Genomic DNA, 98,598 nt, shown 5'->3' on the forward strand with positions numbered 1-98,598 from the left:
CTAATACTCCTACAGGATGGTCCAAAAAAACTGGACCACTACAAGCCGGCTCCTACCGGGGCAAGCCCCCACCACCGCCATCCGTGTAGGAGCCAGCTTGCTGGCGAAGGGGGCCGCGAGATCGCCTTCGCCGGCAAGCCGGCTCCTACCGGGGCAAGCCCCCACCACCGCCATCCGTGTAGGAGCCAGCTTGCTGGCGAAGGGGCCGCGAGATCGCCTTCGCCGGCAAGCCGGCTCCTACCAGGGGCGGCCCACCAACGCTATCCATCTCCTCCTACCAACGCACCCCGCCAGCTCGTCCCAAAGTAGCATTCGGCACCCGTGCCCCCCGTGCATTAATGCCCCTACCGGAATCCCCCGGCATAACAAGAGGCTTGACCCCATGTGGCATAAACCCGCGTACACCGACCTGCGTATCGGCTTCGAAGTGACCATGTACTTCGCCAACCGCTGAGCCGTCCCGCTTCGGCCGGTACTGGTGTCGGCCGGAGCCTTCTCTGCCCTCAGGAGCAAGCCATGCATATCCGCATTCTCGGTTCCGCGGCGGGCGGCGGTTTTCCCCAGTGGAACTGCAACTGCCGCAACTGCACCGGCGTGCGCAACGGTACGCTGCGTACCCAGCGTCGCAGCCAGTCGTCCATCGCCCTGAGCGACAACGGCGTCGACTGGGTCCTGTGCAATGCCTCGCCAGACATTCGCCAGCAGCTGGAGTCTTTCCCCGTGCTGCAACCGGCCCGACAGCTGCGGGACACGGCGCTGGCCGGGGTGATCCTGCTGGACAGCCAGATCGACCATTGCAGCGGCCTGCTGAGCCTGCGCGAGGGTTGTCCGCATCAGGTCTGGTGCACCGAGATGGTCCATCAGGACCTGAGCAGTGGCTTCCCTCTGTTCAACATGCTCAGCCACTGGAACGGCGGCTTGCAGTGGCAGCCGATCCACCTCGATGGCCGCGAGTTCAGCCTGCCGGCCTGCCCGGATATCGCCCTGCGGGCCATAGCCCTGCGCAGCAGTGCGCCACCGTATTCGCCCCATCGCGGCAACCCGCATCCGGGAGACAACATCGGCCTGTTCATCGAGGATCGGCGCAACGGCGCCAGCCTGTTCTACGCCCCGGGGTTGGGGCAGGTGGACGATGCACTGCTGGGTTGGATGGACCGCGCCGACTGCCTGCTGGTGGACGGCACCTTGTGGCGCGACGACGAGATGCGCCTGTGTGAAGTGGGCGACAAACTGGGCAGCGAGATGGGCCACCTGGCGCAAAGCGGCCCTGGCGGCATGCTCGACGTGCTGGAGCGTTTCCCCCGGGCGCGCAAGGTGCTGATTCACATCAACAACACCAACCCGATCCTCGACGAAGACTCCGCCGAGCGTGCCGAACTGACCCGCCGCGGCATCGAAGTGGCGTTCGATGGCATGGACATCCACCTCTGACCTTGCCCCCGGAATGTCACTGACAACCGTAGGAGCCGGCTTGCCGGCGAAGAGGCCCGCAAGACCGCCTTCGCCGGCAAGCCGGCTCCTACAGGGGAGGGCGATGGTCGGATGGGCAATCAGCGGCGGATGCTTTAGGCTGGCGCTCTCCTTCAAGAACAATAAGAAAACAGGCTTCCCCCCATGGGCCAGAATCTCAGTCTGCTGCGCAAGTTCGTCTCTCCGGAAATCATCTTTGGCGCCGGCTGCCGGCACAACGTCGGCAACTACGCAAAAACCTTTGGCGCGCGCAAGGTGCTGGTGGTCAGCGACCCCGGGGTGATCGCCGCCGGTTGGGTCGCCGATGTCGAGGCCAGCCTCCAGGCCCAGGGTGTCGACTACTGCCTGTACAGTGGGGTGTCGCCCAATCCGCGAGTGGAGGAGGTGATGCTCGGTGCCGAGGTCTACCGGGAAAATGGCTGTGATGTGATCGTCGCCGTCGGCGGCGGCAGCCCGATGGATTGCGGCAAGGGCATCGGCATCGTCGTTGCCCACGGCCGCAGTATTCTCGAATTCGAGGGCGTCGATACCCTGCGCCAACCCAGCCCGCCGCTGATCATGATCCCCACCACCGCCGGCACTTCGGCGGACGTCTCGCAGTTCGTGATCATCTCCAACCAGCAACAGCGGATGAAGTTCTCCATCGTCAGCAAGGCGGTCGTCCCGGATGTGTCGCTGATCGACCCGGAAACCACCCAGGGCATGGACCCGTTCCTCTCCGCCTGCACCGGCATCGACGCCTTGGTGCACGCCATCGAGGCCTTCGTTTCCACCGGTCATGGGCCGCTCACCGATCCCCATGCCCTGGAAGCCATGCGCCTGATCAACGGCAACCTGGTGCAGATGATCGCCAACCCCGGCGACATCGCCCTGCGCGAGAAGATCATGCTCGGCAGCATGCAGGCCGGGCTGGCGTTCTCCAATGCGATTCTCGGCGCGGTGCACGCCATGTCCCACAGCCTGGGGGGCTTTCTCGATCTGCCCCATGGACTGTGCAACGCGGTGCTGGTGGAGCATGTGGTGGCCTTCAACTACAACTCGGCGCCGGAGCGTTTCAAGGTGATCGCCGAGACCTTCGGCATCGATTGCCGCGGCCTCAACCAGCGGCAGATCTGCGGGCGCCTGGTGGAGCACTTGATCGCCCTCAAGCGCGCCATTGGCTTCCACGAGACCCTGGGTCTGCACGGGGTCAGCAGCAGCGATATTCCGTTCCTCTCGCAGCATGCAATGGGCGACCCGTGCATCCTCACCAACCCTCGCGAATCCAGCCAGCGGGATGTCGAGGTGGTCTATGGCGAGGCCCTCTGAGGAACAGCAACGGGCCCTGGCCGGGCTGCTGGGCCTGGGCAATCATTCGGCGCGCAAGAGCCACTACCCGGAACTGGCGGCGCGCCTGGAAGACCTGGAAACCGAGCGCAACCGCTACAAGTGGCTGTTCGAACACGCGGTGCATGGGATTTTCCAGGCCAGCCTGCAAGCCGGCATGCGCGCGGCCAACCCGGCCCTGGCGCGCATGCTGGGCTACCAGGACCCGCAGGAAGTGCTGTTTTCCCTGGCCGACCTGGCGGGCAACCTGTTCGTTGGCGGCGCCGGGGAACTGGCGGCCATCGGCGAGCAGTTGCAGAACCAACGCAGCCTGCTGGGCTATGAAACCCAGCTGCGGCGCAAGGACGGCAGCAGCATCGATGTGCTGATGAACCTGCTGCTTAAACCCGATCAGGACGGGTTGGTGGAAGGTTTTGTCGCCGACATCACCGAGCGCAAGCTGGCCCAGCAACGCCTGGAACAGCTCAATGATCAACTGGAGCAGCGGGTCGCCGCGCGCACCGACGAGCTGCTGGAAGCCAACCGCAACCTGCAACAGCAGATCGCCCGGCGCGAGCGCATCGAACGTGACCTGCGGGTCGCCCGGGATGCCGCCGAGGCGGCCAACCGCAGCAAGGACAAGTACCTGGCCGCCGCCAGCCACGACCTGCTGCAACCGCTGAATGCTGCGCGCCTGTTGATCTCCACCTTGCGCGAGCGGCGCCTGCCGGCGGCCGAGCAACTGCTGGTGGAGCGTACGCATCAGGCCCTGGAAGGCGCCGAGGACCTGCTCACCGATCTGCTGGACATCTCCAAGCTCGACCAGGCGGCGGTCAAACCGGACCTGGCGGCCTATCGCCTGGACGAAATGCTTACGCCGCTGGTCTCGGAATTCCAGTCGGTGGCTGAGGCGGCCGGTCTGGAGCTGCGGGTGCGCTTTGGCGACTTCGCGCTGTTCACCGACTTGCGGTTGATGACGCGGATTCTGCGCAACTTTCTCAGCAATGCCTGCCGCTACACCGAGCACGGCAGCATCCTGCTGGCGGCGCGGCGCCGTGGTGATTGCCTGCGCCTGGAGGTCTGGGACACCGGGCGCGGGATTGCCGCCGAGCGCCTGGAGTCGATCTTCCTTGAGTTCAACCAACTGGACGTCGGGCGCGCCGCTGATCGCAAGGGCGTCGGCCTGGGGCTGGCGATCGTCGAGCGCATCGCCAAGATCCTCGGCTACCGGGTGCAGGTACATTCACGCCCCAGGCGTGGCTCGCGCTTCAGCATCGAGGTGCCCCTGGCGGCCCGGGTGCCGTTGCCACTCAGCCAGCAGGCACCGCAGCCGGGCACCGGCAATCCGCTGCCGGGACGGCGTTTGCTGGTGCTGGACAACGAACTGAGCATTCTTGAAAGCATGGCCGCGCTGCTGGGGCAGTGGGGCTGCGAAGTGCTCACCGCCACGGATGAGGGCGCGGCTCTGGAGGTGTTGCAGGGGCGGGCGCCGGAGCTGATCCTGGCGGATTTCCATCTGGATCACGGGGTCACCGGCTGCGAGGTGGTGCAGCGGTTGCGCGAGCATTTCCAGCAGCCGCTGCCGGCAGTGATCATCACCGCCGACCGCAGTGATCAGTGCCGTCGGGCCTTGCAGCAATTGGGCGCGCCGCTGCTCAACAAGCCGTTGAAGCCGGGCAAGCTGCGGGCGGTACTCAGCCAGTTGCTGGGGTAGGAGGCGTGCGGCTAGTGAGGGCGTGAAGTTGCAGCTAAGATGCCGCAGTTTTTTTCCTCAAGGACGAAGGCGACCTCTGGTTCGCCGTGGACCCCGCCATGAAACCCCTGTCGTCTTATCACCCCGCGCTGTACTGGTTGCGGGTGCGCCAGAAGCGCCTGATGCGCAGCCTGGCCTGGCGCTTTTCCGGACGTCGCTATGCCCGGCCCACAGCCGATAGCCCGCGTTTGCCGCACCGCTTTATCAAGCACACCTCAAAATTGATCCGCACTCTGGGCGACTCCGACCTGGCGCTGCAGCACAACAAGGTGATCAACCTCAAACTGGCGGTGGCCTGCATCGACGGTGTGCGCATTGCGCCCGGCGAGTATTTTTCCTTCTGCAAACTGGTGGGCCGGCCCAGTCGTGAGCGCGGTTTTGTCGAGGGCATGGAGTTGTCGTTCGGCGAGGCCCGCAGCGGCATCGGCGGTGGCATCTGCCAACTGAGCAACCTGATCCACTGGATGGCGATCCACTCGCCGCTGCTGGTGGTGGAACGGGCCAACCACAGTTTCGATCCGTTCCCCGATGAGGGCCGGGTGCTGCCGTTCGGTTCCGGCGCGGCGATCTTCTACAACTACATCGACCTGGTGCTGTACAACCCGGGGCCGATGACTTTCCAGCTCAAGCTGCTGGTGGGGCCGCAGCAACTGGAAGGCGAGTTGCTCTGCGAGCAGCCACGGGACTATCGCTATCACGTCTACCAGCAGGCCCATCGGTTCGTCCGTGAGGGCGGCCGGGTGTACCGCGAGAACCAGATCTGGCGCGACATCAGCACCAAGGGCCAGAACCCAGAATTGGTGCGCCAGGAGTGCCTGTATCGCAACCGGGTGGTGGTCAAGTACCCGGTGGCTGACGCGCTGATCGATCAGCCGGCATGGGGCTCAGATGATGCCCAGCATCCACAGTAGGCCCAGGTAGACCGCCGCGACGCCCAACGGCCAGACCACCAGCAGGCGGACCTGGCTGAAGAACGACGGCGCCTTGCCCACCAGGGTCGAGTCTTCCAGCTGTTGCAGGGTCTTGGCGGGTACGCCTTCCTCGACCGGGGCCTTGAGCTGGGCCTCGATCAGCGGCTCGACTTCCTCGACCTTGCGCATCAGCCCCCGGCCCGTGGCGAACAGCGCCGCGCCGACGAAGATCAGCAGGTAGATCACCAGGAATTTCCAGTGGGTGGGGTAGCTCAGGTCGATGAAGCTGGGGGTCGGGCTGTTGTCCCAGAACCAGTTCAGCGGCTGGGTGTTGGCATTGACCTGGTACACGAAGTACTTGATCGGTCGATTGATGGTCGAGGCCAGGGTGGTGTAGCTGTCCAGGCGCCAATGGAGCATTTTCAGGGTCGAGAAAAAGGTCGAGATCAAGGCACCGGTAAACAACAGTGCGCCTGCGGCGATGAACAGCCGGTACTGCAATTGGGCCCTGGTGTAGGTCATGGGTGCTTCCTGCAATAGAAGAAAAGGGCCGCAATACTATATTTCGTGGCAGCGGGACGATAGGGGCGGGTACTCGCTTGTCGGTCGCAGAGGCCCTGACGGCCTAGGGGCGCAAAGGTTTCCGCTGGCCCGGTGGGCAACTCGCGTTATCCTTGATCCCCCTCTCAGGTCGGACGAGTCAGCCCATGCTGCAAGTACAAGGAGTGTTCAAGAGCTACGCCACGCCCCAGGGGCCGCTGGCGGTGCTGCAGGGTGTCGATTTGCACCTGGGGCCGGGCAGCAGCCTGGCGCTGATGGGCGAATCCGGCAGCGGCAAGAGCACCTTGCTGCACCTGGTGGCGGGGCTGGATCAGGTGGATGGCGGCAGCATTCGCCTCGGTAGCCAGCGCCTGGAGCAGATGAGCGAAAGCCAGCTGGCCAACTGGCGCCGTACCGAGGTCGGCCTGGTGTTCCAGCAGTTCAACCTGATCGGCAGCCTGCGGGTCGAGGACAACCTGGGGTTTCAGGCACGCCTGGCCGGGCGCTTCGATCCGCGCTGGCAGGCGCAGTTGGTGGAGCGCCTGGGCCTGGGGGATTTGCTGCGGCGCTACCCCGAGCAGCTCTCTGGCGGCCAGCAGCAGCGGGTCGCCCTGGGCCGGGCCCTGGCGTCGAAGCCAGGGCTGTTGCTGGCGGATGAACCCACCGGCAGCCTCGATGAAGCCACCAGCGACGAGGTGCTGGAGTTGCTGCTGGAGCTGTTGGCCGACAGCCCCACCAGTTTGCTGATGGTCACCCACAGTCATCGGGTGGCCAGCCGTCTGCAACAGACCGTGGAGCTCCAGCGCGGCCGCCTGGCCGCTTCGGGCGAGGTTTGAAATGCGGGTTTTTCGCGGTGCGCTGCAAGCGTTGCTGAGCCATTGGCGTCAGCACCCGGTGCAGTTTTTCAGTGTGCTCACCGGGCTCTGGCTGGCCACCAGCCTGCTGACCGGGGTCCTGGCCCTCAACACTCAGGCCCGGGACAGCTATGCCCGGGCCAGCCAGCTGATTGGCGGCGAGCCCCAGGCCAGCCTGGCCAGCGCCAATGGCGCGGTTTTTCCCCAGGCATTGTTTGTCAGCCTGCGCCGTGCCGGCTGGCCGGTGTCGCCGGTGCTCCAGGGCGGGGTCCAGCTCAAGGGCCACGACGACCTGCGCCTGCAACTGATGGGCATCGAGCCGTTGTCGCTGCCTGCCGGTTCTGTCGTCGCCGGACAGGCCCTGGCGTTGCAGCAGGTGGTGGATTTTTTCAGCCCGCCGGGCAGCACCTGGGTGGCGCCGCAGACCCTGGCGAGCCAGGGCTGGCAGCCGGGACAACAGCTGGAGGCGCTGAATGGCCAGCGCCTGCCGCCGCTGCAGGTGCGGGCGGACATGGCCCCGGGGGTGTTGCTGATGGACATCGGCTTTGCCCAGCAGGTGCTCGACCAGCCCGGGCAGTTGAGCCGGTTGCTGCTGCCCAAGGACTTCGCCGCCCACCTGCCGCCGTTGCCGGCGCAACTGGCCGGGCAACTGGTGTTGCGCCAGGGTGAGTCGGAAAACAACCTGGCGCGCCTGACCGAAAGCTTTCACCTGAATCTGGATGCCTTGGGGTTCCTGTCGTTTGTGGTGGGCTTGTTCATTGTTCACGCCGCCATCGGCCTGGCCCTGGAGCAGCGTCGCGGCCTGCTGCGGACCTTGCGCGCCTGTGGGGTCAGTGCGCGGATGCTGATCTTCTGCCTGACGGTGGAGCTGGGGGGCCTGGCGTTGTTGGGCGGGCTCGCCGGAGTGGCCAGCGGTTATCTGCTGGCCGGGCTGTTGCTGCCGGACGTGGCTGCCAGCCTGCGCGGTCTGTATGGCGCGCAAGTGCCGGGGCAGTTGAGCCTGAGCCCCTGGTGGTGGTTCAGCGGCATCGGCCTCAGTCTGCTGGGTGCCTTGCTCGCCGGCGCCGCCAGCCTGTTGCGGGCGGCGCGCCTGCCGCTGCTGGCCTTGGCCAATCCCCAGGCCTGGCATCAGGCCCATTCCCGCTGGTTGCAGCGCCAGGGCTGGGTCGCGGTGCTGGCGTTGCTTCTGGCCCTGGCCGCCTGGAAGTGGGGCGACAGCCTGGCCAGTGGTTTTGTGCTGATGGCGGCCTTGCTGCTGGCGGCGGCCCTGGGCTTGCCGGTGCTGCTCAATGCCGTGCTCGGGGCCTTGCTCGGACGCCGCCGTGGGGTGCTCGGGCAGTGGTTCCTGGCCGATTGCCGGCAGCAGTTGCCGGCCCTGAGCCTGGCCTTGATGGCGTTGCTCCTGGCCCTGGCGACCAACATCGGCGCCGGCAGCATGACCGCGGGTTTTCGCCAGACCTTCAATGACTGGCTGGAGCAGCGCCTGACCGCCGAGCTCTATATCAACCCGCAAAGCCCCGAGCAGGCCCGCCGGTTGCAGGACGGGTTGCCTACTCAGCCCGGAGTGACGGCGGTGTTGCCCAGCTGGCAGGTGCCCTTGCAGGTGCAGGGCTGGCCCGCTGACTTGTATGGGGTGATCGACCATTCAACCTATCGCCAGCACTGGCCGTTGCTGGAGGCCGAGGGCGATGCCCCGTGGGAGCAGTTGGCCGCGGACGATACGCTGATGCTCAGCGAGCAGTTGGCCCGCCACCTCAAGGTACGCTTGGGTGAGCGCCTGAACCTGCCGGTGCCCCAAGGGCAGTGGGCACCGCGGGTGGTGGGGATCTATGCCGACTATGGCAACCCCAAGGGCCACTTGCTGGTGAATGCTGAGCACCTGCTGGCGCACTGGCCAGGGTTGACCCCGAACCGTTTCAACCTGCTGCTGGCCCCGGGGGCGACGCCGGCGCTGATCAGTGCGCTGCAGCAGCAGTTTGCGCTGGACGACAACCGGATCATCGATCAGGCCCGGCTCAAGAGCTGGTCGCTGCAGGTCTTCGAACGCACCTTCGCCGCCACCGCGGCGCTCAACAGCTTGACCCTCGGGGTGTCCGGAGTGGCGCTGTTCATCAGCCTGCTGACCCAGAGCCAGAGTCGTTTGGGCCAGTTGGCGCCGCTCTGGGCCCTGGGCGTGGGCCGTCGTCAGTTGATGCTGCTGAACCTCGGCCAGACCTGGCTGCTGGCGTTGCTTACCTTGCTTCTCGCGCTGCCCCTGGGGATCGCCCTGGCCTGGTGCCTGAACAGTGTGATCAATGTCCAGGCCTTCGGCTGGCGCCTGCCGTTGCGGGTGTTCCCCGGGCAGCTCCTGCAACTGCTGGGCCTGGCGATGCTGGCAACCCTGCTGGCTTCGGCCTGGCCACTGTTCAAGCTGTACCGGGCGCAACCGGCGGATTTGCTGAGGAGCTTTGCCCATGAAGATTGAGCGTTTTTACCGGCATTGCCCGGCACTGTTATTGACGTTGCTGCTGGCCGGCTGCGACCAGCCTACCGAGGCGCCCCAGGGTTTCGCCGGGCTGGGCAACGAGGCGTCGGCCTTTACGCCGGTGTTGCCGGGGCGGGCGTTCAGTTTTCCCGCCGACCATGGCCCCCATGACGGTTTTCGCATCGAGTGGTGGTACCTGACAGCCGACCTGAGCGACGCCCAGGGCCGGCATTTCGGCGTGCAGTGGACGCTGTTCCGCAGTGCCCTGCGCGCGGCCCCCGAGCAGCCCGGCTGGGGCGCGCCGCTGGTTTGGCTGGGGCACGCGGCAGCCACCTCGGCCACCAGCCACCACGCCGCCGAGCGCTATGCCCGGGGCGGTGTGGGGCAGGCCGGGGTGACCGCGCAGCCGTTCCAGGCGTGGATCGATGATTGGCAGTTGCGCAGCCTCGACACCCGCGGCGATCCCCTGGCACGGATGCAGGTGCAGGCCAGCGGCAAGGGTTTCGCCTATCAACTGCAGCTCACCAGCAGCCAGCCCCTGGTGCTGCAAGGCGAGGGTGGCTACAGCCGCAAGTCTGACCAGGGCCAGGCGTCCTACTACTACAGCCAGCCGTTCTTCCAGGCGGCCGGAGAGCTGCAGATCGATGGCCAGCGCTATCAGGTCAGCGGCCCGGCGTGGCTCGATCGGGAGTGGAGCAGCCAGCCTCTGGCCGCCGACCAGACGGGCTGGGACTGGTTTTCCCTGCACCTGGACAGCGGCGAGCGGCTGATGCTGTTCCGGGTCCGGGAAAACCACCGCGCACCCTATATCACCGGCACCTGGATCGATGCCCAGGGCCGCGCCCAGACCCTGAGCCGCGAGCAGATCCAGCTGACGCCCCTGGACCACCGCACAGTGGCCGGGCGGCGCCTACCTACCCGCTGGGGCCTGAAGATCCCGGACAAGGGGCTGGACATCACCACCCAGGCCCTGAACCCCGAAGCCTGGATGAACCTGAGCATTCCTTATTGGGAGGGGCCGGTAAATCTTGCCGGCAGTCATACCGGCAGCGGCTATCTGGAAATGACTGGTTACTAGAGCGCCGCGACCGGTGGACGCGGGGGCCGGGTAAAACCAGGCAGGCGGTCTATGCTCTGTCCCTTGACCTGAACCGTCGGACAGGTTTTTCAACCACAAGGAACGTCGAACCATGAAAACCCTCAACAACCTGACTCGCGCCATTGCCCTGGCCACTGTGCTCGGCGCCGCCAGCCTCAGCGCCCATGCCGCCGATATTCCGCTGTCGGGAACCATTGAAGCCGATCAACTGGTGACCAAGGTCATCTCGGTAGATGCCGCCAAGCATCAGGTGGTGCTGGAGGGCGCTGGCGGCAAGCCGGTGCACGTACAGCTGAGCGATAAGGCCAAGGACCTGGCGAACCTGAAGGCCGGTGACCAGGTCAAGGTCACCGTGACCCACTCGGTGGTGGCGGTGCTGGATACCGATATCGAGAAAGGCAAGCCCGATGCTGCCGAAACCACGGGCGTGGTGCGTGCCACCAAGGACAATCCGAACCCTGGCGGCGCGGCGTATCGACAGGTGCAGGTGCAGTTGAAGATCACCGACATCGACCTGAAGAAAAACCAGCTGACTTTCGAAGGTCCGGCAGGCAACAAGAAAGTGGTGAGCGTCGAGAAACCTGAAGTCAAGGAACGCCTCAAGGATCTCAAGGTCGGCCAGAGCGTGCTGGTGACCTACACCGATATCCTGCAAGTCACCACGGCGCACGAAGGCTGATGGTGCGCAGCTGAAGCGGGAAACCTCGGTGAGCGCTCGGGATAATTCCCCTGTCCAGTTTTATTCAGAATTTGCTCACGGACTTTCCCCTTCAGTTGCTCTAGAATGCCAACCGTTCGCCCGGTGCAAGGGCTCTTTACCGGTGCATGGATTGCCAGGCCAGAGCACTGGGCGAACACCCTCTTCGGGTCGCGCTCCGCGACTGTCGAGTCCTCTTCCGAGGCTCTGTAAATCTCTCTGAATCCTGTTAACCGCTCCATTGCAGATGGCTTGCCTGATCAGCCGTTGTTCGTTGTGCGCGCTCAAAGTTCGATGGGCCGCAGACTGACCTGCCGCGCCAGCAGCTTGACGAACAGTGGCGTGCACTGCGCAACGTCCTGCACAGACAGCAGGACGATCGACTGGCCGATGGCCAAGGCCGCGCCACCGTCGTCGTCGACCTGGAGCAGGTGACCACTGATCTGCAATGCACCCTGGTCCCAGTCGATACGGGGCTGTCCCTCGGGGCTTGGGCCGATGTTGTGGTTCCAGCGCAATTCATCCTCCAGGCTCAACTCCACTTCATAGTCTTGCGCCACCTGCGGGGTCGGCCCCAGCCATTGGCCGCGACCCTTGCCGCAGGCACAGGTGAAACTGACGCAAAGGGTTTGCGCGGCGCTGCTGTGGATGTCCGTCAGGGTGATACGCATGTGATGATTTCCCGAAATCAAGTGAGCTCAAGAGGTGCCAATCCGGGCACCATGGGCCGGGCAAGGAGCAATGCCAGGCCAGTGCCGATTTGTTGTTGCGTAACGCCCAGCCCTTCAACAAAATGTGCGATTGCCCCGCCAGACAGGTCGTGGGCCGTGGAGTTGATCGGGGATCCTGGATTGATCTGGTTGAAGCGTTTTCTCATGGTGATCGGCGCGCTGGCGCTGATCCTGCTGGCACTGGCAGGCGGGCTGATGGACTTTTCCAAGGACGCGGTGCATCAGCTACCCGACCATCCCAATGCCCAGTGGCAGGGCGCGGCGGATGGTGGGCATTACATCGAGGTTACCCGCGCCGAGCCGCCTTATTTCTTTGTCCAGGTGCGCTACGAAAGCGGCAGCCTGTGGAGTGAAGGCTGGCTCAAGTATGACGACGGCGAGGCGGGCGCCTTGACCGCCAGCCAGGTGCTGGCCTTTGACGGTGATGGGGTGATTTACCTGCAGCAACGCAAGGTCCTGGCCAGCGACAAATCTCAGGCCCATTGAGCGGCAGGTCGTGCTTTCAGTTGCGGCCAGCAGGCCCATAGGCGTCCCACAGTTTATTGCGAAACTTGTTCTGCGGATCGACCCGCGCCTTCAGGGCGAAGAACTCTTCAGCGCGCGGATACGCTGCGCGAAACTGCTCCGGCGTGGCATGGACCTGATAGGGCAGGTAGTAGCTGCCCCCGTGCTTGATCGCGCTGTCCACCAGGGCTCGGGTCCAGTCCCCCACCTCAGCGCGTTCTGCCACGGCAGTGCTCTGCTGGTAGTACAGGACCAGGGCGAACACCTCGGTCTTGGCCCAGGCCAGCAGGGTGCCAGGGTCGGCCTTGGCGTGACGGATCGACAGGTTGATCACGTTGACCTTGTGCGCCCGTAGCGTCTCGCCCATCTCCTGCACGAAGCTTTCCAGCTGTGCCGGCGGCACGAAGTATTCCTGCAGCACATAGGTGCGCTTGGCCCGGGAGTCGGGTTCCAGTTCGCGGACATCGAGGCTGGCCTCGTGGTTGCGCCAGGACACTTGCGGTTTTTTCAGTACCAGCGGGTCGATCAGGTCCTGGCGGATGGTCTTGCCCATGGGCCACTGGCTGACCACCTTCAGCGCCTTCTGTTCTTTCCAGTAGTTGCGGTCCAGGGGCGTCAGGCGTTCCTCGACCGTGAGCGGCAGCTCGGTCTGGCTGAAGGACACGGCGCGCAGGGTCTGGTACTGGTTGGGGTAGAGCACGGCGTTGTGCAGGATCACCTTGGGGTTGCGCTCGACCTGGGCAGAGAAGTAGCTGCGATAGTCCGCCAGGGGCATCTCCTCGTAGCTGCGCAGCAGGCGCACGTTATCGCTCAGCCGTAGAGTGGCTTCGACGATCACCCCCAGGCCGCCGTAGCCGCCGATGGCGCCGTAGAACAACTGGGCATTGGACGTCGGGCTGGCTTCGATCACTTGGCCGTCGGCCAGCACCAGCTTGATGGACTTGACCGAGGTCACCAGCGGTCCATAACCGACGTAGCGTCCGTGGGCGTTGACGCTAAGGGCGCCGCCAACGGTGAAGTTGGCGTAGCTCTGCATGATGCTCACGGACAGGTCGTAGGGGTCGATGAAGCTTTGCAAGGCACGCCAGGTGATGCCGGGCTGGACGGTGATTTCCTTGCGCTCCCGGGCGAACCCGAGGATGCGGTTGAAGCGCCGCATGTCGATCTGCAGCGCCTGCTCGGTGGCGGTCTGGCCGCCCATGCTGTAGCGCCCGCCACCAATGGCGATGGGCCCGGGGTGCTCGGCCACCTGCTTGATAATCTGTTCCAGGGTGGTGGGCTGCACCACCTGGTCAACCACAATGGGGTTGAGCTGGGTGATGTCGTTGACAGTTTCTGCAGCGTGGGTGTTCAGCGCCGTGGTCAAGGTCGCGCAAAAAAACAGGCCGATCGCGAATCTCATTCGCCGTGTCCATCCCTGGTGGTGAAGCGCCTCGGGCGGTGGCGCAGGTGGCGGCAGAATATCCTTCCCGAGCGGCCCTGACCATGGGCTGCAACGGCTCGGCGCAGGCAGTTGGCACCGACCGCGGGGGTCGATGCCGGGGGAGGGGACTACAGCGCGGGCAAGCCGAGGGTTTCGGCACACTGTTGCAGGGAACGCTGCTGGGTCTGGGCGTAGAGTTGCAGCTCATCGAGGGTGGTACGGCCCAGAGCGGTCTCGAAGGCCTGGCGGTTGGAGTGTCCGGCATAGTGGCTCTGGCTGTCGTCGCCCAGGTTGGACTGGAAGATCCCGGCGGCGCTGACCGGCAGGAAATCCTCATACACCAGCGGCTCGAAGCTCAGGTGTCCGGCTGCCAGCAGCGACTCCAGGCTGCTCGGGCGCTGGGCTTCGGCGCGGGCGGCCAGGCCGGCCTCGCTGACGAAGTAGCGGAAGTAGGCCAGGCCCTGTTGGCGCATCGCGGCGTGGCTGTCCGGGAACTCGGCGAAGTGCTCCTGCATCAGTTGGTTGTAGCGTGCGGCGTTGGCCTCGTTGGGGAAGTCGCCCAGGGCATCGCGGGCGGCATTCAGCAAGCGATCGTAAAGCGCCCGGCCCTTGGGCGTGAGGGCCGCGCCGCGTTGTTCGATTTCACCGAAACGCGCGCTGTGGCTGCCCTGGCTTGGCGCCTGGTCAGTGAAGGCGACACTTTCCTCCAGGGCCTTGAAGCTGGTCTGCCGCAGCAGGATCGGGCAGTCCCGGCGTGGTGGTCCTTCGATCACCGCCTTGGGGGTGATGCCGTGTTGCGGCATCAGGCGCTGCACCTGGTCGATGTCCAGGGTGCGCGGGGTCAGGTGGTTGATGTGCGGGCCCTTGAACGCCACCACGTCGGCGATCAGCCGGTGCTGGGCACTGAGGTTGGCGTATTGGGCGGCGGTCACCGTGGCGTGGTGGTGCCAGCGGAACGTTTCCAGGGCTTGCTCGATGAACTGCCGGGCATCGTCGGCGCCCAGGCCACCCTCGGCCTGGGCCTGCTCGATCAGTTCCAGCACCTTGGGGGTGAAAATCGAGCGTCGGGCCAGCACTTGCTCGGCAAAGTAGCGCAGCTCGAGGTTGTCGATCAGCTCCAGGCGCAGCAGCGAGGTGAAGACCCGGAACGGGCTGACTTGCAAGGCTTGCTCATGTACCGCGCGAAAGGCCGTGGAATGCACCGGCACCCCGGCCGGGGTCAGGTCGTAGTAACCCACGGGCTGCATGCCCATCACCGCGAACAGCCGGGCCAGGGTCGCCAGCTCGGCGGCGGTGCCGACGCGGATCGCGCCATGGCGTTCCAGGTCCAGGCGCTGCAGTTCACCGCTGAGCTGCAAATGCCGGGCGATGGCCGGCTGCTGTTCCAGGACCTGGGCATTGACCTGGGCCACCAGTTCCATCAGGGCGCCATAGAGGGGCACCTCCTCGCGGTACATATCCGACATCGCCCGGGAGAATCCCTGGCGGATCAGGTCAGGACTGACGAAGCTCTGGTTACTCATGGACAGGGTTTCCGTGGCAGTGGAGCGAAGCGTGAGAGGTGCGGGTCGGCCTCGATTCTGCTGGGCCCCAGCGGGGCTGACAAACGAAAGTTCCTCTGAACTTCATTCTACAAATGACTGCACCGGGGCGCGCTGGAGTAGCCCAGGGCATCAATGCCGCAGGCGTTCCAGGAACTGCCGGTACAACTGGGCGCTGCGGGCTGAGTGCTCGACCATGGGCAGATGGCCAAGGCCTTCCCAGACTGCATCTGGGCCTGGGGCCCGCCTCTGGCCCAGACCAGGGCGTTGCTGGCGTGCAGCAGACGCTCCTCGCGGCCACAGAGCAGCAGGTTCACCGTGGCCTGTCGCGGGCCGCCCTGGTAGGTCATCTGGGTTTCGGCACCGATCTTCGTCGGGATTTTTCTGGCTCTTCACGGAATCCCGGGAAACCCAGAAACAAGAACGCCGATTTGATTGATGATGTTGGTACGCGCAAACACATCTAAAAAACCGGCGTTCTTGTGCGCGATTTAATACGAACCTTCCTTTTTGGGAGGGCTTTTCTGTCGTCACGATCAAGCCTGACAGCGATGCCCTTCAAACCGATCTAATCCCCATGCCACCCAATTTCCTTTCTGTGCGCCAAGGGGGTAATGCCATCCGGGGCATGGCTCCAGCGGGTGGGGTGTTCGAAGGCGATGGTGCCGTCGGCGTAGATCGGCGCTGCTTCGAGCAGTTGTTCGCCGTTCCACAGGTATTCCTCGCCGATGATGTGTTTTTCACTGTGGGCGTAGGCCGTATCGTGTTTGTTGCTGCGGCTGAAGTTGAACTTGCGCATGCGTCGACCAAAGGCGTCGTACTCGTAGCGCCAGTGGTGGTTGCCGGGGGTGTAGAGGTCGGTGAGGCGGTTGTCGCTGTTCCAGCGGTATTGCCAGCGCTGAGGGCGAAAGCCGTGGCGGTGGAGGATTTTTTCGGCCAGGCGGCCGCAGGCGTCATAGCGCTAGCGATTGGCTCCGGACTTGATCACGCGGCCGCCTTTTTGCTCGGCCTTGACGCCCATGCCTTTTACGCTGTGGATTTGTCCTTCGCTGAGCAGGTTGAGGGCGTTGTCGTAACACCACTGTTGTGGCTGGCCCTGGCCCAGGTGGGCGGCGATCAGTTGCTGGTTGGCGTTGTAGCGGTATTGGCTCTGGCCCCAGCGGTTGTCGTCGATCTGGATCGGGTTGAAGGCTTTGTCGTAGCGGTAATGGCGTTCGACAAAGGAGCCCGCTGCTCCGCCGACCTGTTGCAGGTTGAACCAGGCCGTACTGCTGCGCTGGATGTCCCGGTCTAGGATGTCGTGGCTGACCAGGCTACGATCAACTGTTAGGTTTCGTTGCTCCCAGTAGAAATACATCTGCTACTTTTTGAGGGCCTTCGTATATCTCAAATTGGTTATTGGCATACATTTTTTCTTCTGGTGCATTCTTCATAAGAAATCTAACTGTTCCTGTACTCATGTGTTTATCAGTATGTTGAACTGGCTCGTCAAGTTCAAGTACAACGCTCCACGAGTTATTCGGCCAGTCCATGTCGTCGGGAAATTTTGCAACGGGATAATACCTTACTTTTCCCAGAAGTTTTTTTCGTCCTCCTTCACTAGGAGGTAGCCACTCGACTCTAACTGGATGCATTTTTTTCTCCTTTACTGGCATTTTTTGTAATTAATATCTTTGCTCCACGTGATTTTAATTCTTGGATCAGTCAAGTCGTCTAGTTGTGCATATCTTGCTGGTCCAATTCCATCTAGGTGAGGGTTGATGTGCATCTTGTTCGCAATGTCGTCCGGAATGTTGACCTGTACAATTTTGAACGTGTCACCGCCGTGCCCCATTTCTTGTCCCCACGTAACGGCATCTTTATAAGACTCAGCAAACCACTTTCCTTCCATTGTGCCTTGTGCTTTCCATGCTCCGTCCTTCATTAATTGTGAGTATTCATCAGTGCTCATTCCTCTGTATAGAATCATTAGCCCCAGCGGATCAATCCAACTCAACGGATTATCCACATACCCCTGCGGCCGAGTCCCACCACCCAACCCCAGCGGATCAGGACTCAAATACTGCGCCGTCTCCGGATCGTAGTACCGATGCCGATTGTAGTGCAGCCCACTCTCTTCGTCGTAGTACTGACCCGGAAAGCGAATCGGGCACGTCGTCTTGTTGATCGGTATGACAGTAGCGCTTGAAAACTCATCATTCGCCGCCTGCCACAACCGTGCCTGGCCCCACACCTGCGGGCTGTTGCTCCACCCCAGTTGTCCGCTTTCGTCCAGCAGTTCCCGAGGCGTGCCCAGGTGGTCGGTGACGACGTACCAGAGTTTGTCGCCTTGCTGTTGGGCCAGTGGGGTGATGCCGCCCGGGGCGTAGCTCCAGCGGGTGGCGTGTTCGAAGGCGACGCTGCCGTCGGCGTAGATCGGTGCGGCTTCGAGCAGTTGTTCGCCGCTCCATAAATACTCTTCGCCCACGCTGTGTAGGGCGTCGTTGGCGTAGCTGAGGTTACTTTGGGTCAGGTTGAACTTGCGCAGGCGGCGGCCAAAGGCGTCGTATTCGTAACGCCAGTGTTCGTTGCTGGGGGTGTAGAGGTCGGTGAGGCGGTTGTCGCTGTTCCAGCGGTATTGCCAGCGCTGAGGGCGAAAGCCGTGGCGGTGGAGGATTTTTTCGGCCAGGCGGCCGCAGGCGTCATAGCGGTAGCGATTGGCTCCGGACTTGATCACGCGGCCGCCTTTTTGCTCAGCCCTGACGCCCATGCCTTTGCCGCTGTCGATTTGTCCTTCGCTGAGCAGGTTGAGGGCGTTGTCGTAACACCACTGTTGTGGCTGGCCCTGGCCCAGGTGGGCGGCGATCAGTTGCTGGTTGGCGTTGTAGCGGTATTGGCTCTGGCCCCAGCGGTTGTCGTCGATCTGGATCGGGTTGAAGGCTTTGTCGTAGCGGTAATGGCGTTCGACAAAGGAGCCCGCTGCTCCGCCGGCCTGTTGTTCGGTCAGCAAGCTGAGTCGGTTGTATTGCTGTTGTAGATTGAAGCCGGCGACGCTACTGCGCTGGATGTCTCGGCCCAGGGCGTCGCGGCTGATCTGCAACGGTGCGTGCCCGGCGATCAGCAGTTGTGCCAGGCCGCCATTGCGGTCGTGCTGCCATTGCACTTGAGGCAAGGCGGCGAAGGCTTCCTGGGCGTTGGCCTGTTCGTCGATGGCGCCGGCCTGTTGGCCGATGGGCAGGCCGCTGACGGGGTCGTACTGGTGTTCGATCAGGCGGCCATTGATGCGTTCGCTGAGCAGGCGGCCCACGGCGTCGCGTTGATACTCGATATGGGCGCCCGGGCTGCTGACGCTGGTCAGGTGCCCGACTTGGTTGTAGCTGAACTCGGTCTGTTCGCTCAGTTCGCCATTGGCGCGGTGGTGAGAGATGTTCAGCAAGCGCGCACTGGCGGTGTCGTAGTGGTAGGTGATGCGGGCGCCGTCGGCACAGTGTTTTTCCGTGAGCCAGCCGACGGCGTTGTAGCTGTAGCGAGTCAGGGTGCCGGCGAAGTCGCGCTCGGCGACCAGGCGTCCGGCCTTGTCGTAGGCGTATTGATAAAGGTCACCGACGCCATTGGTCAGGTGGGTCAAGCGGGTGAGTTTGTCGTAGCCCAGGGTCAGGCTTTGCCCACCGGGGTAGGTGAGCTTTTCCAGCAGGTCGAAGGCGCCGTAGCCGTAGCCGGTGCGATGGCCTTCGCCGTCGACGAAGCTGGCCAGTCGGTGTTCGCTGTCGTAAGCCCAGTGTTGCTGGGTGCCATCGGCCAAGGTCACGCCGCTAAGGGAACCACGGGGGTGGGCGTGCTGGTTTTGATAGGCGTAACGGGTGATCTGGCCCAAAGCATCTTGCTGCTGGAGAGGGCGGCCCAGGGTGTCCAGTTGTACGCGGCTGATTTGGCCGTCCGGTTGCTGGATTTCACTCAGGCGCTGTTTGCCGTCGTAGCGGTAGAGGGTCTGTGTGCCCTCCGGCCAGGTCTGGCCCAGCAGCTCGCCGTGGACTCCGCGTTGGTAAGTGGTGGTTCGTCCATCGGGGTCTTTGACGCTGCTGAGGTTGCTCTGGGTGTCGTACTCCATCTGCCAGGAGGCACCGTCGGCGGCGAGGTATCGCGCCAGCAGGCCCTGGGCGTTGTAGTCGAAGGTGTGCCGAGTGCCGTCCGGGTTGATCTGGGTCAGCAGCTCGCCGAAGTCGCTGTAGCGGTAAGTGGTGGTGCGGCTCAGCGGGTCGGTGGTGGCGACCTTGTTGGTGTATTCGTCCCACTCGGTGAGCCATTCATGGCCCAGTGCGTCGATCTCGCGCACCACCAGGAAGTCGGCGTTGTAGTAGAAACGACTGCTGCCGCCTTCGGCGTCATGGTAGTCGGTGCAGCGGTTGGCATCGTGGTACTCGAAGCGGTCGGCGTAATGACCGCTGTCGGCATGGGTGCGAATGACCCGCCCTTTGGCGTCGTAGGCAATGTGGAAATGGGTCTTGTCGGTGTCGTGCCACTGGGTCATGTGGCCGGCGTTGTCGTAGGCGTGATATAGGGTGCCGAATTGATGGCTGGCGCAGTCGGTCAGCATGCCCTGTTGCTCATAACGGCAACTCAACAACCGCCGAGGGCGTTGTTCAGCGTCGTGCAGGGTGATGCCTGTCAGCAGGCCTGTGCTGCCGAGCTCAATGTGCAACTGATAGCCATCGCTATGCTCGATGCGCTGCAGCCGCTGCTGTGGACCGTAGATAAAGCGGATGCGGTTGCCGTTGCCGTCCTCGATCGTAGACAAGGGACGAGTGTCGTTCGGGCTGTGAGCAAAGCTCAGGGTCTGCTGGGTAGCGCGGTCATACAGGCACAAGGTCCCCGAACGTTGGCCGCTGAGCAGGTAGCGCCCGTTACGCCGGTTGTGGGCCTGGACATCTTCGTCCGGGGCGTCGTAGTCCAGGGTGCTGCCGTCGACGCTGTGGTAGGTAATGCGCTGACGATCGAGTACCAGGTGCTGGGACCAGTCGTCGGCCCATTTATGCCCCAGCAGCCCACGAAAAGTGGCCCGTGAGCGGTACAGGCGTGAGAGTTTCAGCGGGATGCTGCCTGGGATCTCCAACACCGGCCAGGTCTGCAGGTAGTCACCGGTGGCGACATCCACCGGTTCGCCTTCCAGGCTGCATTTGCTGGTTTCGCAGTTCTTGCCGCTGTCGGAGGTTCTTCCGGTTTTTACGTCTTCAGCGGTTCCATGGGGCGCTCCCTTGGGTTTGGCGTGAACGCCATCGCCGACTTCGGTCGCTACACGGCCGACTTTTTTGGCGCTACCGGTGTTCTTGAGAGCTTTCAACGCCTTGGCCGCTTTAGCGGCAGATGCGGCCTTGCCTGCCTTGAACAGCGCCCACGGCAAGGTAGCAATCTCCACCCCAGCCCGCGTTACGGCTTCAATATGGTTGCCCTTGGACCAGGCCTCCGTCACGGGTTTGACCAGGGCTGAACCCACGGCTTTGGCACCGCTCCAGGCCCCTTCACCCACGGTGCCCGGGGTGATATTTCCAAGGCGCATGTTTTCCGCGAGTATCTGCGCGTCCAGCGCACGACCTTTCATGCCATCCGAGGTGTAGCCCTGGAGGTTCCTGGCTTGATATTTGACCCCGGTATAGGCCAGTTCACCCAACCCCATGACCGCGTCTTTGGCAAACCCGGCCAGGCCACGAGTCATCTGCGCATCGACGTCTGCCATACCGGGAACATGGCCTAATGCGCCCAGTACCACCCCTTGCTTGATACTGGCGATGCCCTCATCGGCGCTTTTATTCCAGCCATCAAAATCGATGTATTGATCCAGACCATCGATGTCGAGCTGTTGCTGTTTCAGGGCTTCGCGCTCGGCCTCCAACGCTTGCAGGCGGGCACTGGTCCGCTCCCCGGGAGGCGCCAGGTCACTCGACTCGCTGGCCACCGGAGCGGCCGGCTGGGCTGCCGTCAGGATCTTGCCCAGGGTGCCGCCCACGCCGGCAGCGTTGCAGTTGATCAGGCAGGCGCTGTCATGCCGGGCCAGCGGCAGGCCATTGACCTTGACGTTGTTATGGCCCTCCAGCAGTTTGACGTTGCCGGCACCCAGCGAGGTGCCGGCGACCACATGAGCACCGGCATTGGCCTGGACCTGGTTGAAGAGGTCGCCCAGCCGATAGACCTTGGTGCCACGGGCCTTGACGTCGCTGGAAGCCAGCAGCGGTTTGTCCAGCATCGCGAACGAGTCGAAGGCCACCACCAGCGGTCCGACCCAGCAGAAGTCCGGCACACTGCACACGGCTTTCCACTCGCTGCTGTCATGGGCCACATGACGCTTGCTACCCCCTTTGGCGGTTGCGGCCGCGTCCCTATCGACTGGCGCCGACTCGGCTGCCACCGCCTGGGTAGCTGCTGCCTTTTGTGCATCCAGTTCAGCTTTGAGCTGTTGCAACTCACTGAGCCGGCGTTCATCCATCAGGCGTTTTTCCGCTGCCGCATCATCGGCACTGTCGGAGATCGTCAACCTGTCCGTCATGTTCAAGCCTTCCCTGGCAACGCGGCGGTGCCGACCAGCGCCATCGTTATCTGGCTGATACCTGCGGTTACGGGCAGGCGCCACAGCAACACGGCCTGGCGCTGGTCCAGGTCGAGGCGCAGGGTATCGAGTACCGGTACGCTGACGTGGAACTCACCGCCTGCGCTTTCGCACACCACGATGGGACCAACACTGGGCAATTGCAGGGTGCAATCGCCCTCGCGCAGGCAACCTTTGAGCCGCACACTCTCGTCGCCGGCCAGGTAGGGCGCGGCCACCTGGTCGGCAGGGGCGCTCTGGTAAAAACGCGGGTCGAAATCTTCTGGCAACAAGGGGTAGCGTTCGGCGAGCCACTGCCCATCCAGCGTGCCTTGCAAGCCCACTCGCGGTTGCCACCAACGGGCCAGCGCTGTCAGGCCCACGGGCTGCAAGCGCTGTGACGGAACGCTGTAGGGGTGTGATGGGTCTTCAATCTGTGGGGCGGGCAGGCTGTCCAACTGCGCGATCTGCGCTTCAATGCGCTGGCGCACCGCAGCCTCCAAGGTGCTCAGTTCAGCCGCGCTCGGCAGCCAGCCACAACCGGCAGAGTTACTCGGGTAACTGACGTTGGGGACCGGTGTCTGGTCGGGTGATGGATCGGGGTCGTAGAAACAGCCGCCAAACGCCAGGCGGTAATCCAGCGCGACCTTTTCCACCTTGTCGGGGGCGCCGAGCGTCCACCCCATAAGCCCCTTGTTCACGGTGCGTGGACCACAGACCTGCAAGGCCTTGCGCACCGGTCCGACGTGCACCTCGACCGGCCAGCGCGTTAGCCACTGCCCCTCAAAACTGTGCACGCTGCCTTGCAGCAACACATCGGTGCCGGGCTTGCCCAGCACCAGATCGCCTTCTTCGGCGATAACAGCCTGCAAGGGGTGGGTGGTTATCGGGCCATCAACGCGATCACCCAGGACAATCTCGCTCTGCTTTGCACTCAACGGCATGGCCCGGTCCAGAGCGAAATCAAAGGTGCCGCGAATCACCAGGATGTCCATCGGCACACCCGCCGGGGTGGTTTTTTCATACAGCAGGTGCGGCAGGCCCGTGTGGTTCTCGATGTGGATGACGCCCATCACCAGCTACCGTCGATCAGCAGCGGCATGGCATCGGTCACATCCAGACCTTTGAGCTGAGTGGTTTCGGCGTCCACCGGCAGGTTCGGCGCCGGTTGCGCGGTGCCACTGTTGAGGTGCACGTCTGCAGGTGCATCGGCGTTGACCGTGTTGCCCGCTACCAGGTGAATGTCCGGCCCGTCGAGGTAGATCCCGGCATCGGTGATCACGACTTTCGAGCGTCCGACCTGCAGGGTGATGCTTTCACCGTCCAGCTTGATGCTCGATCCTGGCCCACTGGCATCTGGCGCTGGCTCCTCACCTTCAGGCGCAGCCTCGCTTTGCACGCTGCCATCAGCGACCTTGAGGCTGTAGGACGTGCCGATCACCGTGCTCTGGCTGCGGCCTACCTGGGTGCTCTGGTTGATCCCCACCAAGGTGTTCATGTGCAGGCCGACGTTCTGGCTGTAGACCGTGCCGATGTTCATCATCTTCGCCAGCCCGACGTTTTGCAGGGAGGCCAGGTTGATGGTCTCGGTCTTGAAGCTGTCGACATTGATCGACCAGTTACGCTTGATGTGATCGCGTTCGTGACGGTCGATGGTCTTGGTGCGATCACGTCCGACCCAGTGGGTTTCGTCGTGTTCGACTTCGATGTTCTGGTCTCTTTGTGCGTGGACGTAGATCTCTTCGGCGCCCTTTTTGTCCTCGATGCGCAGCTCGTTGGAGCCATTGCCGCCCAGGCTGCTACGGGTCTTGAACACGCTGCGGGTTTTATTCGCCGGCAACGGATAAGGCACCGGGGTGTGCTGGTTCGGTACGCAGCCGGTCACCACCGGATGCTCTGGGTCACCGCCGATAAAGCTCACCAGCACTTCCATGCCGATGCGCGGGATCACCACATGGCCAAAGCCTTCACCGGCCCAACTGGTGGCCACGCGCACCCAGCAACTGGAGAATTCGTTGCGCTCACCCTCGCGGTCCCAATGAAATTGAATCTTTATCCTTGAGTGCTCGTCACACCATATTTCCTCGCCGGCCGGACCGGTCACCAGCGCGGTCTGGCTGCTCAGTCGGGGCTTGGGTGCCGGCTCTTCAGGCCGAAAGAAGGTCTCGCTGGGGATGGCGGTAAAGTGGTTGCGGTAGCCCTGGGTAAATCCAGCATCGCCCTGCGGGGCGCTAGTCACCGACTCTTCCAACACCTGTGGTTGACGACCCTCATGCTCAACGCTCGCCAACAGCCACATCTGGTTGTATTCGCTGCGCGGGTGCTCGGTCAGGCTCACCAGGTGACCACTGCGAAAGCTCGGCAGATCAGCCTGGCCTTTGGCCAGCTGGTAGTCGGCACGGTGCCCTTCAAGGGCGATCTGGCTCAGTTGCTTGCCCACCACGCCTGTGGTGTAGCGCCCCGGGTAGCGGTAGTCCTCAAGCACCGGCAAGGCCTCGATGCCTGCTTCACTGCGCAAGGTGCTGGGCACGGGGTCGAGCTTGGCGCCGCTGGAGGCGCTTCTCGGGTCGGGTTTTTTCAGGTCGTAGTCGCGTCGAGCCACCTGGCTGGTGCGGGTGCTGAAGCGCACCGCGAAATGCCTGACCACCGGGTCTTCGGCCGCCAGGCCGGTGCCTTGCTGATAGCGCGCGGGGGCGAGAATGGGAAAGTCGGTTTGGTTATCCGACAGCACCAGAGTGTGATTGTCGAGGCGGTGTTCATGGTGCCAATGAATGCCGTCTTCAAAGCACAGGCGTTGCACAAACTCGAAATCCGTTTCCCCGTACTGCACGCAATACTCACGCGGCAGCGAAGGTTTGGGGGCAATGTTGAAGCGGTATTGATCGGCAAGAATGCCGTGTTCCTTGAGCACCTTGGCGATGATCTGCGGCACCGTCAGGTTCTGGTAGACCCGCTGGTTGTGCCGGTGCTGCAACTGGTACAGGTGCGGTCGCAGGATCAGGTGATAGCGGGTCATGCGCTTGCCGCTGTCGCCGACTTCGATATCGTCGATCAGCCCATGGATGCCTTCGCCGCGCAGGCCGAACTGCAAGTAGGCGGGCTGGTTGAGCAGGCTTTCCAGATCGATATTGGGGTTGTCCGAAACCAGTTCGACATGGATCGCATACAACTGACTGATGGCTTCGTCGCCCTTGAAGGCCAGCACCTTGAAGTCGTTGGGAACGGCGGGAATGGACAGCACAAACTGCGCAGTGTCGGCCGGCGCGAACATAGGCTCATCCTTAAGCTTGAGAGAGGCAGACCCGCGCCGTACCTGGCCCGGGTGAAAGTTGCTGCACAAACTAGCAACACGGCAAAGCAGTTGAGTTGGGACGTATCCCAAAAGAACACCAGAATGCTCTGAACCCTTAGGGGCCTGCTTCAACCAAACGCCAGGGTGTTTAAGCTTCGGCACCGCTCAACTGTCCAGATGCCATGACCGAAGCGTCCCTTAAAACCGTCGAAGGTATGCCGCACCTGGCCCGGGCACGGGACGGCTGGTGCCTGTTCGACACCGACTACAACCTCTCTACACGACTGTCCTGGCGTTGCGCCGGGGCGTGAGTGGTTGGCTGGTCCTTGGCGGATCATTCGGGGGGGCTGGTGCCCTGTATGTGCTCGCCGACAGCGTCGCGGCACGCTAGAAGCGGTGTAGCGGGTCGCTGCAGCGCGGGATGGGCAATGCCTAGCGGCACAAAATCGGTGTCGCCGCCGTACAGCCGCTGGCATCCAGGCCCAGCGCAAGGCACGAATCAAGCATCCGCGCCCGAGCCTGCGGCCACGGCAGCGCTCAATCGGCGCCCGGGTGCAGGCGCCGCGCCAGTTCCAGCGCAGTACGGCCACTGGCGATACCCGGCACCAGTTGCGTGAAGGGGATGTCGATCAGGCGTTTCTGCCGCACCGCCCGCAGCCGCGAGAGCACCGGGTCGCTGTGCAACAATTGGCGCTTGCGCGATGCCGGCGACCACAGGGCGTCAGCCAGGAGCAGCACATCCGGGTCATTGACCAGCAGGGTCTCGCTGTCCACGACCAAGCGCGGGCGGTCGATGGCAGCAAAGCTGTTGCGTGCCCCGGCGGCGTGCAGCAGCACGCCGACAAAACCGCGCTGGCCCTGGCTGGCCAGGCCGTTGACTTCACTGTCCAGGTAGAACACCGCTGGCGTTTCGCGCCCGCGGTACAAGGCCGCTGCGGCATCGAGGTCGGCGTCCATCCCGGCGATCAGCTGCCGCGCTTGCTGTTCCTTGTGCAACAGCCGGCCGAGGGTCAACAGGTCGCGGCGGATCTGCCCGAAGTAATCCTCGTCGTGCCCGGCGCAGGCCGACTCCAGCAGGTAGCTGCCGATGCCGATGGCTCCCAGGCGCTCCCGGGAACTGAAGTTGTCGGGAAACGCCGAAGCGAAGCCGCCCACCACCAGGTCGGGTTTCAGGCTGTAGAGCACTTCCGCCGAAGGGTACTGCCGGGAGATCACCGGCACGCCGTGGTAGTGCCCCTGCGCCTGGGCCAGGCCATCGTCATCCAGATAGGCGACGCCGATCATCGACGGCCCGGCGCCCAGGGCCAGCAGCAGGTCGGCACTGTGCTGGTTGAGGGCGACAATGCGTTGCGCGGGGTGTTCCAGGCGCCAGGTCTTGCCACAGTTCTCATAGCTGTCCGCCAGGGTCGGCAATGCCGCCAGCCAGAGCAGGGCGCCGAGGATCAGCCTAAGCATCTGCCGACCCTCCCGCAGGCCCGGGAATCAGCAGGTCGCGTACCGGCTCGCCCTCCACCAGGTGCCCCTGTACCAGTTGCAGCACCTGGCTGTCGTTGCTGACCCGGTACCAGCAGCCATCCGGGTGCACGGTCAGTACCGGCCCCAGGTTGCAGGGGAACTGGCAGGCGGTGCGGGTCAGCAGCACGCCACCGGGTTTTTCCATGCGCTCCAGGCGCAGCAGTTCGCGGCGCAGGGTCTTCCACAGGGGCAGGGCGCCGCGCCGTACGCAGCGTGGCCCGGTGCAGAGAAACACCTGGCGGGCGTGGGGCGGTACCCGCGACCAGTCGGGGTCGCTGGCCACGGCATTGACGTTGTCGCAGGGCAGGTGCCGCTCGCGCTGAGCGATGCTGGCGCAGGCCAGGGCCGCGTCCAGGCCACGACGGCCCAGGGCCTGAGCAGTGATCCAGAGCTTCGGCGCCTGGGGGTGAGCCCGGGCCAAGTGCCCCAGTTCATCGCGTAGCCAGTCCAGGTAGGCGCTGTCGGAGCTGGGCTCCAGGTCCACCACCAGCAGCGCCGCGCCGTCCATGGGCAAGGGTTCGCCCAGGGCGGCCCAGAGGCTGTCGAAACCGTCCAGGGTGTCGATCACCCGGGTGCTCGCGTCATCGCCGCGCTGGGCCTTGAGCTCCTTGCCAAAGGCTTCGCCGAGGGCGCCGCCGTGCAGGCCGGGGCCGACGAACAGCACCCGTTGATAATCCTCGTGCATGTCAGTCGGCCTCAGAAGCGGTAGGTGTAGCGCACTTCGCTGGTGAAGGGCCGTCCGAGGTTGTCCACCCGAGGGGCATTGCTGGCGATACTGGTGCTGTAGTCGCGGTCGAACAGGTTCTCTACCAACAGGCTCAGGCGATGTTGCTGGGCTGCGTCGAGGTAGCGATAGGCATCGGCGTCCACCACCGAGTAGTGGCCGTAGTCGACCTTCTTCGAACTGTCGATCTGGCCGATGTAGCGGATCGCCCCGCCAACGCCCCACATCCGATCCACCGACTCGTAGCCCAACCGTGAGCGGGCGAAGAAGCCGGGGATATTGCTCAGGGTCACGCCATTGCGTGCTTCCACCAGGTTGCGCGTCATGTCCGCCGAGAGGTTCCACTGCGGGCTGAACTGCCAGCGGCCATCGACTTCGACACCGCGGACCCTGATCCGCCCCTCGCCATTGACCCAGTTGATGTCATCCAGGGCGATCAGGTCGTCGATCTTGCGCTGGAAGGCGGTGATGCTGGCGTTGAAATCACCGGCCAGCAGGCGGCCCTTGTAGTCCAGGCCCAGCTCGGCATTCACGCTCTTTTCCGGCTTGAGGTTGCGGTTGCCTTTCTCGTCCTCTTCGTTGGCGAACAGCTGCTCGGCGTTGGGCAACTTGAAGGCGCTGCCGTACTGGCCACGCAGTTGCCAGTTGGCATTGAGGTCATACAGCGAGGTGAGCATGCCGACCGTGGCGCTTTCGCCGCCGCTGATTTGCTCGTGGCGCACGCCGATGCTCGGGTGCCAGTCGGGCAGGGCCTCGATCACCGGGCGCAGTTGGGCGTAGAGGGCATTGGCCTGGGCCTGGTTGTCGTCGATCTTCAGTACATCGTCCTGGCCCTTGAACCACTGGTTGTCGCTGCCGAACACCAGCACGTGGCCGCCGTCCAGCTCGGCCTTGCCTTCGGCCTGCAGGCCCCAGTCGGTGAAGCCCCAGTAGTCGTTGTGGTTGATGACCTTGGTGCCGCCGGCTGGGGTGCTGTTGATCCGCGTATAGCGGGTGTCCCAGTCGTTGACGTGGCCCTTGACGAAGTAGCTGAAGCGTTCGCCCAGGCGTTGCTCGAAGGTCGCCGTGGCGATCTGCTGGATGCGGTCGTTGGTGGTCTTCTTGTTGTCCAGCGGCCGGGCGAAATCCAGGTTGGCGTCGCTGTACTGGTAGAACAGTTCCAGCCGCGAGTCGTCGGCAAACCCCTGGATCGCCTTGGCGCCGAAGGTGCTCACTTCATAGGAGCGTTTCTTGTCGCGGGTGCTGGGGCTGTAGGCGCTGTTGCGAAACGGCTGGTAGCCGTCGGAAACGTTGTGGCTGACGTAGGCCAGCAGCCCGAGGTCGCCGAAACCGTTGCTGACGATCCGTTCCACCCGGGCATCGCCGCTCTTGCCCATGAAGCTGTCCAGGCCCAGGTTGACCTCGCCCGAGGCTTCGCGGGTCTGCGGGCTGCGGGTGACGATGTTGATCACCCCGGACACGGCCTGGGTGCCGAACAGCAGGCTCTGGCCGCCCTTGAGCACCTCGATGCGTTCAATCGCGTTGGCTGGCAGGGTATCCAGGTACAGGCCGCCGTACAGGCGGTTGTTCAGGCGCACGCCGTCCAGCAGGATCAGCGTGTCGTCGTTGCGCCCGCCGAGCAGGGAATAGGTACCGTAGTCGAAGGGGCCGTTTTTCGGTGCGACGTAAAGGCCGGGTACGTACATCTGCAGGACCCGGGTGATGTCGCTGCTGGGGCCGGCGCGCTCGATCTGCTGGCGGTCGATGATCTCGACCTTGCTGCCGAATTTCGCCATTTCGGCGACCGTGGTGGACTCCACCGAAGGGGCGGAAATCCATTGTTGGTCGAGCTTCAGGGACCCGTCATCGGCCAGCAGCAGGGGGCTGAACAGGCAGCCGAGCAGGGCACCGCTCAAGGAGCGGCGAGGCGCACGCCAGTCGCATGCAAGGAAAGGCTGGGGTGTTGTTGTCATTGTTGGTCTTCTCGAAAGTGTCTTCGGGAAGCACGCAGGAGAAGGTAGCGGGCACGCGCACGCGGCCATACCGGCCCATGCCCGCCCACCGCAGGATTGCCAAACACAAGCTTCAGGCCGGTCTCCGGGCTCACGAGGCTCGCGGCATTCGCCTTCCCATACCTGAGTACAGTGGCTGTTGAATGCAGCACTCGTTTACCGTTGCGGGGGCAGCACCGGACTAGCCCTGGGAGGGCGCACCGGTTTCCCGTTTCACCTCATGCACGGCGGCATGAGGCACCTGAAACTGAGCGGCATATGAACATTCGTCCTGGCGTTCGTCAACGGTGCGGGCGCTTTCAGGCGTTACCGGGATGCTGGGCTGCTGGCGACCGGGTCAGGGCTTGGCGCTCAGAAGCATTTCTGGCAGGGCGGTGCGGGTGGCGCGCCAGTCGCTGGCGCTGGAGGGCAGGTGGATCTGTGACTGCGCCAGGGCGCGCGAGGGGCAGGCCAGCAGCGGTACTACGCGCACCGAGTCGCCCGGTTGCAATTGCAGGCGCTTGGCGGCCAGCCGGTCCACCAGCAGGCTGCCGGCCACCACGCGCCCGGGGGCGGCGGTGATACGGCAGTTTTCCAGGCGCCGGTTGTGTATCAGCCACACCGGAGCCTGCTCATCCGGGGTGCCCACCATCAGTGGCAGGGTCTGGCTTTCGCGCACGCTGCGGATCTTCGCCACCTCGGCCTCGATCAGCGGCCCACCGTCGAAAATATCGATGCAGCCCTGATGATTGAAACCTTCGTCACGGAGGATATTCACCGCCTGCTCGGTGCTCGCGTGAGCCTGGCCGATGGCCGCCTGGGCCTCGGCGGTCAGCAGGCAGGTGTACAGCGGCTGGCGCGGCATCAGCTCGCCGATGAAGGCTTTGCCGCCGTGGCTGGAGAGGCGGTTGGCCTGGTGGAAATCCATCTTGAAAAAATGCCGGCCCAGGCTGTCCCAGAAGGGTGAGTGGCCCTGGCTGTCGAGCTGGCCGCGCAGCTCGGCCACCAGTTTGTCGCCGAACCGTGCTGGGTGTTCGGCGACGAACAGCAGGCGTGCGGTGGACAGCAGGCGGCCGGTATAGCCCTGGCGATGGTCACGGCGCAGGAACAGCGAACAGAGCAGGGATTGCCCGGTCATCTCGTTGCACAGGAACAGGGTCGGTACCTGCCGGTCGGCGCCCAGCCCCGGGGCACTGCCACAGGTCAGGCCCAGTCGGTAGTTGTAGCAGGGCTCGCGCAGGCCGATGGCGCCGCTCAGGCCGCAGATCCCGATCACCTGCTGGTCGTCGTCCTCCAGCACGAACAGGTAGTCGGCATCGGCCCGTTCTACCTGGCCGGCAAAGGTTCGTTGCGCCCAGCGGACCCGGTGCGCCAGGCGCTCGGGGTCGGTCGAGAGGTTGTTCAGGTCACGACAGCTGCCTTCCAGCAGGGCCAGCACCGCCGGCAGATCGGTGACGCGGATCGGACGGACGATCATTGGTGGCCTCCATGCCATGGTTGCGGACCATCAAGGCACGCAGGGGAATGCGGCCGCGGGTTCATAACGCGACCCCCCGCAGCAGGTCGCCCGGTTGCAGTTGCAGGGCGTCGAGCATCGCCAAGTCCAGGCCGGCGACGTCACCGGGGGCTTCGTCGAGGGCGGCAACGATGGCGCGAAATCCCTGCAGTCGCTCATTGCTCAGCAGCCAGAGTTGGCCCTGGCCGCTCTGCGGGCTCAGGTAGCAGGTGGCGACCCGGCTCTGGATGATCGAGCGTAGCTGGTTATTGCGCGCCTGCAGGGTCGGCCCGGCATCGAACAGGTCGACATACTGGGTCGCCGCAAATCCCTCGTCGACAAGGATCTCGCAGGCTTCCCGGGCATCGGGGTGGATCTGGCCGATGCAGTCCTGGGCAGATGACGGCAGCATCGGGATGTACAGCGGGTACTGGGGCATCAGTTGCGCCAGAAAACTGCGGCCCTGCAAGGCGCACAGGCGTTCGGCCTCGATGTAGGGCAGGTCGAAGAAGTGCTGGCCCACGGCTTCCCAGAACGGCGATTCACCGGCGTCATTGCTGTAGCCGACGATCTCGCTGATGCAGCTGTCGGCAAAGCGCTGGGGGTGCGCGGCGATGAACAGCAGCCGGGCGCGGGAGGTCAGTTGCGCCAGCGCGGTGCCCGACAGCGCCGCGTCGATATGGAAGCTGCGCAACAGGGTCTGCTCGCTGAGGTCATGACACAGCGACAGGGTCGGGACCCCGTGCTGGATGTTCAGCTCCCGCGAGCTGCTGATGAACGGGCGGTTGCGCAGGCTGTAGAACGGCATGGCAAAACCCGCCGTGGCGAGGATGTCCGAGCAGCCGTGCAACTGGCCGCTGTCCGGGTCCTCGAGCACCAAGAAGTAGTTTTCCGGGCCCTGGCTGGCCTCGGCCTTGGCGAAGGATACCTCGGAGTCGAGGATCTTCTCGCGCAGGCAGGTTTCGTCATCCACCAGCGAGGTCACGCCCAGCAGGCGTTCGCGGGCCAGACGCCGCAGTTGGGGTAGATCGGATAACGCCACGGGACGCAAGGCCAGCATGGGTGTACTCCTGTATCAAGGGCCGTTTTCCCCTTGGGGACGAAGCGGCCAGACATCACTGTCGGTTACCACGCAGTGCCACGGCCACGGCATCCTGTGGCCAGCCCCCGGCTGCGTTTGACGGCAGCTCTCGGGAGCGCGCGACGCCCTCGGGGCGCCACGCCAGAGCAACTATTGCTTGAGCGGGTCGGCCAGGGCGGCACCGCTGCCCAGCTTGTTCAGCAGGAACAGGTAGACCAGGCCGGCGGCGATCCAGATGGCGCCGAGTTTCTGCGCATCGACCCCCATGTTGTACATGATGGCGCAGACAATCACGAAACCGATCAGCGGGCAGATCAGGTGACGTATCACCTGGCCGGACTTCTGCCGGCGCCAGTAGAAATTGATCACCGTGATGTGCAGCAGCATGAAGCCGCTCAGGGCGCCGAAGTTCACCAGCGAGGTCAGGGTGTCCACCGAGTTGATGAACAGGTAGCAGATCAGCAGCGACAGCACTGCCACCAGGTAGATGCTGATGTGCGGGGTGTTGTGTTTCGGGTGGACCTTGGCCAGCACCTTGGGCAGCTTGCCGTCGCGGGCCATGCCGAACAGCAGGCGCGACACTGCGGCCTGCGAGGTGATCGCCACCGCCACGCCCCAGGCCAGTGCCGTGGCCACCCCGGTAAGGGTCGCCAGCCAGCTGCCGGCCGCCAGTTCGGCGATCTCGTAGAACGCGGTGTCGGCGGACTTGAAGCCCATGCCGGCGGCCAGGTCAGTGGCGATCCAGGTCTGCACCACGAAGATCGCGCCCATCACCAGCAGGGTGATCAAGGCGGCGCGCCCGACGCTGCGGCCCGGGTCGCCCTTGACCTCTTCGGCCAGGGTCGAGATGGCGTCGAAGCCGAGGAACGACAGCACGGCGATCGAGACGCCCTGCATCAGCATGCCGAAGTGGAAGTTCTCCGGGCTGTACAACGGCGCCAGGGTCAACTGGCCGTTGCCGGTGCCGCCGTGCAGTGCGTTCCAGGCGTAGAACAGGAAGATCCCCAGGACCACCAGTTGCGCCAGCAGGAACAGGATGTTCATGCGTGCGGTGAAGGTGATGCCCCGCAGGTTGACCAGGGTCGCGCTGACCAGGAAGGCCAGGATGAAGCCGACCTTGGGCACTTCTGGGTACAGGTGATTCAACGCCATGGCGGCGTAGACGTAGAGCAGCGGCGGGATCAGCAGGTAGTCCAGGAGCATCAGCCAGCCGGCGAGGAAACCGACATGGGGGTTGAGGCCACGCTGGGCATAGGAGTAGACCGAGCCGGCGATGGGAAAGGCGCGGGCCATGGCGCCGTAGCTCAGGGCGGTGAAGAGCATCGCCACCATGCCGATGATGTAGGCCAGGGGCACCATGCCCGGGGCCTCCTGGTTGACGTAGCCGTAGACCCCGAACGGGGCGATGGGAATCATGAAAATCATCCCGTAGACCACCAGGTCGCGCAGGCTCAGCCCGCGCTTGAGTTCCTGTTTGTAGCCGAATTCTTCAATCTCCATGAAGCAGTTCTCCTTGTAGCCAATGTCAGTGGGCGAAACCTGCGGCGAGGGTCGTCAGTGACACCTCGAACGTGGGCCTGTGTTCGAACCTGGCAGGGTTAAAGACACACCACAGCGGTTTTTCTAATTGTTGTACCGGTCCTGCAAACAGCGTTTGTCGCGGCCGATCTTCCGGCAAATGCGTTACAGCAGTGGTGCCAGGCAATCGCTCCAGCGCTGCACGGCCTCAGGGCTGCGCAGCAGATCGTTGCGCACCTCGATCAGTACCGAGTCCAGCCCCCGGGCATCACCGTGCACCGGCACGGTCATGTCGCTCAACGGGTCGATCTCGTAGGGCTGGTTGCCCGCCACTTTCAGCGGCAGCACCTGCAAGCCTTGCAGCACCCGTTGTGCATAGTCCCGGGCGGCGCCGAACAGCACGCCGATTTCCAGCGGGCGCGGCTGGCCGTAGTAGACCGGGGTGAAACTGTGAATCCCCACCACCCGCACTTCACGGCCCGCCGCCAGGCGCTGGTCGATGATCTGTTGCAGACGCTGGTGAAACGGTTGGAACAACTGCTGGCGGCGGTACTCGCGGGTCGCCTCATCGAGGTGCTGGTTGCCCGGCACCTGATAGATCTCGCTCTGCAGCGGGATGCTGTCGGGGGCATGCCGCGGCCGGTTCAGGTCGATCAGCAAACGCGAATAATTGGCCGCGATCAGGGTCGCGCCCAGGGCCCGGGACAGGCTTTGGGCCAGTTCCAGGGCGCCCGGGTCCCAGGCAATGTGCTCGCGGGCCGCCACCGGGTCCAGGCCCAGGTCGTGCAGGGCTGGTGGAATATAAGGGCTGGCGTGTTCGCACACCAGAATCAGCGGATGCTCGGAGTCTTCCCGGATCAGGCGATAGGCCGGCTCGGTGTAGAGCCCCAGCTCAGCGGATTTAATACAGATGTCCATAGTGCTCACACAGTTGGGCAGCGGTCAGGTGCTCGGTCAGGGACACTTCCTTTTGTTTGACGGCGAAATAAGTGTTCAGCAGCTCCTGCGGCAGGTGCTGCAGCAACTCGTGGTTGCCCCGCAGGCATTCCAGGGCCTGGGGCAGGGTGCCCGGCAGCGGCACGATGCCGCTGGCCAGGCGCTGTTCGACGCTGAGCTCATCGGGGACCTTGTCGGTCACCGCATTGAGGGCCAGCTGTTGCTCGATGCCCAGGCGCCCGGCGATCAGCACCACGGCCATCGCCAGGTGCGGTGAAGCGGTGGCGTCCAGGGCGCGAAATTCCAGGTTGTATTGCGGCGCCACGGGTTTGCCGCCGATGGCCACGGTCGGGCAGATGCGCAGCGAGGCTTCGCGGTTGCGCAGGCCCAGGCAGGCATAGGAGGCGCTCCAGTGATGGGGCTGCAGGCGCTCGTAGGAAACCGGGGTGGGCGCAGTGAACGCGCAGAGTGCCGGCAGGTGCTTGAGCACCCCGGCGGCCCAGTGCTGGCCGAGGCTCGACAAATCGTCGCCGCTTACCGCCTGGGGATCGTAGAGCAGCGGTTCACCGTCCAGGTCCTGCAGGCTCAGGTGCAGGTGCACGCCGTTGCACACCGCGTTCTCGGCGGTCTTGGGCGCAAAACTGACCTTATGCCCCAACTGCCGGGCGATCTCCCGGGTGATCTCGCGCACGTTCACCGCGCGGTCGGCGGCGGCCAGGCCCTGGGTCGGGCGGCAAGTGATTTCGTACTGCTGCTTGCCGTATTCAGGGAGGAACATTTCCGGTTCGGCGCCGGCGGCCCGCAGCGCCGCCAGCAGCCAGCCACCGAAGGCCGCGCCTTGGCGCTGGGCTTCCAGGGAGAAGGCCAGGTGCTCGGTTTGCTGGCTGCCGGTGTCGAGGTTGAATTCGTGCTCGAAGGCCGCAGTGATCTGAATGCCCAGCTCGCGGTAGCGCTCGACCTCGGCGCGCAGCAGAGTGCGCGGGCAGGCGGCCCAGGGCTGGCCATCGGTCTCACAGATGTCGGCGTGAATGAAATCCAGGGGCGGCGCCGTAGCGTCCGGCCCGGCACCGACACTGACCCGGCTATCCAGATCGGGGATCAATCGCAGGTCGCCATAGGCGCCCCAGGGATTGTCCTCGGCGATCAAGTCCTGCGGGGTCAGGGCGCTGTTGGCCGGCACCCAGCCGCAGCCGCCGACCCGGTAGCGCTCCAGCTCATCGCTGGGAAACGAGCGCCCGCGAGTCACGCCGATCAGGTCGGTGGTGACGATGCTGGTCATTGTCACCGGCGTCAGGGCCTCGATGCCCTGGCCGCGGTTCACCCGCGGATCTCCCGCAGGCGGCCGAGCACCGTGGCGGTATCGGTGATCCAGCAGTAACCCTTGATCGCGTTGAGGCAGGCCTGGTGCCGGGTATCGCCGTAGGTGGCGCAGGCATCTTCCACCAGGGTCACCAGGTAGCCACGGTCGGCGGCGTCACGCACCGCCATGTCCACGCACTGATCGGTGACGATCCCGGCGATGATCAGGTGACGGGTTTCCAGGTTGCGCAGCACGTAGTCGATGTTGGTGGAGTTGAATACTCCGGACGAGGTCTTGGGCAGCACGATCTCGTTTTCCACCGGTGCCAGTTCATCGATGATCGCCGCCTGGGGGCTGCCCTTGGGCAAGTGCATGTCCGACAGCTTGTGGTCCAGGGAGCGGTCGCGGCCGTCGGCGGTGAGGCTCTCGATAATCGTGTGCAGCACGTTCTGCCGTGCTTCGCGCACCGCTGCCAGGAGCTTCTGCTGGTTGGGAATCACCTGCTCCCGGGCGCGCTTGAGGAAAGCTTCGCCCTCGGGGCCTTGCAGGTGCGGGTCGAACTGCGGCTCAAGCCAGGCTCGTTGCATGTCCACCAGCAGCAGGGCGGTGTGATCGACAACGAACGGCACGTCGCGAGGCGAGCGATGGGGCAGGCTGAACATCCTTATTTCTCCTCCAGCACATGAGTAGCGAATTCCGCCCGCAGGGCATCGATGCCCTCCAGGCGTTGATCAAGATGGGGGCTGCGCGGGGTCAGGCAGGCAATCAGTGCCTCGACCTGGGCCAGCGCCGGCACCAGGGTGTCGAACGGCGACATCGATTCCACCGGGGCACTGATGATCAGGTCGGCCAGTTCCCGCAGCGGCGAGGCATAGATGTCGGTGAACAGCACCACCCGAGCGTTGCGCGCCTTGGCTGCGCTGGCCACCCGCAGGGCCTGGGACTGATAGCGGCGGTAGTCGAACAGCAGCACCACGTCCTGGCGTTGCAGATCGAACAGCCGGTCCGGCAGTTGGGCGTTGTCTTCGAGGGCGTAGCAGCCTGGGCGCATCAACTGCAGGTGGTTGAGCAGGTAATGGGCGAGGAAGCAGCTGAAGCGTCCGCCGAAACAGTGCACGCAATGCCGGCTGTCGAGCAGCCAGTCGATGAGTATGCGGATGTCTTCGGGTTGGGTCAGGGCGTGGGTGTCCTGCAGGGCGCGCTGGCTGTCCGCGAGGTAGCTGCCCCAGGTATCGCCCTGGGCCACTTGTGTGCGGGGGCGCAGCAGGGTGCTGGGGGATCGCAGGCGGTCATCCATGTCGCTGAGCAAGGCTTCCTGGAATTCGCCGTAGCCGTTGAAACCGAGCTTTTTCACTAGCCGCACGATGGTCGGGTCGCTGACCCCGGCGCGTTCGGCCAGGCGTGACATGGGCCCCAGTCCGTTGCGTGGGTAGTGGTCGAGCAGGGCGCGTACGACTTTGCGCTCTGAGGGCGTGAGGTCGAGGGCGGGGGCGGTGATCAGGTCTCTGAGAGAGGGCATCGAGGCGCCTTGGAAGCCGGATGTAGTTTTTGTTTCACAAGATGGCAAAAAGATATTTATGTAATAGACACTACAAGTCTAGTGAAATCTTCAGTGGTGGCAAAGTGCTTTGATTGTTTGGGGGGGGCTTGGGAGGGGGATTCGGTGCTGCGGTCGCGGCGGCTATTGGTTCCGCTCTGTGTACATATCCGTTGCCGCCATAACCGCAGCACCGGATATGTACTCCACCCCAAGAAAACTCAAGGCACCAACCGTGCCTCCCCAACATCTGCCGCCTCAGCACTCAACCCAAACTTCTGCAAAATCCCCGCAATCTCTCCCGACTCATGCATTCCCCGAATATTGGCACTCAATGCCTCCCCCAGCGCCTGGTTCTGCTTGCCATGCGGAAACGCCACCTGCCCAGGTTGCAGGGTCGCCTGCACCCGCGGATCGGGCTCGGCGACTTTCACCACCTGCCCTGGATAGGCCCCCTTGCCCTGGGAGGCCACCGCGACGGCATAGCTGTCGGCAGCGGCTTCGATACGCCCGGCCATCAAATCCTGAGCCATGGCCACCGGATTTGGATACAGCACCAACTGGCTGCCCAGCAGCTTCTGCAGATCGGCCTGCCACAGATAGCCCTGCACCGTGCCCACGCGCTTGCCCTCAAGCTGCGCCGGAGTGCTCAAGCCTTGGGCCGAGATGATCCCCATCATGTCCAGGTACAGCGGCGCCGACAGCCCCAGCACCTTGTTCCGCGCTTCGGTCCGGTACCAGTCACCAATCGCCACGTCGGCGCGGCGGGCGATCACCGACTGGATCACCGCCGCCGGGTCCACCACCGTGGCCTTGATCTGCAGGCATTCGCGGGCGGCGATCAGTTTGATGATCTCGCCATCGACCCCGCTGAGCTGGTTGTCCGGCCCGGGAATGGAGTAGGGCGGGAACACCCAGGCGGCCACGGTGAGCACCCCGGGGGTCAGGGTCTCGAAGCGGTGGGCGGGTTCGCAGGTGGCTGCCGAGGCGCCGCTGCCAATGAGCAGCAGGATGCAGAGAGCCAAGGACTGTTTGCGCGTGCGGGTCATGGTTTCACCTTGCCTGTCGTGAGTGGGGCGAATACGGCCGGGGCCGCGTCAGTGCTGCTGGTGGCGTACCAGCCGTCTTTCCAGTGCCGCCACCAGCAATGTGGCAGGGGCACAGACTGCGGCGTACATCAGGCCGGCCAGGGACAGCACCGGCATGTACTCGAAAGTCGTCGAACCAATCGATGAAGCCCGGCTGACCAGCTCCGGCAGGGCGATGGTGAAACACAGGGATGTGGCCTGGAACATCATGATCGAGAAGCCCAGCAACGAGGGCAGGGCGACTTTCAGCGCCTGGGGCAGGATCACGAAGCGCAGGCTGTCCAAGGGGGTCAGCCCCATGACTCCGGCAGCTTCCAGTTGGCCCCGGGGCACCGCCTGGATACCGGCGCGAATGATCTCGCTGGTGTAGGCGCCGGTGCACCAGGCCAGGGCCAGCACTGCGGCCCAGTAGGAGCTCAGGGTCAGCCCCGCCGAGGGCAGGCCGAAGTAGAAGAACTGCAGCAGGATCAGCGCCGGTGCCCCGCGCCCGACTTCCACCAGCACCAGCGCCGGGTAGCGCAGCACCCGCAGCCGGTTCGACACCCCAAGGGCCAGCAGCAAGCCCAGGGCAATGCCCAGGCCCAGGCACAGGGCGGTGACTTGCAAGGACAGGACGAAGCCCGGCCACAGTTCTGGCAGCCATTGCTGCCACATCTCGAGCACGGCGTTCATGTCGCGCTCCGCTGCCGCAGGCGGGCATCCAGCCAGCGCGAGAACAGTGCCACTGGCAGGCTCAGCACCAGGTACACCAGGGCCGCGGTGGCGTACACCGCCAACCCGGAGAAGCTTTCCTGGGACAGCTTGTAGGCCTGGAAACTGACCTCGGCCACCCCCAGGGTCGAGGCCACGGCGGAATCCTTGAGCAGGCCGATGGCGTAGGTGGCGGCGCTGGGAATCGCCACCTTGACCAGCTGCGGCAGGACCACGTCGAAGAAACGCTGGCGCCGCGACAGGTTGAGCACCGTGGCGGCTTCGAACTGGCCGCTGGGGATCGCCAGCAGGGCGCCGCGATACACCTCCGACATCTGCGCCGCGGTGATCAGCCCCAGGCCCAGCACCGCCGCGGCGAAGGGCGAGATCGGCAGCCACTCACCGCCCAGGCCGAAGAAGATGAAGAACAGCCAGACGATGGGCGGGATCGAGCGCAGCGTCAGGACGATCAGCGAGGCGCCCAGGCTCAGCAGTGGCAGGCGCGACAGGCGCATGGCGCACAGCGGGAAGCCGAGGATCAGGCCCATGGCAAAGGCCGCGCCGGTCAGTGCCAGGGTCCAGGGCACGCCGCCCAGCATCAGGCCAAGGTCGGTGAGCATCAGCGATTCCTCACGGCCTGGAGAAACTTCACCACCCGTTCGTTCTGTGGGTGGCGCATCACCGCCTGGCTGGCGCCCTGTTCGATGATCCGCCCTTCGGCCATCACCAGCACCCGGTCGGAGACGGTTTCGGCGAAGTGCATTTCATGGGTCACGACAATCATCGACATGCCGTCCCGGGCCAGCTCCTTCATCACTGCCAGCACTTCCAGGCCCAACTCCGGATCGAGGGCCGAGGTGGGTTCATCGAACAGCATCAGTTCCGGCTCCAGGGCCAGGGCCCGGGCAATGGCGATGCGTTGCTGCTGGCCGCCGGAACAGCGCGCCGGGTAGTGCTCGGCCTTGTCCGCCAGGCCGACCCGCTCCAGCAGCTGCATGGAGACCCGGTCGGCCTCGGCGGGGCTGCGGCCCAGGGTGCGGATCTGTGCCAGGCTGACGTTGCGCAGCACCGTCAGGTGCGGAAACAGGTTGAACGACTGGAACACCATGCCGATCCGCCGTCGCAGTTGCACCAGTTCGGCCCGCGTGGGCGGGCGCTGGGCGTCGATCTGCAGGCCGTCCATGCTGATCCGCCCGCTGCTCGGCGGCTCCAGTTGGTTGATGCAGCGCAGCAGGGTGCTCTTGCCCGAGCCGCTGGGGCCGATGATCGCCAGCACTTCGCCTTTTTCCATCTGGAAGCACACGTCGTGCAGTACCGGGTAGGGGCCGAACTGCTTGCCGATCGCGTGCAGTTGCAGGAAGGGCGGCGCGGCGTCAACGGCGGCCGCCGAGGCGGGGGCTTGCGTATGCAGGTTGAGGTTCATGCGGTTCTCCGAAGGTCAACGGCAGGCAAACGCGGGCAGGTCAGCGCTCGAGGTCCAGCAGCGGGGTGCTGGAAAGCACCTGCGGACCCTGGGCGCTGATCAATACCTGCTGCTCCAGCTTGACCCCCTGTGCGCCGCCTTGTTCGCCAATGAAGCTCTCCACCGAGACCACCATGTTTTCCTCGAAGTGGCCGTCGTAGCCCCACTCCGGGAAGTCCACCGCATAGGCCACGCTGGGGTATTCGTCCACCAGGCCGACGCCGTGCAGCATCATCATGTAGCGGTGGTGCCGGTAGCGTTCCGGCACCGGCCAGCAGTGCTCGGCGAACTCGCGGAACGAGCAGCCGGGGCGCAGCAGTTCGAGGTTGCGGCCGATCTGCTCGGCAGCGGTTTCCAGCAGCCGTCGCTGCTCGGCAGCGACGGGTTTGCCGGGGCAGACGAAACTGCGCGAGATGTCCGAGAGGTAGCCGCCGGGGCCGACCATGTCGGTGTCGAAACAGACCATCTCGCCGGCCTCGATGCGCTTGTCCGAGGCCTCCTGGAACCACGGGTTGGTGCGCTGGCCGGAGTTCAGCAGGCGGCTTTCCGCCCATTCGCCGCCGTGGGCCACGTTGGTCTCGTGGAGCACGCTCCACAGTTGGTTCTCGGTGATCCCCGGCACCAGGCTGTGGCGCATGCGGGCGATGGCCAGGTCGCAGACCGCCATCGACACCCGGTGGCTGGCCAGCTCCTCGACGGACTTGAGCATCCGCGCCTGTTCCATCAGCGGCTGGGCGTCGAACAGCTGGATCCCGTGATCGAGGAGTTTCTGCGTGCCCAGGGGATCGCAGCGGTCCACCGCCAGGCGCCGGTTGTGGCCGCCGTGCTGCTGCATCAAGGCGGCGATTTGCCCCGCCCACAGGGCGGCCTTTTCCGCGACCCGGGGGCCCGCGAGAAAGTACAGCCAGGGGATCGCCGGGCGGATTTCGTCAATGCTCTCGATCCCTTCGCTGTTGTGTTGGCTGCTGCTGAAGTCGAACAGCACCAGCGGTCCGTCGGTGGCGATGAACACATAGCGGCTGGGGGAATGCATGACCCACAGGCCAAGGTTATGGGTGTCGGTGGCGTAGCGGATGTTGATCGTGTCGGCCAGCAGCACCCCGGCGTAGTCGTGTTCGCGCAGTTGCTGGCGAATCCGCTCCAGGCGGTAGCGGCGCAAGGCCGGGCGATCGATGGCGGCGTGGGCCTGGAGCAGCCCCCGGTCCACCGGGGCCAATTGATAGCGGCTGACGGCGGGGTCCTGGCGAAAGGCCGGGGCGTTGGGTGAATCTGTGTGCACAGGCTGTGACAACGGTTGACGACTGTTCATGGCGCAACTCCGCAGGGGCCGGCCGAGACGAAGCATTCGTTCCGGCGGGTCGACAGTGAGGCAGTGAATCAGGTCATGGACCGGCGCTCTGGCGGCGCCTGGCCCGGGGTTCAGAGATCCTTGAGCAGGCGCAATGCGTCGTAGATCGCTGCGTGGGTGTTGCGCGACGCAACCGCGTCGCCGATCCGGAACAGTTGGAAGGCTCCCTGAGGGTGGTCCGCGACACTTTGCGGCTGGCCGGCGATCAGTTGCCCATAGTCCACCGCGCCCTGGTTGCGCGACAGCGGCTTGAGCTCGAAATACAACTCGTCCAGGGGGCGGGTGCCGTGGTTGACCACGATCTGGTCGAACGCCCGGTGTTTTTCCAGCGGCCCGTAGTCGCTGCCCAGGTGCGCGATCAGGCTTGCGCCGTCGCGTTCCACGCGCTTGAGCCGGTAGGTCACGGTGAAGGTGGTATCCAGGGTTTGCAGCGAGCGCATGAACGGCACCAGGTTCATGCCCATCACCTCCGGCGCGAAGGCCCGGTCGGGGGTCATGATCTCGGTGCGTGCGCCGCTCAGGGCGATGACTTCCGCCGCTTGCAGGCCGGCGGCGTCGCCGGCGTCGTCGTACACCAGCACATTGCGCCCGGGTTTGACGTCGCCGGAAAGAATGTCCCAGCTGGACACCAGCCACTGGTTGCCCGATTCCAGCACTTCGGTGTGGGGCAGGCCGCCGGTGGCGATGATGACCACATCGGCCTGGTGCGCCAGCACGCTGTCGCGTTCGGCCCAGGCATTGAAGTGGAACTGCACGCCGAGGCGGTCGCACTGGGCCATGCGCCAGTCGATGATGCTGATCATCTCCTTGCGCCGTGGCGAGCGGACGCTCAGGCGGATCTGCCCACCGGGCTGGTCGGCGGCTTCCAGCACCGTCACCTGGTGCCCGCGTTCGCCGGCCACCCGGGCCGCTTCCAGGCCGGCCGGGCCGGCGCCGATGATCAGTACCTTGCGCTTGAGCGCAGCTTTGGGAATGTCATGGGGCATGGTGGTTTCGCGGCCGGTGGCGGCGTTGTGGATGCAGTAGGCGGCGCCGCCGTGGTAGATCCGGTCCAGGCAATAGTTGGCGCCGACGCAGGGGCGGATGTCTTGCTCGCGGCCTTCGATGATCTTGCGCACCAGGTGCGGGTCGGTCATGTGCGCCCGGGTCATGCCCACCAGGTCCACCAGGCCACTGGCAATCGCGTGGCGGGCGGTGGCCACGTCGGGGATCTTCGCTGCGTGCAGGGTCGGCATGCCGGTATGGGCACGGACTTCCCCGGCGAAATCCAGGTGCGGGGCGTTGCGCATGCCCTGGATCGGAATCACGTCGGTGAGCCCGGCGTCGGTCTCGATATGGCCGCGGATCACGTTGAGAAAATCCACCATGCCGCATTCGCTCAGCAGCTGGGAGATGCGCAGGCCGTCGGTCTTGTCCAGGCCGCCGCTGATCACTTCATCGGCGGTGTAGCGCAGGCCGACGATGAATTCGCTGCCGACCCGCTGGCGGATCGCCTTGAGCACGTCGAAGGTGAAGCGCAAGCGGTTTTCCAGGGCACCGCCGTAGGGGCCATCGAGGTCGTTGGTCAGCGGCGACCAGAACTGGTCCATCAAGTGGCCGTAGGCTTGCAGCTCGATGCCATCCAGGCCGGCGGCCTGCATGTGCTCGGCGGCGGTGGCGTAGTCGCCGATGATGCGCTCGATATCCCAATGCTCCAGGCGCTTGGGAAAGGCCCGGTGGGCCGGTTCGCGCTGGTGTGAAGGCGACACCACCGGCAGCCAGTCGCCCTTGTCCCAGCGGGTCCGGCGGCCCAGGTGGGTGAGCTGGATCATCACCGCGGCGCCGTGCTCGTGGCACTCGTCGGCCAGGGCTTTCATCCACGGCACCACTTCTTCCTTGTAGGCCAGGATGTTGTTGAACACCGGCGGGCTGTCGCGGGAAATGGCCGCCGAGCCTGCGGTCATGGTCATGGCCACACCGGCCTTGGCCCGCTCCACGTGATAGGCCCGATACAGCTCCTTGGGCATGCCGTCCTCGGGGTAGGCCGGCTCGTGGGAGGTGGTGATGATGCGGTTGCGCAGGGTCAGGTGCTTGAGCTGGAACGGTTGCAGAAGCGGATCGTTGTTCATCTCGGTCCCTCAGCAGGTGTATCAGGCGAAATCAACATAGAACTCAATGTACACTTGTGTCAATTAAATCGACATTGGTGAACATTCGACCCTTGCGAGGCGCGTTTGCAGCGACTAGGATTCGCTACATGAACAGTCCAGCCACCCGCTCTAAAACAACTGCCAAGGCCGATAAAGGCTCCCTGCAAGCCTGGCTCGACGCCGCCTACGAAAGCCTCAAGGAGTCTGGAGTGGATGCGGTGCGGGTCATGCCCCTGGCGAAGAAACTCAACCTGTCGCGGACCAGTTTCTACTGGTATTTCGAGGACCGCGAAGCCTTGCTCGAAGCCCTGATCGGGTTGTGGAAGAGCAAGAACACCGACACCTTGCTGGCCCACGCCGAGGCCTACGCCGAGTCCATCACCGAGGCGATCCTCAACGTCTTCGATTGCTGGCTGAACCCGACCTTGTTCGACTCGCAGTTCGAGTTCGCCATGCGCAGCTGGGCCTTGCAGTCGGCCGAGGTGGCGCTGCAGTTGCAGAAGGCTGATGAGCAGCGGGTGCAGGCCTTCAAGCGCATGTTCGAGCGCTTCGGCATGAGCGAGGACGCCGCTTTCACTCGGGCCCGCTGCATCTACCTGACACAGATCGGCTACATCAGCCTCAAGACCCAGGAAACCACGGTGCAGCGCATGCGCTACATCCCGGAATACCTGCGCATCTTCACCGGCGAGGAGCCGCAGCCCCGGGAGCTGGAGCGTTTTTACCGACGCAATGGCCTGTGCCTGGAACCGCTGGACGGCATGCCGTCTCCCGCTTGAAGCGCCGGCTGCTCAGCGCGCCAGAGCCCCACGAAAGGCCGCGCTGAGGGCGCGCAACGTGTCCCGGGAGCGGCCATCGGTGGGTCGTGCATGCAGCACCACTTCGCTCATTGGCAGTGTCGGCAAGCCCAGGTGTTCAGCCACGTCCACCGTGCCCGGTGGCGCCACGCGATGGGCCAGGGCGGCAACCCCGAGACCGGCGCTCACCGCAGCCCCCACGGCCAGCACGCCGCCACCGATGAACACCTCGATCCAGGGCCAGCCGGCGTCATCCAGGGCCTGCACCGCCAACTGCCGCACGCCACAGGGCGCGGCCAGGGTCGCCAGGCGCAGCGGGTTGCCGGACTGATGCTGCCAGGTGGGCGCGGCGAACCAGCCAAACCCTTCCACCACCAGCACTTCGCCATCTGCGCGGCGGCCTTCGTTGCGCACGATCACCGCGTCCAGTTCACCGCGATCGAAGCACGCGGTCAGCTCCCGGGACGAGTCGATGCGTACCTCGATCAGCAACAACGGGTCATAGGCGGTAATGCGTTGCAGCAACTGCGGCAGGTCAGGGCCGGCCACATGGTCGCTGATGCCCACCTGCAAGCGTCGGGGCGCGGCGTTCTGCAACTCCCCCAGGGCACGCTCATGGGCCCGCAGCAACTCCCTGGCGGCGTGGATGAACTGCGCGCCCGCCGGGGTCAGCCGCACATGGCGCGGGGTGCGCTCCAGCAGACGCTGGCCGAGGCGTTCTTCGAGGCGCTTGAGCTTGAGGCTGATGGCCGCCTGGGAGGTGTCCAGAGCCTGGGCCGCCCGGGTGAAACTGGCGAAATCGGCAATCAGCACAAAGGCCTGCACGGTATCGATATCCAGAGGCTTGGCGAGCTCTGACATATTCAATCCTTATCACAGATATATTTATCAATATCTTGTGGTAATCATTGGGGCTGCGCAAGCTGGCCACGCCTTTCAGCCAACGGAGTGACGCCATGTTTGCCAAACAGTATTGCCACCGCCTGCCTGCCGATTACCCGATGTCGATCATTCGCCAGCGTGCCGCCGAGCGCGGGCCGCTGTGGGATCGGGTCGAGGGCCTGGTATTCAAGGTATTTGCCGGGCGCGAACGCGGGGTCCATGGGGCCAGCGAGAACCTCTATGCCTCGCTCTACCTGTGGCAGGACGCAGCCGGGGCCGGAAAATTGCTGATGGGCCCCGGCTTTCAAGGGGTCATCGATTCCTTTGGTCGTCCGCACATCGAATCCTGGCTGCCCCTGGACTGGCGCCGGGGGCCGGCGCAGCAGGCCCTGAGCCTGTATCGCGAGGTCCAGGCCATCGAGCCAGGGGCGGACCGCCAGCAACTGTTGGCGGCCGAGGTGCAGCGCAATCAGCAACTGGCGGATGCTCCCGAGACCTTCGCCGTGTTCCTGGCCCTGGACCTGCAAGCCTGGCAGCTGCTGCGTTTCAGCCTTTCGGCGCAGCCCCCTCAACCGCGTCCGGGCGTCGAGTGCTATGAGGTGCTGTACCTGGCGCAGGGCTGATGTGCAATCGATCCGGCACGGCTAACGCCGTTGCTGGGGATCTTGCCGAGACCCGGCAGCGCCTTGCTCCTGGCGTGCGCCGGTTTCAGCTTGCGCGATCGCTGTCGGAGCATTCGGCGGCGATTCCCAGTTCGATCAACTCGGCCAGGGGCACCGCCGGGGAGAAGAAATAGCCCTGGGCACAGTGGATGCCGATGCCCTGGAGAATGTCGATCTGCTCCTGGGTCTCGACCCCTTCGGCGGTCAGTGTCGCCTCATACAGGCGGGCGCTTTGCAGGGCGATGGAGACGGCAGTGCGCATGCGTTCGTAGTGCAGCAGCGAAATCATCGAGTGGTCGATCTTCACTTCGCCGAAGGGGTACTTGGCCAGGATGCTCAGGGCCGAGTAGCCGGTGCCGAAATCGTCCAGGGCCAGGATCACTCCGTGATCCTTGAGCAAAAGCATGTTGTACGCCACTTGCTGGGTGTCTTGCAGCAGGGTGTTTTCGGTCAACTCCAGGGCCAGGCGCCGGCCCGGCAGGCCGGCCTCTTGCAGGCGCTGGATCAGCCGGGTGGCAAAGTCGACAGCACTCAGGGTGTCGGCCGAGACATTGACTGCCAACGGTCCCGACAGCCCGGCGCGCTGGTAATCCTGGGCGTCGCGGATAACCGCTTCGATGGTCGCCCACTCGAAGGCCTGCAACAGCTCCTGATGGCGCACCACATCGAGAATCAGCAACGGCGAAATTGCTGCGCCCTGGCCATCCCTGGCGCGCAGCAAGGCCTCGGCGCCGATCACCGTGCGCTGGCGCAGGCAGAATTTCGGCTGGTACTGCAAGGGCGGATTGTCGTAACGCAGCCAGTCCTGCAATTGCTGGCGAATCAGCTCTTTGCTTTGGGCCTTCTCGAGCAGTGACCGATGCAGGTAGTGCACCGCCTGGCGATGGTCTTGCAGGGCCAGGCTGATGTTGCGCAGGGTGATGTTGGCGCTGCCGCCGGCGCAGGCGTCGATCACGCAGAATTGCAGCTTGGGGCTCAGGCCGCCGTCCCCTGCCAGGCGGGTTTGCAAGGTCATCTGCAGGGAGGCAATCAGCGTCGACTCCTCGATCAACTGCAGCGAGCGGTCCGGCAGGTCCAGGGCCAGGCTCAGGGTGGAGAACATGAACAGCCTGGGCGCGGCGCTGGTTTGCAGGACCTGGCTCGAGGCACCGCTCTGCAGCTCCTGCGCGAGGCGGATCAGCAGGTGATCAGTCCAGTCATGGCCGTGGATCGCCACCAGGTCCTTGAGGTTGGTGATCTGGATCACCAGCAGGCTGTGGCCACCGCGCTGGTTGGCGGGTTGCTGGTGCAGGTACTCCAGGTGGTTGCCCAGGGCCCGGCGATTGGGCAGTTGGGTGATCGGATCGGTCACCGCCTGCTGGAGCAGGCGGTGCTGGGCCTGTTGATAGCGCGCCTCGCGGCGCAGCATGGCGAATATGAGGATGAACATGGGCAGCGACAGCAGGCTCGACAGCAGGCGCAGGGACAGCAAATGGGCAGTGACGCTGGAGTCGACAGTGCCCATCCAGGCAATTACCTGCATCGGCGCGATGGCGGCGCCGACCCGTACCAGCAGCACCAGGCTGATACCCCTGAGGTTCAGGGCGCACAGGTCGCGCGATTGGAACCAGCGATGCAGGGCAATGCCGCCAAGGGTCATCAGGCTGAAACTGAACAGCGCTTCTTCAAACTGCAGGGGCCCGGCAATCCAGTAGCGGGCCAGGGCCACCAGCATCAGGCAGGCGGTTGCGCCCCACCAGCCGCCCAGCAAGCCGGCGAGAAACAGCATGTCGTTGCTGAGGAATACCTTGGTTGGCGTCTGCATGAATTCAGAGGCCAGGGCAATCAACGCGACGTTGCTGGCGCCGAGGATCAATCCCAGGAGCATCTTTTGCGATTTGATCAGGCGCTGCGCGTCTTGGCGCAGCATCAGCAGGGTGCTGAGGATTCCCACCATGGCCACGTATTGCAGGAGCACGATGGGCAGCAGTGAGGTGTTGAGCGCAAGGTCGAGAGACATGAGCTCCCACATATCGCTGTGCATGGTTCTTGGGCTACCTGGTCGGATCGATGCGTGGGGATCTTGACGAGAATAGGGGAGGCGGGCTTGGCGGGCCTAGAAGAAAAGTCCTGTCTTATGCTTGGATTTTTCTTGTACTGAGGTAGCGGGCTCAGCCCTTGAGGCGGGCATTGTCAGTGCTGCGCGGTTGCAGCAGCTTGCGCTCGGCCAGCCAGCCGAAGCTCAAGCCCGGGGTGGTCCAGAGCACCACCTGGATGCCCAGGGACGCGACCCTGAATTTCCACAGCAGCACCGCCGAAAAGTGCTCCGGTACTTCGTTGATGGTGGGGAACAAGGCCTCGGCGATCGCCCAGGGCAGGACGTCGCCCAAGGCAATGCCGGGCAGGGAAAGATCGCTCTGCGTGGTAGCGCTACAAGCCATTGGAACCTCCAGGGATGACGCGTCCCGGTGCGGGGTACGAGGATCGAAACAAGGTCTGGCTTACGGCGAAAAGGCCGAATACAGTGGCGCGACCGCGCCGGATTGACACCGGCTTGCCGTTTCGAAATGAATGTTCAGTGCGACTGCGACAAAGCGTTACATCTGCCCCGGCGTTGTACGCTTCCCTACCGCTAACACCAGAGTGATGCCCCGTGCAGGCCACCCGTTTGACCCTGATCTGCCACGCCCGTACCGTCGCGCAGAAGCTGGCGCGTTTCCCCCAGGACGAACCGCTGGAGCTGGATTGCCAGGCGCTGGCCCTGAGCCGGGCCGCGGCGTTCAAGCGCTCGACGCCGGTGCTCTGTGGCCCGGAGTTGCGCAGCCGGCAGACTGCCGGGCTGTTCAGCTCCGCCCCAGAGATACAGGCGGCCTTGCGCGACTGCGCCTTTGGCGCCTGGCAGGGCGTGCGCATCAGCGAGCTGCAACAGCAGCAGCCCGAGGCCTTGCAGGCTTGGCTGGAGGACCCTCACCGCGCCCCACCGGGAGGCGAGTCGGTCGCCGAGCTGTGCCAGCGGGTGGCGCAGTGGCTGGAAGAAATGGCCCGGCGTCCGGGGCATTGGCTGGCGGTGACCCACCCCTTCGTCATCCGCGCCGCGTTGCTGCACGCGCTGCAAGCGCCCCTGGCCAGCTTCAACCTGATCGATATCGAGCCCTTGTCGCGCCTTGACCTGAGCCACGCCGGCCGCTGGCGCCTGCGCCTGGATGGCCGTGACTGAGCAGTTGCACCAACCTTGGCCGCCAGACACACAAGCGTTTATCAGCACTGGAAAGCCGCCCATACTTGCCCCCGGCCCAGCAACGAGAACCTGCCCTCATGAAAACCCTCCTGGTCATCGGCATCGGCGCCGGCAACCCCGACTACATCACCGTCCAGGCGATCAAGGCGCTGAACCGCAGCGACGTGGTGTTCCTGATGGACAAGGGGCCGAGCAAGGACTCGCTGATCGACCTGCGCCGCGAACTGTGCGAGCGCTACATCACTGAGCGGCCTTATCGTTTCGTCGAGGCGCAGACCCCGGAGCGCCAGCGTGGCGAGGTGGATTACCGGGACAGCGTCCGGGCCCTCAACCACGCCAAGCAGCAGATCTTCGAACGGCTGATCAACGACGAATTGGCAGACGGTGAAACCGGCGCCTTCCTGGCGTGGGGCGACCCGGCGCTGTACGACAGTACCCTGCGCATCCTGCAGCAGATCCTGGCCAGCGGCGCGGCGCAGTTCGACTACCAGGTGATCCCCGGGATCACCAGCGTCCAGGCCCTGGCCGCCCAGCACAAAGTGCCGCTGAACCGCATCGGTCGTTCGCTGGAGATCACCACCGGGCGGCGCCTGGCGGCGGGCCAGGCCAGCGATGCCGACAGCCTGGTGGTGATGCTCGACGCCGAGGATTCCTACCGCCAGTTGCGTAGCCAGGACCTGGACATCTATTGGGGTGCGTACCTGGGCACGGCGAATGAAATCCTCATCAGCGGCCGCCTCGACGAAGTGGCTGACGAGATCCGCCGTGTGCGCCTGCAAGCGCGCGAGACGCATGGCTGGATCATGGACACTTACCTGCTGCGCAAGCCCTAGGCGCGAGCTCATGCCAGCGCGATAGCAAATTTCCAATCGTTCAATGCGCGGCATCGGATCGTCGCCAACGATGAATGGGGACGTCGGCCCGTAGCGGCGGGCGGCCAGTCGGAAGCGGCCCTGCTTGAGGTCGAAGGCCAAGGTGTCGCGGTGGCCGCGGTCAAGTAGGCGTCCCTGGGCGTCGGTCAATCGCCTTGCTCTCAGGCGGGGCGACAATCTGCAGTGGAGTGTGTTTGTCGCTTGCTCCGGATCCGCCTAGGCAAGCTCCTCTGGCCCCCTGGACGGGGCTTGCAGAGCCCTCGCAGCGACAGGGGGCCTGGCTCGGCCGAAGCGCTCGCGATAAACCGAGGGCGGCAGGCCTACCAGGCTGCGAAAGGCCACGCGAAAGCTTTCCACCGAGCGATAACCGCAGCGCAGGGCGATGCTTTCGGTGGTTTCGCTGCCGCTTTCCAGCAACTCCCGGGCCCGGGCCAGGCGCTCATGCTGCAGCCAGGCCTTGGGCGTGGTCCCGGTGGCGTCGCTGAAGCGCCGTAGAAAAGTGCGTTCACTCATCAGTGCCTGAGCCGCCAGATCGCTCACCGCCAAGGGTTGGTGCAGGCGTTCCCGGGCCCATTGCATGACCCGCGACAGGTCGCTGCGCGGGGTGCGGCTGACCGGCGCCGGAATGAACTGTGCCTGGCCACCGGTGCGCTGGGGCGACATCACCAGGCGCCGGGCCACGCTGTTGGCCACCTGGGTGCCGAAGTCCCGGGCCACCAGGTGCAGGCAGGCATCGATCCCCGCCGCGCTGCCGGCGGAAGTGATCAGTTGCCCTGAGTCGACATACAGCACGTCCGGGTCCACCCGGATAGTCGGGAAGCGCTCGGCCAGTTCCTCTGTGTAGCGCCAGTGCGTGGTGGCGCCCAGGCCGTTCAACAAGCCGCTGGCGGCCAGGGCGAACACCCCGGAACAGATCGACAGCAGCCGTGCGCCGCGATGGTAGGCCTGGCGCAGGGCCTCCAGCAGTTCCTGCGGTGGCGCCTGGTCGCGGTTGCGCCAGCCGGGAATGATGATGGTGCGGGCCTGCTCCAGCAGTTCCAGGCCACCGTCGGTCAATACCTGGATGCCGCCCATGGCGCGCATCGGGCCTTGATCCACCGCGACAATGCACTGCTCGTACCAGGGGAAATCGAACTCCGGCCGGGCCAGGCCGAAGATCTCCACGGCGATGCCGAACTCAAAGGTGCAGAGGCCGTCGTAGGCCAGGATCGCAACCAAGCCTGGGTGATTGTGCATTTGGCGGAAAGTTACCAGTCAGTGTCCGGGTCGCCACTTTAGCGCCAGGGGGCAGGGCGGATAAAGTCCTTCCCACCCCTACCGCGAGTTTTTTGGAGACGCCTATGACCAGCCTGGTCCGCAGTATTGCCGCCGCCCCATCAGCCATTGCCCTGATGCACTTTGCCAACCGGTTGAGCTTTGAAACCGATTGTTCCGACGTCTACAGCAGCCAGCAGGCCGGTGAGCTGGACTTTGTCCTGCTGGATGTACGCAGCCCCGAGGCCTTTGCCCGTGGGCATGTGCCCGGGGCACTGAATATGCCCGGGCGCTTGCTCGACGCCGAGTGCTTGGCGGGTTATTCCCGGGGCACGTTGTTCGTGGTGTATTGCGCCGGCCCGCACTGTAACGGCGCGAACAAGGCGGCGGTGAAACTGGCGGCCCTGCAATACCCGGTGAAGGAGATGATCGGTGGCATCACCGGCTGGCTGGATGAGGGCTTTGCGCTCAGCGTCGAGGTGGCGCGCGCCGAGAGCGTGACGGTCTCCTGCGCCTGTTGAACGGCGTGATACCGCTCGCCGCTGCCGCAGGCGGCCATCGGCTGAGGTCGCGTTCGACACACAGGGCCTTGTGCGTCGTTGGGATTGCTGCACGGCAATCGTCCGAACGCGGCCCAAACCTGCGGTGGCGGGGCAGGGCAGCGGTTGCAAACGTGCCCCGTTTTGCAGCTTGTGTCGGGTTTTCGGGGGTAAATGCACCCCCTCGGGGCACCGGCCCAAAACCCTGATCGCGGCTGCATATTTTCTATAAGTATTTGTCGCTTAAACACAATCTGCTTCCCGGGAGCCGCTCTAGACTGCTGGCCACTTCGATTTCCCCACAATCGAATTCTGCCAATAAAAGTCTCCGGCTCCTGGAGTTATAAATGAACAAGTTTGTGCTGTTCGGTGCCCTGGCACTGTCGCTGTTTTCCTTCACCGCTACGGCCGACGAGGCCAAGCCGATCCGCATCGGTATCGAAGCCGGCTACCCGCCGTTCTCGATGAAGACCCCCGACGGCAAGCTCACCGGTTTCGACGTTGACCTGGGCAACGCCCTGTGTGAGCAGATGCAAGCCAAGTGCACCTGGGTCGAGCAGGAATTCGACGGCCTGATCCCGGCGCTGAAAGTGAAGAAGATCGACGCCATCCTGTCGTCCATGACCATCACCGACGATCGCAAGAAGAACGTTGATTTCACCATCAAGTACTACCACACCCCGGCACGTTTCGTGATGAAGGCCGGCACCACCATCAAGGACCCGCTGACCGAGCTCAAGGGCAAGAAAGTCGGGGTGCTGCGCGCCAGTACCCACGACCGCTTCGCCACTGAAGTACTGGTTCCGGCCGGCATCGAGCTGGTGCGTTACGGCTCCCAGCAAGAAGCCAACCTGGACATGGTTTCCGGGCGGGTCGACGCACTGCTGGCGGACTCGGTCAACCTCGACGACGGTTTCCTGAAAACCGACGCCGGCAAGGGCTTCGCCTTCGTCGGTCCCGAGTACAACGATCCGAAGTACTTCGGTGGCGGTGCCGGTATCGCCGTGCGCAAGGGTGACAAGGCGCTGGCCGAGAAATTCAACAGCGCCATCACCGAGATCCGTGCCAACGGCAAGTACAAGCAAGTGCAGGACAAGTACTTCAACTTCGACGTCTACGGCGAGTAACACGCTGGGGTAAAACCCGCTGGAGTTAAAAAAGGCGGCGCCGGGGACCCGGTCGCCGCCTTTTTTGTGCGCCACTGTTTTATTCTGCGCCACGCCTTTTTTGATCCCTGGAGCTGCCATGCAACGCATCGACCATTCCCTGCCTTGGGGGCACCTGGGCACTTCGCGCCAGCTCAGTGTGTTTCGCTTCGGCAGTGGCAGCCGCAAGGTGTATATCCAGGCCAGCCTGCACGCCGATGAGCTGCCCGGCATGCGTACTGCCTGGGAGCTGAAGCAGCGCCTGGCCGAGCTGGAACAGCAGGGGCGTTTGCACGGCGTGATCGAACTGGTACCGGTGGCCAATCCCATCGGCCTCGACCAGCACGTGCAGGGCAGCCACCTGGGCCGCTTCGAACTGGGCAGCGGCAAGAACTTCAACCGCGGGTTTGTCGAGCTCAGCGGCCCGGTGGGCGACCTGGTCGGCCAGCAACTGGGCAACGATGCGCCGGCCAACGTCGGCCTGATCCGCCGCACCATGGTCCAGGTGCTGGACCAACTGCCGGCACCCGCTTCGCAGTTGCAAGCCTTGCACCGCTTGCTGCTGCGTCATGCTTGTGACGCTGATATCACCCTCGACCTGCATTGCGACTTCGAGGCGGCGATCCATCTTTATGCCTTGCCTCAGCATTGGCCGCAGTGGCAGTCCCTGGCGGCGCGGTTGCAGGCCGGCGTGGCGCTGCTGTGTGAAGACTCCGGGGGCAGCTCCTTCGACGAATCCTGTTCGTCGCCCTGGCTGCGCCTGGCCCGGGACTTTCCCCAGGCGGCAATCCCCCCGGCCAACCTGGCCACCACCCTGGAGTTGGGCAGCATGGGCGATACCCAGGTGCCGCAGGCCCGGGCCAACTGCGAGGCGATCCTCGGCTTTCTGGCCGAGCAGGGGCTGATCAGTGGTGAGTGGCCGGCAGCCCCGCAGGCCTGTTGTGAAGGCATGCCGTTCGAGGGCACCGAATACCTGTTCGCCCCGCACCACGGCGTGGTCAGTTTCCTGCGCGATGCCGGCGAATGGGTGGAGCAGGGCGATGCCGTGTTCGAGGTAGTCGACCCCTTGAGTGACCGAGTCAGCACCGTGCGTGCCGGTACCAGCGGCGTGCTCTTTGCCCTGGACCGCGGGCGCTACACCCAGCCGGGAATCTGGCTGGCCAAGGTTGCCGGGCGCGAAATGATTCGCGCTGGCAAGCTGATCAACGATTGAGCCCAGGCCGCTTAGCCCATGCCCCGACTGTCCCTGTGCATCCGCCTGCTGTTCGCCCTGTGCCTGCTGGCGGCCACCTTCAACCACCTGCGCGCGGCCTTCGACCACGGCCTGCTCTGGGACTACGGCTACGGCGCCGATACGCTCCTGGCCAGCCGCGCCTTCTGGGGCTCGCTGACGGTGTTCGATCCCCTGGCGGCGCTGCTGTTGTGGCGGCGTCCGCGCCTGGGGCTGCTGCTGACCCTGGCGATCATCCTGCTGGACGTACTGCACAACAGTTTCTACGTCGCGGCCCACGGGCAGTGGCGGGAAACCTTCTACCTGTCCCAGGTGGGCTTTCTGCTGCTGGTGCTCCTGCTGCTACCGCTGGCCTGGCGCGGTCTGCCGGCCAGGGGCTGAGGTCAGCGGGCCTGGCGGTCCATGGCGTCGAACATCACCCCGAGGCTGATGGGGTCCAGGCAGTCTGGGGCCAGGGCCCGGGTTTGCTGGAAATAGCCCCGGGCCGGCGGATTCTCGATATCGTCCTTGATCGCCAGCAGGTAATAACCGTCGGCTTGAAACTGTTCCAGGCTCAGCAGTGCCGGGGTGTAGAGGTCTTTCAGCGTGGCCAGTGGCCGCTCTGGCTCGATTTTGGGCATCGCCCATTGCTTGAAACAGAACGAGTTGCGGGCCGGCAACGGGTAGTGGTCCGCGTAGGGGTCGGGCTGCTCCAGGGCCTTGAGCAGTTGCGCCCGCAGACGCAGCAGTTCGGGATCATTGAATTTGAAGCGCTGGAACGCCGTCTCGCATTCGCGCATCAGCATCACCGCAGCGGCCAGCAAACCCTGGTCGGTGGCGCTCTGGTACAGCGCGCAGGCCTGGGCGTGTTGTGCCGTGTAGTCATGGCCGGACAAGGTCTTGCGGCCTTCCTCCAGGTTGGCCAGCAGGTAAGTGGCGACGCCATGACCCGCGGCACTGGCTTGGCGCAACTTGCCCTCGTAGATCTGGACCTGCGGCATAATCTGCTGCATGGCCTGGATCGACGCCTCACGGTCCATCTGACCCTGTTGTTCCTGCTCGATCAACAGTTCAAGCCGTTGCTGGTTGTCCTCGGCCATGCGCATGGCCTGCTGGAAGGTCGCCTCGGTCTCGGCGGTCGGTGCGGCCTGTACCGGGGCGCACAGGCCCAGGCCCAGCAGCAGGGTTGAAAGGCGCAGCTTCAATGGCGCTTCCTCCTTGAATGGCCGCGCAGGATACGTCGCCCCAGGGCAATCGGCCAGTATGTGGGTGATGATCCTTCGAGGCGGTCGATGCTAGGCTCTGGCGATCCATTTTCCGTCTCTCCCCCCTTTGATAAGGAGCAGGACATGATCCGCTACCTGGCGCTGTTGGCGTTTTTCGCCGTGCCTTTTGTCCACGCCGACACCCCGCTGCGCGACGATCTGCCGCTGCGCTACCTGGAGCAGGCCCCCAGCGATACCCGCAACCAGCCGTTGGTGATTTTCCTGCATGGCTACGGCAGCAACGAAGCTGATCTGTTCGGCATCTGCGAGCGTTTGCCGGCGACTGACACCTGCCTCTCGGCCCGGGCCCCACAGACCCTGGAGGAGGGCAGCTACCAGTGGTTCCAGCGCAAGGGCCATGGCCCTTACGACGGCGTCACTGAAGAGTTGGCCAGCAGCGCCAGACTGATCGGCCAGTTTGTCCGGGCGGCGGTGGCCAAGTACCACACCCAGCCGGACAAAGTGGTGCTGGTGGGCTTTAGCCAGGGCGCGGTGATGGCCTATGAAGTGGGCCTGCGCCATCCGCAATCGGTACGGGGGATTGCGGCGTTGAGCGGGAAGATCCTCCCGGTGCTGGCATCGGAAGTTAAGGACAACCCGACCTTGCAGCGCCTGGGGATCTTCATCGGCCATGGTACCGACGATCAGCGCCTGCCCTTCAGTGACGGTGAGGACGCCAGCGAGCTGCTGCAAGCGTTGTCATTGAAGCCGCAGTTCCATGCCTACCCGGGCCTGGGCCACAGCATCAGTGTTGCGGAGATCGACGAACTGAATCACTGGCTGCAGGGGCTCAACCCCTGAGCCGACGATCCATTCACTGGCCGAGGATCTGCTTCATCAGCGCCGCGTGGCCGGCCTTGTCGGCGGCGCGGGAGATCACCTGGATCACTGCCACATGAGTGCCGGAGCCGGCGATCAGGGTCGAATTCAGGGTTTGCCCGCCACCCTGGGTCGCGGTGCTGTCGATCTGGCGCACGCCGAGGCCCTTGAGGGTCATGCTTTTTTCACTCTGCTTGCTGAAATCCGGCAGGGCCGCGGCCTGTTGCGAGAGAAAGCCGCTGACCGCCTGATCGAGAAATTCCGGGTCGTTGTCCTTGACCTGCACGCCGTTGGGAATGCTGTTCTGCGCGGCGATCACCACGGTCTTGGTGCTGGCGTTGGAGTACAGGGTGCCGCTGGCGCCCTCGGTGCCGTTGGCCTCGCTGCCGGCCGACAGGGCGGAGGCGCTGAAGCCCTTGGGCAGGGTGAAGGCGAGCTTGCCGGCGAGCAGCGAGACCTGCTCCCCCGGTGTCTGCTTGGCCGTGGATTTACTGGCTGCAACGGCGTTCAGGGTGCCGAGGCCCGCCACTGCGGCGAATATCAGGACCAGGGCTGTTCTAGCGAAGGATGACATGCACAATCTCCGGGCATTGGATCAAAGGCGCGCATCATCCCACGGCCGTCACAGCCTGCTCCAGCGAGATTTTTCGTGGTGGACCAATGGCCAGTGGGAGCCTGTTGCAGGTGCTGGCTGGCCAGCGAAGGGGCCGTGAGAGGGTCTTCGCCGGCAAGCCGCTGCCTGCCGTCAGAGGGGCGCCAGCGCTTGAGTCGGATCTTTCTATTCTTGGCGCTCAGGCATCCACCGGCCAAGTGCCGCGGCGGACCATTTCCCTGACCCGGTCGGCGCCGTTGGCCCGCACCAGAAGTTCCAGCCTGGCCTTCTCGATGTCTTCGGCGCTCCATGAGTCGGTGGCCATCGTGGCCTTTTCATGGGACCAGCCATTGTCGTAGTGACGCACTACATATTGCTGCTGGTACTCCCACATCTCAGTGCCGGGAATCGGCGTCACGATGAACGGGTTGGCGTAGGCCATGCCGGCACCCATCAGCGTGACCGCGTAGTCGGTGGTTCTTTCGATCAACTCCAGGCTTTCAATGAACGGCTTGGCCCCCGGGCTGGCCGGCGGGTTGACAAAACCCAGCATGAAACCGCCGGTCACTTGAATGCCGTGCTCGGTGAACATCTCGATGATTTCAAAGGTGGCTTGCTGGATCGCGTTGAAGCGCGATTTGTTCGAATTGATCAGGCTGTCTTCGTTGGCACTCTCCACCGCCAGGTAGATGTTGTAGCAACCGTTCTCGGCAATTGAGCGAATGAACTCGCGGGCAGTCAGGCCGCCCTTGATCGCCGCGATCACATTGCGGTACTGCGGGCTTTTCAACTCCTTGTCATCCAGCTCAGCGAGGAAGCGTTCCCCCTGGTGCAGCAGCACCAGGTTGAACAGACTCAGGCCTCCTTCCTCGACCCAGGGCAGGTTGTGTTTCTTCAGCAGGCGGCCGACCTCCATGGCGTACAGCGGATCGTGCATCAGGTGGTCGTCCTCGATCAGCACCTCGGTCACCCCCTGGCTGACCAGGTCCGCCAGGTGCAGGTCGAACCAGTCCAGGCCCAATGCACGCCAGGGGCCGTTGATCTTCGGTATGTAGCAGAAGTTACAGTTTACGTTGCAGCCGATGGTGGAGAAGATCTGCGCCCAGGCACCGTGTTTGTGTACTCGCGCGCCTGAGGAGTGATACGGCTGCAGGTAGTGGTTCATGTCCAGGAAGCTGAAGTCTGGCAAGGGCATGACTCCCAGGCGCTCTTCCAGGTCCTGGCGCGCGGGTACGATGCTCAGGTAGCTGGATTTGCGTGAAGGACGGATCAATTGTCCCTGCTGGCCGCGATAGGCCACCCCCGGAACGCCATGGATGTCGGCACCCGGGTGGCTCAGGGCATCGAGCAACAGGGTGAAGGCTCGATCGGCTTCGTTGATCAGTACAAAGTCGAAGGCCGAATCCAGCAGGGCGTTTTGCCAATCACCGCTTGAATGTGCACCACCGGTCACCAGTACCAGGTTGGGGTCTATGGACTTGACCAGGTCGGCCAGTGCCCGGGCGTTGCCCCATTGCACGGTGTAGTTGCACTGGATACCAACGATATCGGGTTGCGCTGTTTCAATGATCTTGCGCATCTGGTCATCGGTCAGGCCGTAGCGCACCAGATGCCCCTGGTCCACGTCCACCAGTCGTGATTCCTGTTCCCAGCCGGCGAAGGGCGCATCGATGATCTGCACGTCGTAACCGGCCCGCCTGGCGACGGTGGCGATACGCAGTAGGCCGATGGGGGTTCCGGCGCGCTTCATCACTTCAAAGGTGTCGATGCCGATGTCGGTAAATGCGCTGCCTTGTGGCGCCGGTTCGATCAGGCGCGTGTAAGGCGGGACAAACAACAGCACGCGGGGGGCTTCGCCATGGGCGCGTCGACGTGTTGCGCTATGGCTGGTGGTCTGAGACGGGTTGCCCAGGAACTGAAGAGTCGCCCGGGTGGGGGCCACCGAAAACCTTGGGGCAGCACGATCGAGCCTCGCAGCTCCTTCGGAAGCAATCAGGTGCATTTTTTTAGGTTCCTTGCAGGCAGAGAGAGTCAGGCGTGGGGCGCGCGTTGGCGTGTGGTGGCAAGCACTGCGCCGGCGATGATGAGTACCGCGGGTATCAGCAGGATCGGGCTGGCGTGGGTCTGGCCGACCAGAATCAGCAACAGGGTGGAGAACAGTGGCGCGAGATAGGACAGGGCGCCGAGACTCGCCAGGTTGCCGTGCTTGGTGGCGTGATCCCAGGCGAAGAACGCCAGGCCAACCGGGCCCAGGCCGAGGCCGATGATGGCCGCCCATTGGCTGGAATCGGGCTGGATCGTGGTTTCGAAGGCCAGGTGACAGAGCAACCCGGCCACGGCCACCAGGCCGCAGATGCCGCCGATGATGCTGCTGGGGACGTTGTTGAAGCGTCGATTGACCACCGAATAGCTGGACCACACCAGCGCGCAGAGCAACGCCGCGGCATAACCGGCGACTGGCATTTCGGCGACGCTGGCCTGTGACCGTTGCAGCATGATGAACGCGGTTCCGGCGAGTCCCAGGATCGCGCCCAGCAGCTGCCGTTGGCGCAGCGCCTGGCCGCCGGCGACGCCCGCCAGCAACACGATCAGGAGGGGCCAGAGGTAGGCGATCAGGCTCGCCTCGGCAGGGGGCGCGGCCTTGAGGGCGAAAAAATACAGGGCGTGGTAGGCAAAGATGCCCAGGAAACCTGTCGCCCAGACTTTCCAGGGCTGGCGCCAGCCGTGAAACCCTGCGGCACCACGCAGGCCGAGAATGCCCAGGCTGGCGAGAAAGGCCACGGCAAAGCTTAACGCCAGCAATTCAAAAGGCGGAATGCCCGAGGTAAAGGTGGTGAGCAAAGCCAGGCAGGACCACAGGAATACCGCAATCACGCCAATCGCCGTTGCGGAACCGGCGCTCCTGATAGTGGTGGTTGTCTTGGAAGGTGTTGTCGTGTGTGTCATGAGCCCCGTCCGATGAGCATTTCGGAACGGGGATGATAGAAAGGATGGTCAGGCGAGTATTGATCGGTGCTGCCGGATATTTGTTCCAGACTGCAGGTTTTCAGTAGGCCCTGGAGCACCTTCGCGCGGATGCCGGGGTCAAGTCATGGCTTTTCTTCAGCGCATGGTTCAACGCGCTCTGGTCGGCGTAGCCCACCCGGTGGGCGATATCGGTGATCGACAATTGAGTGTCGCGCAGCAGATCCATGGCCAGGTTCAAGCGCAAGCGAGTCACATGCGCGAAAGGGGTGGTTCTCAGGTGCTGCTCGAAGAGGATGTACAAGCGTCGTTCGCTGGTGCCCGAGATGCGGGCGATCTCTGAGGCGGTCAGGTGGCTGTCGAGGTTGTTTTCGATATGGGTCAGAGCCCTGGCCAGGGTGAATTGCCCATGATCGGGGGTGTTGCTGTGGGGTTGTACCAGGGACGACATCAGCAAGGTGCTCCAGGACTGAGCGACCTCGGGTGAACTGGTCAGCAACGGCGCGCTGCGCGTCGCGTAGTCAAGCAGATGACGGATCTCCGGCCTCACCGGAAAGAAGCTCTTTTCATTCAGCCGCTTGATGGTTTCTGCTTCAGTGTTGTGCGTACTGGCAGACGGAAGGGGTACATCGAGTACCAGGAAGGTATTGGTGGTATTGGCGGAAAAGGCGTGGGGGGCTCCGGCGGGAATGATCACACCCTGGCTCCAGTCGACTTTGCCGCCGCGGCCATCGACCTCTATTTCCATCGAGCCGGACTGCGGTAGGACTATCTGGTGGTAGTCGTGATCATGCAGTTCGACCTGACCTGAGTAAGATCGCAGGGCCAGTGAAGCCTTCTGTGTATCCGTATTGCCCATCACGCTCTTCCGTAAGACTAATTGTGCCTGATGCATGATGCATGAGTGCTTGAGCCCTGCGCCAGTGTCTGGTTGCCAGGGCGAGCGGTCATTTCATGCCGCGCTCAACGACGCTGTTCGGCCTGTGCCTCACCCGTGTGCTGAAGCAACAAGTGCTTGCTCAACAGCAACACCAGCATCGACACCGCCACCCCCAGCATAAAAGCCCCCAGCCCCATCCTCGGCAGGGCCAGCGCCAGCACCAGGCAGAACGCCGCGAAGGAATACAGGCCGGTGGTCAGGGCGCGCAGCAAGACGGTGGTGAAGGCCACCCCGTGACTGCGATGGGAGAACACCGCCAGCACGCTGCCGAGCACCGGGAACACCGCGAGCATGCCGCTCCAGCGTTCGCCAACGGTACTGGCCAGCAGGGTCACGGCCAGGGTCAGCAGGGCACCGGCGAGCATGCGGTATGGCAGTTTGTCGGGCTTGGCGGCGGAGCTGGTGGGCAGGGTGCCTACCCGGGGAAACGCCCGGGGTGCCAGCAACAGGGCGCTGGCGGCGCAGAGCAGGGAGAAGCCCAGGGACGCCGGGAACTGGGCGATGACCGCCGCCAGCAGCACCCAGACCAGGCAGGCGATGCTCAAGGCGCCGGGCCAGGCCAGGGTTTGCGCGGCATGGCAGTAGGCGACGCTGAAGGCGACCATGGCGAACAACGCAGACAAGGCCGCCACCGCCGCATGGGTGGCGAACAGCGGGCCTTGTTCCAGGGCAAGAAACAGCAGGATCGGTCCCACCACCACCGGAAACCCGGCCAGCCAGCCCGCGACATTGGGGCCCCAGCGCTTGCTCGCCAGGGAGATCAACAGCAGGAATCCTGGAACCGTCAGCAGTTTCAACAGCAGCATGGGCGCACTCGGCGGATGAACGGTGCGCCACGCTAGCATCCAAATGCACCGTTGGCGCGTATCTAGGGGCAATCCAGGGCTGGAAGATGAATTTCAGTCTGGCTTTTTCTTGTACCTGGACAGGGCAGCTGAATGGTTTTTGTATAAGTTTTTTCACAGGGAAGGATTTTTTTCGGCAGTTAGTTGTACAAAAATAAATTATTCGTATAGGTTTTTATGTGGGGTGGTGTTCAACCTGACCAGGACGTTGCTTGGTTAGCGGCCACCGCTCCCGCCCTTTTGGACCTGAGGTCAAGCCCAAGTTGAACAGGGGCTGGGTCAGTTGAGTAATCGGCCACCTTGGGTCCGCCAATTCCTGGCGCCGGCAGGCCTCTGTCTGCCGCGCCAGCCTGTTGGAGACCCGCGCCATGCACGATCCTCTCTCCGGGCATTGCCACCGGCTGCTCCAGAGCCTCGGTAAAGACCCGAACCGTGACTCCCGCAGCGCCAGCCCGGTGTTTGCTCCGCTGCTGCGCAGGTATCCCTGAATGAATCACACAGCGCGGCTGACGGCGGTTCGCTGGATGTGGCTGCTGGTGCTGTTCAGCGCCACCGCCAGCGCCGGCTGGCAACAGGCGCTGCCCAACGCCCAAGTGCTGGGCAGCGGGGAGTTCAGCTGGTTTGGTTTCAAGGTCTATAGCGCGCGGCTCTGGGGCACCGCCAAGCCACTGGCGGCCGACAGCCCCTTTGCCCTGGAACTGACCTACCAGCGCAACATCAGTCGCGACGAACTGGTGCAGACCAGCCTCGATGAAATCCAGCGCCTGTCCGGCGCAAACGTCAGCGCGGCCCAGCTCAAGGATTGGCAGGCGCAGATGCAGCAGGCCTTTGTCGATGTCGAGCCGGGCCGGAAGATCATCGGCGTGTTCTTGCCCGGTCGCGGCGTGCAGTTCTTTGTCGACCAGCGCTTGCAGCACACGGTCAACGATGAGGCTTTCGCCCGGGCGTTCTTCGCCATCTGGCTCGACCCGCGCACGCGCAATCCGCAATTGCGTACCCAACTGCTGGGCCAGTAACGGCTGCGGCGCAGGAGATCATCGATGCTCAAGAATGGCTTGCTGGTGTTGTGCCTGCTGCTGGCCGCGTGCAGCGGCCAGGACGTCAAGCAGTACCGCAACGAAAACCCGCAGCTCGAACTGCGCCAGTTCTTCAGTGGCCGGGTGCAAGCCTGGGGTTTGTTCCAGAAACGCTCCGGCGAGGTGCTGAAGCGCTTCCATGTGCAGATCGACAGCCGCAGCGAAGGTGAGGCATTCATCATGCACGAGGCCTTCACCTACAGCGACGGCAGCCGGCAAGTCCGGGTCTGGACCTTGCGCCCGGCGGGCCCGGGCCTGTGGCGTGGCACCGCCGACGATGTGGTCGGCGAAGCCCTGGGGGAAGTCTCCGGCAATACCCTGCACTGGCGTTACGTGCTCAACCTGCCGGTGGAAGGCAAGACCTACCAAGTGCACTTCGACGACTGGATGTACCTGCTGGATGAGAACACCCTGGCCAATCGTTCCTACATGACCAAGCTGGGTGTCGAGCTGGGGCAGGTGACCTTGTTCTTCCGCCGCCAGCCCGATTGATCCGGGCCCCCTCGGGTGTCAGGACGGGTCGTCGAGAAAGCGCCCGCGGTGATCGGGACTGGGCAGCAGGCACATGTCATAGCGGCCAAACAGTCGGTAGCGGTTGCGCGCGATGCGGTCGTAGCCCCAGTCCCGCAGCGGCCGCGGAATCCACTGCAACAGGCGCAACCAGCACCAGGGGGCGGGGAGCAGGGCCATCAGGCGGATAAACGCCGTGGAACGCTGGGACAGGTGCTGGCCTTCGATCAGCACCACGCTGTCGAACTGCTCGGTGGACAGGCCGAACCAGGCCAGCAGTGCCTGGCCTTGGGGCGATTGCACCGAGGCCAGCTTGATCCGTCGCTGGCGGTCGTGGCGGATGACAAAACGCACCGAGGCATTGCACAGCTTGCACACCCCGTCGAACAACAGCACCCGGTCACCGGGTTGCAGGAAAGGCGGCAGCGTATCGTCTGCCGGGGGCTTCGCAGTGCTGTTCACAGGGCAACCTTGGATAAGGAAACGATGCCTGGCAGCGCGTTGCTGCGGGCGTTGTAGTTGCGCAGCATACGCGCCCTGGCGGAAAAAATTCAGGCTTGGGTGCTTTCGCTGAAACCTTTAAGCTGGGCCCTTGCGCCCATTCGTCCTGGAAGCACGTGTGAAATTCAGCCTGCCGAAAATAGCCACCGCACCCTTCTGCCCGCCGGAAGTGGCGGGCTCCGTGTCCGTCGATCCCGGCGCCTCGCTGTTCAAGCGCCTGCTGCGTTTCGCTGGGCCCGGGCTGTTGATTTCCATCGGCTACATGGACCCCGGCAACTGGGCCACGGCGATCGAGGCCGGTTCACGCTACGGCTACAACCTGCTGTTTGTGGTGCTGCTGGCGAGCCTGGCCGGGATGGCCGTGCAATGCCTGTGTTCACGCCTGGGAATTGCCACCGGCCGCGACCTGGCCCAGCTCTGTCGCGAGCGCTACAGCACCCGTTCAGCGCGCACCCAGTGGCTGCTGGCGGAGGTCTCGATCATCGCCACTGACCTGGCGGAAGTGCTCGGTTGCGCCCTGGCCTTCCACCTGTTGCTGGGGGTGTCCCTGAGCACCGGGATCGTCATCACCGCCTTCGACACGCTGCTGGTGCTGGCCTTGCAGAACCGCGGTTTTCGCCGGCTGGAAGCGATCATGCTAGCGCTGGTGGCGACCATCGGCGTGTGCTTCTTCATCGAACTGTGGCTGATCAAACCCTACTGGCCGGACGTGGCCCGGGGCTTTACGCCGTCGCTCTCGGCCATCAGCGATGCTGCGCCACTCTACCTGGCGATCGGCATCCTTGGCGCCACGGTGATGCCGCATAACCTTTACCTGCACACCTCCATCGTGCAGACCCGCTTGGTCGGCCAGGACCTGGCCAGCCGCGCCGATGCGATCAAGCTGGCGCGGATCGACACCATCGGCTCGCTGTCCCTGGCGCTGCTGGTCAATGCGGCAATCCTGATCCTCGCCGCCGCGGCCTTCCACAACACCGGGCACAGCGACGTGGTGGAGATCCAGGATGCCTACCACCTGCTGGACCCGCTGGTGGGCGGCGCCCTGGCCAGCGTGCTGTTCGGCGTTGCCCTGCTGGCCTCGGGGCAGAGCTCGACCTTCACCGGCACCATTGCTGGCCAGGTGATCATGGAGGGTTACCTCGACCTGCGGATTCCCTGCTGGCAGCGGCGCCTGATCACCCGGGGCCTGGCGCTGATCCCGGCGTTCATCGGCGTCTGGCTGCTGGGCGATGGCGCCGTCGGCCAACTGCTGGTCCTGAGCCAGGTGGTACTCAGCCTGCAACTGCCGTTCGCTCTGTACCCGCTGATCCGCATGACCAACGACCCGCGCCTGATGGGCGAATTCGTCAACCGCTGGCCGACCCGGGTCCTGGCCTGGAGCCTGTTCGCCATCATCAGCGCGGCCAACGCCTGGCTGATCCTGCAACTGGCCCTGTAGGAGCCGGCTTGCCGGCGAAGGGGCCGCTGCGCCTTGTGCCAGTCTTGCTGGCGCCTACGCTGGCCAGCCGGCGCCTAGGGGGCGGGTGTGGGCGCGGGGCGGCGCTCCCAGTACGGCTCCGGGCCGAACTTCTCGACGAAGAAATCGATCACCGTGCGCACTTTCACCGAGAGTCGCCGGCTGCCGGGCCAGAGGGCGGCAATCTGTTGCGGTTCCAGGCTGGTGGCCACGTCGAAGTCTTCGAACAGCGCCACCAGCCGGCCCTGGTGCAGGGCTTCGCCAATCAGCCAGGAAGGGAACATCACCAGCCCCAGGCCCTGTTCGGCGGCCTGGGTCAGGGTGTCGGCGTGGTTGCTGGTCAGCGGGCCCTTGACGCTGTAGGGCGTCCAGTCTTCCCGGCCTTGGCGGAAGAACCAGCGCTGCTGGCCGGTCTCGCCCTTGTAGGCCAGGCATTGGTGCTGGTGCAGCTGCTCCGGGTGTTGCGGGGTGCCGTGCCGGGCCAGGTAGGCCGAGCTGGCCGCCACTCGGTAGCGCTGGGGAGCCAGCAGGCGCGCCTGCATCGAGGAGTCTTCCAGGGTGCCAATGCGAAACAGCAGGTCGGTGCCGTCCTGCAGGGGGTCGATGTAGCTGTCGGTCTGCTGGATATCCAGTTGCAGCTTCGGGTAGCGCCCGTGCAGTTCGCCGAGCCAGGGTGACAGGTGCAGTTGGCCAAAGACCACCGGGGCGTTGATCCGCACCAGCCCGGCCGGTTCGTCCTGCTGCTCTTGCAGCGCTTGCTCGGCTTCCTCCCACTGCGCCAGCACCCGCCGCGCATGGTGCCCCAGCAGGCGCCCGGCCTCGGTGGGGCTGACGGCGCGGGTATGGCGGTAGAGCAACTGCTGTCCCAGGGCTTGTTCCATCAGTTGGATCTGCCGTGAGATGGAGGAGGGCGCCAGCCCCTCGCGGCGCGCCACGGCGGAGAAGCTGCCCTGGTCGAGCACCGCGATAAACAGACGCAGGGCCTTGAAGCCGAGATCGTTGAAGCCGTGCATGGGGCGATCCTGCTGTGCGTTTTGCGCAAAAGTGTTGTCGGTATGCTCCCATTTATCGCAAAGCTCGTGCAATCGATAATGCCGGCCATTCCTTGATGTCGAGCAGGTGTTGCATGTCCTCTGAAGCTATAGAAGTAGCGCTGCCGAACCCGCCGGCGAGCGCTGTACCCGCTGCCGGCTGGCGGCGCCTGATGCTGTTGCCGCTGGTGATCCTGGCGGGCATGGGGCTGTCGGTGGAAGCCGGTTTGCTGGGCCCGTTGGGCACCCAGGTCGGGCATCTGTGGGCGACCCTGAGCATCTTCGGCGTGGGCACGGCGCTGCTGTTGCTGCTGCTGTTGTTCAGCGGCCCGCAGCCGGGCCCAGCCTTCAGCCAGTTGCCGCGCTGGCAGTTGCTGGGCGGGGTGCTGGGGCCGATCTACGTGGTGGTGCTGACCTTGGCCACGCCCTATATCGGCATTGCCATGACCATGATCGCGATCCTCTCCGGGCAGGTGGGCAAAAGCGTGCTGATCGACCATTTCGGCTGGTTCGGCAGCACCCGCAAACCGGTCAATGCCGAGCGCTGGCTGGCCCTGGCGCTGATTGTGCTGGCCCTGATCCTGATTGCCCGAGGTTGAAGATGAATCTGTTGCTATTGCTGGTTGTGGTGGTGGCCGCTGGTGCGGTGCTGAGTGTGCAGGCGGCGATCAATGGCCGCTTGGGGGAAAGCGTCGGTGTGTTGCGCAGCAGCCTGCTGACCTTTGCCGTGGGCGCCCTGATCACCGGGCTGCTGATCGTGTTTTTCCAGCCGCCCCAGGCCATGAGCCTGTTGCAAACGCCGAAATGGCAGCTGACTGGCGCGCTGTTCGGTGTGGTCTACATGCTGGTGATGGTGGGCGCGGTGCCCCGGGTCGGCACTGCAGTGGCCACGGTGGCGGTGATTCTCGGGCAGTTGGGCATGGGCATGCTGATCGACCACTTCGGCTGGTTCGGCAACCCGGCCATCGAGCTGTCCGGCAGCCGCCTGCTGGCGATGCTGTGCCTGGCGCTGGCGCTGCTGTTCATGTACCGCAGCAGCGTGCGCCGCGCCTGAACCCGCTTCAGTCGCCGTCCAGGCACGCGGCGGCGGCCAGCGCCACTTGCGCGTCTTCGCCGGACTTGACCCCGGAAACCCCCACCGCGCCGACCACCTGGCCGCCTACGCGGATCGGTACGCCACCTTCCAGGGAGGTCAGCAGCGGCGCCGAGAGAAAGGCACTGCGGCCGCCATTGACCATATCTTCATAAGCCTTGGATTCGCGCCGGCCCAGGGCCGCAGTGCGGGCTTTCTCGGTAGCGATGTAGGCGCTGATCGGTGCACAACCGTCGAGGCGCTCCAGGGCCAGGGGATGGCCGCCGTCGTCGACCACGGCAATGCTCACCGCCCACTGGTTGCGTTGGGCCTCGGCGCGGGCGGTGATGAGGATGCGCTGGACTTCGTGTTGACCCAGTACGGCTTTGTGCTGCATGGCATGCTCCAGGGATTGAGGATCAGGGCAGGGCGGCTTCCAGTACTTCGATCCAGTGGCGCACCGGGGTACGTCCAGCGCCGTCGAGGTGGGTCTGGCAACCGATGTTGGCGGTGGCAATCACGTCCGGCTGGCCACTCTCCAGGGCGCGCAGTTTGTCGTCGCGCAGTTGCCGGGCCAGGGTCGGTTGAGTCAGTGAGTAGGTGCCCGCCGAACCGCAGCACAGGTGGCTGTCGGGCACCGCGGTGAGATTGAAACCCAGGCGTTCCAGTAGCCTCTCAACCTCGCCGCCGAGCTTCTGCGCGTGCTGCAAGGTACAGGGGCAATGAAAGGCCAGGCGCTGTCCACTGCGGGCCTGCAGTTGCTCCACGGGTTCATCGCGCAGCACTTCCACCAAGTCCCGGGCCAGGGCGCTGACCTGCTGCGCCTTGGCCGCGTAAGCCGGGTCGTTGGCCAGCAGTTGCTGGTAATCCTTGATGAAGGCCCCGCAACCGCTGGCGGTCTGGACGATAGCCTCGCAGCCTTGCTGCAGTTGTGGCCACCAGGCGTCGATGTTGCGCCGGGCGCGCTGCAGGCCGGCGTGCTGGGCGTCGAGGTGATAGTCCACGGCGCCACAGCAACCGGCCTCGCTCACGGGCTGCACGCTGATGCCCAGGCGATCCAGGACCCGGGCTGTGGCAGCGTTGGTATTGGGCGACAGGCCCGGTTGCACGCAACCTTCGAGCAGCAGCACCCGGCGTGCATGCCGCGGCGCGGGGCGCGCCTTGGTCTGGGGTAACTGGCGCGGCAGCTTGTCCTGCACGGCGTGGGGCAGCAGCGGGCGCAGGCGGCTGCCGCTGTTGATCAGGGCCTTGAACAGCGACGGATTGGCCGTCAGCGAGCGCAGGGCCGTGCGCAGCAAGCGCTGGCCCAGGGGGCGTGGCAACGCCTGGTCGAGCACCGCGCGACCGATGTCCAGCAGGTTGTGGTAATCGACCCCGGACGGGCAGGTGGTCTCGCAGTTGCGGCACGACAGGCAGCGGTCCAGGTGCTGCTGGGTCTCGATCGTCGCTGGCGCGCCTTCGAGCACCTGCTTGATCTGGTAGATGCGGCCGCGCGGGCCGTCCAGTTCATCGCCCAGCAACTGGTAGGTGGGGCAGGTGGCGTTGCAGAAACCGCAGTGCACGCAGCTGCGCAGGATGCGCTCGGCTTCTGCGGCCCGGGGTAGTGCGCGCGCCTCTGGGCTGAGGGTGGTCTGCATGGTCAGAGCTCCGCGTAGAGTCGGCCAGGGTTGAAGATCCCTTGCGGGTCCAGCTGCGCCTTGAGGCGTTGGTGGTAGTGCAGCAAGGTCGGCGCCAGGGGCTGGAACGGGCTGTCCAGCAGGCCGTGGCTGTAGCAGCTGGCATGCCCGCCGACCGCGCTGGCGGCGCTGCGGATGTGCTCGGCGGGGGCATCGCAGCGAAGCCAGCGCTGGGCGCCGCCCCAGTCCAGCAGCTGTGTGCCGGGCAACCCCAGCAGCGCTGTGTTGTGGGGCAGCGACAGGCGCCAGAGCGGCAGGCCAGGATCGAAGAAGGCCAGCTGCTGTTCATTGAGCTGGCTCCAGTAACCTGAATCCAGGGGGTCGCCACCGAGCCGGTCATGGGCCGCGGCCACCGAGCCTTCACCGCCTTCCAGGCGCAGGTGCAGGCGCTCGCCGTCGTGGCAGGCGGCGCTGATCGGCAAGGGTTGCTGGCCCCACTCAGCGAGCTGCGTCAGGGCCTTCTGCCGGTCCATTTCCAGGCTCAGGCTCAGGCATTGCCGGGGTTTGGGCAGGACCTTCAGGGAAACTTCGGTGATCACTCCCAGGCAGCCGTAGCTGCCGGCCATCAGCCGCGACAGGTCGTAGCCGGCGACGTTTTTCATCACCTCGCCGCCGAAGCGCAGGAGCTGGCCGCTGCCGCTGATGAGCCGGGTGCCGAGCACATAGTCGCGTACCGCGCCGGCCCAGGGCCGACGGGGGCCGGACAGGCCACTGGCGAGCATGCCACCCAGGGTCGCGCCATCGCCAAAAGACGGCGGCTCGCAGGGCAGCATCTGCCCGGCGGCGTCCAGGGTGGCGTGTAATTCGCTCAGTGGCGTGCCGGCCCGGGCCGTGATCACTAGCTCCGTGGGGTCGTAACTGACGATCCCACGATGGCTGCGGGTATCGAGGATCTCCCCGGCGCTGTCGCGTCCCAGAAAGGCCTTGCTGTTGGAACCCTGGATGCGCAGCGGGGTGCCGTTTGCCAATGCCTGGCGAACCTGCTCCAGCAACGCCGCGCTGGCATCGAAATCCGTGGCCGCGCTCATCAGAATCGCTCCAGTTCGGGGAAGGGCAGTTGCCCGTGGTGGATGTGCATGGCGCCAAATTCGGCGCAGCGGTGCAGGGTCGGGATGTTCTTCCCGGGGTTGAGCAGGCCGCCGGGGTCGAAGGCCGCCTTGACCGCGTGAAACAGGGTCAGTTCGTGGCGGTTGAACTGGGCGCACATCTGGTTGATCTTTTCCCGGCCCACGCCGTGCTCGCCGGTGATGCTGCCGCCCACTGCCACGCACAGTTCGAGGATCTTGCCGCCCAGGGCCTCGGCCCGTTGCAGCTCGCCGGGCTGGTTGGCATCGAACAGGATCAGCGGGTGCATGTTGCCGTCGCCGGCATGGAACACGTTGGCCACCCGCAGTTGGTACTCGGCGGCGAGGCTGGCGATGCCGCGCAATACGCCTGGCAACTGGCGCCGGGGAATGGTGCCGTCCATGCAGTAATAGTCCGGTGACAGCCGGCCCACCGCCGGAAAGGCGTTCTTGCGCCCGGCCCAGAAACGCACCCGCTCGGCTTCGTCCCTGGCCTGGCGGACCTCTGTGGCACCGGCCTGTTCCAGCACCTGGCGGACCCGCTCGCAGTCGTCGTGAACGTCGGCTTCGACACCATCGAGTTCGCACAGCAGGATGGCCTCGGCGTCCACCGGGTAACCGGCGTGGATGAAGTCCTCGGCGGCGCGGATCGCCAGGTTGTCCATCATCTCCAGGCCACCGGGAATGATCCCCGCGGCGATGATCGCGGCCACCGCGCGGCCGGCGGCTTCCACCGAGTCGAAGGCCGCCAGCAGCACCTTGGCCACCTGCGGCTTGGGCAGCAGCTTGACCGTGACCTCGGTGATCACCCCCAGCAAGCCCTCGGAACCGGTGAACAGCGCCAGCAGGTCGAACCCTGGCGAGTCCAGGGCCTCGCTGCCCAGGGTCATGGCTTCGCCCTCGACCGTGAGCATTTCGACCTTGAGCAGGTTGTGCACGGTCAGGCCGTATTTCAGGCAGTGCACGCCGCCGGCGTTTTCCGCGACATTGCCGCCGATGGAGCAGGCGATCTGTGACGATGGGTCGGGGGCGTAGTACAGGCCCAAAGGCGCCACCGCCTGGGAGATCGCCAGGTTGCGCACCCCCGGCTGGACCCGGGCGCAGCGCGCGGCGGGATCGATATGGAGGATCTCCTTGAAGCGCGCCATCACCAGCAGCAAGCCTTTCTCCAGTGGCAGGGCGCCGCCGGACAAACCCGTGCCAGCGCCTCGGGCCACCACCGGCACCCGGTGTTCATGGCAGATCTGCAGCAGGCGCCGGACCTGGTCCAGGCGGTGCGGCAAGGCCACCAGCATCGGGGTGGTGCGGTAGGCACTGAGGCCATCACATTCGTAAGGCTTGAGCTGTTGTTCCTGAGCCAGCAGCTCCAGGTCCGGCAGGTGCTGGCGCAGGGCGCGGATCAGGGCATGTTTGTCGACGTCGGGCAGGGCGCCGTCGAGTGCTTCGTCATAGAGAATGGTCATGGCTGGCTAAGGACCTTGGGTTGTTTTTATCAGGTCGCGAGAGCATTACGGCTGCCTTGCATCATTGGCCCGTAGGGCTTTAGTGTCCACGGGTGTGTGCAGTGGTCGAACCACTTTGTTTTTTGACTGAGGCCAAGGTCTTTCGATAACTTGCGAATTTTCAGTATCTTGGCGGCCCGGTTGGATGGGGTTGGTCATCAGGACATGACTGGTCATACCAGTGGGAGGCGCCATGCAGGACCCACAATCGACTCGCCGGCCCCAGGTAGCGGACGTGGTTTGCGCACGGATCGAGCGGCTGATCGTCGACGGGGTGTTCAAGACCGGCCAGTTGCTGCCCTCCGAGCGGCGCTTGACCGCCAAGCTCGGGGTGTCGCGCACAGCACTGCGCGAAGGCCTGAAACTGTTACGGGCCCGGGGCATTATCGACACCGTGCACGGTCGCGGCTCCCAGGTGGCGCAGTTGTCGGCGCCGGCCGCGGACTCACCGCTGCTGCACCTGTTCAGCTCCCAGCCGCGCACCCTCTACGACTTGCTGGAGGTGCGCAGCCTGCTGGAAGGCGAGTCGGCGCGGTTGGCGGCGCTGCGCGGCACCGACGCGGATTTCGTGCTGATCGGCCGCAGCTACCAGGCGCTGCTGGATGCCCACGAGCAGGCCCTGGAACCCGCCGCCCTGGCGCGGCTGGACCATGCCTTCCACCTGGCCATCTGTGAGGCTTCGCACAATCCGGTGCTGGTGCAGACTTTGGGCTCGCTCACCGACCTGCTGCTCAATTCGGTGTTCGCCTCGGTCAACAACCTCTATCACCGCCCGGCGCCGAAGCGCCAGATCGACCGCCAGCACGCACGGCTGTACAACGCCGTCACCGGGCGCCTGCCGGAACAGGCGCGCAAGGCGGCAGTGGCGCATATCCAGGGTATCGCGCAGAACCTCAAGGACATCGAAGACGAAGAGCAGCGCCTGGTGCGGGCGACCCTGCGCCTGCACGGCTGGGAGTGAGGGGCTGGCGCCGATGAGGTGCGCGCGACCATCAGTCGCCTGTGCCGGGGCCGGGGGAAGGGCTGGCCTAACCTGTGAGGACTCGAGCCGAGTGACGGCCTGCAGTGTCGGCAGGGTTCGCGGCCTCGAGCCTCATGAATAAGGAGTCATGCCATGTCCAATGAAACCTGTGCCTGCCCGGCCTGCACCTGCAAGCTGGGGCCTCATGCGGTTGTCCGTCACGGCAAGCACTACTGCTGTCAGGGGTGTGCCGATCATCACGCCCATGGCGAGCCGTGCGCTTCCACCCAAGGCTGCAAGTGCGCCAAGGGTGCCCACGGCTGAGCACCCAAGGCGGGTGGGGCCAGCCGGCTTCACCCGCATCCGGGTCACCGAAGGTGGTACGTGCCTCCCCAGCCGCCACAGGGTTTCACCCGGCGCCTAGGCCGAAGGTCGCCAGGTGACATTTTCGATACCCAAGTTCTCTGCCGCAGGCTTGCTGGTCTTCTTCACCCGTTCCCGGCCGAAGCGTGCGATGCGACCGACCCCGGCGTCGCAACTGGCCCAGTGCCAAGCTTCGGCGTTGTCCATTTTTTCCTGGCGGATGATGAAGGACTTGGGCACGCCGTGCAGGGTGTACTCGATGACGAAGAGTTTTGCATTGTTCATAAAGCCGTTATTCCTCCCTGTGATCCTTGAATGATCCTTGGCGCGCGGAAAAATTCACTCGGATTATCCGACCAGGCTACAGGCGGTCATGACGCCCCGGGCATGTTTGCCAAACGGGTTTGCCGGCTGGGTGCAGCACTTCATGTGGATGTGCCGCCGCCCTCGCCGCGCTGCTGGCGACCCTCGCGATGGCTGGTTACCATAAGTGCCCGCCGACCTGCCGCGACCTTGCCATGGCCCTAGCTGCCCCTCCCGACCTCAGTGACACCGCGATCCCGGTGCAGCCCCTGGCGCGCACTTATCCGCGGGGGCTGTTCATCGAGCCCCACGAGCACGCCTGGGGCCAGTTGCTGTATGCCATGAGCGGGGTGATGTGGGTCGAGACGCCCCATGAAGCCCTGGTGGTGCCACCGCAGCGCGCGGTGTGGCTGCCACCGGGAGTGGTCCACGGGATTCGCGTGGTCAGCGACCTGCAGATGCGCAACATCTACCTGCGCCCGTCCCTGGCGGCGACCCTGGACGCCAGTGTCCAGGTGCTGCAGGTGGACAGCCTGCTGCGGGAGCTGATCGTGCGCCTGGTGGATGCTCCCGATGCCCAGCAGCCGGACTACTATGAGGCCTTGGTGGGCCTGGCCCTGCTGGAGCTGCGCCGGGCTCGGCGCTCACAGCTGAAGATCGCCTTGCCGGACGCTTCCGACCGGCGCCTGGTCAACCTGTGCCAGGCGGTGATGGCTGCGCCCTCGGTGGAGATCACCTTCGAACAGCATGCCGATGCGGCGGGAGCCAGCGTGCGCACCCTGGCGCGGCTGTTCAAGGAACAACTGGGCCTGGGCTTTGCCGATTGGCGGCGCCAGGTGCAATTGGCGACGGCGGCCGCGGAACTGATCCAGGGCGTGCCGGTAAGCCGCATTGCTCGTGAGCTGGGGTATTCCCCCAGCAGCTTCAGCGACATGTTCCGTCGCGAGCTGGGCATCGCGCCTTCTCACTACGCTGGCGCTGAACTTCACGCCTGAGCGCCTTGCGCCGCGGTTTTGGCCGAAATCCTGAAGCACTTGGCCGATGCCGGCGACGGCTGCTGCCTAGACTTTGCTCCAGATACCACAACACCGCAGCGGCTGCCGGTCGCGGTGTCGAGGCGACGCATCAGCCTGACCCCCCGCGTTCTGGAGTGCAGCATGAACTACCTGATTTCCCTGGCGGCCGGCCTGCTGGTCGGGCTGCTTTACGGTGCCTTGCAAGTGCGTTCGCCAGCACCACCGGCGATTGCCCTGGTGGGCCTGCTGGGCATGCTCGGCGGTGAACAACTGTGGCCCTTGGGGCGGCACCTGCTGGCCCATTGGCTGTCTTGAATCCTGACTTCTATCCGATGGAGACGACGATGAACGCATTGCAATTTTCCGCCACTGGCGACCTTGCTTCCTTGCAATGGGTGGAGGTCCCGACCCCGGTGCCGGGTGCCGATCAGGTACTGGTACGGATCAAGGCTGCGGGTCTCAATCCCAGCGACGTGAAGAATGTCCTTGGACGTTTTCCCTACACCACGCTGCCACGGATTCCCGGCCGGGACTTCGCCGGAGTGGTGGAGCAGGGGCCGGCCGAGCTGCTTGGCCAGGAAGTCTGGGGCACCGGCAAGGAGCTGGGTTTTTTCGCCGACGGCAGCCATGCCCAATACGTAGTCCTGTCGGCCAAGGGCGTGGCCCATAAACCCAGGCACCTGAGCTTTGCCCAGGCCGCCAGCCTCGGCGTGCCCTACACCACTGCCTGGGATGCCCTGGAGCGCAGCGGCGTGGTGGCGGGGACGCGCTTGCTGGTGATTGGCGGCGGCGCAGTGGCCAGCGCGGCGCTGGCCCTGGCCAAGGTGCGTGGCGCCCGGGTGCTGGCGGCGGCACGGCGTCCGCAGCAGGTCCAGACGCTGCAGGTCCAGGGTTATCCGAGCCTGCAACTGGCCCAGCCCGAGGCCTTGGCGGCCCAGGTTGCGGAACATTACGTCGACGGCGCTGAAGTGATCTTCGACACCACCGGCTTCTGGCTGCCGGCAGCGGTGCCGGCCTTGGCCACCTTCGGTCGCATCGCCATCATTGCCGCGCCGGTGGACGGGCATGTGCAACTGCCGGCCCTGGCCCTGTATCGCAAGGGGGGCTCGGTGGTGGGGATCAATTCGCTGCTGTACGGCGTCGAGGCGTGCGCGGCAATGCTGGAGCAGTTCGGCCGCTATTTCGACGAGGGCTTGCTGCCGTTGCCGGAAGGCTTGTACGAGTCGCCGCTGGAGCAAGGGTTGGAGCGCTATGCCGAAGTGAACCAGGGGCGCGGCGAGAAAGTCATCCTCATCCCCTGAGCCCGCGCTCTGTGGTTATCGAATGGGCCGGCCTTGAGACCGCCTTCGCCGGCAAGCCGGCTCCTACGGGGAATACGCCGCGTTTTATGCCTTTGGTTGGGGATCAGCTTGCTGGCGAAGAGGGCCTTGAGACCGCCTTCGCCGGCAAGCCGGCTCCTACGGGGAGGTGCGCCGCGCTTTATGCCTTTGGTTGGGGATTAGCTTGCTGGCGAAGGGGCCCTTGAGATCGCCTTCGCCGGCAAGCCGGCTCCTACGGGGAATACGCCGCGTTTTATGCCTTTGGTTGGGGATCAGCTTGCTGGCGAAGGGGCCCTTGAGATCGCCTTCGCCGGCAAGCCGGCTCCTACGGGGAATACGCCGCGTTTTATGCCTTTGGTAGGAGCCAGCTTGCTGGCGAAGGGGCCCTTGAGACCGCTTTCGCCGGCAAGCCGGCTCCTACGGGGAGGTGCGCCGCGCTTTATGCCTTTGGTTGGGGATCAGCTTGCTGGCGAAGGGGCCCTTGAGATCGCCTTCGCCGGCAAGCCGGCTCCTACGGGGAGATGCGCCGCGCTTTATGCCTTTGGTTGGGGATCAGCTTGCTGGCGAAGGGGGCCTTGAGATCGCCTTCGCCGGCAAGCCGTCTCCTACGGGGAGGTGCGCCGCGCTTTATGCCTTTGGTTGGGGATCAGCTTGCTGGCGAAGGGGCCCTTGAGATCGCCTTCGCCGGCAAGCCGGCTCCTACGGGGAATGCGCCGCGCTTTATGCCTTTGGTAGGAGCCAGCTTGCTGGCGAAGAGGGCCTTGAGATCGCCTTCGCCGGCAAGCCGGCTCATACGGGAGGAGGTCAGGCGTCGGGCACACCCTGTTCCCAGGTCGACCAGTTGTTGAGGATGTCCTGCACCAGCGGATTGCCCGCCCGGTACAGGTTCTCCAAGGCCGGGACAAAGCCGCCCTGGTCGGCGTACTTGAGCAGGTTGTCCACTTCACTGGCCCCCGGTGCCGGACGGTCGAAGTCGGAACCGGCGCGCAGCACCGCCAGGCGCTGGATGTCCACCAGGCCTTCGCGGCTGGCCCGCAGCAAGGCTTCGTAGGTGGAGTTGTCTTCCTGCTGAGTGGTGCAGTACACGCCCTTGTCGTCCGTCAGCAGGCGGGTCCAGACCTCGGCCCGTTCGCTCAGGCGCGTGCCGGAGAACCAGGTGTTGCCGGCCAGGGTGTCGCAGCGGGTCACCACCGGCGGCTGGTTGGCCGGGGCCTGGGGATACTTCAAGCGCCAGGCCGCCGATTCCTTGCTCTCGCTCAAGGTCACCTGATGGCTCAGGGCGAAGGCCTTGGCCTGGAGCTTGGGGTTCAGCTCGAAGACTTCGGTCTTGTAATCCAGGGGCGGCTTTTCATTCGGGCCCTTGGTGTTGATCCCCAGGTAACCGGTGGGCCAGGCCTTGGGCGCGTCCCGGGAGTCGATTTCCCACTGGGTGCCGAACTCCACCAGGTAATGGGCCCAGGCCGCAGTGCCAATGGTGCCCTGGTGCGGGCTGATGCCAGCGATCCCGGCAATCAGGAAATAGCTCTGGCGCAGGTCGAACTTCGGCGACAGTGCCAGTGCCAGGGTCGATGCCGCGGCGTTGGTCTGGCCCATGCCGGTGGTCAACAGACAGACATCCTGGTCATTGCAGCGAATGTTCGGATATTCCGCCGCCAGCCCCGGCACGCGGATTTCGCGCTTCAGGTGCAGCCGCTCGATCCAGTGCTGCGCCTCTGGCGCAAACATGCTGATCAGCACCACCTTGGGCTTGATCGGCGCCTCTGTGGCCCCGGCCGTGCTGGCCAATCCCCCCGCGAGCACCAGCCCGATGGCCCATGAACAATCTTGAATCAAACGCATAAAACCTCCATGACTGCCGATATTCGGCGCTTATCCTGCCTGATCAATCTTGCAACTCGTCGCGAACGGCCTGTGGTTGATGCCGGCGTCAAAACTGATACCCGACCCCCGCGTAATAGCCCCAGCCATTGGAACGGGCACGGAACTCGCCGTCGCCGAAATTCAGCACGCTACCGTCTTCCCAGTTGCCGCCGTTGTGGAAGTAGCGGCCCACCAGGGTGAAGCGCAGGTGGGTGAAGGAATACAGCAGCACGTTGGTGGCCACCGTGGCATTGGCGGTACGCGCCGGGTTGTCCTTGTGCAGGTCGGAACCGAAATCGAAGTTGGTGAAGCCGATGTAGGTCAGCGATGCACCATTGCTGAAGCGGTCGATGGGCACGATGTACTTCAACTGGGCGCGGTAGCCGTCCCAGGAATACTCGTTGCTGGCGCCATAGTTCTCCCACTGGTAGCGGCCGTAGAAGTTGGCCGACAGGTTGACCCGCGAATGGGTGTCGATGTCGGTACCGAGGCCGCTGTACAGGGTGTTGGCACGGTTGGCGGTGCGACTGCCGTGGTCGTAGATCCAGTCGAAGGCCACATACCATTCCTTGATCGGGCCGATGGCCAGGCTGCGGCCGGCCAGGTAGTCGATGGAGATCCGCGGTTCGTGCTCCATGAACAGCGGCGAGCCGTGGTCCCAGATGCCCTTGTCGTGGCTGTTGCCGATGTCGAGGATCTTCGGCAGGTCGATGTAGCCGTACAGCTCGAAGGGGCCCTTGCGCCCGAAGTATTCGTACTCCAGGTAGATGTCGTCGGCCGGGCGCGGACCGAAGCTGATGTCCTTGCTGCCGATCAGCATCAAGTCCTGGTTGTACCAGTCGGAGAGGTAGGCACCGGGCTTGGCCGGTTGCACGTCGCTGCTCAGGCTTTCGCCCTGGGCCGAGTCGTCTGCCGCGGCGGCGGAGGGCTGGGCGAAGGCGCTGGGTAGTCCCGTAACGCCGGCCAGCAACATCGAAACGGCCAAGGCGCGGCAGGACGCATGGCGTCGTAGAGGGTTGTGCATGGAAAGTCCCTGTTCTTGCAGTGTGAAGTCCCTGGTGTTCGATCCTTCGGCAGAAGGCGGCGAACACCCACAAAATTACAGCTCGCAAACGTTTGCACATGGCGTACCAAGTTGAAATGAAAAATTGAAAAAACCGCTGGAAACGGCCGGCAAGGTGCTTGGAGCATCTGCAAGCCTGCGTAATGACCGCAGGCTGCAGGCCAGTGGAGCACTGTTAGAGTGCACTGGCGGATTGATCCCTGGAGGAGCGTGCATGGTATGGCAGCAACTGCTGTTGGCGCTGGAAACCCGTTTGCAACAGGCCGAAGTCCGCGCCGATCGCCAGGCGCTGGATGCCTTGCTGGCTGATGACTTTCTCGAATTCGGCGTCAGTGGCGGGCGTTGGAACAAGGCTCAGGTACTGGACAGCCTGGTGCAGCAGGACTTCATCGAGCGCAGCATCAGCGAGTTCGAGGTGCAGCGCCTGGCGGCCGATCTGGCCCAGGTGATTTACCTGTGCCATAACGCCGCAGCTGGCGGGCGGGCGGCCAGCAGCGCCTGGCGCAGTTCGCTGTGGCGTCGGCATGACGGGCGCTGGCAAATGCTGTTCCATCAGGGCACGCTCCGGCCGGGTGCCTGAACGCTCTGCTAGAATCCCGATCCCAGACTTGACGAGGTGCCCCATGAGCGAGCCGATTCGCCTGACCCAGTACAGCCACGGAGCCGGCTGCGGCTGCAAGATTTCACCCCAGGTGCTGGAGGTGATCCTGGCCGGCAGCGGGGCACAGAACCTCGACCCCAAGCTCTGGGTTGGCAACGCTTCGCGTGATGATGCGGCGGTCTACGCCATCGACGAAGAGCGCGGCGTGGTCTCCACCACCGACTTCTTCATGCCCATCGTCGACGACCCCTTCGACTTCGGCCGGATCGCCGCCACCAACGCCATCAGCGACATCTACGCCATGGGCGGCGACCCGCTGATGGCCATCGCCATTCTCGGCTGGCCGGTGAATGTGCTGGCCCCGGAAATCGCCCGCGAAGTGATCCGTGGCGGGCGTGCGGTGTGTGACGAGGCGGGCATTCCCCTGGCCGGCGGTCACTCGATCGATGCGCCGGAGCCGATCTTCGGCCTGGCGGTGACCGGGCTGGTGGAAAAACGCTTCATGAAGCGCAACGACACCGCCACCGCCGGTTGCCTGCTGTACCTGACCAAGCCCCTGGGGATCGGCGTGCTCACCACCGCCGAGAAAAAGGGCAAGTTGCGCGACGCCGATATCGGCCTGGCCCGCGACTGGATGTGCACCCTGAACAAGCCCGGCAGCCGCTTCGGCAAGCTCGAAGGCGTGACCGCGATGACTGACGTCACCGGTTTCGGCCTGCTCGGGCACCTGGTGGAAATGGCCGATGGCAGTGGCCTCACCGCGCAGATCCACTATGACCGGGTGCCGCGCCTGCCGGGGGTCGAGTACTACCTGGAGCAGGGCTGCGTGCCCGGTGGCACCTTGCGCAACTACAGCAGCTATGCGGAGAAAATCGGCCGCTTGCAGGAGTTGCACAAGCGCGTGCTCTGCGACCCGCAAACCAGTGGCGGCCTGCTGGTGGCGGTCACCCCGGAAGGCAATGCCGAGTTCCTTGCCCTGGCGGCGGAACTGGGTCTTAGCCTGGCGCCTATCGGCGAGCTGGTAGAGCGACAGAGTTACGCGGTCGAGGTGTTCTGATGTCCCAGGACCACACCGATTACCGCGACATCTTCCTCAACGACCGGCCGATGATGGACACCCGCGCGCCGATCGAATTTGCCAAGGGCGCCTTTCCCGGGGTGCTCAACCTGCCGCTGATGACCGACCAGGAGCGCCAGCGGGTCGGCACCTGCTACAAGCAGCAGGGCCAGCAAGCGGCCATTGTTCTCGGCCACCAGTTGGTGTCCGGGGAGGTCAAGGCTCAGCGGGTACAGGCCTGGGCCGACTTTGCCAAGGCTCATCCCGACGGCTTGCTCTACTGCTTTCGCGGCGGCATGCGTTCGCAGATTGCCCAGCAGTGGCTCAAGGACGCGGGCATCGACTACCCGCGGGTCGGCGGTGGCTACAAGGCCATGCGCACCTTCCTGCTGGAGACCATCGAGCAGGCCTTGCAGCAGTGCGACTTCGTGCTGCTGGGGGGCATGACCGGCACCGGCAAGACCGAGGTGCTGGGGCAGCTGGAGCACGCCGTGGATCTGGAAGGCCACGCCAACCATCGCGGTTCCAGCTTTGGCCGTCGCGCTACCGGGCAGCCGAGCAATATCGATTTTGAAAACCGCCTGGCGGTGGACCTGCTGAAGAAGCGCGATCGCGGGCTGCAGAGCTTCGTCCTCGAAGACGAGAACCGCATGATCGGCAGCTGCGCCTTGCCGTTGTCGTTGTACCAGGGCATGCAGGGTTTCCCCATGGTCTGGCTGGAAGACAGCCTTGAGAGTCGGGTGCAGCGCATCCTCGACGACTACGTGGTCAACCTCAGCGCGGAATTTGTCGAACTGCACGGCGAGCAGGGTTTCGCCCAGTTCGCCGAGCGGTTGCTGGAGAGCCTCAACCGGATCCACAAGCGCTTGGGGGGCGAGCGGCATCAACGGCTGTTCCTGCTGATGGAAGCCGCCCTGGCCGAGCAGGCCCGCAGCGGCGATGTGGAACTGCATCGGGCCTGGATCGAAGGCTTGCTCGGTGAGTACTACGACCCGATGTATGCCTTCCAGCGCGAGAGCAAGGGCGCGCGGATCGAGTTCACCGGCGATCATGCCGCGGTGCTCGATTACCTGCGCAATCGCCCGCCGCAATCTCGGTAGTCATTAGTGAACCGCGCGCTCAGCGGACGTGAGCGTGCGGTTCCGGGTGCCGTCAGCGGGCCGGGTGTGGGCGGTCGAGCAGGGCTTCGACCACGGCCCGGGCCATTTCCACGGAATGCACCATCGACCAGATCAGGCCACGCTCGATGCCGCTGGCGCGTTCGGTGATTTCATCGGAGACCTCTTCGGCGCACTTGAGCAGCAAGGCCACGTGCCTCAAGGCGTCTTCGGCGTTGACCCCGGGTTGCACGGCGAACAGGGTATTGCCCTGGGCGTCGCGCAGGCCGAACGGGCGTGGCTGGGTAGGTTGCAGAGCGCTGAGCAGGCTGGCGTTGGCGCGATCCAGTTCGGGGTCGCGCAGCGGGCGGGGTGGATCGGGGACGAGCTTTTTCATGAGTTGGGTCCTCCAGTCGTTAAAGAACTGCCAGAACTCACTTCCACATTGAGAGGGTGGCAGCTGTACGTAGGTGTGGAAGACCGGGACTGAAGGATCCGGCGCACTCGAGAGTGCCCCACGTACAGCTGCCATAGAGCGAGGTCACCCGTATTGAGAAATACAGGTGTTCCTATGAGGCAAGTTGCACGTTCTTCATGTCCGGACTTCCACATCCGAGCCGCTGATGGTGCAGCGGCCCAGGGAGACTGCCTGACGAAAACCAAGGGCACAAGCCGCTCAAAGGCGTTGGCGATTCTCTCGGACAACCCTTACAAAACAAAGCGAAAACTCTGGTTTCGGGAATGGCATTCTCTGACCAATGTGTTTCAAGACGATGCGGCGGGGCGTGTGGAAATTTCCATTGGAGGCCAGCATTCAATGAGCGCCTTGGCCTCCATGAGACAACAATCAGCCGTGATGTTGCAGGTATTCGTTCAGGGCCTGACGGGTCAGATCGTTCAACGATACATTCTGCCGGGTGGCGGCCACTGCAGCCGCTAGATGAAGGTCGTGACCTACCCGAACGTTGAACGAGCCTTTGCAAGGGATTTCGGGTGCAGTACCCGATTGCTCACAGGTATCCAGATAGTCGTCTACTGCCTCTTTGAAGGCCGCTTCGAGTTCAGCCACGGTCTGCCCTTCATAGCTAACCAGGGCCCGTATGAACTGAAGTTTGCCAAAGAGGCAATTGTCCTCGGTACTGACTTCGATAGAGCCGTAATAGCCCTTGTGCTGCAGTAGGTTGTTCACGGTATGAGACCTCCCGATTTCAGTTGCTCGATCACTTGGCGGCGTATGTAGGCCTTCAGCTCATTACCGGGGTGCGGCTTGTGCAAGTTGATCATTGCGCCTGGATCGCCATTGTCGAATTTTACCCGGCTGCCCGAGCCCTCCAACGGCGTGTAGCCCAGGCGCTTTAGCAGAGTGACCAGTTCCTGCCAGGAAAAGGTTCCCCGGTCGTTGAGTAACTTGGCGAGAAGCTTATCGTTCTTGGACACGGCACCCTCTTTTTTTTGCGACTAAATGTAGTCGCATGCTTCAGGGGGTGTCAATGTGAGTCACTTACAAGCTTCGCCAACCAGGTTTCTACAGCAGCACCGCACCAATCAAGCCGCAGATGATCCCGACCAACATGGTCAGCACGGCGACGGTGATCAGCACTCGGGCGTTGAAGTCCTTACGCAGCATCAGCAGTGACGGCAGGCTGATGCTCGGCAGGGTCATCAGCAGCGCCACCGCCGGGCCGGTGCCCAGGCCGAGGGTCATCATGGTCTGGACGATGGGGATTTCGGCAGCGGTGGGGATCACGAACAGGGTCCCGGCAATCGCCAGGGGGACTAGCCACAGCAGGCTGTTGCCCATCGCGCCGTCGATGTGCGGGAACAGCCAGACCCGCGCCGCGCCGAGGATCAGTACGGCCACGATGTAGATCGGGATGGTGCTCCAGAACAGTTGCCACAGGGTCTTGCCCCAGCGGACCAGGAACGGCTGCTGGTCGACGTTGCTGGCTTCGACCACGGCGTCGACCGCGGCTTCCGGGAGTTTTTCCGGGCCGGCAATCCGCTGCGCGATCAGCGATACACCGAGCACCAGGACAATGCCCGCCACCAGGCGCAGGGCGGAAAAACCCCAGCCGAGGACAAAACCCATGAACACCAGGGTTGCGGGGTTGAGCACCGGGTTGGCGATCCAGAAGGCCAGGGCCGCGCCTACGGAAACATTCTGCCGGCGCAGGCCGGCGGCCACTGGCGCGGCGCAGCAGGAACACATCATGCCTGGCAGGGCGAACAGGCCGCCGCGCAGGGTCGAGCCGAAACCGGCGCGGCCGAACAGCCGCAGCAGCCAGTCGCGAGGGATCAGCACTTGCAGCAGGGAACCGAGGATCACCGCCAGCACCGCCGCTTTCCAGATCGCCAGGAAGTACACCTGGGAGTAGGCCAGGGCGGCGCTCCAGGGCGAGCTTTGCTGATCGTTGAGAATCGACGCACCGATGCTGTGGTTGTCCGCGGCGACAAAGGCCTTGAGGTAGTAGGGCGACCACTTCACGTAGTACAGGCCGATGCCGGCGATCAGCAGGAACAGCAGGGGTTTCCACCAGAGCGACCAGCCCTGGGCCGGGCGGGTGGAGGCGAGATTGGACATGAAGGGGATTCCGCGCAAAGACAATAAGCGCGGATTTTAGCGCAGCGACGCTTGACGCGCTGAACCGATAATCGTGGTCAGGCGCTTGGCTGAGGGCGAGCCAAGGTTTCGGGGGTGTTTGCTCAGCTCGGGCAGCTCTGCTCGCCGTTGTCCAGGCCCTGCTTGTAGCTCTGACTGTGCAGGCTGGCCTTGCCGTTGCGCCAGGTCAGGGTCAGCACAAACAGCGAGTCGTAGTCGTTGGACGCCCAGTCTTCGGTGATCGGGCGCGTCTCGCCGACGGCCTCTTCGGCGACCTTGTTGATCAACTCCGGCAGGTAGCCGTGGGACCAGGCGGTGTAGATGATCGAGTTGTGATAGCGGTCATGCAGCAGCTCGTCCGCCAGGTCGCTGGTGTCGTTGGCGGCGAAGTCGATATTCACCGGCAGGCCGAGCTTGATGGCGCTGGGGCTGATGGTCATCAGCGGGCGGATATAGCTGTAGGAATTGTCCAGCTCACCTTCCTCGACATTGCGCGTCGGGTCGGCGGCGAACACGTAGTGCGCCTTGCCGAATTTTTCCGGCAGCAGCGAAGCCAGGTCGATGGCCCGGTTCAGGCCCTGGCAGTTGAGCTGGCCCAGGCCGCCGGCAGGTTTTTCCGCGTGGCGCAGGAACACCAGGGTCTGGGTGCCGTCCGCCGGCTGCGCGCGGCTGACGCTGGATTCCAGGGACAGGCACAGCCCACTGCCCAGCAACAGGGCCGGGAGCAGCAGGTAGTTACGGTTCTTGAGGCGGCTGGACAGAGTCATGGCTGGGATTCTTCAGCGCAAGGGCGAGGGCTGACAAACCGTTATTTTCCCTGTCATCACCGCCTGCGAAGGCAGTGCCTCTGAGTCCCTGAACGGCGTTTGGTTCGATGCGTGCTCAGACTAACCGCTGCATGTTGCCGATTTAAGAAAGCCCGACGGATAATCCCCGACGCGTTGCTTGCGAGAAACGCAGCCCCTTTGACTGTCACTGGAAGCCTGTCATGACCGATCTTTCCGCCTTTGCCGTCACCCAGAAATGGCCTGCGCAGTTCCCTGATTGGATTCAGCTGTACTCGTTGCCGACCCCCAACGGGGTCAAGGTCTCGATCATGCTCGAAGAGATTGGCCTGCCTTATGAGGCGCATCGGGTGAGTTTCGAGACTCAGGATCAGATGACCCCGGCGTTTCTTTCGGTGAGCCCGAACAACAAGATCCCGGCGATTCTCGATCCCCATGGCCCGGGCGACCAACCGCTGGCGTTGTTCGAATCGGGGGCGATCCTGATCTACCTGGCGGACAAGAGCGGGCAACTGCTGGCCCAGGAATCGGCGGCCCGTTATGAAACCATTCAGTGGCTGATGTTCCAGATGGGCGGTATCGGGCCGATGTTCGGTCAGGTCGGGTTCTTCAATAAATTCGCAGGCAGGGAGTATGAAGACAAGCGGCCCCTGGAGCGCTATGTGAACGAAGCCAAGCGGCTGCTGGGGGTGCTGGACAAGCATCTGCAGGGGCGGGAATGGATCATGGGCGAGCGCTATACCATTGCCGATATTGCGACCTTTCCGTGGATTCGCAATTTGATCGGGTTTTATGAGGCAGGTGAGTTGGTGGGGATTGATAACTTCCCTGAGGTGCAGCGGGTATTGGCGAAGTTTGTAGCGCGGCCGGCGGTGATTCGTGGGTTGGAGATTCCCAAGGCTTCTTGAGCGATCGGGGGGGTACGCCCCCCCCAATGGCCACAACCTCATTCCCTCAGCTAGACCTGGACCTCAGGTTTTATGACCGCTACGCGCTGGTGCGCCAGCCCGCTCTATCCGCCCCCCGACAGGACAAACCATGAACTCCCTGGACTTCAAACAGGTCGACGTCTTCAGCGCCAAGCCTTTCAAGGGCAACCCCGTGGCCGTAGTGTTCGGCGCCGACGAACTTGCCGATGAACAGATGGCAACCTTCGCCAGCTGGACCAACCTCAGCGAGACCACCTTCCTCCTCAAACCCCAGGACCCCCGCGCCGACTACCGCCTACGGATCTTCACCACCACCCAGGAACTGCCCTTCGCCGGCCACCCGACCCTGGGCAGTTGCCATGCCTGGCTGGAATCCGGCGGCGTGCCCCGGGGCGATGAAATCATCCAGGAGTGCGAAGTGGGCCTGGTGCGCATTCGTCGCCAGGGCGATCAACTGGCCTTCCTGGCACCGCCTCTGCTGCGCGCTGGCCCGGTAGAGCCCGACCTGCTGGAACAAGTGCGCCTGGGGTTGCGCCTGGCCGCTGGCGACATAATCGCCGCCCAATGGGTCGACAACGGCGCCGGCTGGCTGGCGGTAATGCTCGCCGAACGCCGGCAGGTACTCGACCTGCAACCGGACTACCCGCAACTCACCGGTCTGGCGGTAGGGGTCATTGCCCCCTGCGATCCAGTGCGCGACGCCACCGACGCGCAGTTCGAAGTGCGGGCCTTTATCGCCGGCGACGGCATGCCCGAAGACCCCGCCACCGGCAGCCTGAATGCCGGCATCGCTCAATGGCTGCTGGGCGCCGGTCTGGCGCCGGCTCGCTACAGCGTCAGCCAGGGCCTGAGCATGGGCCGGGCAGGGCGGATAGAAGTGGAACAGGTCGGCGACGACGTCTGGATCGGCGGCTCGGCGCGAACCTGCATTGAGGGGCGTCTGAGGCATCTCCAAACCACTCATCAACCGCGCGGGGATACACCCTCGTCCACTGATCCGAGACAGCCATGATCCCGCTGAACCCTGGCGATTTTGCAGGCACAGGCAAGCACAAGCACGCACCGCTACTGGTCGGCAGGGTTCAGGGCGGGTCCTGGAAGGGCTTGATCGCCTTGGCCCAGTCGCACTGGCCAGCAAACCATCAGCCGCCAGAAGCACTGTCGCCTGTGCGGGGAAAGTGGAAGGGCTTCATGTTGCGGGCGGGCCTGGTTGGCTTGCTGGCTTTCGATCCACTGCTTTGCATCGCACAAACCGCGCCTGTCAAACAGCAACCCAGCCCCGCGACCTTGCCTGGAAAGACGCCGGACCGCGAATCCGCAGCATCTGCGAGCGTAGCGGCCACGCCAGGCGATCAGGCAGTAGCCGTGGATGCCACGTGCAACCTGCCGGTCAAGCCGTCACCCGGCAAAGTGGTTGAAATATATTGGACCCAGGGCCTGGAGAATCGTCGCGTTGTGGGGGGCGAGGCTGACCATTATGTCGACCTCAATCTGATTGTTCGAACGGTGGGCTTCCGGCCTGGCGAATGCATCGAAGCGACTATCCGTGGCGAAAATGACGCTGATGAAATTGCCGACACGATTAAGAAAATAGTGCTCAGGGGCAAGGTCAACGACAAAGGCATTGCCTACTTCAAGACGCCTCTCAAGGACTACACCCTCAATCTGCAGGGCAATGAACCGGAGTAGTGCGCCGAGCCGGCCCAGCGCCGAGCCCTTGCGCAGAGCGGCTGCAAGATTATCAGCCGCAGGGCTTTGACTTGCCGCTTGCCGCTCAACACGTGCCGCTGCTCCTCTTGCGTCAGATGGTCGCAGGCCCGCCCGGTCGAACGGCTCAAACCGCGCAAACACGGGGCTTTTCGGCGATTGTTCGCCGATCGGCAAGGCTCTCTTGAGCTTCGCGGGTTTGTACCGCGGCGGCCAGGGGCATAAGCTTTCCACCTTTTTTCGACCTTGTCCGTGGTCTCCCGCGTTCAGCCTTTAGGAAAAATCATGTCCAGCCAGTTCCCCGAAGCCCGTCCTCGTCGCCTGCGTCGCTCCGAACAATTGCGCAGCCTGTTCCAGGAAACCGAGTTCACCCTCAACGACCTGGTGCTGCCGATTTTCGTCGAGGAGGAAATCGACGATTTCGTGCCGATCAAGAGCATGCCGGGGGTGATGCGCATTCCCGAGTCGAAGCTGGCCGGCGAGATCGAGCGCTACGCCCGGGCCGGGATCAAGTCGGTGATGACCTTCGGTGTGTCCCACCACCTGGACAGCGACGGCAGCGATACCTGGAAGGAACAGGGCCTGGTGTCGCGCATGTCACGCATCGCCAAGGACGCCGTGCCGGAGATGATCGTGATGTCCGACACCTGTTTCTGCGAATACACCGCACACGGCCACTGTGGCGTGATGCATGGCCATGAAGTGGACAACGACCAGACCCTGATCAACCTCGGCAAGCAAGCGGTGGCTGCGGCCCACGCCGGCGCCGATGTGATCGCGCCGTCGGCGGCCATGGACGGTCAGGTCCAGGCCATCCGCAAGGCCCTGGATGCGGCCGGGTTCACCCAGACGCCGATCATGGCCTATTCCACCAAGTTCGCCTCGGCGCTTTATGGCCCGTTCCGTGAAGCTGGCGGCAGTGCCTTGAAGGGCGACCGCAAGAGCTACCAGATGAACCCGATGAACCGCCGCGAAGCGGTGCGCGAGTCGTTGCTCGACGAGCAGGAAGGCGCCGATTCGCTGATGGTCAAGCCAGCCGGGGCTTACCTCGACATCATCCGCGATATCCGCGAGGCCTCGCGCCTGCCGGTGGCGGCGTATCAGGTCAGCGGCGAGTACGCGATGATCAAGTTCGGCGCCCAGGCCGGCGCCATCGACGAGCAGCGGGTGGTGCGTGAAAGCCTGGGTTCGATCAAGCGCGCCGGCGCCGACCTGATCTTCACCTACTTCGCCATGGACCTGGCCCTGGCCGGGATCTGATTCCGCGCCCCCAGTCAGTACTGCCATGAACGCCGTCCGGCGTTCGTGGCTATTGCCAACACTTCCGCCCCTACATGACAATGCGATTCATTATCAAATATGAATCCTTACTGTCATGCCCGCCGACGACTTATCCCTGCGCTGCGCCGTCACCGACCTCTACACCCATCACCATGGCTGGCTGCAGGGCTGGTTGCGCCAGCGCCTGGGCAACACCTTCGATGCCGCCGACCTGGTCCAGGACACCTTCGTGCGGGTGCTCAAGGCGCGCAACGCGCTGGACATCCGTGAGCCGCGGCCCTACCTGTCGCGCATTGCCCGGGGCCTGCTGATCGATCTGTTTCGTCGGCGCTCCCTGGAGCAGGCCTACCTCGAAGCCCTGGCCCTGGTGCCCGAGGGCGAGCATCCGTCGCCGGAAGAGCAGAGCGTGCTGTTCCAGGCGTTGATGGAAATCGACCGTCTGCTGGATGGCCTGGGGCCCAAGGTCAAGCAGGCCTTCCTGCTGTCCCAGTGCGACGGCCTGACCTACGAGCAGATCGCCGAGCGCTTGCAGATTTCCGTGCGCAGCGTGAGCAACTACATGGCCAAGGCCATGGAGCATTGCTGCCTGATGCAGATGCGGCTGCAGCTGTCATGAGTTTCGCCAGCCTGCAACTGAGCGTCGGTGAGCGCCAGGCCATCAGCGGCGCGGCGCGCTGGTACGCGCAGTTGCGTTCCGGCAGCGCCAGCGAGCAGGAGCAGGCGGCCTGGCGCGAGTGGCTGGCCGCCGACCCCTTGCACCGTCAGGCCTGGGAGCGCATGCAACAACTGGGCGAGCAGATGTCGGCGCTGCCCGGCGGCCTGGCCGGCTCCACCTTGCGCGGGACCGGGCGCTCGCGCCGCGAGCTGATGCGCAACCTGGTGGTGCTGGCTTCGGCTGGTTCCCTGGGCTGGCTGGGCTGGCGCAGCGATAGCGCCCAGCAATTGCTGGCGGACTACCGGACCCAGATCGGTGAACGCCGGCAAGTGCGCCTGGCGGACGGCAGTTCGCTGCTGCTCAACACCAACACTTCGATCAACGTGCAGTTCGACGGCCAGCAGCGCAAGGTCCAGCTGCTGTGGGGCGAGCTGCTGGTGAGCACCGCTGCCGACCCGCTGCAGCGGCCGTTCCGGGTCTTCACCCGGCACGCCGAGGTGCTGGCCCTGGGCACGCGCTTTGTGCTGCGCAGCGACGAGCGCGAAGAGCAGGTGGCGGTGCTGGAGCATGCAGTGCAGGTCAGCCTGGGCAATGGCATGGCGCCGCGCCGGGTCGAGGCCGGCCAGCAACTGGCGTTCAGCGCCGGGGCCTTTGCCGCGCTGCGGCCCAACGATGCGGCGGTGGGCGCCTGGGGCCAGGGCAGCATCATCGCCGTCGACCGGCCCCTGGGGGAATTGCTCGCCGACCTGTCGCGCTATCGCCGCGGGGTCTTGCAGTGCGATCCGCAGATCGCCGGGCTGAAGATCTCCGGGGCCTTCCCCATCGACGACACCGACCGTGCCCTGGCGGCGCTGGAAAGCGGTTTTTCCCTGCAGATCAAGCGCTACACCCGTTATTGGGTGCGGGTCTCCGACAGCCGCCTGGGCTGAATGGGCGCGGCAAAAATAATTTTCGCGGTCTTTGCATGTTTGCCAATCCTGATCCGGCTTATCCCCCAGTGGATTCATTTTCGTTAGCGGGGAAGGCAAAGCATGTCTGATGTTCACAAGTCGAAGTTGGCCCAGGCGATCAAGCTCGGGCTCTGGGGCGCACTGGCGGTCTACGGTACGGCACTGCTGCCGTTGACCGCGGTGGCGGCCAGCGAGCAGACCGCTGTGCGCCGCTTCGATATTGCCGCCGGTGATCTCACCGAGGTCCTGAGCCGTTACGCCAGCGCTGCCGGCGCGGCGATCTCCTTCGATGCCCGGCAGACCGCAGGCCTGCGTTCGGCCGGGCTCAGGGGTGAATACGGGGTGCAGGAAGGCTTTGCACGGATTCTCGCCGGCAGCGGCTGGCAGGCCGAGCCGCAAAGCAATGGCAGCTACGTGCTGCGCCCGGTGCCCCGGGGCAATGGTGCCCTGGAGCTGGGCACCACCCAGGTGCAGGGCCAGGAGCTGGGGGCCACCACCGAGTACTCCGGCTCCTACACCACCGGCGCGGTGACCATCGGCAAGGGCCAGCACTCGCTCAAGGAAACCCCGCAGTCGGTGACCGTGATCACCCGCAAGATGCTCGATGACCAGAACCTCAACACCATCGACCAGGTGATGGAGAAGACCCCGGGCATCACCCTTTACGACTCGCCCATGGGCGGCAAGTATTTCTACTCCCGGGGCTTTCGCATGACCGGCCAGTACCAGTACGACGGCGTGCCCCTGGACATGGGCAGCAGCTACGTACAGGCCGACAGCTTCAGCAGCGACATGGCCTTCTATGACCGGGTGGAGATCCTGCGGGGTGCCGCCGGCATGCTCAAGGGCGCAGGCGGCACCGCCGGCTCGGTGAACTTCGTGCGCAAGCGCGGCCAGGCCACGCCCCACACCGAACTGACGATGTCTGCCGGCAGCTGGGACAACTACCGGGCCCAGGTCGACACCGGCGGGCCGTTGAACGATGCCGGCACCGTCCGTGGCCGGGCCGTGGTCACCCAGCAAACCCGCCAGTACTTCTACGACCTGGGCGAGCGCAAGGATCAGGTCTACTACGGCGCCCTGGATTTCGACCTCAGCGACGCCACCACCCTGGGCCTGGGCATGGCCTATGAAGACGTCGACTCGCGCCCGTGCTGGGGCGGCCTGCCGCGCTACAGCGACGGCAGCGACCTCAAGCTCGGCCGCTCCACCTGCCTGAACACCGCCTGGAACAATTCGCGCAGCCAGCGTGCGACCTATTTTGCCGACCTCAGGCAGCAGCTCAACGACGATTGGGCGCTGAAGGTGGCCGGGGTCTACAGCCGCAACACCCAGGACATCGAGTACGCCTTCCCCAGCGGCTCGGTGCCGGTCGGTGCCAACCGTTCCAGCACCCTGATGCTGGGCAGCACCTTTGACTACGACCAGGTGGACTACGGCTTCGACGCCTATGTCGACGGGCACTTCCAGGCCTTTGGCCAGGAGCACGAGCTGACCTTCGGCGCCAATGCCAGCCGCTCGATCAAGGACGACTTCTTCGCCGTGGCCGGCCTGCCGCAACGGCAGAACGTGCTGGACCCCGATCACCACCTGCCCAAGCCCGATGACAGCTACTACGAGCGCAACTCCACCCGCGGTGGCCCCTCGGATTTGCGGATCCAGCAGCAAGGGCTGTATTCCACCCTGCGCCTGAAACTGGCCGACCCGCTGACCCTGGTCATGGGCAGCCGGGTCAGCTGGTACAAGTCGCAGAACGATGCCGTGGCCTACTGGCGCGAGACCCGCACGCCCAGCAGTGCCCGCTCCAAGGAAACCGGCGAGGTCACGCCCTTCGCCGGGGTGCTGTACGACCTCAACGACAACCTAACGGCCTACGCCAGCTACTCCAGCATCTTCACCCCCCAGGGCAGCTATCGGACCCTGGACGGTGCCTCCCTCAAGCCGCTGGTGGGCAAGAGCTACGAGCTGGGGATCAAGGGCGAGTGGTTTGACGGTCGCCTGAACAGCGCTTTCAGCCTGTTCCGCACCCTTCAGGAAGATGCGCAGCAGGAAGACCCGGCCTGCCCGGACAGCAGCTGTTCGCTGAACTCGGGCAAGGTCCGCGCCCAGGGTTTTGAAGCGGAACTCAGCGGCGAGGTGATCGAGCGCCTGCAACTGCTGGCCGGCTACACCTACACCCAGACCAAGACCCTGGAGGATGCCAACAGCGCCAACAACGGTCAGCCATACACCACCTACGTGCCGCGGCACCTGCTGCGGGTCTGGGGTGACTACCAGTTGGGCGGTGCCCTGGAGCGCTTCACGGTGGGCGCCGGGGTCAACGCGCAAAGCGACAACTACCGGCTTTCGCCCATCAGCGGCAATCATATCCGCCAGGCTGGCTATGCGATCTGGAACGGGCGTATCGGCTATCGCATCGACGACACCTGGTCCCTGGCGCTGAACGGCAACAACCTGCTGGACAAGCGCTACTACACCACCATCGGCACTGAAGGCTTCGGCAACTTCTACGGTGATCCGCGCAACCTCACCCTGTCGGTCAAGGCCAGCTTCTAGGGGCTTGGCGCTCGGCGAAGTCTGCTGGGGCGGGTGCCCGGCAGTCCCCGACATCGCTTCCGGGAGGCTTGATCAGGGCCGCAGGTCGCGCTCGGTGAAGTAGCGCTGCAGCACCCTGGGGTCGGCCGAGCGTTCGGCCAGGGCCACATAGGTGTCCGGGCGCAGCAGGTAGAAAGCGTTGCGCACCAGCCCGGCCTCGCCATGGGCCGGGCGCCAGTCGAAGATCCGCAACGGCACCTGGTGCTGGCTGCACCAGTCACGCACGGCGTCGCTGGTGACGCCGTACACATGCACCTGCCAGCCCAGGTGATCGAGGCTGGCAAAATTGTCGTGTTCGCCCTCATGCACCCAGGGCAGGCGGTCGCCACCATGCACGTGCCCGGCGCTGCCACCGCTAAGGGGCATGCCACGGTAGTTGAGGGTGATCTGCGACACCGTGCGAAAGAGGAATTCCCGGGCGCTGTCGAAGGCGGTGATCTTCGGAATCAGCAGCGGCGCCAGGCGCGTGCGCAGCAGATAGGCCACCGGGCCTTCGGCGGTGGCGAAGCTGAATACCCGGTCGGTGGTGGAGACCAGGCGCCGGGCAAACTCCATGCGTTCGCTGGCGTAGCTGTCCAGCAGGCTGTCCTCGGCCTTGCGCGCCAGCACCGCGGTGAGTTTCCAGGCCAGGTTGATGGCGTCGCCGATCCCGGTGTTCATGCCCTGGCCGCCGGCAGGGCTGTGCACGTGGGCCGCATCCCCCAGCAGGAATACCCGGCCCTGGCGAAAATGCTCGGCGACCCGGTGATGCACGCGGTAGGCCGAGAACCAGTTGACCTGGCTGACTTCAACCTTGAGCTGGCGCATGGCGCGCTGGCTGACATCCTCGAAACGCAGGTTTTCCGGATGCTCGGCACGTTCGTCGCGCACCGTGCCGATCAGCCGTGCGCGGCCGCTGTGGGCCAGCGGAAAGACCGCGAGGAAGTCTGCCTCGTCCAGGTCCACGTGCAGCTGGCCATCCAGGGCTGGGCCGCTGGCGTCGACGTCGGCGACGTAGAACACCTGCTGATAGGTGCCCCCGGGAAAGCCGGTGCCCAGGGTCTTGCGCACGGTCGAGCGGGCGCCGTCGCAACCGGCCAGGTAAAACGCCTGGCACTGTTCCTCGCGCCCGCTTGGGCCACGCAGCCGCGCGCTGACCAGGTTGCCATGGTCGGTGAAGGCCAGCAGCTCGGTATTGCGTTCCACCCGGGTGCCCAGTTGCTCCAGGCGTTCGACCAGCAGTTGCTCGTGTTCGTCCTGGGGAAAGATCTGCAGGAAGGGGTAGGGCGTCAGGCCCTCGCCAATGGCATTGAAGGGCAGTTGCGCGGCGCGCTCGCCCTTGACCCAGAGATTCACCGCCGGCACATGGTGGCCGTGCTCGACAATGGCCTGGGTCAGGTCCAGCTGGCGATACAGTTCGAGGGTCCGGGCCTGCACCGCCAAGGCCCTGGAGGTGGTGCCGGGGCCGGCGGTCTTGTCGATGATCCGCACCTTGACCCCTTGTTTGCGCAGCCACAGCGCCAGCACCAGGCCGGTGGGGCCGGCGCCGATGATCAGTACGTCGCTGCAGTTCATGTGTTTGCCCTCGGTAGGAGATCAACGTCATGTATCTGGCTGCGGGCGGCGGCTGCCGCGGGGTCAGCGTTGGGCGAAGGCCAGGTTCAGGCCCAATCCCGCGAAGCTTGCGGCAAAGCTGCGGCGCAACCAGTTCTGCACCTTGGGCGACTCGATCACCGCAGTGCGGAACAGGTCGGCCAGCAGGCCGTAGAGCACGAACACGAAGAAGGTCATGGCCATGAATACGCCGCTGAGCAGGAGCATCTGCGGGATCGGGTCGCTGCCGTCATGGGCGATGAACTGTGGCAGGAAGGCCAGGAAGAAGATCGTCAGCTTGGGGTTGAGAATGTTCAGCAGGCAGGCCTTGAGCATCAGCGCGCCGGCGCCGTGGCTGACCGCGTTGCTGTCGACGGCGAAGGCCGAGCGGTCGCGCCAGGTGGCGTAGGCCAGGTACAGCAGGTAGGCGACCCCGGCGAACTTCAGGCCCTGGAACGCCACCGCACTGGTGTGCAGGATCGCCGACAGGCCAAGGATCGAGGCCAGCAGGTGCGGGACAATCCCCGCGGTACAGCCGATGGCGGTGAACAGGCTGGCGCGTTTGCCGGCCACCAGGGCGGTGGAAATGGTCAGGATCACGCCGCTGCCGGGAATCAGTACGACGATCAGGCTGGTGATCAGAAAGTCCAGGGTCAACATCCGGGCATCACTCCATTGCGGGGGTAGCGTCGAGCCTGATCCAGGTCTGGACGCCTCACCAAGGTCGGGGTCACCAAAGTACACCCTGATGCGCCCGTGGAATAGTTGGATTCTAGCCCGGCTTCAAGAAAGGCCCAGCCACACCGATCCTGGCGTGCTCAAGAGCCGGTAGTCGCTACCCGGGCTGTTGATTCCCGGTCTTGTTGCCAGGCCGCCATCGGCCTTGAGGTCGCCGTATTGGTCCGGCCGCTCGCAGCTGCCGCCGCAACGGAACAGCGTCGCCAATCTCCGGTCGAAACCTGAGTGTCGATGCTTTACTGCTACCGGTCTTGCTCCCCCCACCATCTTGCGGAGAATCATGATTTCCTGCCGTCTTATCATCAGTCTCTCGAGCCTGTTGCTGCTGGCCGGTTGCGCCAGCCAGCAGGGCAGCCAGCCACCGGCGCTGAGTCCGGACCAGGCCCAGGCGCGAATCCTGCGTCTGCTGCCCTCCCAGGTGGCCGACCGCCAGGGCTGGGCCCGGGATATCCAGGTGGCGTTCAGCGCCCAGGGGCTTGCGCCGAGCCCGAGCAATCTGTGCGCGGTGCTGGCGGTGGCCGAGCAGGAGTCGAGCTTCCAGGTCGACCCGGTGGTGCCGGGGCTGGGACGCATCGCCCGTGAGGAAATCGACCGTCGAGCGGCCAAGGTGCATGTGCCGGCGCTGCTGGTGAGTGCCGCCTTGCAGGTACATGCCAGCGATGGCCAGTCCTACAGCCAGCGTCTGGCCAAGGCCCGCACCGAGAAGGAGTTGAGTGCGATCTTCGACGACTTCATCGGCCGGGTGCCGATGGGCCAGACCCTGTTCGGCGGCTTCAATCCGGTGCACACCGGTGGGCCGATGCAGGTCAGCATCGCGTTTGCCGAGAAGCACGCCGGGGATTATCCGTACCCGGTCCAGGGCTCGATCCGCCATGAAGTCTTCAGCCGCCGTGGCGGGATGTATTTCGGCATTGCCCATTTGCTCGGCTACCCGGTGAGCTACCCGCAACCGCTGTATCGCTTCGCCGATTTCAACGCCGGCTGGTACGCCAGCCGCAATGCGGCGTTCCAGAGTGCCGTGAGCCGGGTCAGCGGGATCAAGCTGGCACTGGATGGCGACCTGATCCGCTACGACTCGATCCTGCCCGGCAGCACCGAGCTGGCGGTGCGCACCCTGGGCAAGCAGATGGGCCTGCGCAACCCGAGCATTCGCGAGCAACTGGAGAAGGGCGACAGCCCTGAATTCGAAAACACGGACCTGTACCGGCAGGTGTTCGCCCTGGCCGACCGGGCGGCGGGCAAATCCGTACCACGCGAGCAATTGCCCGGCATCGAACTCAAGAGCCCGAAGATCACCCGCCAATTGACCACGGCCTGGTTCGCCAAGCGGGTGGACGAGCGCTATCAGCGCTGCATGGCACGTAATCCGGGCACGCAGCCCTGAAACAGCGATGGAGCATCATCCCTGCCGAGCATCGCTACGACAGGTGGGGTGGGGGCGGTGTTGGCCTGCCCCAGAGTGTCGTTCTGACGCAGGGTGGTTAAATTGATTTCCAAATGGAAATCAATTTGCTAGTTTTTTACCTGAATACGTGGAATCTGCTTTCCATCATGCAGCCATATTCAGGGAGATCGTTCTGCCATGACTGCCCCGACACCCCTCGATGAACCGGGTCCGCTGGAAAACGCCTTGTCCAGATTGCAATGCGTTCTGGTGGCCCGACGCGCACGCTACACCCCTGAAGCGGTGAGCTGGAGCCAGTACGACATTCTCGAACTGCTGCGCCTGCAAGGGCGCATGACACCGTCGCAGTTGGGCGAGCGCCTGGGCGTGGCCCGCACTGGGGTCTCCAAAGCCTTGCGGGTCCTTAAAGACCTGGGGCTGGTGACCCAGGCACAGGGGGGAGGCGATCGTCGTGAACAGCTGACGCTGTTGACCGATTCGGGCCGGGATTTCCTGGCGCGTGCCGCCAGCGGTCGACACGATGCCGCGCAGCGCGTCCTGGCGGCACTGACCCAAGGCGAACAGGCGATTTTCACCGAGTTGTGCGAGAAGGCTTGCAGCGCGCTTGAAACCCAGGGCGAGCAGGGCCAGGCGGTCCGGCCATGAGCCGGAACAACGCGGGTTACCGGGATATGGAGATTGTCGGTGCGCGGGAAAACAACCTGCAAGGTGTCAGCTTGCGCATTCCCAAGCAGTGCATTGTGGTGTTTACCGGGGTCTCAGGTTCGGGCAAATCATCCCTGCTGTTTGACACCCTGGCCGCCGAGTCGCAGCGCCAGCTCAACGAAAGCCACAGCGCCTTCGTCCGCCATCGACTGCCGCATTACGGCCGTCCGCAGGCCGATGCGTTGCGCAACCTGCCGGCCTCCATCGTGGTCGACCAGAAGCCGCTGGGCGGCAATGCGCGTTCGACGGTGGGCACGGTCACCGACATCCAGCCCTTGCTGCGGCTGTTGTTTGCCCGGGCGGGCCAGCCCTTCGTCGGTTATGCCAATGTCTTCTCGTTCAATCATCCGCAAGGCATGTGCCCGACCTGCCAGGGCTTGGGCAGGGTCGACCGCTTCGACTTTGAGCAGTTGTTCGATCGCCGCAAGTCGTTGAATCAGGGGGCTATCGATTTTCCGACCTTTGCCCCCGGCACCTACCGCTGGAAACGCTATGCCTTGTCCGGCCTTTTCGATTGCGACCAGCCGCTGATGGAGTACAGCGACGAGCAATGGCAAACCTTGCTCTACGCCGACGATCTGGCGCTCGGCAGCCCATTGCCCGGGTGGCCGGAGACTGCGCGATTTCAGGGGGTGGTACCGCGGTTTCGCCGGGCCTACCTGGATCGTGAGCCCAGTCGCTTGACCCGGGTCGAACGAGAAGGGCTGGCGCGGGTGATGTCCCGGCAAGCCTGCCCGGACTGCCGGGGTGCCCGGCTGAATCCGACAATCCTGTCGTGCCGGATCGACGGTCGGTCGATTGCCGATTGCAGTGCGATGGAGGTCTGCGACTTGCTGTCATTCATTCTCGGCATTCGCCTCGCGCCCGTTGCCACGGTGGTGCTGGCCATCGTCGAGCGTCTGCAGCAGATGGCGGCCATCGGCCTGGATTACCTCAGCCTGGCGCGTGAAACCGCGAGCCTGTCAGGCGGTGAGTCGCAACGGGTGAAGATGGTGCGTCACCTGGGCAGCAGCCTGACCGACATGGCCTACATCTTCGATGAGCCCAGCGTAGGCTTGCATCCGCGCGATGTTCATCAACTCAACACGCTGTTGCGCGGCTTGCGTGACAAGGGCAATACGGTGCTGGTGGTCGAGCATGACCCCGATGTGATTGCGATTGCCGATCATGTGGTGGCTGTGTCTTATACACATCTGACGCTTCCGACGAACGC

Annotated in this window: 95 protein-coding genes, 1 pseudogene and 1 riboswitch; of the genes and pseudogenes, 43 read left to right on the plus strand and 53 right to left on the minus strand. The window is 64.4% G+C overall.

Annotation, left to right across the window (positions count from 1 at the left end; translation table 11 throughout):
• The first annotated feature begins 382 nt into the window (after positions 1-382).
• From pqqA to GV818_RS24145, 5 genes are all read left to right on the plus strand, one after another.
• Positions 383-454, plus strand: coding sequence for a pyrroloquinoline quinone precursor peptide PqqA (gene pqqA, locus GV818_RS24125; RefSeq protein ID WP_011060521.1), 72 nt, complete (start codon positions 383-385; stop codon positions 452-454).
• Between the two features lie 62 nt (positions 455-516).
• On the plus strand, positions 517-1,431 hold the full coding sequence (gene pqqB, locus GV818_RS24130; protein ID WP_161760070.1) for a pyrroloquinoline quinone biosynthesis protein PqqB: 915 nt from the start codon (positions 517-519) through the stop codon (positions 1,429-1,431).
• A gap of 183 nt (positions 1,432-1,614) precedes the next feature.
• Positions 1,615-2,778 (plus strand): alcohol dehydrogenase-like regulatory protein ErcA, encoded by a 1,164-nt coding sequence (ercA, locus tag GV818_RS24135; protein ID WP_161760071.1) that lies wholly within the window; start codon positions 1,615-1,617, stop codon positions 2,776-2,778.
• Positions 2,762-4,489, plus strand: a complete 1,728-nt coding sequence (locus GV818_RS24140) for a PAS domain-containing hybrid sensor histidine kinase/response regulator (RefSeq protein ID WP_161760072.1) — start codon at positions 2,762-2,764, stop codon at positions 4,487-4,489. Before ercA ends, GV818_RS24140 begins: the two co-directional genes overlap by 17 nt.
• Before the next feature lie 98 nt (positions 4,490-4,587).
• A complete protein-coding gene (locus tag GV818_RS24145; RefSeq protein WP_161777733.1) occupies positions 4,588-5,439 on the plus strand; it encodes a VanW family protein in 852 nt (283 codons plus the stop codon).
• Here the strand turns inward: GV818_RS24145 and GV818_RS24150 are convergent.
• A complete protein-coding gene (locus GV818_RS24150; RefSeq protein WP_161760074.1) occupies positions 5,413-5,961 on the minus strand; it encodes a YniB family protein in 549 nt (182 codons plus the stop codon). The genes GV818_RS24145 and GV818_RS24150 overlap by 27 nt on opposite strands.
• A gap of 185 nt (positions 5,962-6,146) precedes the next feature.
• Here GV818_RS24150 and GV818_RS24155 point away from each other — a divergent pair, with 185 nt between their 5' ends.
• The 4 genes from GV818_RS24155 to GV818_RS24170 all read left to right on the plus strand — a co-directional run bounded on the left by GV818_RS24155 (position 6,147) and on the right by GV818_RS24170 (position 11,075).
• Entirely contained in the window at positions 6,147-6,815 is a 669-nt protein-coding gene (locus GV818_RS24155) for an ABC transporter ATP-binding protein (RefSeq protein WP_161777734.1), read from the plus strand.
• Between the two features lies 1 nt (position 6,816).
• Complete coding sequence (locus GV818_RS24160) at positions 6,817-9,297, plus strand: ABC transporter permease (protein WP_161760076.1); 2,481 nt, start codon at positions 6,817-6,819, stop codon at positions 9,295-9,297.
• Complete coding sequence (locus GV818_RS24165; RefSeq protein ID WP_161760077.1) at positions 9,287-10,375, plus strand: lipocalin-like domain-containing protein; 1,089 nt, start codon at positions 9,287-9,289, stop codon at positions 10,373-10,375. Before GV818_RS24160 ends, GV818_RS24165 begins: the two co-directional genes overlap by 11 nt.
• 112 nt (positions 10,376-10,487) lie before the next feature.
• Positions 10,488-11,075, plus strand: a complete 588-nt coding sequence (locus tag GV818_RS24170; protein WP_161760078.1) for a hypothetical protein — start codon at positions 10,488-10,490, stop codon at positions 11,073-11,075.
• Between the two features lie 302 nt (positions 11,076-11,377).
• Here GV818_RS24170 and GV818_RS24175 read toward each other — a convergent pair whose 3' ends face one another.
• The gene (locus GV818_RS24175) at positions 11,378-11,764 is read right to left on the minus strand and encodes a hypothetical protein (RefSeq protein ID WP_161777735.1); all 387 of its coding nucleotides are present in this window, start codon (positions 11,762-11,764) and stop codon (positions 11,378-11,380) included.
• Between the two features lie 189 nt (positions 11,765-11,953).
• Here GV818_RS24175 and GV818_RS24180 point away from each other — a divergent pair, with 189 nt between their 5' ends.
• A complete protein-coding gene (locus tag GV818_RS24180) occupies positions 11,954-12,310 on the plus strand; it encodes a hypothetical protein (protein ID WP_256679525.1) in 357 nt (118 codons plus the stop codon).
• A gap of 16 nt (positions 12,311-12,326) precedes the next feature.
• Here GV818_RS24180 and GV818_RS24185 read toward each other — a convergent pair whose 3' ends face one another.
• The 9 genes from GV818_RS24185 to GV818_RS24225 form a co-directional block, all read right to left on the minus strand.
• On the minus strand, positions 12,327-13,730 hold the full coding sequence (locus GV818_RS24185; RefSeq protein ID WP_161760080.1) for an FAD-binding oxidoreductase: 1,404 nt from the start codon (positions 13,728-13,730) through the stop codon (positions 12,327-12,329).
• Positions 13,731-13,879: 149 nt separating this feature from the next.
• Complete coding sequence (gene hglS, locus GV818_RS24190; RefSeq protein ID WP_161777736.1) at positions 13,880-15,274, minus strand: 2-oxoadipate dioxygenase/decarboxylase HglS; 1,395 nt, start codon at positions 15,272-15,274, stop codon at positions 13,880-13,882.
• A gap of 107 nt (positions 15,275-15,381) precedes the next feature.
• Positions 15,382-15,642: a hypothetical protein gene (locus GV818_RS24195; RefSeq protein WP_256679526.1), complete on the minus strand. Its 261-nt coding sequence runs from the start codon at positions 15,640-15,642 to the stop codon at positions 15,382-15,384.
• Between the two features lie 218 nt (positions 15,643-15,860).
• On the minus strand, positions 15,861-16,091 hold the full coding sequence (locus GV818_RS34155) for a hypothetical protein (RefSeq protein ID WP_178125094.1): 231 nt from the start codon (positions 16,089-16,091) through the stop codon (positions 15,861-15,863).
• Positions 16,092-16,253: 162 nt separating this feature from the next.
• Positions 16,254-16,649 carry a hypothetical protein gene (locus GV818_RS24205; protein ID WP_161777737.1) on the minus strand — a complete coding sequence of 132 codons (396 nt, stop codon included), beginning with the start codon at positions 16,647-16,649 and terminating at the stop codon, positions 16,254-16,256.
• On the minus strand, positions 16,612-16,926 hold the full coding sequence (locus GV818_RS24210) for a hypothetical protein (RefSeq protein WP_161777738.1): 315 nt from the start codon (positions 16,924-16,926) through the stop codon (positions 16,612-16,614). Before GV818_RS24210 ends, GV818_RS24205 begins: the two co-directional genes overlap by 38 nt.
• An 11-nt stretch (positions 16,927-16,937) precedes the next feature.
• A complete protein-coding gene (locus GV818_RS24215) occupies positions 16,938-21,809 on the minus strand; it encodes an RHS repeat-associated core domain-containing protein (protein WP_161777739.1) in 4,872 nt (1,623 codons plus the stop codon).
• 2 nt (positions 21,810-21,811) lie between these two features.
• Entirely contained in the window at positions 21,812-22,921 is a 1,110-nt protein-coding gene (locus GV818_RS24220; RefSeq protein ID WP_161777740.1) for a DUF2169 family type VI secretion system accessory protein, read from the minus strand.
• Positions 22,921-25,119, minus strand: a complete 2,199-nt coding sequence (locus GV818_RS24225) for a type VI secretion system tip protein VgrG (protein WP_161777741.1) — start codon at positions 25,117-25,119, stop codon at positions 22,921-22,923. Before GV818_RS24225 ends, GV818_RS24220 begins: the two co-directional genes overlap by 1 nt.
• A gap of 203 nt (positions 25,120-25,322) precedes the next feature.
• Here GV818_RS24225 and GV818_RS34555 point away from each other — a divergent pair, with 203 nt between their 5' ends.
• The gene (locus tag GV818_RS34555; protein ID WP_256679527.1) at positions 25,323-25,451 is read left to right on the plus strand and encodes a hypothetical protein; all 129 of its coding nucleotides are present in this window, start codon (positions 25,323-25,325) and stop codon (positions 25,449-25,451) included.
• Between the two features lie 226 nt (positions 25,452-25,677).
• Here the strand turns inward: GV818_RS34555 and GV818_RS24230 are convergent, their stop codons facing one another.
• The 16 genes from GV818_RS24230 to GV818_RS24305 all read right to left on the minus strand — a co-directional run bounded on the left by GV818_RS24230 (position 25,678) and on the right by GV818_RS24305 (position 43,912).
• Positions 25,678-26,595 (minus strand): ABC transporter substrate-binding protein, encoded by a 918-nt coding sequence (locus GV818_RS24230; protein WP_161777742.1) that lies wholly within the window; start codon positions 26,593-26,595, stop codon positions 25,678-25,680.
• Complete coding sequence (locus GV818_RS24235) at positions 26,588-27,340, minus strand: (2Fe-2S) ferredoxin domain-containing protein (RefSeq protein WP_161777743.1); 753 nt, start codon at positions 27,338-27,340, stop codon at positions 26,588-26,590. Before GV818_RS24235 ends, GV818_RS24230 begins: the two co-directional genes overlap by 8 nt.
• A gap of 11 nt (positions 27,341-27,351) precedes the next feature.
• Positions 27,352-29,400, minus strand: coding sequence for a TonB-dependent receptor plug domain-containing protein (locus tag GV818_RS24240; RefSeq protein ID WP_161777744.1), 2,049 nt, complete (start codon positions 29,398-29,400; stop codon positions 27,352-27,354).
• A gap of 29 nt (positions 29,401-29,429) precedes the next feature.
• Positions 29,430-29,630: riboswitch (cobalamin riboswitch) on the minus strand.
• Between the two features lie 77 nt (positions 29,631-29,707).
• Positions 29,708-30,826 carry an arginine N-succinyltransferase gene (locus GV818_RS24245; RefSeq protein ID WP_161777745.1) on the minus strand — a complete coding sequence of 373 codons (1,119 nt, stop codon included), beginning with the start codon at positions 30,824-30,826 and terminating at the stop codon, positions 29,708-29,710.
• Between the two features lie 61 nt (positions 30,827-30,887).
• Positions 30,888-31,904, minus strand: coding sequence for an arginine N-succinyltransferase (locus tag GV818_RS24250; protein WP_161777746.1), 1,017 nt, complete (start codon positions 31,902-31,904; stop codon positions 30,888-30,890).
• Positions 31,905-32,075: 171 nt separating this feature from the next.
• Complete coding sequence (locus GV818_RS24255) at positions 32,076-33,425, minus strand: APC family permease (protein ID WP_161777747.1); 1,350 nt, start codon at positions 33,423-33,425, stop codon at positions 32,076-32,078.
• Between the two features lie 183 nt (positions 33,426-33,608).
• Positions 33,609-34,361, minus strand: a complete 753-nt coding sequence (locus GV818_RS24260; RefSeq protein WP_161759853.1) for an N-formylglutamate amidohydrolase — start codon at positions 34,359-34,361, stop codon at positions 33,609-33,611.
• Positions 34,345-35,700 carry a glutamine synthetase gene (locus GV818_RS24265; protein ID WP_368668960.1) on the minus strand — a complete coding sequence of 452 codons (1,356 nt, stop codon included), beginning with the start codon at positions 35,698-35,700 and terminating at the stop codon, positions 34,345-34,347. The genes GV818_RS24260 and GV818_RS24265 overlap by 17 nt, the downstream gene beginning before the upstream one ends.
• Entirely contained in the window at positions 35,697-36,341 is a 645-nt protein-coding gene (locus tag GV818_RS24270; RefSeq protein WP_161759854.1) for an isochorismatase family cysteine hydrolase, read from the minus strand. The genes GV818_RS24265 and GV818_RS24270 overlap by 4 nt, the downstream gene beginning before the upstream one ends.
• Positions 36,342-36,343: 2 nt before the next feature.
• Entirely contained in the window at positions 36,344-37,198 is an 855-nt protein-coding gene (locus GV818_RS24275) for a MurR/RpiR family transcriptional regulator (RefSeq protein WP_161777748.1), read from the minus strand.
• A gap of 239 nt (positions 37,199-37,437) precedes the next feature.
• The gene (locus GV818_RS24280) at positions 37,438-38,265 is read right to left on the minus strand and encodes a transporter substrate-binding domain-containing protein (RefSeq protein ID WP_161759856.1); all 828 of its coding nucleotides are present in this window, start codon (positions 38,263-38,265) and stop codon (positions 37,438-37,440) included.
• Positions 38,266-38,313: 48 nt separating this feature from the next.
• Complete coding sequence (locus GV818_RS24285; RefSeq protein WP_161777749.1) at positions 38,314-38,976, minus strand: amino acid ABC transporter permease; 663 nt, start codon at positions 38,974-38,976, stop codon at positions 38,314-38,316.
• Entirely contained in the window at positions 38,973-39,614 is a 642-nt protein-coding gene (locus tag GV818_RS24290) for an amino acid ABC transporter permease (protein WP_161759858.1), read from the minus strand. Before GV818_RS24290 ends, GV818_RS24285 begins: the two co-directional genes overlap by 4 nt.
• Positions 39,614-40,417, minus strand: coding sequence for an amino acid ABC transporter ATP-binding protein (locus tag GV818_RS24295; RefSeq protein ID WP_161777750.1), 804 nt, complete (start codon positions 40,415-40,417; stop codon positions 39,614-39,616). The genes GV818_RS24290 and GV818_RS24295 overlap by 1 nt, the downstream gene beginning before the upstream one ends.
• A gap of 40 nt (positions 40,418-40,457) precedes the next feature.
• The gene (locus GV818_RS24300) at positions 40,458-41,765 is read right to left on the minus strand and encodes a M24 family metallopeptidase (RefSeq protein WP_161759860.1); all 1,308 of its coding nucleotides are present in this window, start codon (positions 41,763-41,765) and stop codon (positions 40,458-40,460) included.
• A gap of 110 nt (positions 41,766-41,875) precedes the next feature.
• Positions 41,876-43,912 carry an NADH:flavin oxidoreductase gene (locus GV818_RS24305; protein WP_161777751.1) on the minus strand — a complete coding sequence of 679 codons (2,037 nt, stop codon included), beginning with the start codon at positions 43,910-43,912 and terminating at the stop codon, positions 41,876-41,878.
• A gap of 128 nt (positions 43,913-44,040) precedes the next feature.
• On the opposite strand from GV818_RS24305, the gene GV818_RS24310 reads away from it, so the two are divergent.
• Complete coding sequence (locus GV818_RS24310; RefSeq protein ID WP_161777752.1) at positions 44,041-44,712, plus strand: TetR/AcrR family transcriptional regulator; 672 nt, start codon at positions 44,041-44,043, stop codon at positions 44,710-44,712.
• Between the two features lie 12 nt (positions 44,713-44,724).
• Here the strand turns inward: GV818_RS24310 and GV818_RS24315 are convergent, their stop codons facing one another.
• Positions 44,725-45,591: a LysR family transcriptional regulator gene (locus GV818_RS24315; protein ID WP_161759863.1), complete on the minus strand. Its 867-nt coding sequence runs from the start codon at positions 45,589-45,591 to the stop codon at positions 44,725-44,727.
• A 95-nt stretch (positions 45,592-45,686) separates the two neighbouring features.
• Here GV818_RS24315 and GV818_RS24320 point away from each other — a divergent pair, with 95 nt between their 5' ends.
• A complete protein-coding gene (locus GV818_RS24320) occupies positions 45,687-46,235 on the plus strand; it encodes a DUF4865 family protein (protein WP_161759864.1) in 549 nt (182 codons plus the stop codon).
• A gap of 85 nt (positions 46,236-46,320) precedes the next feature.
• On the opposite strand, the gene GV818_RS24325 is transcribed toward GV818_RS24320, so the two are convergent.
• Together GV818_RS24325 and GV818_RS24330 are read right to left on the minus strand one after the other, a co-directional pair.
• Positions 46,321-48,273 carry a bifunctional diguanylate cyclase/phosphodiesterase gene (locus GV818_RS24325; protein ID WP_161759865.1) on the minus strand — a complete coding sequence of 651 codons (1,953 nt, stop codon included), beginning with the start codon at positions 48,271-48,273 and terminating at the stop codon, positions 46,321-46,323.
• 151 nt (positions 48,274-48,424) lie between these two features.
• The gene (locus GV818_RS24330) at positions 48,425-48,694 is read right to left on the minus strand and encodes a CbtA family protein (protein WP_161777753.1); all 270 of its coding nucleotides are present in this window, start codon (positions 48,692-48,694) and stop codon (positions 48,425-48,427) included.
• Positions 48,695-48,906: 212 nt separating this feature from the next.
• On the opposite strand from GV818_RS24330, the gene GV818_RS24335 reads away from it, so the two are divergent.
• Positions 48,907-49,470, plus strand: coding sequence for a histidine phosphatase family protein (locus tag GV818_RS24335; protein WP_161777754.1), 564 nt, complete (start codon positions 48,907-48,909; stop codon positions 49,468-49,470).
• A 98-nt stretch (positions 49,471-49,568) separates the two neighbouring features.
• A complete protein-coding gene (gene cobF, locus GV818_RS24340; protein WP_161759868.1) occupies positions 49,569-50,324 on the plus strand; it encodes a precorrin-6A synthase (deacetylating) in 756 nt (251 codons plus the stop codon).
• Positions 50,325-50,579: 255 nt separating this feature from the next.
• Here cobF and ftrA read toward each other — a convergent pair whose 3' ends face one another.
• Positions 50,580-51,599, minus strand: coding sequence for a transcriptional regulator FtrA (ftrA, locus tag GV818_RS24345; protein WP_256679528.1), 1,020 nt, complete (start codon positions 51,597-51,599; stop codon positions 50,580-50,582).
• A 104-nt stretch (positions 51,600-51,703) separates the two neighbouring features.
• Here ftrA and GV818_RS24350 point away from each other — a divergent pair, with 104 nt between their 5' ends.
• The 4 genes from GV818_RS24350 to GV818_RS24365 all read left to right on the plus strand — a co-directional run bounded on the left by GV818_RS24350 (position 51,704) and on the right by GV818_RS24365 (position 54,913).
• A complete protein-coding gene (locus GV818_RS24350; RefSeq protein ID WP_161777755.1) occupies positions 51,704-52,138 on the plus strand; it encodes a rhodanese-like domain-containing protein in 435 nt (144 codons plus the stop codon).
• Positions 52,139-52,503: 365 nt separating this feature from the next.
• Positions 52,504-53,283, plus strand: a complete 780-nt coding sequence (locus GV818_RS24355; protein WP_161777756.1) for an ABC transporter substrate-binding protein — start codon at positions 52,504-52,506, stop codon at positions 53,281-53,283.
• A gap of 118 nt (positions 53,284-53,401) precedes the next feature.
• The gene (locus GV818_RS24360) at positions 53,402-54,514 is read left to right on the plus strand and encodes a succinylglutamate desuccinylase/aspartoacylase family protein (RefSeq protein ID WP_161777757.1); all 1,113 of its coding nucleotides are present in this window, start codon (positions 53,402-53,404) and stop codon (positions 54,512-54,514) included.
• Between the two features lie 18 nt (positions 54,515-54,532).
• Positions 54,533-54,913: a hypothetical protein gene (locus GV818_RS24365; protein WP_161759873.1), complete on the plus strand. Its 381-nt coding sequence runs from the start codon at positions 54,533-54,535 to the stop codon at positions 54,911-54,913.
• A 2-nt stretch (positions 54,914-54,915) separates the two neighbouring features.
• Here the strand turns inward: GV818_RS24365 and GV818_RS24370 are convergent, their stop codons facing one another.
• A complete protein-coding gene (locus tag GV818_RS24370) occupies positions 54,916-55,716 on the minus strand; it encodes a hypothetical protein (protein ID WP_161777758.1) in 801 nt (266 codons plus the stop codon).
• A gap of 144 nt (positions 55,717-55,860) precedes the next feature.
• On the opposite strand from GV818_RS24370, the gene GV818_RS24375 reads away from it, so the two are divergent.
• Positions 55,861-56,577 carry an alpha/beta hydrolase gene (locus tag GV818_RS24375; protein WP_161759875.1) on the plus strand — a complete coding sequence of 239 codons (717 nt, stop codon included), beginning with the start codon at positions 55,861-55,863 and terminating at the stop codon, positions 56,575-56,577.
• Between the two features lie 13 nt (positions 56,578-56,590).
• Here the strand turns inward: GV818_RS24375 and GV818_RS24380 are convergent, their stop codons facing one another.
• From GV818_RS24380 to GV818_RS24400, 5 genes are all read right to left on the minus strand, one after another.
• Positions 56,591-57,169 carry a hypothetical protein gene (locus GV818_RS24380; protein ID WP_161759876.1) on the minus strand — a complete coding sequence of 193 codons (579 nt, stop codon included), beginning with the start codon at positions 57,167-57,169 and terminating at the stop codon, positions 56,591-56,593.
• Between the two features lie 217 nt (positions 57,170-57,386).
• A complete protein-coding gene (locus GV818_RS24385; protein WP_161759877.1) occupies positions 57,387-59,189 on the minus strand; it encodes a B12-binding domain-containing radical SAM protein in 1,803 nt (600 codons plus the stop codon).
• Between the two features lie 29 nt (positions 59,190-59,218).
• Positions 59,219-60,133: an aromatic amino acid exporter YddG gene (gene yddG, locus GV818_RS24390; RefSeq protein WP_161759878.1), complete on the minus strand. Its 915-nt coding sequence runs from the start codon at positions 60,131-60,133 to the stop codon at positions 59,219-59,221.
• Between the two features lie 100 nt (positions 60,134-60,233).
• The gene (locus tag GV818_RS24395) at positions 60,234-61,010 is read right to left on the minus strand and encodes a helix-turn-helix domain-containing protein (RefSeq protein WP_161759879.1); all 777 of its coding nucleotides are present in this window, start codon (positions 61,008-61,010) and stop codon (positions 60,234-60,236) included.
• A 104-nt stretch (positions 61,011-61,114) separates the two neighbouring features.
• Entirely contained in the window at positions 61,115-61,897 is a 783-nt protein-coding gene (locus GV818_RS24400; RefSeq protein ID WP_161777759.1) for a hypothetical protein, read from the minus strand.
• Positions 61,898-62,442: 545 nt separating this feature from the next.
• On the opposite strand from GV818_RS24400, the gene GV818_RS24405 reads away from it, so the two are divergent.
• On the plus strand, positions 62,443-62,952 hold the full coding sequence (locus GV818_RS24405; protein ID WP_178125096.1) for a chalcone isomerase family protein: 510 nt from the start codon (positions 62,443-62,445) through the stop codon (positions 62,950-62,952).
• A 24-nt stretch (positions 62,953-62,976) separates the two neighbouring features.
• Positions 62,977-63,504 (plus strand): DUF3833 domain-containing protein, encoded by a 528-nt coding sequence (locus GV818_RS24410; protein WP_161777761.1) that lies wholly within the window; start codon positions 62,977-62,979, stop codon positions 63,502-63,504.
• An 18-nt stretch (positions 63,505-63,522) separates the two neighbouring features.
• Here the strand turns inward: GV818_RS24410 and GV818_RS24415 are convergent, their stop codons facing one another.
• Positions 63,523-63,984 carry a thiol-disulfide oxidoreductase DCC family protein gene (locus tag GV818_RS24415; RefSeq protein WP_161777762.1) on the minus strand — a complete coding sequence of 154 codons (462 nt, stop codon included), beginning with the start codon at positions 63,982-63,984 and terminating at the stop codon, positions 63,523-63,525.
• 157 nt (positions 63,985-64,141) lie between these two features.
• Here GV818_RS24415 and GV818_RS24420 point away from each other — a divergent pair, with 157 nt between their 5' ends.
• The gene (locus GV818_RS24420; RefSeq protein ID WP_161777763.1) at positions 64,142-65,461 is read left to right on the plus strand and encodes an Nramp family divalent metal transporter; all 1,320 of its coding nucleotides are present in this window, start codon (positions 64,142-64,144) and stop codon (positions 65,459-65,461) included.
• Positions 65,462-65,535: 74 nt separating this feature from the next.
• On the opposite strand, the gene GV818_RS24425 is transcribed toward GV818_RS24420, so the two are convergent.
• Positions 65,536-66,492 carry a LysR family transcriptional regulator gene (locus GV818_RS24425; RefSeq protein WP_161777764.1) on the minus strand — a complete coding sequence of 319 codons (957 nt, stop codon included), beginning with the start codon at positions 66,490-66,492 and terminating at the stop codon, positions 65,536-65,538.
• 113 nt (positions 66,493-66,605) lie between these two features.
• Between GV818_RS24425 and GV818_RS24430 the strand changes: the two genes are divergently transcribed.
• Together GV818_RS24430 and GV818_RS24435 are read left to right on the plus strand one after the other, a co-directional pair.
• Positions 66,606-67,109, plus strand: coding sequence for a DMT family transporter (locus tag GV818_RS24430; RefSeq protein ID WP_161777765.1), 504 nt, complete (start codon positions 66,606-66,608; stop codon positions 67,107-67,109).
• A gap of 2 nt (positions 67,110-67,111) precedes the next feature.
• Positions 67,112-67,564 (plus strand): DMT family transporter, encoded by a 453-nt coding sequence (locus tag GV818_RS24435; protein WP_161777766.1) that lies wholly within the window; start codon positions 67,112-67,114, stop codon positions 67,562-67,564.
• Positions 67,565-67,571: 7 nt separating this feature from the next.
• Here GV818_RS24435 and GV818_RS24440 read toward each other — a convergent pair whose 3' ends face one another.
• Genes GV818_RS24440 through glcD form a run of 4 tightly spaced genes read right to left on the minus strand, consistent with a single transcriptional unit; the run spans position 67,572 to position 71,785 of the window.
• Positions 67,572-67,979, minus strand: a complete 408-nt coding sequence (locus GV818_RS24440; protein ID WP_161777767.1) for a heme-binding protein — start codon at positions 67,977-67,979, stop codon at positions 67,572-67,574.
• A 22-nt stretch (positions 67,980-68,001) separates the two neighbouring features.
• Positions 68,002-69,219, minus strand: a complete 1,218-nt coding sequence (gene glcF, locus GV818_RS24445; protein ID WP_161777768.1) for a glycolate oxidase subunit GlcF — start codon at positions 69,217-69,219, stop codon at positions 68,002-68,004.
• Positions 69,220-69,221: 2 nt separating this feature from the next.
• Positions 69,222-70,286 carry a glycolate oxidase subunit GlcE gene (gene glcE, locus GV818_RS24450; RefSeq protein WP_161777769.1) on the minus strand — a complete coding sequence of 355 codons (1,065 nt, stop codon included), beginning with the start codon at positions 70,284-70,286 and terminating at the stop codon, positions 69,222-69,224.
• On the minus strand, positions 70,286-71,785 hold the full coding sequence (gene glcD, locus GV818_RS24455; protein WP_161777770.1) for a glycolate oxidase subunit GlcD: 1,500 nt from the start codon (positions 71,783-71,785) through the stop codon (positions 70,286-70,288). Before glcD ends, glcE begins: the two co-directional genes overlap by 1 nt.
• 232 nt (positions 71,786-72,017) lie before the next feature.
• Between glcD and glcC the strand changes: the two genes are divergently transcribed.
• Positions 72,018-72,785: a transcriptional regulator GlcC gene (gene glcC, locus GV818_RS24460; RefSeq protein ID WP_161777771.1), complete on the plus strand. Its 768-nt coding sequence runs from the start codon at positions 72,018-72,020 to the stop codon at positions 72,783-72,785.
• A gap of 153 nt (positions 72,786-72,938) precedes the next feature.
• Positions 72,939-73,109, plus strand: coding sequence for a metallothionein (locus GV818_RS24465; protein WP_161759682.1), 171 nt, complete (start codon positions 72,939-72,941; stop codon positions 73,107-73,109).
• 96 nt (positions 73,110-73,205) lie between these two features.
• On the opposite strand, the gene GV818_RS24470 is transcribed toward GV818_RS24465, so the two are convergent.
• Positions 73,206-73,433 (minus strand): DUF6555 family protein, encoded by a 228-nt coding sequence (locus GV818_RS24470; RefSeq protein WP_161759683.1) that lies wholly within the window; start codon positions 73,431-73,433, stop codon positions 73,206-73,208.
• 233 nt (positions 73,434-73,666) lie between these two features.
• On the opposite strand from GV818_RS24470, the gene GV818_RS24475 reads away from it, so the two are divergent.
• The 3 genes from GV818_RS24475 to GV818_RS24485 all read left to right on the plus strand — a co-directional run bounded on the left by GV818_RS24475 (position 73,667) and on the right by GV818_RS24485 (position 75,768).
• Positions 73,667-74,446, plus strand: a complete 780-nt coding sequence (locus GV818_RS24475; protein ID WP_161759684.1) for an AraC family transcriptional regulator — start codon at positions 73,667-73,669, stop codon at positions 74,444-74,446.
• 162 nt (positions 74,447-74,608) lie between these two features.
• The gene (locus GV818_RS24480) at positions 74,609-74,782 is read left to right on the plus strand and encodes a DUF1427 family protein (protein ID WP_161759685.1); all 174 of its coding nucleotides are present in this window, start codon (positions 74,609-74,611) and stop codon (positions 74,780-74,782) included.
• A gap of 29 nt (positions 74,783-74,811) precedes the next feature.
• Positions 74,812-75,768: a quinone oxidoreductase family protein gene (locus GV818_RS24485; protein ID WP_161759686.1), complete on the plus strand. Its 957-nt coding sequence runs from the start codon at positions 74,812-74,814 to the stop codon at positions 75,766-75,768.
• 822 nt (positions 75,769-76,590) lie between these two features.
• Here the strand turns inward: GV818_RS24485 and GV818_RS24490 are convergent.
• Together GV818_RS24490 and GV818_RS24495 are read right to left on the minus strand one after the other, a co-directional pair.
• The gene (locus GV818_RS24490) at positions 76,591-77,625 is read right to left on the minus strand and encodes a purine-nucleoside phosphorylase (RefSeq protein ID WP_161777772.1); all 1,035 of its coding nucleotides are present in this window, start codon (positions 77,623-77,625) and stop codon (positions 76,591-76,593) included.
• 88 nt (positions 77,626-77,713) lie between these two features.
• A complete protein-coding gene (locus tag GV818_RS24495; RefSeq protein ID WP_161777773.1) occupies positions 77,714-78,670 on the minus strand; it encodes a nucleoside-specific channel-forming protein Tsx in 957 nt (318 codons plus the stop codon).
• Positions 78,671-78,923: 253 nt separating this feature from the next.
• Between GV818_RS24495 and GV818_RS24500 the strand changes: the two genes are divergently transcribed.
• The 3 genes from GV818_RS24500 to mnmH are packed head-to-tail and all read left to right on the plus strand — an operon-like array spanning position 78,924 to position 81,467.
• Positions 78,924-79,289, plus strand: a complete 366-nt coding sequence (locus tag GV818_RS24500) for a DUF4440 domain-containing protein (protein ID WP_161777774.1) — start codon at positions 78,924-78,926, stop codon at positions 79,287-79,289.
• A gap of 43 nt (positions 79,290-79,332) precedes the next feature.
• The gene (gene selD / locus GV818_RS24505; protein WP_161777775.1) at positions 79,333-80,367 is read left to right on the plus strand and encodes a selenide, water dikinase SelD; all 1,035 of its coding nucleotides are present in this window, start codon (positions 79,333-79,335) and stop codon (positions 80,365-80,367) included.
• Positions 80,367-81,467, plus strand: a complete 1,101-nt coding sequence (gene mnmH / locus GV818_RS24510) for a tRNA 2-selenouridine(34) synthase MnmH (RefSeq protein WP_161777776.1) — start codon at positions 80,367-80,369, stop codon at positions 81,465-81,467. Before selD ends, mnmH begins: the two co-directional genes overlap by 1 nt.
• Before the next feature lie 52 nt (positions 81,468-81,519).
• Here the strand turns inward: mnmH and GV818_RS24515 are convergent, their stop codons facing one another.
• The 5 genes from GV818_RS24515 to GV818_RS24535 form a co-directional block, all read right to left on the minus strand.
• Entirely contained in the window at positions 81,520-81,861 is a 342-nt protein-coding gene (locus tag GV818_RS24515; protein WP_161777777.1) for a DUF3077 domain-containing protein, read from the minus strand.
• Positions 81,862-82,311: 450 nt separating this feature from the next.
• A complete protein-coding gene (locus GV818_RS24520; protein ID WP_072451388.1) occupies positions 82,312-82,653 on the minus strand; it encodes a type II toxin-antitoxin system HicB family antitoxin in 342 nt (113 codons plus the stop codon).
• Positions 82,650-82,901 (minus strand): type II toxin-antitoxin system HicA family toxin, encoded by a 252-nt coding sequence (locus tag GV818_RS24525; RefSeq protein WP_019094202.1) that lies wholly within the window; start codon positions 82,899-82,901, stop codon positions 82,650-82,652. Before GV818_RS24525 ends, GV818_RS24520 begins: the two co-directional genes overlap by 4 nt.
• Before the next feature lie 88 nt (positions 82,902-82,989).
• Entirely contained in the window at positions 82,990-84,045 is a 1,056-nt protein-coding gene (locus tag GV818_RS24530; protein WP_161777778.1) for a permease, read from the minus strand.
• A gap of 122 nt (positions 84,046-84,167) precedes the next feature.
• On the minus strand, positions 84,168-84,830 hold the full coding sequence (locus GV818_RS24535; protein WP_161759694.1) for a histidine phosphatase family protein: 663 nt from the start codon (positions 84,828-84,830) through the stop codon (positions 84,168-84,170).
• 221 nt (positions 84,831-85,051) lie between these two features.
• Between GV818_RS24535 and GV818_RS24540 the strand changes: the two genes are divergently transcribed.
• From GV818_RS24540 to GV818_RS24570, 7 genes are all read left to right on the plus strand, one after another.
• Positions 85,052-85,756: a glutathione binding-like protein gene (locus GV818_RS24540; protein ID WP_161777779.1), complete on the plus strand. Its 705-nt coding sequence runs from the start codon at positions 85,052-85,054 to the stop codon at positions 85,754-85,756.
• Between the two features lie 130 nt (positions 85,757-85,886).
• Positions 85,887-86,789 carry a PhzF family phenazine biosynthesis protein gene (locus GV818_RS24545; protein ID WP_161777780.1) on the plus strand — a complete coding sequence of 301 codons (903 nt, stop codon included), beginning with the start codon at positions 85,887-85,889 and terminating at the stop codon, positions 86,787-86,789.
• Entirely contained in the window at positions 86,786-87,466 is a 681-nt protein-coding gene (locus tag GV818_RS24550) for a hypothetical protein (protein WP_161777781.1), read from the plus strand. Before GV818_RS24545 ends, GV818_RS24550 begins: the two co-directional genes overlap by 4 nt.
• 303 nt (positions 87,467-87,769) lie before the next feature.
• Positions 87,770-88,744, plus strand: a complete 975-nt coding sequence (hemB, locus tag GV818_RS24555; protein ID WP_161759697.1) for a porphobilinogen synthase — start codon at positions 87,770-87,772, stop codon at positions 88,742-88,744.
• A 115-nt stretch (positions 88,745-88,859) separates the two neighbouring features.
• Positions 88,860-89,381, plus strand: coding sequence for a sigma-70 family RNA polymerase sigma factor (locus GV818_RS24560; protein WP_161777782.1), 522 nt, complete (start codon positions 88,860-88,862; stop codon positions 89,379-89,381).
• Positions 89,378-90,349: a FecR family protein gene (locus tag GV818_RS24565; RefSeq protein ID WP_161777783.1), complete on the plus strand. Its 972-nt coding sequence runs from the start codon at positions 89,378-89,380 to the stop codon at positions 90,347-90,349. Before GV818_RS24560 ends, GV818_RS24565 begins: the two co-directional genes overlap by 4 nt.
• Before the next feature lie 102 nt (positions 90,350-90,451).
• The gene (locus tag GV818_RS24570; protein ID WP_161777784.1) at positions 90,452-92,926 is read left to right on the plus strand and encodes a TonB-dependent siderophore receptor; all 2,475 of its coding nucleotides are present in this window, start codon (positions 90,452-90,454) and stop codon (positions 92,924-92,926) included.
• Positions 92,927-92,998: 72 nt separating this feature from the next.
• On the opposite strand, the gene GV818_RS24575 is transcribed toward GV818_RS24570, so the two are convergent.
• Together GV818_RS24575 and GV818_RS24580 are read right to left on the minus strand one after the other, a co-directional pair.
• A complete protein-coding gene (locus tag GV818_RS24575) occupies positions 92,999-94,519 on the minus strand; it encodes an FAD-dependent oxidoreductase (RefSeq protein WP_161777785.1) in 1,521 nt (506 codons plus the stop codon).
• A gap of 63 nt (positions 94,520-94,582) precedes the next feature.
• On the minus strand, positions 94,583-95,197 hold the full coding sequence (locus GV818_RS24580) for a LysE family translocator (RefSeq protein ID WP_161777786.1): 615 nt from the start codon (positions 95,195-95,197) through the stop codon (positions 94,583-94,585).
• Between the two features lie 358 nt (positions 95,198-95,555).
• On the opposite strand from GV818_RS24580, the gene GV818_RS24585 reads away from it, so the two are divergent.
• From GV818_RS24585 to GV818_RS24595, 3 genes and pseudogenes are all read left to right on the plus strand, one after another.
• Positions 95,556-96,659: a DUF1615 domain-containing protein gene (locus tag GV818_RS24585; RefSeq protein ID WP_161777787.1), complete on the plus strand. Its 1,104-nt coding sequence runs from the start codon at positions 95,556-95,558 to the stop codon at positions 96,657-96,659.
• A 198-nt stretch (positions 96,660-96,857) separates the two neighbouring features.
• A complete protein-coding gene (locus tag GV818_RS24590; RefSeq protein WP_161759701.1) occupies positions 96,858-97,325 on the plus strand; it encodes a MarR family winged helix-turn-helix transcriptional regulator in 468 nt (155 codons plus the stop codon).
• Positions 97,322-98,598 (plus strand): annotated as a pseudogene (locus tag GV818_RS24595) (hypothetical protein); the annotation flags it as partial. The gene GV818_RS24590 and the pseudogene GV818_RS24595, both read left to right, overlap by 4 nt.

It is taken from the genome of Pseudomonas sp. Fl4BN1 (assembly GCF_009908285.1).
GTDB lineage: Bacteria > Pseudomonadota > Gammaproteobacteria > Pseudomonadales > Pseudomonadaceae > Aquipseudomonas.

What these genes read in the sequence shown, in the direction of transcription:
- pqqB (WP_161760070.1), top strand. Translation starts at nt 517, where the DNA reads ATGCATATCCGCATTCTCGGTTCCGCGGCGGGCGGCGGTTTTCCCCAG.
- ercA (WP_161760071.1), top strand. Translation starts at nt 1,615, where the DNA reads ATGGGCCAGAATCTCAGTCTGCTGCGCAAGTTCGTCTCTCCGGAAATC.
- GV818_RS24140 (WP_161760072.1), top strand. Translation starts at nt 2,762, where the DNA reads ATGGCGAGGCCCTCTGAGGAACAGCAACGGGCCCTGGCCGGGCTGCTG.
- GV818_RS24145 (WP_161777733.1), top strand. Translation starts at nt 4,588, where the DNA reads ATGAAACCCCTGTCGTCTTATCACCCCGCGCTGTACTGGTTGCGGGTG.
- GV818_RS24150 (WP_161760074.1), bottom strand. Translation starts at nt 5,961, where the DNA reads ATGACCTACACCAGGGCCCAATTGCAGTACCGGCTGTTCATCGCCGCA.
- GV818_RS24155 (WP_161777734.1), top strand. Translation starts at nt 6,147, where the DNA reads ATGCTGCAAGTACAAGGAGTGTTCAAGAGCTACGCCACGCCCCAGGGG.
- GV818_RS24160 (WP_161760076.1), top strand. Translation starts at nt 6,817, where the DNA reads ATGCGGGTTTTTCGCGGTGCGCTGCAAGCGTTGCTGAGCCATTGGCGT.
- GV818_RS24165 (WP_161760077.1), top strand. Translation starts at nt 9,287, where the DNA reads ATGAAGATTGAGCGTTTTTACCGGCATTGCCCGGCACTGTTATTGACG.
- GV818_RS24170 (WP_161760078.1), top strand. Translation starts at nt 10,488, where the DNA reads ATGAAAACCCTCAACAACCTGACTCGCGCCATTGCCCTGGCCACTGTG.
- GV818_RS24175 (WP_161777735.1), bottom strand. Translation starts at nt 11,764, where the DNA reads ATGCGTATCACCCTGACGGACATCCACAGCAGCGCCGCGCAAACCCTT.
- GV818_RS24185 (WP_161760080.1), bottom strand. Translation starts at nt 13,730, where the DNA reads ATGAGATTCGCGATCGGCCTGTTTTTTTGCGCGACCTTGACCACGGCG.
- hglS (WP_161777736.1), bottom strand. Translation starts at nt 15,274, where the DNA reads ATGAGTAACCAGAGCTTCGTCAGTCCTGACCTGATCCGCCAGGGATTC.
- GV818_RS24195 (WP_256679526.1), bottom strand. Translation starts at nt 15,642, where the DNA reads ATGACCTACCAGGGCGGCCCGCGACAGGCCACGGTGAACCTGCTGCTC.
- GV818_RS34155 (WP_178125094.1), bottom strand. Translation starts at nt 16,091, where the DNA reads ATGCGCAAGTTCAACTTCAGCCGCAGCAACAAACACGATACGGCCTAC.
- GV818_RS24205 (WP_161777737.1), bottom strand. Translation starts at nt 16,649, where the DNA reads ATGTATTTCTACTGGGAGCAACGAAACCTAACAGTTGATCGTAGCCTG.
- GV818_RS24210 (WP_161777738.1), bottom strand. Translation starts at nt 16,926, where the DNA reads ATGCATCCAGTTAGAGTCGAGTGGCTACCTCCTAGTGAAGGAGGACGA.
- GV818_RS24215 (WP_161777739.1), bottom strand. Translation starts at nt 21,809, where the DNA reads ATGACGGACAGGTTGACGATCTCCGACAGTGCCGATGATGCGGCAGCG.
- GV818_RS24220 (WP_161777740.1), bottom strand. Translation starts at nt 22,921, where the DNA reads ATGGGCGTCATCCACATCGAGAACCACACGGGCCTGCCGCACCTGCTG.
- GV818_RS24225 (WP_161777741.1), bottom strand. Translation starts at nt 25,119, where the DNA reads ATGTTCGCGCCGGCCGACACTGCGCAGTTTGTGCTGTCCATTCCCGCC.
- GV818_RS34555 (WP_256679527.1), top strand. Translation starts at nt 25,323, where the DNA reads ATGACCGAAGCGTCCCTTAAAACCGTCGAAGGTATGCCGCACCTGGCC.
- GV818_RS24230 (WP_161777742.1), bottom strand. Translation starts at nt 26,595, where the DNA reads ATGCTTAGGCTGATCCTCGGCGCCCTGCTCTGGCTGGCGGCATTGCCG.
- GV818_RS24235 (WP_161777743.1), bottom strand. Translation starts at nt 27,340, where the DNA reads ATGCACGAGGATTATCAACGGGTGCTGTTCGTCGGCCCCGGCCTGCAC.
- GV818_RS24240 (WP_161777744.1), bottom strand. Translation starts at nt 29,400, where the DNA reads ATGGCCGCGTGCGCGTGCCCGCTACCTTCTCCTGCGTGCTTCCCGAAG.
- GV818_RS24245 (WP_161777745.1), bottom strand. Translation starts at nt 30,826, where the DNA reads ATGATCGTCCGTCCGATCCGCGTCACCGATCTGCCGGCGGTGCTGGCC.
- GV818_RS24250 (WP_161777746.1), bottom strand. Translation starts at nt 31,904, where the DNA reads ATGCTGGCCTTGCGTCCCGTGGCGTTATCCGATCTACCCCAACTGCGG.
- GV818_RS24255 (WP_161777747.1), bottom strand. Translation starts at nt 33,425, where the DNA reads ATGGAGATTGAAGAATTCGGCTACAAACAGGAACTCAAGCGCGGGCTG.
- GV818_RS24260 (WP_161759853.1), bottom strand. Translation starts at nt 34,361, where the DNA reads ATGGACATCTGTATTAAATCCGCTGAGCTGGGGCTCTACACCGAGCCG.
- GV818_RS24270 (WP_161759854.1), bottom strand. Translation starts at nt 36,341, where the DNA reads ATGTTCAGCCTGCCCCATCGCTCGCCTCGCGACGTGCCGTTCGTTGTC.
- GV818_RS24275 (WP_161777748.1), bottom strand. Translation starts at nt 37,198, where the DNA reads ATGCCCTCTCTCAGAGACCTGATCACCGCCCCCGCCCTCGACCTCACG.
- GV818_RS24280 (WP_161759856.1), bottom strand. Translation starts at nt 38,265, where the DNA reads ATGACCCGCACGCGCAAACAGTCCTTGGCTCTCTGCATCCTGCTGCTC.
- GV818_RS24285 (WP_161777749.1), bottom strand. Translation starts at nt 38,976, where the DNA reads ATGAACGCCGTGCTCGAGATGTGGCAGCAATGGCTGCCAGAACTGTGG.
- GV818_RS24290 (WP_161759858.1), bottom strand. Translation starts at nt 39,614, where the DNA reads ATGCTCACCGACCTTGGCCTGATGCTGGGCGGCGTGCCCTGGACCCTG.
- GV818_RS24295 (WP_161777750.1), bottom strand. Translation starts at nt 40,417, where the DNA reads ATGAACCTCAACCTGCATACGCAAGCCCCCGCCTCGGCGGCCGCCGTT.
- GV818_RS24300 (WP_161759860.1), bottom strand. Translation starts at nt 41,765, where the DNA reads ATGAACAGTCGTCAACCGTTGTCACAGCCTGTGCACACAGATTCACCC.
- GV818_RS24305 (WP_161777751.1), bottom strand. Translation starts at nt 43,912, where the DNA reads ATGAACAACGATCCGCTTCTGCAACCGTTCCAGCTCAAGCACCTGACC.
- GV818_RS24310 (WP_161777752.1), top strand. Translation starts at nt 44,041, where the DNA reads ATGAACAGTCCAGCCACCCGCTCTAAAACAACTGCCAAGGCCGATAAA.
- GV818_RS24315 (WP_161759863.1), bottom strand. Translation starts at nt 45,591, where the DNA reads ATGTCAGAGCTCGCCAAGCCTCTGGATATCGATACCGTGCAGGCCTTT.
- GV818_RS24320 (WP_161759864.1), top strand. Translation starts at nt 45,687, where the DNA reads ATGTTTGCCAAACAGTATTGCCACCGCCTGCCTGCCGATTACCCGATG.
- GV818_RS24325 (WP_161759865.1), bottom strand. Translation starts at nt 48,273, where the DNA reads ATGTCTCTCGACCTTGCGCTCAACACCTCACTGCTGCCCATCGTGCTC.
- GV818_RS24330 (WP_161777753.1), bottom strand. Translation starts at nt 48,694, where the DNA reads ATGGCTTGTAGCGCTACCACGCAGAGCGATCTTTCCCTGCCCGGCATT.
- cobF (WP_161759868.1), top strand. Translation starts at nt 49,569, where the DNA reads ATGAAAACCCTCCTGGTCATCGGCATCGGCGCCGGCAACCCCGACTAC.
- ftrA (WP_256679528.1), bottom strand. Translation starts at nt 51,599, where the DNA reads ATGCACAATCACCCAGGCTTGGTTGCGATCCTGGCCTACGACGGCCTC.
- GV818_RS24350 (WP_161777755.1), top strand. Translation starts at nt 51,704, where the DNA reads ATGACCAGCCTGGTCCGCAGTATTGCCGCCGCCCCATCAGCCATTGCC.
- GV818_RS24355 (WP_161777756.1), top strand. Translation starts at nt 52,504, where the DNA reads ATGAACAAGTTTGTGCTGTTCGGTGCCCTGGCACTGTCGCTGTTTTCC.
- GV818_RS24360 (WP_161777757.1), top strand. Translation starts at nt 53,402, where the DNA reads ATGCAACGCATCGACCATTCCCTGCCTTGGGGGCACCTGGGCACTTCG.
- GV818_RS24365 (WP_161759873.1), top strand. Translation starts at nt 54,533, where the DNA reads ATGCCCCGACTGTCCCTGTGCATCCGCCTGCTGTTCGCCCTGTGCCTG.
- GV818_RS24375 (WP_161759875.1), top strand. Translation starts at nt 55,861, where the DNA reads ATGATCCGCTACCTGGCGCTGTTGGCGTTTTTCGCCGTGCCTTTTGTC.
- GV818_RS24380 (WP_161759876.1), bottom strand. Translation starts at nt 57,169, where the DNA reads ATGTCATCCTTCGCTAGAACAGCCCTGGTCCTGATATTCGCCGCAGTG.
- GV818_RS24385 (WP_161759877.1), bottom strand. Translation starts at nt 59,189, where the DNA reads ATGCACCTGATTGCTTCCGAAGGAGCTGCGAGGCTCGATCGTGCTGCC.
- yddG (WP_161759878.1), bottom strand. Translation starts at nt 60,133, where the DNA reads ATGACACACACGACAACACCTTCCAAGACAACCACCACTATCAGGAGC.
- GV818_RS24395 (WP_161759879.1), bottom strand. Translation starts at nt 61,010, where the DNA reads ATGGGCAATACGGATACACAGAAGGCTTCACTGGCCCTGCGATCTTAC.
- GV818_RS24400 (WP_161777759.1), bottom strand. Translation starts at nt 61,897, where the DNA reads ATGCTGCTGTTGAAACTGCTGACGGTTCCAGGATTCCTGCTGTTGATC.
- GV818_RS24410 (WP_161777761.1), top strand. Translation starts at nt 62,977, where the DNA reads ATGCTCAAGAATGGCTTGCTGGTGTTGTGCCTGCTGCTGGCCGCGTGC.
- GV818_RS24425 (WP_161777764.1), bottom strand. Translation starts at nt 66,492, where the DNA reads ATGCACGGCTTCAACGATCTCGGCTTCAAGGCCCTGCGTCTGTTTATC.
- GV818_RS24430 (WP_161777765.1), top strand. Translation starts at nt 66,606, where the DNA reads ATGTCCTCTGAAGCTATAGAAGTAGCGCTGCCGAACCCGCCGGCGAGC.
- GV818_RS24435 (WP_161777766.1), top strand. Translation starts at nt 67,112, where the DNA reads ATGAATCTGTTGCTATTGCTGGTTGTGGTGGTGGCCGCTGGTGCGGTG.
- GV818_RS24440 (WP_161777767.1), bottom strand. Translation starts at nt 67,979, where the DNA reads ATGCAGCACAAAGCCGTACTGGGTCAACACGAAGTCCAGCGCATCCTC.
- glcF (WP_161777768.1), bottom strand. Translation starts at nt 69,219, where the DNA reads ATGCAGACCACCCTCAGCCCAGAGGCGCGCGCACTACCCCGGGCCGCA.
- glcE (WP_161777769.1), bottom strand. Translation starts at nt 70,286, where the DNA reads ATGAGCGCGGCCACGGATTTCGATGCCAGCGCGGCGTTGCTGGAGCAG.
- glcD (WP_161777770.1), bottom strand. Translation starts at nt 71,785, where the DNA reads ATGACCATTCTCTATGACGAAGCACTCGACGGCGCCCTGCCCGACGTC.
- glcC (WP_161777771.1), top strand. Translation starts at nt 72,018, where the DNA reads ATGCAGGACCCACAATCGACTCGCCGGCCCCAGGTAGCGGACGTGGTT.
- GV818_RS24465 (WP_161759682.1), top strand. Translation starts at nt 72,939, where the DNA reads ATGTCCAATGAAACCTGTGCCTGCCCGGCCTGCACCTGCAAGCTGGGG.
- GV818_RS24470 (WP_161759683.1), bottom strand. Translation starts at nt 73,433, where the DNA reads ATGAACAATGCAAAACTCTTCGTCATCGAGTACACCCTGCACGGCGTG.
- GV818_RS24475 (WP_161759684.1), top strand. Translation starts at nt 73,667, where the DNA reads ATGGCCCTAGCTGCCCCTCCCGACCTCAGTGACACCGCGATCCCGGTG.
- GV818_RS24480 (WP_161759685.1), top strand. Translation starts at nt 74,609, where the DNA reads ATGAACTACCTGATTTCCCTGGCGGCCGGCCTGCTGGTCGGGCTGCTT.
- GV818_RS24485 (WP_161759686.1), top strand. Translation starts at nt 74,812, where the DNA reads ATGAACGCATTGCAATTTTCCGCCACTGGCGACCTTGCTTCCTTGCAA.
- GV818_RS24490 (WP_161777772.1), bottom strand. Translation starts at nt 77,625, where the DNA reads ATGCGTTTGATTCAAGATTGTTCATGGGCCATCGGGCTGGTGCTCGCG.
- GV818_RS24495 (WP_161777773.1), bottom strand. Translation starts at nt 78,670, where the DNA reads ATGCACAACCCTCTACGACGCCATGCGTCCTGCCGCGCCTTGGCCGTT.
- GV818_RS24500 (WP_161777774.1), top strand. Translation starts at nt 78,924, where the DNA reads ATGGTATGGCAGCAACTGCTGTTGGCGCTGGAAACCCGTTTGCAACAG.
- selD (WP_161777775.1), top strand. Translation starts at nt 79,333, where the DNA reads ATGAGCGAGCCGATTCGCCTGACCCAGTACAGCCACGGAGCCGGCTGC.
- mnmH (WP_161777776.1), top strand. Translation starts at nt 80,367, where the DNA reads ATGTCCCAGGACCACACCGATTACCGCGACATCTTCCTCAACGACCGG.
- GV818_RS24515 (WP_161777777.1), bottom strand. Translation starts at nt 81,861, where the DNA reads ATGAAAAAGCTCGTCCCCGATCCACCCCGCCCGCTGCGCGACCCCGAA.
- GV818_RS24530 (WP_161777778.1), bottom strand. Translation starts at nt 84,045, where the DNA reads ATGTCCAATCTCGCCTCCACCCGCCCGGCCCAGGGCTGGTCGCTCTGG.
- GV818_RS24535 (WP_161759694.1), bottom strand. Translation starts at nt 84,830, where the DNA reads ATGACTCTGTCCAGCCGCCTCAAGAACCGTAACTACCTGCTGCTCCCG.
- GV818_RS24540 (WP_161777779.1), top strand. Translation starts at nt 85,052, where the DNA reads ATGACCGATCTTTCCGCCTTTGCCGTCACCCAGAAATGGCCTGCGCAG.
- GV818_RS24545 (WP_161777780.1), top strand. Translation starts at nt 85,887, where the DNA reads ATGAACTCCCTGGACTTCAAACAGGTCGACGTCTTCAGCGCCAAGCCT.
- GV818_RS24550 (WP_161777781.1), top strand. Translation starts at nt 86,786, where the DNA reads ATGATCCCGCTGAACCCTGGCGATTTTGCAGGCACAGGCAAGCACAAG.
- hemB (WP_161759697.1), top strand. Translation starts at nt 87,770, where the DNA reads ATGTCCAGCCAGTTCCCCGAAGCCCGTCCTCGTCGCCTGCGTCGCTCC.
- GV818_RS24560 (WP_161777782.1), top strand. Translation starts at nt 88,860, where the DNA reads ATGCCCGCCGACGACTTATCCCTGCGCTGCGCCGTCACCGACCTCTAC.
- GV818_RS24565 (WP_161777783.1), top strand. Translation starts at nt 89,378, where the DNA reads ATGAGTTTCGCCAGCCTGCAACTGAGCGTCGGTGAGCGCCAGGCCATC.
- GV818_RS24570 (WP_161777784.1), top strand. Translation starts at nt 90,452, where the DNA reads ATGTCTGATGTTCACAAGTCGAAGTTGGCCCAGGCGATCAAGCTCGGG.
- GV818_RS24575 (WP_161777785.1), bottom strand. Translation starts at nt 94,519, where the DNA reads ATGAACTGCAGCGACGTACTGATCATCGGCGCCGGCCCCACCGGCCTG.
- GV818_RS24580 (WP_161777786.1), bottom strand. Translation starts at nt 95,197, where the DNA reads ATGTTGACCCTGGACTTTCTGATCACCAGCCTGATCGTCGTACTGATT.
- GV818_RS24585 (WP_161777787.1), top strand. Translation starts at nt 95,556, where the DNA reads ATGATTTCCTGCCGTCTTATCATCAGTCTCTCGAGCCTGTTGCTGCTG.
- GV818_RS24590 (WP_161759701.1), top strand. Translation starts at nt 96,858, where the DNA reads ATGACTGCCCCGACACCCCTCGATGAACCGGGTCCGCTGGAAAACGCC.